The organism is Clostridioides sp. LIBA-6622, from assembly GCF_056716095.1.
This window is the reverse complement of record NZ_CP196998.1, coordinates 1,113,256-1,228,598: the sequence shown is the minus strand read 5'-3', so window position 1 is coordinate 1,228,598 and position 115,343 is coordinate 1,113,256. Positions and strand designations below refer to the sequence as shown.

At 28.8% G+C, this 115,343-nt stretch carries 114 protein-coding genes, 1 tRNA gene, 1 other RNA gene, 1 pseudogene and 1 riboswitch (1 of these 118 running past the window's edge); of the genes and pseudogenes, 12 read left to right on the top strand and 105 right to left on the bottom strand.

From position 1 onward, the window contains the following. The 28 genes from nusB to ACTG47_RS05785 form a co-directional block, all read right to left on the bottom strand. On the bottom strand, positions 1 to 164 hold the 5' end (the start) of the coding sequence (nusB, locus tag ACTG47_RS05920) for a transcription antitermination factor NusB (RefSeq protein ID WP_479926462.1). 343 nt of this gene lie to the left of the window's left edge; 164 of the gene's 507 nt are visible here — the first part of the coding sequence; it begins with the start codon at positions 162 to 164; the stop codon falls past the left edge of the window. An 85-nt stretch (positions 165 to 249) separates the two neighbouring features. Beyond that, positions 250 to 612: an Asp23/Gls24 family envelope stress response protein gene (locus ACTG47_RS05915; protein ID WP_021383951.1), complete on the bottom strand. Its 363-nt coding sequence runs from the start codon at positions 610 to 612 to the stop codon at positions 250 to 252. Positions 613 to 721: 109 nt separating this feature from the next. Further along, the gene (locus tag ACTG47_RS05910) at positions 722 to 1,408 is read right to left on the bottom strand and encodes a SpoIIIAH-like family protein (protein ID WP_479926461.1); all 687 of its coding nucleotides are present in this window, start codon (positions 1,406 to 1,408) and stop codon (positions 722 to 724) included. Positions 1,409 to 1,434: 26 nt separating this feature from the next. After that, on the bottom strand, positions 1,435 to 1,989 hold the full coding sequence (locus ACTG47_RS05905) for a stage III sporulation protein AG (RefSeq protein WP_169466170.1): 555 nt from the start codon (positions 1,987 to 1,989) through the stop codon (positions 1,435 to 1,437). 11 nt (positions 1,990 to 2,000) lie between these two features. Beyond that, positions 2,001 to 2,618: a stage III sporulation protein AF gene (locus ACTG47_RS05900; protein ID WP_479926460.1), complete on the bottom strand. Its 618-nt coding sequence runs from the start codon at positions 2,616 to 2,618 to the stop codon at positions 2,001 to 2,003. Positions 2,619 to 2,675: 57 nt separating this feature from the next. Then, on the bottom strand, positions 2,676 to 3,881 hold the full coding sequence (gene spoIIIAE, locus ACTG47_RS05895) for a stage III sporulation protein AE (protein ID WP_054269703.1): 1,206 nt from the start codon (positions 3,879 to 3,881) through the stop codon (positions 2,676 to 2,678). A gap of 82 nt (positions 3,882 to 3,963) precedes the next feature. Continuing rightward, positions 3,964 to 4,341: a stage III sporulation protein AD gene (spoIIIAD, locus tag ACTG47_RS05890; protein ID WP_003428424.1), complete on the bottom strand. Its 378-nt coding sequence runs from the start codon at positions 4,339 to 4,341 to the stop codon at positions 3,964 to 3,966. A gap of 24 nt (positions 4,342 to 4,365) precedes the next feature. Further along, on the bottom strand, positions 4,366 to 4,563 hold the full coding sequence (spoIIIAC, locus tag ACTG47_RS05885; protein ID WP_009888937.1) for a stage III sporulation protein AC: 198 nt from the start codon (positions 4,561 to 4,563) through the stop codon (positions 4,366 to 4,368). Positions 4,564 to 4,580: 17 nt separating this feature from the next. Next, positions 4,581 to 5,102 carry a stage III sporulation protein AB gene (locus ACTG47_RS05880; RefSeq protein WP_169466174.1) on the bottom strand — a complete coding sequence of 174 codons (522 nt, stop codon included), beginning with the start codon at positions 5,100 to 5,102 and terminating at the stop codon, positions 4,581 to 4,583. Then, complete coding sequence (gene spoIIIAA, locus ACTG47_RS05875; protein WP_479926459.1) at positions 5,092 to 6,060, bottom strand: stage III sporulation protein AA; 969 nt, start codon at positions 6,058 to 6,060, stop codon at positions 5,092 to 5,094. Before spoIIIAA ends, ACTG47_RS05880 begins: the two co-directional genes overlap by 11 nt. Before the next feature lie 221 nt (positions 6,061 to 6,281). Continuing rightward, positions 6,282 to 8,267: a fructose-bisphosphatase class III gene (locus tag ACTG47_RS05870; protein ID WP_479926458.1), complete on the bottom strand. Its 1,986-nt coding sequence runs from the start codon at positions 8,265 to 8,267 to the stop codon at positions 6,282 to 6,284. 88 nt (positions 8,268 to 8,355) lie between these two features. Continuing rightward, complete coding sequence (locus ACTG47_RS05865) at positions 8,356 to 8,895, bottom strand: GNAT family N-acetyltransferase (RefSeq protein ID WP_169466178.1); 540 nt, start codon at positions 8,893 to 8,895, stop codon at positions 8,356 to 8,358. Between the two features lie 205 nt (positions 8,896 to 9,100). Further along, entirely contained in the window at positions 9,101 to 10,414 is a 1,314-nt protein-coding gene (locus ACTG47_RS05860) for an APC family permease (protein ID WP_479926457.1), read from the bottom strand. A 21-nt stretch (positions 10,415 to 10,435) separates the two neighbouring features. Further along, positions 10,436 to 11,161 (bottom strand): gamma-glutamyl-gamma-aminobutyrate hydrolase family protein, encoded by a 726-nt coding sequence (locus tag ACTG47_RS05855; RefSeq protein WP_479926456.1) that lies wholly within the window; start codon positions 11,159 to 11,161, stop codon positions 10,436 to 10,438. A gap of 35 nt (positions 11,162 to 11,196) precedes the next feature. Next, positions 11,197 to 11,442, bottom strand: coding sequence for a TIGR03905 family TSCPD domain-containing protein (locus ACTG47_RS05850; protein ID WP_169466184.1), 246 nt, complete (start codon positions 11,440 to 11,442; stop codon positions 11,197 to 11,199). Positions 11,443 to 11,793: 351 nt separating this feature from the next. Next, on the bottom strand, positions 11,794 to 13,794 hold the full coding sequence (locus ACTG47_RS05845; protein WP_479926455.1) for a sigma-54 interaction domain-containing protein: 2,001 nt from the start codon (positions 13,792 to 13,794) through the stop codon (positions 11,794 to 11,796). A gap of 30 nt (positions 13,795 to 13,824) precedes the next feature. After that, complete coding sequence (locus tag ACTG47_RS05840; protein WP_479926454.1) at positions 13,825 to 15,543, bottom strand: tetratricopeptide repeat-containing diguanylate cyclase; 1,719 nt, start codon at positions 15,541 to 15,543, stop codon at positions 13,825 to 13,827. A gap of 194 nt (positions 15,544 to 15,737) precedes the next feature. Then, on the bottom strand, positions 15,738 to 16,976 hold the full coding sequence (gene fabF / locus ACTG47_RS05835; RefSeq protein ID WP_169466190.1) for a beta-ketoacyl-ACP synthase II: 1,239 nt from the start codon (positions 16,974 to 16,976) through the stop codon (positions 15,738 to 15,740). Between the two features lie 28 nt (positions 16,977 to 17,004). Next, positions 17,005 to 17,229: an acyl carrier protein gene (acpP, locus tag ACTG47_RS05830; RefSeq protein ID WP_169466192.1), complete on the bottom strand. Its 225-nt coding sequence runs from the start codon at positions 17,227 to 17,229 to the stop codon at positions 17,005 to 17,007. A gap of 64 nt (positions 17,230 to 17,293) precedes the next feature. Further along, positions 17,294 to 18,043, bottom strand: coding sequence for a 3-oxoacyl-[acyl-carrier-protein] reductase (gene fabG / locus ACTG47_RS05825; protein ID WP_479926453.1), 750 nt, complete (start codon positions 18,041 to 18,043; stop codon positions 17,294 to 17,296). Next, positions 18,043 to 18,993 carry an ACP S-malonyltransferase gene (gene fabD / locus ACTG47_RS05820; RefSeq protein WP_479926452.1) on the bottom strand — a complete coding sequence of 317 codons (951 nt, stop codon included), beginning with the start codon at positions 18,991 to 18,993 and terminating at the stop codon, positions 18,043 to 18,045. Before fabD ends, fabG begins: the two co-directional genes overlap by 1 nt. Positions 18,994 to 19,008: 15 nt before the next feature. Continuing rightward, complete coding sequence (gene fabK, locus ACTG47_RS05815) at positions 19,009 to 19,938, bottom strand: enoyl-[acyl-carrier-protein] reductase FabK (protein WP_479926451.1); 930 nt, start codon at positions 19,936 to 19,938, stop codon at positions 19,009 to 19,011. Positions 19,939 to 20,046: 108 nt separating this feature from the next. Then, a complete protein-coding gene (locus ACTG47_RS05810; protein WP_479926450.1) occupies positions 20,047 to 21,033 on the bottom strand; it encodes a beta-ketoacyl-ACP synthase III in 987 nt (328 codons plus the stop codon). Between the two features lie 25 nt (positions 21,034 to 21,058). Beyond that, the gene (plsX, locus tag ACTG47_RS05805) at positions 21,059 to 22,081 is read right to left on the bottom strand and encodes a phosphate acyltransferase PlsX (RefSeq protein ID WP_479926449.1); all 1,023 of its coding nucleotides are present in this window, start codon (positions 22,079 to 22,081) and stop codon (positions 21,059 to 21,061) included. 10 nt (positions 22,082 to 22,091) lie between these two features. Further along, positions 22,092 to 22,649, bottom strand: a complete 558-nt coding sequence (gene fapR / locus ACTG47_RS05800; protein WP_003419115.1) for a transcription factor FapR — start codon at positions 22,647 to 22,649, stop codon at positions 22,092 to 22,094. A gap of 203 nt (positions 22,650 to 22,852) precedes the next feature. Then, positions 22,853 to 23,029 (bottom strand): 50S ribosomal protein L32, encoded by a 177-nt coding sequence (gene rpmF, locus ACTG47_RS05795; protein ID WP_003419113.1) that lies wholly within the window; start codon positions 23,027 to 23,029, stop codon positions 22,853 to 22,855. A 24-nt stretch (positions 23,030 to 23,053) separates the two neighbouring features. Next, the gene (locus tag ACTG47_RS05790; protein ID WP_169466205.1) at positions 23,054 to 23,578 is read right to left on the bottom strand and encodes a DUF177 domain-containing protein; all 525 of its coding nucleotides are present in this window, start codon (positions 23,576 to 23,578) and stop codon (positions 23,054 to 23,056) included. 92 nt (positions 23,579 to 23,670) lie between these two features. After that, the gene (locus ACTG47_RS05785) at positions 23,671 to 24,867 is read right to left on the bottom strand and encodes an acetate/propionate family kinase (RefSeq protein ID WP_479926448.1); all 1,197 of its coding nucleotides are present in this window, start codon (positions 24,865 to 24,867) and stop codon (positions 23,671 to 23,673) included. A gap of 459 nt (positions 24,868 to 25,326) precedes the next feature. Between ACTG47_RS05785 and ACTG47_RS05780 the strand changes: the two genes are divergently transcribed. Further along, positions 25,327 to 26,607 (top strand): nucleotidyltransferase, encoded by a 1,281-nt coding sequence (locus tag ACTG47_RS05780; RefSeq protein WP_479926447.1) that lies wholly within the window; start codon positions 25,327 to 25,329, stop codon positions 26,605 to 26,607. Positions 26,608 to 26,867: 260 nt separating this feature from the next. Here the strand turns inward: ACTG47_RS05780 and ACTG47_RS05775 are convergent, their stop codons facing one another. The 5 genes from ACTG47_RS05775 to ACTG47_RS05755 all read right to left on the bottom strand — a co-directional run bounded on the left by ACTG47_RS05775 (position 26,868) and on the right by ACTG47_RS05755 (position 32,413). Continuing rightward, positions 26,868 to 28,259: an FAD-binding oxidoreductase gene (locus tag ACTG47_RS05775; protein ID WP_479926446.1), complete on the bottom strand. Its 1,392-nt coding sequence runs from the start codon at positions 28,257 to 28,259 to the stop codon at positions 26,868 to 26,870. A 10-nt stretch (positions 28,260 to 28,269) separates the two neighbouring features. Beyond that, on the bottom strand, positions 28,270 to 29,490 hold the full coding sequence (locus ACTG47_RS05770; RefSeq protein WP_479926445.1) for an electron transfer flavoprotein subunit alpha/FixB family protein: 1,221 nt from the start codon (positions 29,488 to 29,490) through the stop codon (positions 28,270 to 28,272). A 13-nt stretch (positions 29,491 to 29,503) separates the two neighbouring features. Further along, positions 29,504 to 30,292 carry an electron transfer flavoprotein subunit beta/FixA family protein gene (locus ACTG47_RS05765; RefSeq protein ID WP_479926444.1) on the bottom strand — a complete coding sequence of 263 codons (789 nt, stop codon included), beginning with the start codon at positions 30,290 to 30,292 and terminating at the stop codon, positions 29,504 to 29,506. Between the two features lie 16 nt (positions 30,293 to 30,308). After that, on the bottom strand, positions 30,309 to 31,583 hold the full coding sequence (gene larA, locus ACTG47_RS05760) for a nickel-dependent lactate racemase (RefSeq protein ID WP_479926443.1): 1,275 nt from the start codon (positions 31,581 to 31,583) through the stop codon (positions 30,309 to 30,311). 116 nt (positions 31,584 to 31,699) lie between these two features. Continuing rightward, positions 31,700 to 32,413, bottom strand: coding sequence for a FadR/GntR family transcriptional regulator (locus ACTG47_RS05755; RefSeq protein WP_479926442.1), 714 nt, complete (start codon positions 32,411 to 32,413; stop codon positions 31,700 to 31,702). A gap of 124 nt (positions 32,414 to 32,537) precedes the next feature. Between ACTG47_RS05755 and ACTG47_RS05750 the strand changes: the two genes are divergently transcribed. After that, entirely contained in the window at positions 32,538 to 33,797 is a 1,260-nt protein-coding gene (locus ACTG47_RS05750; RefSeq protein WP_479926441.1) for a nucleoside recognition domain-containing protein, read from the top strand. A 267-nt stretch (positions 33,798 to 34,064) separates the two neighbouring features. Further along, positions 34,065 to 34,631 (top strand): tyrosine-type recombinase/integrase, encoded by a 567-nt coding sequence (locus ACTG47_RS05745; protein WP_054269679.1) that lies wholly within the window; start codon positions 34,065 to 34,067, stop codon positions 34,629 to 34,631. 120 nt (positions 34,632 to 34,751) lie between these two features. Here the strand turns inward: ACTG47_RS05745 and ACTG47_RS05740 are convergent, their stop codons facing one another. The 9 genes from ACTG47_RS05740 to ACTG47_RS05700 all read right to left on the bottom strand — a co-directional run bounded on the left by ACTG47_RS05740 (position 34,752) and on the right by ACTG47_RS05700 (position 43,075). Continuing rightward, on the bottom strand, positions 34,752 to 35,954 hold the full coding sequence (locus tag ACTG47_RS05740; protein WP_479926440.1) for a homoserine dehydrogenase: 1,203 nt from the start codon (positions 35,952 to 35,954) through the stop codon (positions 34,752 to 34,754). Between the two features lie 102 nt (positions 35,955 to 36,056). Continuing rightward, a riboswitch (SAM riboswitch) is annotated at positions 36,057 to 36,163 on the bottom strand. A gap of 91 nt (positions 36,164 to 36,254) precedes the next feature. Then, entirely contained in the window at positions 36,255 to 36,623 is a 369-nt protein-coding gene (locus ACTG47_RS05735; RefSeq protein ID WP_054269677.1) for a YhbY family RNA-binding protein, read from the bottom strand. A 29-nt stretch (positions 36,624 to 36,652) separates the two neighbouring features. After that, a complete protein-coding gene (obgE, locus tag ACTG47_RS05730; protein WP_479927068.1) occupies positions 36,653 to 37,930 on the bottom strand; it encodes a GTPase ObgE in 1,278 nt (425 codons plus the stop codon). 110 nt (positions 37,931 to 38,040) lie between these two features. Continuing rightward, positions 38,041 to 38,331, bottom strand: coding sequence for a 50S ribosomal protein L27 (gene rpmA / locus ACTG47_RS05725; protein WP_003419086.1), 291 nt, complete (start codon positions 38,329 to 38,331; stop codon positions 38,041 to 38,043). A 13-nt stretch (positions 38,332 to 38,344) separates the two neighbouring features. Beyond that, positions 38,345 to 38,662, bottom strand: coding sequence for a ribosomal-processing cysteine protease Prp (locus ACTG47_RS05720; protein WP_479926439.1), 318 nt, complete (start codon positions 38,660 to 38,662; stop codon positions 38,345 to 38,347). 14 nt (positions 38,663 to 38,676) lie between these two features. Then, positions 38,677 to 38,988 carry a 50S ribosomal protein L21 gene (gene rplU, locus ACTG47_RS05715; protein WP_003419082.1) on the bottom strand — a complete coding sequence of 104 codons (312 nt, stop codon included), beginning with the start codon at positions 38,986 to 38,988 and terminating at the stop codon, positions 38,677 to 38,679. Between the two features lie 100 nt (positions 38,989 to 39,088). Next, the gene (locus ACTG47_RS05710) at positions 39,089 to 40,510 is read right to left on the bottom strand and encodes an Rne/Rng family ribonuclease (protein WP_479926438.1); all 1,422 of its coding nucleotides are present in this window, start codon (positions 40,508 to 40,510) and stop codon (positions 39,089 to 39,091) included. Positions 40,511 to 40,527: 17 nt separating this feature from the next. Then, positions 40,528 to 41,229 carry a TIGR03936 family radical SAM-associated protein gene (locus tag ACTG47_RS05705; RefSeq protein WP_479926437.1) on the bottom strand — a complete coding sequence of 234 codons (702 nt, stop codon included), beginning with the start codon at positions 41,227 to 41,229 and terminating at the stop codon, positions 40,528 to 40,530. 1 nt (position 41,230) lies between these two features. Continuing rightward, the gene (locus ACTG47_RS05700) at positions 41,231 to 43,075 is read right to left on the bottom strand and encodes a TIGR03960 family B12-binding radical SAM protein (RefSeq protein ID WP_479926436.1); all 1,845 of its coding nucleotides are present in this window, start codon (positions 43,073 to 43,075) and stop codon (positions 41,231 to 41,233) included. A 318-nt stretch (positions 43,076 to 43,393) separates the two neighbouring features. Between ACTG47_RS05700 and ACTG47_RS05695 the strand changes: the two genes are divergently transcribed. After that, positions 43,394 to 44,587 (top strand): FprA family A-type flavoprotein, encoded by a 1,194-nt coding sequence (locus ACTG47_RS05695; protein ID WP_479926435.1) that lies wholly within the window; start codon positions 43,394 to 43,396, stop codon positions 44,585 to 44,587. Positions 44,588 to 44,900: 313 nt separating this feature from the next. On the opposite strand, the pseudogene ACTG47_RS05690 reads toward ACTG47_RS05695, so the two are convergent. The 27 genes and pseudogenes from ACTG47_RS05690 to polA form a co-directional block, all read right to left on the bottom strand. Beyond that, positions 44,901 to 45,083, bottom strand: a pseudogene (locus ACTG47_RS05690) (transglutaminase-like domain-containing protein); the annotation flags it as partial. A gap of 298 nt (positions 45,084 to 45,381) precedes the next feature. Further along, positions 45,382 to 45,795, bottom strand: a complete 414-nt coding sequence (locus ACTG47_RS05685) for a methylglyoxal synthase (RefSeq protein WP_479926434.1) — start codon at positions 45,793 to 45,795, stop codon at positions 45,382 to 45,384. A gap of 39 nt (positions 45,796 to 45,834) precedes the next feature. Next, positions 45,835 to 46,965 (bottom strand): rod shape-determining protein RodA, encoded by a 1,131-nt coding sequence (gene rodA, locus ACTG47_RS05680; protein WP_479926433.1) that lies wholly within the window; start codon positions 46,963 to 46,965, stop codon positions 45,835 to 45,837. 84 nt (positions 46,966 to 47,049) lie between these two features. Then, the gene (minE, locus tag ACTG47_RS05675) at positions 47,050 to 47,334 is read right to left on the bottom strand and encodes a cell division topological specificity factor MinE (protein WP_021383822.1); all 285 of its coding nucleotides are present in this window, start codon (positions 47,332 to 47,334) and stop codon (positions 47,050 to 47,052) included. Positions 47,335 to 47,351: 17 nt separating this feature from the next. Then, positions 47,352 to 48,149 carry a septum site-determining protein MinD gene (gene minD / locus ACTG47_RS05670; RefSeq protein ID WP_021383865.1) on the bottom strand — a complete coding sequence of 266 codons (798 nt, stop codon included), beginning with the start codon at positions 48,147 to 48,149 and terminating at the stop codon, positions 47,352 to 47,354. Positions 48,150 to 48,172: 23 nt separating this feature from the next. Then, complete coding sequence (locus ACTG47_RS05665) at positions 48,173 to 48,856, bottom strand: septum site-determining protein MinC (RefSeq protein WP_479926432.1); 684 nt, start codon at positions 48,854 to 48,856, stop codon at positions 48,173 to 48,175. A gap of 97 nt (positions 48,857 to 48,953) precedes the next feature. Beyond that, positions 48,954 to 51,932, bottom strand: coding sequence for a penicillin-binding transpeptidase domain-containing protein (locus ACTG47_RS05660; RefSeq protein ID WP_479926431.1), 2,979 nt, complete (start codon positions 51,930 to 51,932; stop codon positions 48,954 to 48,956). Between the two features lie 11 nt (positions 51,933 to 51,943). Further along, on the bottom strand, positions 51,944 to 52,432 hold the full coding sequence (mreD, locus tag ACTG47_RS05655) for a rod shape-determining protein MreD (protein WP_479926430.1): 489 nt from the start codon (positions 52,430 to 52,432) through the stop codon (positions 51,944 to 51,946). A 14-nt stretch (positions 52,433 to 52,446) separates the two neighbouring features. Further along, positions 52,447 to 53,340, bottom strand: a complete 894-nt coding sequence (mreC, locus tag ACTG47_RS05650; protein ID WP_479926429.1) for a rod shape-determining protein MreC — start codon at positions 53,338 to 53,340, stop codon at positions 52,447 to 52,449. 9 nt (positions 53,341 to 53,349) lie between these two features. Then, entirely contained in the window at positions 53,350 to 54,411 is a 1,062-nt protein-coding gene (locus tag ACTG47_RS05645; protein WP_054273165.1) for a rod shape-determining protein, read from the bottom strand. A 69-nt stretch (positions 54,412 to 54,480) separates the two neighbouring features. Next, complete coding sequence (gene radC / locus ACTG47_RS05640) at positions 54,481 to 55,140, bottom strand: RadC family protein (RefSeq protein ID WP_479926428.1); 660 nt, start codon at positions 55,138 to 55,140, stop codon at positions 54,481 to 54,483. A 44-nt stretch (positions 55,141 to 55,184) separates the two neighbouring features. Then, positions 55,185 to 55,769, bottom strand: coding sequence for a Maf family protein (locus ACTG47_RS05635; protein ID WP_479926427.1), 585 nt, complete (start codon positions 55,767 to 55,769; stop codon positions 55,185 to 55,187). Positions 55,770 to 55,988: 219 nt separating this feature from the next. Then, positions 55,989 to 56,960: an RnfABCDGE type electron transport complex subunit B gene (locus ACTG47_RS05630; protein WP_479927067.1), complete on the bottom strand. Its 972-nt coding sequence runs from the start codon at positions 56,958 to 56,960 to the stop codon at positions 55,989 to 55,991. Between the two features lie 15 nt (positions 56,961 to 56,975). Beyond that, the gene (rsxA, locus tag ACTG47_RS05625; protein WP_479926426.1) at positions 56,976 to 57,551 is read right to left on the bottom strand and encodes an electron transport complex subunit RsxA; all 576 of its coding nucleotides are present in this window, start codon (positions 57,549 to 57,551) and stop codon (positions 56,976 to 56,978) included. Positions 57,552 to 57,565: 14 nt separating this feature from the next. Continuing rightward, complete coding sequence (gene rsxE, locus ACTG47_RS05620) at positions 57,566 to 58,159, bottom strand: electron transport complex subunit RsxE (protein WP_479926425.1); 594 nt, start codon at positions 58,157 to 58,159, stop codon at positions 57,566 to 57,568. 12 nt (positions 58,160 to 58,171) lie between these two features. Next, positions 58,172 to 58,741, bottom strand: coding sequence for an RnfABCDGE type electron transport complex subunit G (locus ACTG47_RS05615; protein WP_479926424.1), 570 nt, complete (start codon positions 58,739 to 58,741; stop codon positions 58,172 to 58,174). Beyond that, positions 58,741 to 59,718, bottom strand: coding sequence for an RnfABCDGE type electron transport complex subunit D (locus ACTG47_RS05610; protein WP_054269661.1), 978 nt, complete (start codon positions 59,716 to 59,718; stop codon positions 58,741 to 58,743). Before ACTG47_RS05610 ends, ACTG47_RS05615 begins: the two co-directional genes overlap by 1 nt. Before the next feature lie 22 nt (positions 59,719 to 59,740). Further along, complete coding sequence (gene rsxC, locus ACTG47_RS05605) at positions 59,741 to 61,078, bottom strand: electron transport complex subunit RsxC (RefSeq protein ID WP_479926423.1); 1,338 nt, start codon at positions 61,076 to 61,078, stop codon at positions 59,741 to 59,743. Between the two features lie 215 nt (positions 61,079 to 61,293). Continuing rightward, positions 61,294 to 62,238, bottom strand: coding sequence for a hypothetical protein (locus ACTG47_RS05600; RefSeq protein WP_479926422.1), 945 nt, complete (start codon positions 62,236 to 62,238; stop codon positions 61,294 to 61,296). 111 nt (positions 62,239 to 62,349) lie between these two features. Beyond that, entirely contained in the window at positions 62,350 to 63,645 is a 1,296-nt protein-coding gene (locus tag ACTG47_RS05595) for a Cwl0971 familypeptidoglycan hydrolase (RefSeq protein ID WP_479926421.1), read from the bottom strand. Positions 63,646 to 63,767: 122 nt separating this feature from the next. Further along, positions 63,768 to 64,139 carry a VOC family protein gene (locus ACTG47_RS05590; protein ID WP_169466252.1) on the bottom strand — a complete coding sequence of 124 codons (372 nt, stop codon included), beginning with the start codon at positions 64,137 to 64,139 and terminating at the stop codon, positions 63,768 to 63,770. A 278-nt stretch (positions 64,140 to 64,417) separates the two neighbouring features. Continuing rightward, complete coding sequence (locus ACTG47_RS05585) at positions 64,418 to 65,017, bottom strand: hypothetical protein (protein ID WP_054269656.1); 600 nt, start codon at positions 65,015 to 65,017, stop codon at positions 64,418 to 64,420. A 200-nt stretch (positions 65,018 to 65,217) separates the two neighbouring features. Further along, the gene (locus ACTG47_RS05580) at positions 65,218 to 65,430 is read right to left on the bottom strand and encodes a heavy-metal-associated domain-containing protein (protein ID WP_479926420.1); all 213 of its coding nucleotides are present in this window, start codon (positions 65,428 to 65,430) and stop codon (positions 65,218 to 65,220) included. A 77-nt stretch (positions 65,431 to 65,507) separates the two neighbouring features. Further along, complete coding sequence (locus tag ACTG47_RS05575; RefSeq protein WP_479926419.1) at positions 65,508 to 67,226, bottom strand: ABC transporter substrate-binding protein; 1,719 nt, start codon at positions 67,224 to 67,226, stop codon at positions 65,508 to 65,510. Further along, positions 67,226 to 67,780, bottom strand: a complete 555-nt coding sequence (locus ACTG47_RS05570) for a lytic transglycosylase domain-containing protein (protein ID WP_479926418.1) — start codon at positions 67,778 to 67,780, stop codon at positions 67,226 to 67,228. Before ACTG47_RS05570 ends, ACTG47_RS05575 begins: the two co-directional genes overlap by 1 nt. Then, positions 67,773 to 68,375: a dephospho-CoA kinase gene (gene coaE / locus ACTG47_RS05565; protein ID WP_479926417.1), complete on the bottom strand. Its 603-nt coding sequence runs from the start codon at positions 68,373 to 68,375 to the stop codon at positions 67,773 to 67,775. The genes ACTG47_RS05570 and coaE overlap by 8 nt, the downstream gene beginning before the upstream one ends. Before the next feature lie 8 nt (positions 68,376 to 68,383). Next, positions 68,384 to 71,032 carry a DNA polymerase I gene (gene polA, locus ACTG47_RS05560; RefSeq protein ID WP_169466262.1) on the bottom strand — a complete coding sequence of 883 codons (2,649 nt, stop codon included), beginning with the start codon at positions 71,030 to 71,032 and terminating at the stop codon, positions 68,384 to 68,386. Between the two features lie 338 nt (positions 71,033 to 71,370). Here polA and ACTG47_RS05555 point away from each other — a divergent pair. From ACTG47_RS05555 to ACTG47_RS05545, 3 genes are all read left to right on the top strand, one after another. Next, positions 71,371 to 71,453 (top strand) — tRNA-Leu (locus tag ACTG47_RS05555). Between the two features lie 892 nt (positions 71,454 to 72,345). Next, a complete protein-coding gene (locus tag ACTG47_RS05550) occupies positions 72,346 to 73,755 on the top strand; it encodes an MBOAT family O-acyltransferase (protein ID WP_479926416.1) in 1,410 nt (469 codons plus the stop codon). 16 nt (positions 73,756 to 73,771) lie between these two features. Beyond that, positions 73,772 to 74,965 (top strand): alginate O-acetyltransferase AlgX-related protein, encoded by a 1,194-nt coding sequence (locus tag ACTG47_RS05545; RefSeq protein WP_479926415.1) that lies wholly within the window; start codon positions 73,772 to 73,774, stop codon positions 74,963 to 74,965. Between the two features lie 223 nt (positions 74,966 to 75,188). On the opposite strand, the gene ACTG47_RS05540 is transcribed toward ACTG47_RS05545, so the two are convergent. Next, the gene (locus ACTG47_RS05540) at positions 75,189 to 76,061 is read right to left on the bottom strand and encodes a LysR substrate-binding domain-containing protein (RefSeq protein ID WP_479926414.1); all 873 of its coding nucleotides are present in this window, start codon (positions 76,059 to 76,061) and stop codon (positions 75,189 to 75,191) included. Between the two features lie 131 nt (positions 76,062 to 76,192). On the opposite strand from ACTG47_RS05540, the gene ACTG47_RS05535 reads away from it, so the two are divergent. Further along, positions 76,193 to 76,540 carry a cupin domain-containing protein gene (locus ACTG47_RS05535; protein ID WP_169466266.1) on the top strand — a complete coding sequence of 116 codons (348 nt, stop codon included), beginning with the start codon at positions 76,193 to 76,195 and terminating at the stop codon, positions 76,538 to 76,540. A gap of 196 nt (positions 76,541 to 76,736) precedes the next feature. On the opposite strand, the gene ACTG47_RS05530 is transcribed toward ACTG47_RS05535, so the two are convergent. From ACTG47_RS05530 to ACTG47_RS05425, 22 genes are all read right to left on the bottom strand, one after another. Beyond that, the gene (locus ACTG47_RS05530) at positions 76,737 to 77,180 is read right to left on the bottom strand and encodes a hypothetical protein (protein ID WP_479926413.1); all 444 of its coding nucleotides are present in this window, start codon (positions 77,178 to 77,180) and stop codon (positions 76,737 to 76,739) included. 2 nt (positions 77,181 to 77,182) lie between these two features. Then, the gene (locus ACTG47_RS05525) at positions 77,183 to 77,380 is read right to left on the bottom strand and encodes a helix-turn-helix transcriptional regulator (RefSeq protein ID WP_054269647.1); all 198 of its coding nucleotides are present in this window, start codon (positions 77,378 to 77,380) and stop codon (positions 77,183 to 77,185) included. A 153-nt stretch (positions 77,381 to 77,533) separates the two neighbouring features. Next, on the bottom strand, positions 77,534 to 78,400 hold the full coding sequence (locus ACTG47_RS05520; RefSeq protein ID WP_479926412.1) for an AraC family transcriptional regulator: 867 nt from the start codon (positions 78,398 to 78,400) through the stop codon (positions 77,534 to 77,536). A gap of 230 nt (positions 78,401 to 78,630) precedes the next feature. Continuing rightward, on the bottom strand, positions 78,631 to 79,500 hold the full coding sequence (locus tag ACTG47_RS05515; RefSeq protein ID WP_479926411.1) for a nitroreductase family protein: 870 nt from the start codon (positions 79,498 to 79,500) through the stop codon (positions 78,631 to 78,633). 503 nt (positions 79,501 to 80,003) lie between these two features. Next, positions 80,004 to 80,225 carry a hypothetical protein gene (locus ACTG47_RS05510; protein WP_054269644.1) on the bottom strand — a complete coding sequence of 74 codons (222 nt, stop codon included), beginning with the start codon at positions 80,223 to 80,225 and terminating at the stop codon, positions 80,004 to 80,006. A gap of 504 nt (positions 80,226 to 80,729) precedes the next feature. Further along, positions 80,730 to 81,710, bottom strand: a complete 981-nt coding sequence (locus ACTG47_RS05505) for an SPASM domain-containing protein (protein WP_479926410.1) — start codon at positions 81,708 to 81,710, stop codon at positions 80,730 to 80,732. A gap of 157 nt (positions 81,711 to 81,867) precedes the next feature. Further along, positions 81,868 to 82,743 carry a metallophosphoesterase gene (locus ACTG47_RS05500; protein ID WP_479926409.1) on the bottom strand — a complete coding sequence of 292 codons (876 nt, stop codon included), beginning with the start codon at positions 82,741 to 82,743 and terminating at the stop codon, positions 81,868 to 81,870. Positions 82,744 to 82,903: 160 nt separating this feature from the next. Continuing rightward, positions 82,904 to 83,455 carry a helix-turn-helix domain-containing protein gene (locus tag ACTG47_RS05495; RefSeq protein ID WP_054269641.1) on the bottom strand — a complete coding sequence of 184 codons (552 nt, stop codon included), beginning with the start codon at positions 83,453 to 83,455 and terminating at the stop codon, positions 82,904 to 82,906. A gap of 20 nt (positions 83,456 to 83,475) precedes the next feature. Beyond that, on the bottom strand, positions 83,476 to 84,378 hold the full coding sequence (locus tag ACTG47_RS05490) for a glycyl-radical enzyme activating protein (protein WP_479926408.1): 903 nt from the start codon (positions 84,376 to 84,378) through the stop codon (positions 83,476 to 83,478). Positions 84,379 to 84,392: 14 nt separating this feature from the next. Beyond that, complete coding sequence (locus tag ACTG47_RS05485; RefSeq protein WP_479926407.1) at positions 84,393 to 86,765, bottom strand: glycyl radical protein; 2,373 nt, start codon at positions 86,763 to 86,765, stop codon at positions 84,393 to 84,395. A 155-nt stretch (positions 86,766 to 86,920) separates the two neighbouring features. Beyond that, positions 86,921 to 87,604, bottom strand: coding sequence for a hypothetical protein (locus ACTG47_RS05480; protein ID WP_479926406.1), 684 nt, complete (start codon positions 87,602 to 87,604; stop codon positions 86,921 to 86,923). A 243-nt stretch (positions 87,605 to 87,847) separates the two neighbouring features. Beyond that, complete coding sequence (locus ACTG47_RS05475) at positions 87,848 to 89,167, bottom strand: GHKL domain-containing protein (RefSeq protein WP_479926405.1); 1,320 nt, start codon at positions 89,165 to 89,167, stop codon at positions 87,848 to 87,850. 53 nt (positions 89,168 to 89,220) lie between these two features. Beyond that, positions 89,221 to 89,934: a LytR/AlgR family response regulator transcription factor gene (locus ACTG47_RS05470; protein WP_479926404.1), complete on the bottom strand. Its 714-nt coding sequence runs from the start codon at positions 89,932 to 89,934 to the stop codon at positions 89,221 to 89,223. 253 nt (positions 89,935 to 90,187) lie between these two features. Continuing rightward, positions 90,188 to 90,739 (bottom strand): DUF2812 domain-containing protein, encoded by a 552-nt coding sequence (locus tag ACTG47_RS05465; protein WP_479926403.1) that lies wholly within the window; start codon positions 90,737 to 90,739, stop codon positions 90,188 to 90,190. Positions 90,740 to 90,843: 104 nt separating this feature from the next. Beyond that, positions 90,844 to 91,647 (bottom strand): zinc transporter ZupT, encoded by an 804-nt coding sequence (gene zupT, locus ACTG47_RS05460; RefSeq protein WP_169466291.1) that lies wholly within the window; start codon positions 91,645 to 91,647, stop codon positions 90,844 to 90,846. 151 nt (positions 91,648 to 91,798) lie between these two features. After that, positions 91,799 to 92,962: a M20 family metallopeptidase gene (locus ACTG47_RS05455; RefSeq protein WP_479926402.1), complete on the bottom strand. Its 1,164-nt coding sequence runs from the start codon at positions 92,960 to 92,962 to the stop codon at positions 91,799 to 91,801. Positions 92,963 to 93,023: 61 nt separating this feature from the next. Further along, a complete protein-coding gene (locus tag ACTG47_RS05450; RefSeq protein WP_169466295.1) occupies positions 93,024 to 94,211 on the bottom strand; it encodes a hypothetical protein in 1,188 nt (395 codons plus the stop codon). A 361-nt stretch (positions 94,212 to 94,572) separates the two neighbouring features. After that, on the bottom strand, positions 94,573 to 96,273 hold the full coding sequence (locus tag ACTG47_RS05445) for an ABC transporter ATP-binding protein (protein WP_169466297.1): 1,701 nt from the start codon (positions 96,271 to 96,273) through the stop codon (positions 94,573 to 94,575). A gap of 240 nt (positions 96,274 to 96,513) precedes the next feature. Next, a complete protein-coding gene (locus ACTG47_RS05440) occupies positions 96,514 to 96,789 on the bottom strand; it encodes a PTS sugar transporter subunit IIB (protein ID WP_169466299.1) in 276 nt (91 codons plus the stop codon). Positions 96,790 to 96,906: 117 nt separating this feature from the next. Next, positions 96,907 to 97,440 (bottom strand): molybdopterin-guanine dinucleotide biosynthesis protein B, encoded by a 534-nt coding sequence (gene mobB / locus ACTG47_RS05435; protein WP_479926401.1) that lies wholly within the window; start codon positions 97,438 to 97,440, stop codon positions 96,907 to 96,909. Between the two features lie 23 nt (positions 97,441 to 97,463). Continuing rightward, positions 97,464 to 98,645, bottom strand: coding sequence for a molybdopterin molybdotransferase MoeA (locus ACTG47_RS05430; RefSeq protein ID WP_479926400.1), 1,182 nt, complete (start codon positions 98,643 to 98,645; stop codon positions 97,464 to 97,466). 254 nt (positions 98,646 to 98,899) lie between these two features. Continuing rightward, positions 98,900 to 99,634 (bottom strand): hypothetical protein, encoded by a 735-nt coding sequence (locus tag ACTG47_RS05425; RefSeq protein ID WP_479926399.1) that lies wholly within the window; start codon positions 99,632 to 99,634, stop codon positions 98,900 to 98,902. 362 nt (positions 99,635 to 99,996) lie between these two features. Here ACTG47_RS05425 and ACTG47_RS05420 point away from each other — a divergent pair, with 362 nt between their 5' ends. Then, positions 99,997 to 100,902 (top strand): selenium metabolism-associated LysR family transcriptional regulator, encoded by a 906-nt coding sequence (locus tag ACTG47_RS05420; RefSeq protein WP_169466307.1) that lies wholly within the window; start codon positions 99,997 to 99,999, stop codon positions 100,900 to 100,902. A 188-nt stretch (positions 100,903 to 101,090) separates the two neighbouring features. On the opposite strand, the gene ACTG47_RS05415 is transcribed toward ACTG47_RS05420, so the two are convergent. From ACTG47_RS05415 to pdxR, 9 genes are all read right to left on the bottom strand, one after another. Then, positions 101,091 to 101,933 carry a PTS system mannose/fructose/sorbose family transporter subunit IID gene (locus tag ACTG47_RS05415; RefSeq protein WP_169466309.1) on the bottom strand — a complete coding sequence of 281 codons (843 nt, stop codon included), beginning with the start codon at positions 101,931 to 101,933 and terminating at the stop codon, positions 101,091 to 101,093. Beyond that, complete coding sequence (locus tag ACTG47_RS05410) at positions 101,917 to 102,675, bottom strand: PTS mannose/fructose/sorbose/N-acetylgalactosamine transporter subunit IIC (protein WP_479926398.1); 759 nt, start codon at positions 102,673 to 102,675, stop codon at positions 101,917 to 101,919. The genes ACTG47_RS05415 and ACTG47_RS05410 overlap by 17 nt, the downstream gene beginning before the upstream one ends. A 16-nt stretch (positions 102,676 to 102,691) precedes the next feature. Then, positions 102,692 to 103,162, bottom strand: coding sequence for a PTS sugar transporter subunit IIB (locus tag ACTG47_RS05405; RefSeq protein WP_479926397.1), 471 nt, complete (start codon positions 103,160 to 103,162; stop codon positions 102,692 to 102,694). Beyond that, positions 103,162 to 103,905 carry a BtpA/SgcQ family protein gene (locus ACTG47_RS05400; protein ID WP_479926396.1) on the bottom strand — a complete coding sequence of 248 codons (744 nt, stop codon included), beginning with the start codon at positions 103,903 to 103,905 and terminating at the stop codon, positions 103,162 to 103,164. The genes ACTG47_RS05405 and ACTG47_RS05400 overlap by 1 nt, the downstream gene beginning before the upstream one ends. Positions 103,906 to 103,908: 3 nt before the next feature. Beyond that, positions 103,909 to 104,319 carry a PTS sugar transporter subunit IIA domain-containing protein gene (locus ACTG47_RS05395; protein ID WP_169466316.1) on the bottom strand — a complete coding sequence of 137 codons (411 nt, stop codon included), beginning with the start codon at positions 104,317 to 104,319 and terminating at the stop codon, positions 103,909 to 103,911. 25 nt (positions 104,320 to 104,344) lie between these two features. After that, a complete protein-coding gene (locus ACTG47_RS05390; protein ID WP_479926395.1) occupies positions 104,345 to 105,097 on the bottom strand; it encodes a GntR family transcriptional regulator in 753 nt (250 codons plus the stop codon). Between the two features lie 182 nt (positions 105,098 to 105,279). Continuing rightward, a complete protein-coding gene (locus tag ACTG47_RS05385) occupies positions 105,280 to 106,674 on the bottom strand; it encodes an aminopeptidase (RefSeq protein WP_169466320.1) in 1,395 nt (464 codons plus the stop codon). A 19-nt stretch (positions 106,675 to 106,693) separates the two neighbouring features. Further along, on the bottom strand, positions 106,694 to 106,903 hold the full coding sequence (locus ACTG47_RS05380) for a DUF896 domain-containing protein (RefSeq protein ID WP_021383914.1): 210 nt from the start codon (positions 106,901 to 106,903) through the stop codon (positions 106,694 to 106,696). A gap of 27 nt (positions 106,904 to 106,930) precedes the next feature. Continuing rightward, positions 106,931 to 108,376, bottom strand: coding sequence for a MocR-like pyridoxine biosynthesis transcription factor PdxR (gene pdxR / locus ACTG47_RS05375; protein WP_479926394.1), 1,446 nt, complete (start codon positions 108,374 to 108,376; stop codon positions 106,931 to 106,933). A gap of 109 nt (positions 108,377 to 108,485) precedes the next feature. Here pdxR and ACTG47_RS05370 point away from each other — a divergent pair, with 109 nt between their 5' ends. Further along, a complete protein-coding gene (locus tag ACTG47_RS05370) occupies positions 108,486 to 109,280 on the top strand; it encodes a histidinol-phosphatase HisJ family protein (RefSeq protein ID WP_479926393.1) in 795 nt (264 codons plus the stop codon). 50 nt (positions 109,281 to 109,330) lie between these two features. Beyond that, on the top strand, positions 109,331 to 110,653 hold the full coding sequence (locus ACTG47_RS05365) for a polysaccharide biosynthesis protein (RefSeq protein WP_169466333.1): 1,323 nt from the start codon (positions 109,331 to 109,333) through the stop codon (positions 110,651 to 110,653). A gap of 100 nt (positions 110,654 to 110,753) precedes the next feature. On the opposite strand, the gene ACTG47_RS05360 is transcribed toward ACTG47_RS05365, so the two are convergent. From ACTG47_RS05360 to ACTG47_RS05350, 3 genes are all read right to left on the bottom strand, one after another. Continuing rightward, positions 110,754 to 111,971 (bottom strand): exosporium morphogenetic protein CdeC, encoded by a 1,218-nt coding sequence (locus ACTG47_RS05360; RefSeq protein WP_479926392.1) that lies wholly within the window; start codon positions 111,969 to 111,971, stop codon positions 110,754 to 110,756. A 183-nt stretch (positions 111,972 to 112,154) separates the two neighbouring features. Then, a non-coding RNA gene (gene ssrS / locus ACTG47_RS05355) (6S RNA) lies at positions 112,155 to 112,335 on the bottom strand. 115 nt (positions 112,336 to 112,450) lie between these two features. Beyond that, complete coding sequence (locus tag ACTG47_RS05350; RefSeq protein WP_479926391.1) at positions 112,451 to 113,353, bottom strand: hypothetical protein; 903 nt, start codon at positions 113,351 to 113,353, stop codon at positions 112,451 to 112,453. 211 nt (positions 113,354 to 113,564) lie between these two features. Here ACTG47_RS05350 and ACTG47_RS05345 point away from each other — a divergent pair, with 211 nt between their 5' ends. Continuing rightward, positions 113,565 to 113,963 carry a hypothetical protein gene (locus tag ACTG47_RS05345; RefSeq protein ID WP_479926390.1) on the top strand — a complete coding sequence of 133 codons (399 nt, stop codon included), beginning with the start codon at positions 113,565 to 113,567 and terminating at the stop codon, positions 113,961 to 113,963. Positions 113,964 to 114,082: 119 nt separating this feature from the next. Here the strand turns inward: ACTG47_RS05345 and ccpA are convergent, their stop codons facing one another. After that, positions 114,083 to 115,105, bottom strand: a complete 1,023-nt coding sequence (gene ccpA / locus ACTG47_RS05340) for a LacI family transcriptional regulator CcpA (RefSeq protein ID WP_479926389.1) — start codon at positions 115,103 to 115,105, stop codon at positions 114,083 to 114,085. Positions 115,106 to 115,343 lie beyond the last annotated feature (238 nt).

The window sequence follows — 115,343 nt, the reverse complement described above, 5'->3', positions numbered from 1 at the left end:
GCAAGCTCTTCATATCTATTTATAATATGTTCTGAATTATCATTTAAAAAAGTATCTACTTTACCACCTAAAGCTTCAAAATCTTCCTTATTAATATTTATTTGATATATAAGTTTCATTATATATTCTCTTGTTGTACTCTTTTGTGCCCTATCCTTTTTCATCAATCAAAATTCTCCTTTAAGTTTAATTATCTATATAAAAATCAAATGCCAACAAAAAACCCTCTGACTTTTCAGAGGGCTAATATTAATTTTTCTTAGTTGCTTTTGCTTCTTCTTTATCAACTTTATCTTTCTTAAAGCTGATTCCTTGAATGTGTATATTTACTTGAGAAACCTTCAGTCCTGTCATTGTCTCAACAGTATTTTTTACATTTTCTTGAACTTTAAAAGCTGTATCTGGTATTGACATCCCATATTTTATCATAACCATTACATCTAAATTAACATCCTCTTCTTCTATTTGTATTTTTACTCCATTATTTTTTAACAACTTATCTGTTAATGTTGCTGTAGTTTCTATGCCTTCAACTTCTAATGCTGCTAGACCAGCTATTGTAGCTATTACATCATTAGATATTTTTACTTGTCCAAACTTATTATCTTCCATATTAAAACTTACCTCCTGATTTTAAGGAACTATTTTTATAAGTATAATAATACCAAATACAAGTCTACTTTGCAAGAAAATAACCTCAGTTAATTCTGAGGTTTATTTTTTACTTTTTATTATTATTTGTAAGTTTAATATTTTCATACTTTACATTAGCTTGTTCTGCAACTAAGTCAAATATTTTTGCTGCATCTTTCTTATCTAATTTAGCTTCATTTACTACCACATTGACTTTGCTATCACTTATATAAACCAATGCTTCTTCATATCCTTTTGTACTCAAGAGATTTTCTATTTGAAGTTCTTTTTCTTGAATCTTAACTATATTTAATTTCATATTAGAAGCTTCTTTTCTAGATTCTTCTGTTGTAGATGGATTATTTATCATTTCATTTAAATCTTGAACTAATTCATTTCTTTGCTTTTCTCTATTCATTTTCATATCTAAAATATAAGATGCTTTTTTCATATTTTTCTCAGATGATAGTTGAGCTTTTATTTCTTTACTTGTTTCAGTTACCTTTTCTTTTACTTTACTAGCTTTACTGTCAACCATTTCAATATCAGCACTCTCTTTCCCATCTTGTTTATTCACATTACTAGAATCTTCTTTTTTACTACTATCACTATCGTCAGTATTTTTCTGTAATTGAGCTTCTTCGTATGCCTTAAACTCTTTTGATGTTTCTAATAAAGACTTCTTACTCAATTGATAATTCACTGTTCCTACTACAACTAACATTGCAGTTAAAGTTATTATTACAAATCCTCTTCCCTTATAATTAAACTTCATTCATTTATCCCCCCGGTTATATGTATTTATTTAGAATATATTTCTACTTGATGTCCAGCTACTTGTAATGATGTTTGTACTGCACTATAAAGTGTTTCTTTCACACTTGGGTCATTAGCTCCACTTGCTACTACTATCACTCCCTTTATCTTTGGCTCTGTAGTCTTTATAACTACAGGGTCACTTGAATTTGAAGTTATCATTGTTTTATTTTCACTAGAAGTCGTAACTGTTCTTTCTCCTCCTTGTGCATCTTTTTCCTCTGTTGTCTCTGTTGTCTGATTTGAATTAAAGGCAGGTTGTATTTCTTCACTTGATTCAAATGTAACCATTACATCAACATCCCCTGCACCATCAATTTTAGATAGTATTGCTGTTAACTTTGATTCTAAATCATCTTTTTCTTGTTCTTTAGTAACTTGTTTTTCAGTATTTTTGTTAGCATCTGTTTTTCCAACTTGTTTATCACTTTTGCTACTAGGAAAACAAGATAATAAGACTAATGACACCACACAAATTCCAGCTATAGTTATTAGTGAATATACCTTTCTCTTATCTTTGTCATTCAAGTTTTTCAACATTCTCCCAACTCCTATTTATCAATTTGTATATCTTCTATAGAAACATCAAGCACCTTTATTAAGTCATTTTTTAATTTTTTTTCGTTTAGATTCAGTCCATATTCTGTACCTTTTTTAAAAACTTGTTTAGAATTTTCTTTGTCATTAGAGTTTATGTTTTCTCCATCCTCTTTAGTACTATTATTTTTATTTTCTTCATCAATATTGCCATTACTTTTTGTACTATCATTTTTTTCTTTTATTTTTATATTATTTATATTTGCTCCGTTAAGCTCTATATCTTCTAAATCATAACCATATTCATCTAGTTTTAATTTAAGTACTTCTTTTAAACCGTCCTCATATCCCTTGGATAAATTGTTATTTCCAGTTTCTTTTGCTAAAGCATTTGTACTATCTACATATTGTTTGTTATAGTTGCCCATAGACTTCAAGATTCTATCTTCTAGGCTCATATCTTTTGAGAAAAATCCTACTACTGGAGTTATTACAATAAATACAAACATAAAGTTTAAAACTAAGTTGACATAAGGTTTTATCTTAGAACTTGGTAAAATCATATCTACTATATTTACTATAAATGCTCCTATTAAAACACTAACAATCCATGCCTTTATGCCCTCTAACATAGCTTCCCCCTCTCTACAAACTTTAATTTCAATGTAATCCTTTTATATTGATATATATTATCCTTGACTTACAACACTTATCGAGGTCAAGATAGCTACAGTCACAAAGAACATTATTGTTATAGCAATTACTGATGCTAGCATTATTATCATTAGATTTGCAACTTCATTTAAAAAATTAGATATTCCATCTTCTCCGACTGGCTCTACAATTATTGCAGCTAACTTGTATACTACTATAACTGATAAAATTTTTATAACTGGAAGTAAACAAATTCCAACAAGTAGGATAAGCCCTATTCCTCCAAATATGTTTTTTATAAGCTGAGATGAAGATAATAGAATATCTACAGAATCAGATACAAATCCACCTACAACAGGAATAAAATTGCCTATAGCAAATTTAGCAGTCTTGACACTGAATTTATCAAAACTAGTTACATACAATCCTTGTATAGATACAAGCCCTAAATAAACGGTAAACATCGCTCCAATAGAAACATAATTTATTTGTTTTACAAATGAGAAAAATCGCTTTAACCTTATATTTTTTGATAAATTGTTTATTATTAAAATCCCAAATGCAACAGTAATTGACACAAATAAAAAGTTTTTAAAAAATACGTTTATAAATGTTACTCCTCCTATAAAAATAGGATTCAAAGTAGTAGATGTTATTGGAAATCCAATTAAAAGTAAAAATGTTATCAATATTGGCATTATAACTTGCATAAGACCTACAGTATGGTCTATTGCATCATAGCAAATCTGTAATACATCTTTAAATCCAACAAGTGTGAGCGATACCATTGTGATAAATATTATATATGTTGCAATTTGACTTACTGCACCTGATGAAAAAGAGTTTTCTAAACTTTTTAAAATAGATGATAGTAAAGCCAGTACCAAAATCACTGCTACTACCTTTAAACTTGCTTTAAATTCATCAAACATCAATATCTTCAGTCCATCTTTATTGAATAAATCTAAAATATTTTTTTTGCCACTAATTAAATCTTTTACAAACGATTTTAAATTAACATCATTAATAACTATTTCCTTATTTATATAGTCTTGAATTTCATTTATATCTAGCTTGTCTAACTGACCATCTATATATTTATCTATGCTATTTTTTGTTTCACCATATTCCTTATCTTCACTACTTGGTACTTCATTAGCGAATATCATAATAGCAAAGATATTTATAAAAAAGAAAGTAAATACAAAACCTATAATCATTGGTAAAAATCTTTTCTTCATAAGCAACCATGCCTCTCTTCACTCTATAAACCTCAATACAACGAAATCTCTTTAATATACCTATAGTTCTTAAGATACACAACTATGGAATTATGTTCACTACCATTTCTACAATGGATAGAAGTATAGGGAAAGACATTGACATAACTATTATTTTTCCTCCAAATTCTAACTTTGAAGCAATATTTCCTTCCCCACAATCTTTGCAAAGTTGTATTGCAAATTCCATTAAATATGCTATCCCAATTAATTTTATGATTAAGGATATATACATAGTTGGGATATTAGCTTTATTAGCTAAATCTTGTATGCTATCTACTATAAAGTTCAGCTTAAACATAACTGATAATAGTATTATTACTCCAGTTATTATCGCTATGAAATTTGCTATTTCTGGTCTATCTTTTTTAATTACTAAACAGAGTGTAGTTGAAATGATTGCAATTCCTATTAATTGCATTATTTCCAAATTACTCCCTCCTCTTTAGTAAAGTTGAAACATTGTTCTTACAGTATTAAATAAATCACTTATTTCTGTTATTACCATCCCCAATACGATTATTACACCTGCCAATGTAGTAAGACCTGCCCAATCTTTTCTATCTGTTTTTTCCAATATCATATTCAATACTGATATTAGAATCCCAACACCTGCAACTTTTAATATCAATGATATCTCCATAATAAACCTCCCCATATTTAAATCAATATAATACATATACCTATGCCTATGAATGTGACTAATTTTTTATACAATACACCTTTTTTGTTTATGTCTTCTTTTGTCTCATAGGTCTGCTTTTTTAAATTTTCTATAGATAAATCTATCATTCTTTGTTGTGACTCTATGTCACTTTTACCTAGAGTAAGTATTAGATTTTTTAACTCCTCGATTTCTTTATTACCTAGATAAGTTTCTTTGTTTAAAATATCAAGATTTTCTGATATTATCATTTCTAAAGTTTTGCCTTGTTCGTTGTGAAGTTCCTCTGATATTTGAAGAAAAAACTTCCAAAAACAAAACTCTTTATTTCCACCTATCCTCTTAAAAATCTCCTCTAATGTATAAAGTCCAAAAGATAAATCCATCCTTAATATTTCTAAAACTCTTATTAAATCATTCAATTGTTTATGTCTACGAGTATAAGTCTTGTATATATGTTCACCTATCAAATAACTACTTCCTATTAAAAGAGCTACAATAATTATCTTAATTTGCAAAATACCATCTCTTTTCTTCTAAATCATAAATTTTTTCAATTGTTCCTGCACCTCTTTTGGCAGAAAGAATTATAACTTTTTTAAATAATTCTTTATCTAGAAGCCTATTTAATTCTTTTCTATTTTGTATATCATCTATTGAATCTCCATGTACAGTAGTTATTAGTCCTATTCCTCCATTTAGTGCTGTATATAATGCCTTTATCTCTTTTTCACTTCCAATCTCATCTGTCACAATAACATTTGGTGACATAGACCTTAAAAGCATCGTAATACCCAAGTCTTTTGGACAAGTTTCTATTATATCAGTCCTTATTCCAACATCCATTTGTGGGACGCCTAGATAAGCACCTGCTATCTCATTACGTTCATCCACTAGGGCTACTTTTAAGCCTTTAAAACCATAATCTTCATTACCATTACTTAAATTCCTCACTATGTCTCTTATTAACGTTGTTTTTCCACATTGAGGTGGTGATATTATCAAAGTATTATTAATCTGATTTTTTCCATTTATGATATGACTTAAAATCTTATTTGAGCATCCAATTATTTCTCTTGATACCCTTATATTTAAAGATGATATATGTTTTATATTTTTGACTTGTCCATCTTCTACTATTGCTTTCCCGACTAATCCTACCCTATGCCCTCCTCTCAAAGTTATAAATCCTTTTTTTATGTCATCCATAAATGAATGTATTGAGTATTTACATATTATTTGAAAAGTTTGCTCTACATCTTCTCTTGTCACCACATATGAGTCTTGTTGATTTAAATCAAGTGTCATAGTTTTTTGATTATAAAAATAATCCTTAGAGTTTGCATTTAGTATCAATGGTTTTTGTGAGCGTAACCTAATTTCTTCTATATTTAGATTATTGTTTGAGATTTTTTCTACCTTTTCTCTTATAGTTGTAGAAAGAGAGTTTATTATTTCATCAGAAAGTTTATTCATTTCTTGTCCTCCTCCTTTGTTTATATAATTCTATTTATAAAGGACAAGGAATATTACCAAAACATATATATTTTTTAAAATAACCTTTATCAATAAAAAAAGTGAAACCATTTATATAGGATTCACCTAGTAAGTAAGCTCTGTTAAATTACTATTATTAATCTTTATAATATATTACTCAATAAAAAAGACACTTCAACTATGAAGTGTCTTTATAATATCTACATTTCTTTTATTAGTCCTTTTTTATAAGCCATTAAAAGGAGTTTTAAATCTTCTATTTCTTCTTGTATTTTTACTCCTTCATCGGTATCTCTCACCATTTTTCTTTTTGCCTTATGCTCTACCACAACAGTTGTTGATAAAATATCGCTTTCATTTGCAATAGCTTCTTCAGCTGAATTAAATGGTTCATGTGATACTAATTGTAGAGTTCTAGAATTATATATCAAAGTGTATCCAGCTATACCAGTAGTTTTTTGATACGCTCTAGAAAAACCACCATCTATAACAAGAATTTTACCATTAGCTTTTATTGGGCTCTCTCCATTTTTACTTTCCACAGGAACATGACCATTTATTATATGTGATTCATCAAGTTCTAAATCAAACTCTTCAAATATTCTTTTACAAGCCATTTCATTTTCTCTAAGCTTAAAATACGGGTTCTTATTTTCTTTATGAGTCTCTTTTTCTGCTATAAAATATCTTTCAAATGTTGTCATATCATCTTTACCAAATAATGATGAACATTTTCCAGTCCACAAATACCACATAATATCCATACCATATAATTTTTCTTCTGCCTTATCTTTAAAGAAGAAGCCTTCTCTTGCTAAAGATTCCATTTTGTCCATAAGAGCCTTCCCTTTATACTCTTTTCCCATTATATTCATAGACATAAAACTTCCATCTTCATTTAATGGTACACATCCATGAATCAGTAAGTTTAAGTTTGCCTTTAAGTATATACTTCCTTTAGAAAATAAAAATGAAACATGCTTTTGTAGTTTTTCACTCCCTCTAAAGGAGGATACTAATTTATCAATAACATTTTTTTCTTCTATTGTTAATTTATATGGGTCTTTTTTGTCTATTGTAGGCAAATAAGTGTCTTTTAATTTATATGTTTTGCTATTTAAAGTAATTGTACCTTCATCATAATTTATCATATTAAGCAAAAGTCTATGTTCCATCTCAAACTCAGGTCTTCTTCTTATAACTTCACCCTCTAGTTTAAATTGGATTATACTTATTGCCTTGTGCATCTTCGCCATCAAAGACTTTTCTGTTATTGTTACACTTTGGTCATTAATCTTTGGAATAAATTCTTTACAAGGGTCATCCTTATACATCTCTATAGCAAAAGTGGCTAAAGGTAATAGATTTATCCCATATATGTCTTCTACAATGTCTAAATTAGCATATCTAGCTGATATTCTAAGAGCATTTGCTATACAAGTTTTTTCACCTGACGCTGCACCCATCCATAATATATCATGATTTCCCCATTGAATATCTACACAATGGTGTTCAATAAGTTTGTCAACAATTATATCTGGTCTTGGACCTCTATCGTAAATATCCCCTATTACATGCAATCTATCAACAACTAATTTTTGTATAACTGTAGAAATAGCAATTATAAATTCTTTTGCTATCCCTATGTTGACTATTGTTTCAACTATACTTTTATAGTACTCTTCTTTATGTTCACTCTTGACATGTTCATGTAAAACTTCTTCTATTATGTATTTAAAATTTTCTGGCAAAAGTTTTCTAACTTTGGACCTAGTATATTTGCTAGAAGCATACTTACAAAGTTCTATAAGTCTATAAATATTTATTCTATAAAAATCATCTATATTTTCCTCTTGCTTAATTATTAGGTCTAACTTTTGTTCAGGATAATATACAAGAGTTGCTAACATCTTTTTCTCACTATCTCTTATTGTGTTTGAAAACAATTCTTCTATTTTTCTCTTTATTACACCAGAACCATTTTTTAATACATGCACAAATGGCTCATATTCGCCATGTACATCTGTTATAAAATGTTCTGTTCCCTTTGGAAGATTTAATATAGCCTCTAAATTTATTATTTCTGTACTTGCTTTTGATATACTTGGATATTGTTTTGATAATAACTTTAAATACTTCAGTTTGCTGTTTAAATAATCATCTGATATTTTACACAGATTTTTCATAATTCGTCCTCCAAAATTATATTAAGTTATATTCTTTTTTAATTATACCATACTTAATATACTTTTTTCGAGATAAAATGTACACTAATTATATTCCTAATAAAAGTGACATTCCTACTAAATCTGTATAAACACCATTATAATAACATTCTTTCTTTAATATACTCTCTACTTCAAATCCAACCTTTTTGTATAATCCTATAGCATTATGATTTTCTTCATTAGTAACAAGAGTTATTTTCTTAGTTATTCCATTTGATTTACACCATTCTATAAGGTCTAGCATCAATCTTTTTCCTAATCCAATTCCCCAATATTTTTCTTTTACAACAATTCCTAATACTCCAACATGTTTTCCTTTTGCTTTTTGATTAGAATCAATTGTCGCAATACCAACTATCTCACTATCTATAAATGCAATCAGTTTTACTGAATTATCAGATGCCTTTGCTGCTTCTATAGCATTTTCTTGTTCCTCTAAAGATACTTTATATTCATCTTTTCCAAATGAAAGAAAATGAGTTTCTCCACCCACTTCATTATAAAAATCTATAATGTTTTGAGCATCTTCTTTTACTCCTTCTCTAATAAGTATGTCCACACCATTTTTTAAAGTTATTGTTGGCATAAATTTACCTCCTAACAAGTTTTTTATCTATAAACATAATACTATTGTTTTTAACCTATTACAATATTTTTCATGTATTAATAACAATATAAGGTTACACTAAAATAAAAAATCAATAATATTTTAATATAACCTTATATATATTTATCTATATTTAATTTTCTGCCAAGTTCTAGCTTTATTTCAACTATTATTTATAATTTAATTAAACTATTTTCTTTAATTCTTCCCCATAAATTTTTCTATTATAAGACTTCATTATAAAGTATAGTGGTACTCCAATTGCCAATGCTCCTAATCCCATAATTAGCTGATGCATAGATGCTTGGAATAATAACCAAGTCCCAACACATACTGCAATTAAAGGAATCACTGCTCCAAATGGAGTTTTAAAAGTCCCCACTAACTCTGGTCTTTTCCTTCTAAATACTAATACTGATAGAGATGTTGGTATATACTGTATAAATCTAGCAACTGCACTTATTGCTGCTAATTCAGCAAAGCTTCCAGATAAAGCTATTGGTATAGTAATTATCATAGTAGCTATTATTGCTACATATGGTGTACCTTTTTTATCTTTTCTTGCAAATATTCTAGGTAACATTTTATCATCAGCTAAAGCTACACAACTTCTTGGATTTACAAAAGCACCACACATACAAATTCCACCCACAGAAACTAATGTCCCAAAAGTAACTAATCCTGCACCCATATTTCCAAAACAAATTCTTGCAGCATCTGCAACTGGTGTAGATGTACTAGATAATGAATCTCCTAGTATACCAACACATACAACTTGATTTAATATGTATATTATTGATGCAATTACTATTACACTTATAATTGCTATTGGTATATTCTTTTTAGGATTCTCCATATCTTCTGCTGCAACTGCTATAGACTCAAATCCTGTAAATGAATAAAACATTAAAAGTGCTGCTGCTCCAAACTCTGTTACTCCAGCTCCTGTAGGTACCATTGTTGAAGTAGTAAAATTAACTCCTTTTATAAAAAATATACCTATTCCTATAAATAATATTAATGGAATTAGTTTACCTACAGTTATAACGTTTTGTACAATTTTTGATAAAGATACACCTAATAAGTTTATAATTGTAAGACCAACTATCATAGCTACAATTATAATTTTCTGTATATGAGGGTCACCTGCTGGAGCCCATACTGCTGACAATGATGTAGGAAAACCTACTATTAACGCTCCCCAAGAGATACATCCTATTACCCATTTCATAAGACCTACTTCAAAACCACAAAAATCTCCAAAAGCTTCTTTAGTATATACATATGCAGCACCATTTTTATTAAATTTCCCTGCTACCTCAGCAAAACAAAATGCCATAGATAAAACTAGCAACATATCAAACATATATACAAATATACTTGCTACACCAAATGATTTCATTGCATCTCCTGGTAATAGGAAAACTCCAGCTCCTACAACTGCATTAATACCTAAAAGTATAATACTTATTAATCCCATTTTATTCTTTTCGTTCATGTTCAATCCCCCCAAGGTATATTATAAATTTGAACAAATATTTATAAAATATTTAAACAGTTTTTCCATTTTATTACAGTGTTCTACCATCATTTCTGGATGCCACTGTACTCCTACTACAAATTTTTCATCCTCTTTCTGAATAGCTTCTATTATACCATCTCTTGAATATGCTATGGCTTTTAATCCTTTTCCAAGTTGATTAACACTTTGATGATGATAACTGTTTGTAAGTAATTGTTTTCCTAAGATTCCTTCTAAAATACTACCTTCTTTAACATCTACTTTGTGAGTAGCCACATATCTTTTTGCGGATTGTGTATGTTTTATATAACTTCCTTCTACAAGATTATTATCTTGGTGTAAAGTTCCTCCTAAACTTACATTTAAAATTTGTAATCCCCTACATATGCCTAATATAGGTTTTTTAAGTTCTAATGCTATACTTATAGCTATTAAATCAAACTCATCCACTTCTGGGTATATAAATGTAGTTTCTTCTCTTGTTTCTTCTCCATATAATTGAGGATTGACATCCCATCCTCCAGATATTAAAATTCCATCAACCATCTCAATCTGTTTTTTTATAACTTCTTTCTCTGTATTTACTGGAATTATAACTGGACTACCTCCACCTTTTAGTACTGCATTTATATAATCATTATTTACATATGACCTTTCAAGTCCTGGAAACATTCCATTCTCCATTATTATTAAATTTCCTAAAATCCCTATTATTGGTTTCATAATCAAGCTCCTAACTAATCGATTGTTTTATGTATTTATTTTATATTTATATAATTTTCCAATGCTAGAGAAAGTTGGTCTGGACAAGATGTTGGCTTTGTCTTACATTCAATTCCTTTTAATTTCTTAATTACATCTTCTATATTCATACCTTCAACTAATACTTTTAGTCCTTTTAAATTTCCATCACATCCACCAATGAAATTTACATTTTTAACTTTATTATCTTTTACCTCGAATTCAATTTCTGTAGCACAAGTCCCTGTTGTTTTGTATTTCATAATTAATCCTCCCAATTATTTTGTCGTCTTATCTCTATAATTAGCAATATGTATGCCAAAATTTATAATTATTTGTATTTATTTTTTATATAGCGTTTTCAATGCTTTTGTTAACTATATTTTTTAGTGTTTATTCTATATACAATCTTTTTAAAAATAAAAATAGGTAATAGGTTATTTTATAATAACCTATTACCTATCTATACCTATTTCTTAAACCTATTAGTATTTAATTTTAAAGATTTAAAACGTATAATATTATCTCTGCTATAGTTTAAATTTTGTAAATATAAAAACTTACACTTATTTAAATATTTATGTTCAAAATATCTTATTTTAATATCAGTACATTTAAGTCATTTTATTGTAAAGATTTATACCCTCTGAAGTTATTTGACTTCCACACCTACCTGATTTAGATGATATATATCCACACTCACTTAAATAAGACAACACCTTTCTAACTTTACTTTCAGAAATTTCAATTCCTTCCTCTGTAAGTTTTTCAATTATAAATCCCCTTCCAACTCCAGAAGCTGAATCTCTTCTTTCATATAAAACTCTCAATATATCTACAAATTCTTTTTTTGTATAACCAAATCCATCTTCATAATTAGCAACATGTTCTGTCTTTATATATGGTGGTAAGTCATCTTTAAAAACCATGTTATCACACATTAGACTTACATAAGAAGCAACGTTTTGTAACTCTCTTATATTTCCTGGCCAATTATACTTTTCTAAAATAGTTACAACTTCAGGTGAAAGCCTTATATTATGTTTTAAAAAGAAATTCATAAGCGCTATTATATCTTCTTTCCTATTTTTTAATGATGGTACATCTATTGGCAATACATTCAGCCTATAATATAAATCCTCTCTAAATTTTCCTTCTCTAATCATCTTTGGTAAATTCTTATTTGTTGCCGCTATGACTCTAACATCTATATTTATAACGTTATGAGAGCCTATAGGCATAACTTGCTTTTCTTGAAGTACTCTAAGTAATTTTGTTTGCAACAAAGGAGGCATATCTCCTATTTCATCTAGAAATATAGTTCCATTATTGGCAAGTTCAAACAATCCTTTTTTCCCTTCTCTTAAAGCTCCTGTAAAAGAACCTTTTTCATATCCAAATAACTGGCTTTCCAATAGACTATCTGGAACTGCTGCACAGTTAACTGCTATAAATGGTTGATTATTTCTATTAGAGCTATTATGGATTGATTGGGCTAACAATTCTTTACCAGTACCACTTTCCCCTATTATTAAAACAGAAAGGTCTGATTTAGATATTTTTTTAGCCAATTCTATACACTTTATCATATTTTTATTTTTAGTTTTTATGTCTTTAAATGTATACTTAGCTATTTGTCCTTGTTCTCTCAATTTATTAGTAAGATTTTGTTCTAATTTTTTTATATAGGTTATCTCTTGTAAATTGTAATATATACCAGCTTTATTCCCCATAGAAAATATATTTTTTTTATTTACATTTATATATTTTTTATTTGTAAACACAACTTCATCGACTATTTCTTTGTCTCCAAGTAGAATATTTAAATCTTTAGATATAACTTCTTCTATGTTTTTACCTTGTGGGTTTTCATTTATACCTAAAATTTTTAAAACTTCTTTATTAAATGTATTTATAACACCATTTGATGAAGTAAATATTATTCCATCTTTTGATAAGTTTAATATTACATCTTGTTCTTCCATTTTTAGAAACAATTGTCTATAATTATCTTTTACTCCATTATCTAGACTTATCAAACGTTCAGAATAGGCCATTAAGTTTTTACGTATTTCCTTAACATCAACTCTAAGTCCATTTATTATTTCTATAAAAGTAGATATATCAATATATCTATTCCCAAGGTCGATTACTTTATTTATATAGCTTGGCACTTTTTCTTTTACTCCAGGTGTTATAGCTATATCTATATTTTTATAAATTTTCCCTTCAATATATGGAGTAAACTTTAAATTCTTTACTCCTATCTTGTAAAACAAACTTATTGTTTCTAAGGTGGTTTCTTTTGTATCATTTACGACTAATACTTCGGTTCCATTTGGTATTGAAAATAATCCATAGATTTCATTTTCTTTAAGAGTTCTTCTCACCACTATAATCTTACTATCTTGTACCAGATGTTTTCTCATACTATTCAATCTATCATCAGTCATTACCAACACAAAGTCACCTTGTATTTTATCATCCTCTCTTAGATTTTCTAAATAATAATGGCTTATATCAATGTAATCACCTAAAACTAAACGTATATTTTCTTCTAAAAAAGGTGATAATTTAGTTATTTTATCAGTTACTATAGCTATCGATTGTTTCATGTTTATACCTCTTATTTATATAGCACATAATTACTTATACACTACTTTATTCCTACCAAGTTGTTTTGCTTTGTATAAATTTTTGTCAGCTTCTTCTAATACATTCTTACTATCAAAAATATGAGCTACACCTGCACTTATAGTCACAGTTACATCTTCACCCCATTTTTTATTTGCAATTGCAATTCTTATATTGTCAATTATATTTACTACCTCTTCACCAGATTTATTTCTTATTAGCACAGAAAACTCTTCGCCTCCATACCTAAATACTTTATCTTCTTGTTCCAACATAACAGAAATAGTATTTGTTATACCTTTTATAACAATATCACCAAATTTATGTCCATAATTATCGTTTATAAGTTTAAAGTTGTCAATATCTATCATTACAAGTGCAAAATTATCATCTTTCTCTATATATTTTTCATACATAATATCGAAACTTTTTCGATTGTAAACATTTGTAAGTCCATCATGTAAATTTTGTGCTTTAAAATACTTGAGTCTATTATATAAAAGAGTAGACCCAAATATAGCAATTATAATTACTGTAAATAATATTTTATAATATTTGATTTCTTTTTTAGTTTTCTCAAATAATGCACTTTCATTTGATACTTTATCAATTATATAGAAACTAATCTCTGAGTCTCTTATCTTTTTATTCTCTTTATATTCACTTATTAGTATCTTTTGATACTTATTTACAGCATTTACATTTTCTTGTTTTTCATATATATTTAGTATTTTATTTAAGATTTTTATTTTTTCCTGAATCAACTTTCTTTTATCAGATATCTCTAAACTATTTTTATAATTATCTATTGCAGAATTATAATTTTCATTTTTATACTCTAAATTTCCCATTGCCATATAATAGTACATATCTTTATCCAATATATGAACTGATTTGTCAGATTCTATAAGATAATTAGCTCTTTCTAAAAGAGTTCTTGCCTTTGGTATATCATTTTTTCCTACATATGCATTTGCTTGCATTATAGAAGCTATTATCTCAAAATCGTTATAATCATCTATCTTTACAAATTTTTTATAATCTTTTACTCTACTACTTGTTTTAATAGCTTTATCATATTCTCCTAATTCTACATATATTTCTGATAAATTTATAAGAGCATATAATCTAACCATTCCATTTTTTTCACCTTCATCAATATCTATATCAAAAGAATTTCTTATTAATTTCTCTCCTGTTTCATAGCCACCTACCTTTAAAAGTATGCTCGCCAAATCAACATCTAGTCTTGCTTTTTCATAATTATCCTCTAATTTTTCAGCCAGCTTTATAGACTTCACAGTTAAATCTACTGCTCTGGAATAATTATTATCCATTATGTACACTGATGCTAATCTTTTTTCTATATTAAATCTGCACTCATCAGATAACTTTTCATCTGACATTCTCATCTTTTCTAATGAATCAATGACTATCTTTGTTCCATCTGGAACAGATGAAATGGTCTTTAACATATCCCACACTTCATCATATACTTTATTATATTTTTTTTGTGGGATAGCTTCAAAAGAACTTTTAACCACTTTTTTTGCTTCATCGTACTTCTTATCTGACACAAGACTTTCAGACATGTATTTTCCCTTATTTATAATTTCTCTTTCTTTCAACCCACTTTGGTCGTATTTTATAAACAAAATAATACTAATAAGTATTGCACCTATAAAAATTATACTCTTTAGTAATCTTTTCTTTGGTAGTCTAAAATTCAAAATTTTAGTCCTCCTTCTGTATATTGTAGAATGGAAACTTACATATATATAAATAACCTCTTAATACTTTATAATACAATATATCAAAATGATTTACAACATATGCTAGAATTAAATCTTAATAAAAAAGTCTCCTAAAATATTTTAGGAGACTTTGAATTTAAAGCAATGTAAATTTAATACATGCGATTTATTTATACATATTTTTTTAGTATAATTGTAGCATTGTGCCCACCAAATCCTAAAGAATTTGATAGTGCATATCTAACATTTCTTTCTTTACCTTGATTTGGAACATAATCTAAATCCAAATCTTCTCCAACTTCTTGTAAGTTTATAGTTGGAGGTACAAAACTATCCTCTATACTCATAGCACAAACAACTGCTTCTATAGCTCCTGATGCACCTAATAAATGGCCAGTCATAGATTTTGTTGATGATACACACAAATCATATGCCTTTTCCCCAAATACAGTCTTTATAGCCATCGTTTCGTACAAATCATTATAGTAAGTTGAAGTTCCATGAGCGTTTATATAATCTACTTCTTCTAATGGAACATTTCCATCTTTCAAAGCCATATTCATAGACCTAGCTGCTCCTTCTCCATTTTCAGCTGGAGTTGTCATATGATATGCATCAGCAGTTAAACCATATCCAACTACTTCTGCATATATTTTAGCACCTCTTGCTAAAGCATGTTCTAAGTCTTCTAAGATAACGATACCTGCTCCTTCTCCCATTACAAATCCATCTCTGTCTTTATCAAACGGTCTTGATGCAGTTTTAGGGTCATCATTTCTAGTTGACATAGCTTTCATATTACAGAATCCAGCAAATGCAAGACCTGTTACAGCAGCTTCAGAACCTCCTGCTACCATAACATCTGCATCGCCTCTTTGTATAACCTTAAAAGCATCACCTATTGAATGAGTCCCTGATGCACAAGCTGTACATACATTAGTGTTAGGTCCTTTTGCTCCTAAAAATATTGAAACTTGACCAGCCGCCATATTTCCAATCATCATAGGTACAAAAAGTGAACTTACTCTTTTATTTCCTTTTTCTAAAAGAATTTTGTGTTGAGTTTCTATTGCTTCAACTCCACCTATTCCAGAACCTATTATAACACCAACACGCTCTCTATCAACTTTATCTAAATCAAGGTTTGCATCTTCAACTGCTAATTTTGCAGATACTATTGCAAATTGAGCAAACTTATCCAATCTCTTCAATTCTTTTTTGCTTATATATTCTTCTGGATGAAAATTCTTAACTTCTCCTGCTATCTGCGTTTGATATGTGCTAGCATCGAAATTAGTTATTTTATCTATACCAGATACTCCAGATTTTATATTGCTCCAGAACTCGTCTTTTCCCGTTCCCAACGGCGTAACACATCCAAGTCCTGTTATTACTACTCTTTTATTCATCGGATACCTCCACTTTTTTAAAGCTCGACTATTTATTAGCTTCTATATACTTAACTATATCTCCTATAGCTTTGAAATTTTCTGCTTCTGTATCTGGTATTTCTATACCAAATTCATCTTCAAGTGCCATTATTATTTCTACTGCATCTAATGAATCTGCTTCTAAATCCTTCATTAATGATGTTTCCATAGTTATTTCTTTATCTTCTACTCCTAATTGCTCTATTATTATTTCTACAACTTTATTAAACATTGTGTACCTCCTAAGATTTTTTATTTTAATAGATTTCTCTACTTTTTAAATTATTATTTTTTTATTATTGCATTACCATTCCACCATCTACATTTATTACTTGTCCTGTTATATAGCTTGACATGTCACTAACTAAAAATGCCACTGCATTTGCTACATCTTCTGGTTTACCATAAGATTTTTTTGGTATATTTGCTAGTGTCAATTCTTTTACATCATCACTTAGTACTTTAGTCATGTCTGTTTCTATAAATCCAGGTGCTACTGCATTTATATTTATATTTCTTGATGCAAATTCTCTTGCAGAAGCTTTTGTAAATCCAATTACACCAGCTTTTGATGCACAATAATTAGTTTGTCCTACATTACCCATAATTCCAACTACTGAAGTCATGTTAATTATTCTTCCATACTTCTTTTTCATCATAGGTTTAGTAACTGCTTTTGTACAATTAAAGACACCTTTTAAGTTTATATCTATGACTCTATCAAAATCTTCTTCTTTCATTCTCATAAGCAAAGCATCTTTAGTTATACCTGCATTATTAACCAATATATCAACTTTTCCAAATTCTTTTACAACAGAATCTATCATTTGATTTACTTCTTCAGATTTAGACACATCACATTTTATAGAAGTACACTTTACACCCATACCTTCTATTTCATTTTTAGTTTTTAGTGCTTCATCTTCTTTAGAAGTATAATTGATTACTACATCAGCCCCAAAAGATGCTAGTTTTTTTGCTATTTCTTTGCCTATACCTCTAGAGCCACCAGTAACAACTGCTACTTGTCCTGTAAGATTTATCATTATATCTCTCCATTTCTATAATTTTGTACAAATTCATTAAGAGAATCTATACCATCTATATTATAAATATTCACATTTGCTTTTTTGTTAGAAGCTATCTTCTTGATAAATGCTTTTAAAGTTTTCCCAGGTCCCATTTCTACAAAAGTATCATATCCATCGTTTAAAAGTCTTTCTATAGAATCTTCCCAAAGAACAGATGAGCTTACTTGTTTTATAAGCAGTTCTTTACCTTCATTTTTATAGTAATCTGCATTTACATTTGCTACTACATCGACTTTAGGTTTAGTTATGTTGACTTTTTCTAACTCACTGCCTAATTTTACTCCAGCTTCTTTTAGCATTGATGAGTGAAAAGGACCACTTACATTTAATTTAACAGCTCTTTTTGCTCCTGCTTCTTTGCATTTCACCATTGCTTCTTCTATCTTTTTATCTTCGCCAGATATAACTATTTGACCAGGAGAGTTGTAATTTGCTACTTCTACAATACCTCCTTGTATCTCTTTAACCACAGTTTCTAATATACTTCTATCTAGACCTAAAATTGCTGCCATAGCTCCAACACCAGTTGGAACTGTTTCCTGCATAAACTTACCTCTTTTTTTGACTAAGCACACAGCATCTTTAAAATCAATTGCATCTGCTGCAACCAATGCACTGTACTCTCCTAAAGATAATCCTAAACATGCACTATATTTTAAATCTACTTGAGCTTGTACTGCTTTTAATACCGCTACACTATGTGTAACCATAGCAGGTTGAGTATTTTCAGTTTTAGAAAGTTCTTCTTCATTGCCTTCAAACATAAGTTTTTTTAAGTCCATTTTTAAGGCTTCACAAGCTTCATCTATTACGTTTTTGGCAACATCATTATTTTCGTATAAATCCTTAGCCATACCTACATATTGAGCTCCTTGACCAGGAAATACTAGTGCAACTTTTCCCATCTTACTCCTCCTGATTTATAGTTCTATTGCTGGCATAATCTCTTTTGCTTGATTTACCATAGTTTCTATAATTTCTTTACAAGGTGTTATTTCTTTTACCATGGCAGCACTTTGACCTGCCATAAATGAACCTTTTTCTGTATCTCCATCTACTGTTGCAAATCTTAAAGCACCTGTTCCTTTTTTATCTAACTCTTCAGGAGTAGCTCCATTTTGCTCCATCTTTAAAAATTCTTTTGATAATTTATTCTTTAATGTTCTTACTGGATGACCTGTACTTCTTCCTGTAACAATCGCATCTCTATCTTTTGCTTTTATTACTAAATTTTTGTAGTTTGAATGTACAGAACACTCTTCACTACATATAAATCTAGTTCCTACTTGAACTGCACTAGCACCTAATGCAAAAGAAGCAGCAACACCTCTACCATCTACAATGCCTCCAGCAGCTATTACAGGTATGTTGACAACATCAGCGACTTGTGGAACTAAAACCATAGTAGTAAGCTCTCCTATGTGCCCTCCACCTTCTGTACCTTCAGCTATTACTGCTGTAGCCCCTAGCTTTTCCATTCTTTGAGCTAAAGCTATTGTTGGTACTACAGGAATAACTTTTGTTCCAGCTTCTTTTAATCTATCCATATATTTTGCAGGATTTCCTGCTCCAGTAGTAATAACTTGAACTTTTTCTTCTATAATTAAATCAATTATATCATCTACAAATGGTGACATAAGCATTACATTTACCCCAAAAGGCTTATCTGTTAATTTTTTACACTCAATAATTTCTTTTTTTATAGCTTCTTTGGGTGCATTTCCTGCTGCTATTATTCCAAGACCTCCTGCATTAGATACAGCACTTGCTAATGATGCAGTAGCTACCCATGCCATTCCCCCTTGTATAACTGGGTATTTTATATTTAATATTTTGCAAATTTTATTCATACAATTCTCCTTCACTTGAAATCATAAAAGTAAACTTTTTATTATTAATCAACCTTACTCTTAATATAAAGTTAATTTTGTCAATTAAAGCATTTTAGATAGTTTATATTATAAAGTCCACTTGACAACTGAAGCCCCCCAAGTTAGGCCTCCACCAAAGCCAACTAAAACTACATTATCACCTTTTTTAATTTTACCTTCTCTATAAGCTTCGTCTAAAGCTACTGGTATAGATGCAGCAGACATATTTCCATACTTGTTTATATTTACATAAACTTTTTTCATATCAAGTTCTAATCTCTTAGAAGAAGCTTGTATGATTCTTATATTAGCTTGATGTGGTATTAAATAGTCTATGTCAGTTGTATTTAAATTAGCTTTTTCAAGAGCTATTAAAGATGTTTCTGCCATCTTTCTAACTGCAAATTTAAATACATCACTACCTGCCATTTCTATTGTATGTAGATTAGCTTCTACAGTCTCTTTACTTGCTTTAAGTCTTGAGCCTCCAGCAGGTACCTTTAAACAATCTTTTCCTTTCCCATCAGAACCCATATGAGTAGATAGTATTCCACCTTCACTTACAGGTCCAATAACAGCTGCTCCAGCACCATCTCCAAATAATACTGCTGTTGCTCTATCATCGTAATTTAAAAACTTAGAACAAGTTTCTGCTCCTATTACAAGTACATTTTTATAACAACCAGTTTCTACAAATTGCTTTGCAATAGTTACTCCATATACAAATCCAGAACAAGCTGCTGATATATCAAATGCAGTAGCATTTACTGCTCCGATTGCATCTTGTACTATACATGCAGTTGAAGGCAAAGACATATCAGGAGTAATTGTTGCTAATATAATCAACTCTATATCCTCTACATTTAACTTCGCACGTTCTATTGCTTTTAGGGCAGCTTTAGATGCTAGGTCAGAAGTTGCTTCAGATTCTTCTGCAAATCTTCTTTCCTTAATACCAGTTCTAGTACTTATCCACTCATCTGATGTATCCATTATCTTTTCGAAGTGAAAATTATCATATGATTTCTCAGGTAGATAACTTCCTACTCCTAATATTCCAGCCTTTGTATTCATTATATATTAAACCTCCAAAACGAGTTTATTCATCTTCGTTATTTTTATTTTCTTCATTGTATTTGCTTATAAATTGACTGATATCTTCAACAACTTTTCCTTTTGCAAATTTTATTCCTTGATTTATAGCATTCTTTATAGCTTTGGCATCAGAGCTTCCATGAGCTTTTATAACGCCTCCATTTAGACCTAAAAGTGGAGCTCCACCATACTCAGAATAATCTATAAAACTCTTCAATTTTCTTAAATCATCCTTTATAAGTAATGCTCCTATTTTGCTTTTTGTACTTGCCATAAAAGTTTCCTTTATAAGGCTCATAACTGAAAGAGCTACACCTTCAGCAGACTTAAGTAATATATTACCTGTAAATCCATCACATACGATTATATCTGTGTATGCATTTATAACTTCTCTAGCTTCTACATTCCCTATAAAATTTAAATCTAATTTTTTAATTTCTTCATATGACCTTTTAACTAAATCATTGCCTTTGCCTTCTTCTAGTCCAACATTTGCTAATGCTACCTTAGGATTTTCAAGACCTAAAACTTTTCTTGCATAGATATTGCTCATAGCTGCAAATTCAACTAGATTTTTTGGTTTACAATCTGCATTTGCGCCACAGTCTGCTATAAGTGTCATTCCTCGCTTTACATTAGGTATTGCTGAGCATAAGCAAGGTCTATCGATTCCTTTTATTCTACCAACAACAAATAATCCACCAGCAAGTAAGGCTCCTGTATTTCCAGCTGATATTATAGCATCTGCCTTTCCTTCTTTTACAAGGTTTAATGCTACTACCATAGAAGAATCTTTTTTACTTCTTATAGCCTTTACTGGTTTATCTTCATTTTCTATAATCTCAGTAGTATGAACTATTTCTAGTTTATTTCTATCAAATTCATAATTTAAAAATTCCTTTTCTAATAAATCTTTATCTCCTGTGATTATTAAATCAACATTATATTCTTTTATAGCATTTACTGCGCCCTCTACATTAGATTTAGGTGAATTATCTCCACCCATTCCATCAATTACTATTTTCATAATTATCCTCCTAATCTAATTCTTCAAAGATAAACTTTCCTCTAAATATTTGCTCTTGAGCCTTATTATTGATAACAACTTTTACATAATGTTTCTTATCTATATTTCTATATACTTCTGCTTTTGCTATAAGTCTATCTTGTTGTTCTATCAATTTAAAACTTTTTACATTTGCAACTCTCATAATAACCTTAGGTGCATCTATTATAGCCATTGCCAATGAATCTGCTAGAGAAAATATATACGTATCTTTTAAAGTATTAGTTTTAGAGTAAATCATGTCTTGTGTAACTTCTAACATAGATATACCTAATCGCCCTACAGATAAATCAATGATTTCTCCTGTAATTTCCTTTACTCCTAAAGTCTTTACTTTTGAACTCTGAGTTTCTGCTATTGATTTGACTCTTTCTCTTAGCTCTGGTATGTTTAGACTCATTCTATCTAATCTTATAGTCTGTATACTTACATCAAACAGACTTGATAATTCTTCATCAGTATAAAAAGGATCCGTCTTTAGCATATCTATAAGCTCTTTTTGTCTTTGGGCTTTACTTTTCTTTTTCATGTTCCCTCCAAATTTTATAGCTGTAATTAGTACCAGCTACTAATAGTAGTATATAGTAACACACAAAAATTTTCAATACTTATATTATTATTTTTCTATTTTTTAATATGCATAAAATCCACTTATTTCTCTAGTAAATCATCTTATTTTTATATGTACAAAAAAAACATGTAGAGTATACTCTACATGTTTTTTAGAAGCTATTACTTAGACACGACTTCTTTACCTTTATAATATCCACAGTCTGGACACACTCTATGTGGTAATTTTGGCTCATGACATTGTGGGCAACTTACAAATCCTGTTGCTTCCATCTTTGAGTTAGCTGCTCTTCTCATTTTTGTGTTTGATTTAGACGTTTTACGCTTTGGTACTGCCATTTACGCCACCTCCTTAGTCAAAATTTAATTAAATAAATCTTTTAATTTAGCAAAACGAGGATCTATGTATTCCTCATCGTTTGTAATTTCACTGCAAGAACATTCTCCTTCATTTAAGTTTGCTCCGCATACTTGACAAAGACCTTTACAGTTTTCACTACAAAGAACCTTATGAGGTACATTAAAATCTAATGTCTGTTCTATTATATCAATAAGGTCGATTTCTTCGCCATCGAATATAAAAGGATCAAATTCCTCAAATTCATCTTCATCATAATCTTCTTCTTTTACTAAAAAACCTTGTATAGAATACTCTAGTGGTATTTCTATTGCTTTAAGACATCTTGAACAATTGTCAACAATTGTAAAATTGACATCTATATCTAGATATAAACCTTTATTAGTCTTTGACACTTTCCCTTTTAAATTTACAGGTGATACTAATTTGTAAATCTCATCACAATAACTAATAGTATCAATTTTTTCACAAAAATTCAAGTCTATTTTATCAGTTTCTTTTCTATTTATTTTTTCTATGCTAACTTTCATTAAGTTCACCTCAACATATCACCAAATTTATTATACAAATCTAGCATTTGTTTGTCAAGTATTTTTACTTGATAGGCATAAGTTTGCTTAAATTATTTTACTAATCTTAATGTATCTCTAGCTATCATTAATTCTTCGTTAGTTGGTATTAAAAGCATTTTTACTTTAGAATCAGAAGTAGATATTATTGTTTCTTTTCCTCTAACATCATTAGCTTCTTTATCTAACTTCATTCCTAAGAACTCCATATTAGAAGCTATATCTGCTCTTATAGCTTTTCCATTTTCGCCAACACCAGCAGTAAATACTACGACATCCAATCCATTCATCTCAGCAGCATAAGCACCTATATATTTTTGTACCTTTTTAACATAAGCTTCTAATGTTGCTTGAGCTCTTTCATCTCCATTTTTAGCTGCATCTTCTATATCTCTGAAGTCACTAGAAATTCCAGTCATTCCATATACTCCAGATTCTTTATTCATTAATTTATCTAATCCATCAGCATCTAAACCTTCTTTTCTCATCAAGAAAGGTAATATAGCTGGGTCTATATCTCCACATCTAGTTCCCATTATTAAACCTTCTAATGGAGTGAATCCCATAGATGTATCTACACATTTTCCACCATCAACAGCAGCTATAGAAGCTCCATTTCCTAAATGACAAGTTACTATTTTTAAATCTTTTATATCTTTTCCTAATATATCTGCTGCTTTTTGAGATACATAGTTGTGAGAAGTTCCGTGGAATCCATATCTTCTTACACCATACTTAGTATATAACTCATGAGGTAAGCCATATAAATATGAAGATTTAGGCATTGTTTGATGGAAAGCAGTATCAAATACTCCTACCATTGGTACGTCTGGAAGTATAGCTTTACAAGCATCTATTCCCATTATGTTTGCTGGATTATGAAGTGGTGCTAAATCTATACATTCTTTTAAAGCTTCTTCTACTTCTGGAGTTATTACTACTGAAGTAGCAAATTTTTCTCCAGCATGTACAACTCTATGTCCTACTGCATCTATTTCTTTCATTTCTTTAACTGCACCAAATTCTGGATGAGCAACAGCTTCTAAAACTAATGCTATTGCATCTTTGTGGTCCTTCATTGGTTGTTCAACAATGTATTTATCATCTCTACCTGCTTTTTCATGTTTTAGTATAGAACCTTCTATTCCTATTCTCTCAACTAGTCCTATACATAAAACTTCTTCATTACTCATATCTATTAATTGATATTTTAATGAAGAACTCCCACAGTTTAATACTAATATTTTCATTATTATTTCCTCCTTAGATTTTTATAAATAATATGTAATAAGTTTTGATTTGTAATAAGTGTCTAAATAAAACTCTATCTTTTATTATTTTGTCATAGATATATTATTGTATACATTAAACGATTTTCATAAATAATATATCACCTTTTAATATAAAAGTATATACTTTTTTTTTATATTATATCATATTTCTAGTATGGTAATTTGTGTATTTTCCTAATAATATATTAACAAATTAACTTAATGTAGATTATTCTTTCCCATTTGCTATAATAATATAATATAAAGCTCTAATAAAGTTATTTTAATAACATTTAAGTAGTTTTTTACTATGTAGTATTTCTACATTTTTATAACTTTTTTTACGTTTTTTAGTTTTATAATTAAAAATTCAAATTTTATATATATTTTAATAAATTACGATATATATAAAATAACTAAAGATAGAAGGAGTATTTTATGAATGTACTTGGATTAATAGTTGAATACAACCCATTTCATAATGGACATATATATCATTTGTCTAAATCTATAGAAAAAACAAATGCAACACATACTGTAGCAATAATGAGTGGAAATTTTCTACAAAGAGGCGAACCAGCTTTATTTGATAAATATACTAGAGCAAAGATTGCTGTCGAAAATGGTGTAGACTTAGTTATAGAATTACCAACTTTATTTGCTTGCCAAAGTGCTGAAATTTTTTCTCAGGGTGCTATAACAATTTTAAATTCTCTAAACTGTATAAATTCCATATGTTTTGGTAGTGAAGAAGGAAATACAGAAATTCTTTACAATATTGCAGAAATTTTAGCAAGTGAACCAAATGAATTCAAATTATTTTTAAAAAGATATTTAGATGATGGCATATTGTTTCCAACAGCTAGAGCTAATGCACTCTTTGATTATATACATCAATACAAAGAAAATGGCTTCATGCAGAATTATTCAAAGGAACAACTATCAAAAACACTAAATTCATCAAACAATATACTTGGAATAGAATATATAAAAAATCTTATCCATCTAAACAGTAATATAAAACCATTTACTATCCCTAGAGTTCAGTCAGAATACAATTCTGAAGAAATTAATAGTAATATTTGTTCTGCCACTGCTATAAGAACTTCACTTAAAGAAAATAATAGCCTTTTTTATTTAAAAGATGTTGTCCCAGAAAAAACTTATAATGTCTTAAAAGAAAAAATAGATAATGGTTTTTTACCTATGTTTGATGATTTTTTCTTTGATACTTTAGAGACAATTATACTTAGAGATGTAGACAGTTTAAAAGATTTCTTTGAAGTAAATGAAGGTATAGAAAATAAAATCTACAAAGATATTTTTACATCTAAATCTTTGTATGAACTACAACTATCAATTAAATCTAAGCGATATACTTTAACTAAAATCAAACGCACTTTAAATAATATATTGTTAGGTATTAAAAAAAGTGATGTGCAACTTGTAAAAAACATAGATGCCATTCCTTATGTAAGAATACTCGCTTTTAATGATAAAGGCAGAGAAATTTTAAAAGAAATAAAAAATAAGTCTGAAGTAGAAATAATAAATAAATTTTCAAATATATCATTTTCATTAGATGATGTGATTTTTAGAACGCTCATAAGTTATGATATAAAATCTACAAATATATACAACTCAGTGTATTATAAAAATAATAAAAGTTTAATAAAAGGTCCTATGGATTTTTATACTCATCCAATCTATGTAAAATAAATTTTTAAGATAAAAATATTTATAAAAGACTATTTTATTAATACTTTGTACAAAACATAATAATCTTACTTTAATATATATACACATGCTTTTAGGATGGCAACATCAACTTAAATATTATCTTACTTTCTAAATTTAAGTAAATATTGCCATCCTAAAACTTTTACAATTTAGCTTCTTATTTAAAAGTAACTTTTAAAATATTACATTTAAATTTCATTTTATATTTTCTCCTCACAAACATTGTTAAATTAATATTTCTAATATATTTTTCCTGGATTTAAAATATTTTTAGGGTCAAAAGCTAACTTTATATTTTTAATTAACATCATATAAGAATCTGAATTTGATTCATGTAAGTACTCTTTTTTAGCATATCCTATACCATGCTCCCCAGAAACTTGACCATTAAGTTCTCTGGACTTTCTGTACATACTGTCAAAAGCTTCTTTTAATTTTGTCTTCCATGTATTATCATCCATACCATCTTTTAAAATATATATGTGTAGATTTCCATCTCCTGCATGACCAAAACTTTTTATTCTTATTTTTAATTCATCTTGAAGCTCATGAGTATATCTTATAAACTCTGCTATCTTATCTCTTGGAACAACAACATCACATTCATCCATTTGTGTTGTGGATGCCTTTATAGCCTCTAAAAAGGCCCCTCTAGCTGACCATATAGAATCATTTCTTTCCTGTGTATCTGAGATAAACACATCTAATGCGCCATTTTCCAGACATAAATTAGCTACCTTTTCATATTCTTTTTCTATATCTTCAGTGCTATTTCCATCAAACGTAAGTAGGAGATAGGCATCTGATGTATTGTCTGGAAACTTCTTACCTAAAAATTCTTCTGCTGCTAGTATTACATCTCTTTCCATAAATTCTATTGCTGTTGGTATTGATTTTGATTTTATTATTTTAGGAACAGTTTCGATTGCCATTGACAGATTTGGAAATGGTATAAGTAAACTTATACTTTTCTTTGGCAGTGGAAGCAACTTTAATATAGCTTTAGTGACTATTCCTAAAGTTCCTTCTGAACCTACTAATAAGTCCTTTATACTATACCCAGAACTATTTTTAACCACTTTTCCACCTACATTTATAATATCTCCATTTGGCAATACAACTTCAAGACCTCTTACATAATCCCTTGTAACACCATATTTTACTGCTCTCATACCACCTGCATTAGTATTTATATTACCAGCAATTGTAGCACTTTTTTCACCTGGGTCAGGTGGATAAAATAAATCTCTTTCTTGAACATATTGACCTATTGTCATCAATAATACTCCTGGTTCCACTGTTAATGTTAAGTTTTCATAATCAACTTCAAGTATCTTATTCATTTTACACAGATTAATCATTATTCCACCATTTATGGCAACAGCAGCACCTACAAGACCAGTTCCTTGACCTCTTGGTGTAACTGGTATATTATTTTTATATGCGTATTTCATTATTTTAGATACTTGTTCAGTTTCAACTATATTTACTAAAACTTCAGGATATTTTTCAATTCCTCCAAGTTCATCATGTGAAAAATCTTCATTTATATCACTTCCAAATATTACGTTTTCTTCTCCACAAGTATCTATTAAAAAATCTATATCTTTTTTATCGATTAATTTGTACATTTCTATCCCCCTATTTGGCTGCTGATGCCATATATATTTGATTATCATCTTTTTTATCTTCTATCTTTTCAATCAATTTAGGAATAATATCATAAATATCACCTATTAAAGCTAGGTGAGCTACATCAAGTATAGGAGCCTTATCATCTTTATTTATAGCTACTATATAATCAGCACCTTGCATCCCTGCAACAAATTGAACAGCTCCAGATACACCACAAGTTATTATAAGTTTAGGTTTTACAGTTCTACCACTAAGACCTATTTGTTTTTTAGCATCTATCCATCCTGCTTCTATCACAGGTCTTGTTCCTGCTACTTGAGCATTTAATTTATTAGCTAACTTGTATATCATCTCCATATCCTCTTGCTTCTTTATTGCTCTACTTGCAACAACTATTACTTCAGCTTCTTCTAAACCAACTTCTTTATTTTTTTCTTTTACACTCAATACTTTAATTTTAGAAGTTAACTCTTTTTTTTCTATTTGACATAAAGTAATCTTTCCTGTAGCATTCTCTACTTTTTCTGGCACTGAAAATATTTTGTATCTTACTGTAGCAAATTGTGGTCTATTATTAGGTGTATTTATATGAGCCATTATATTTCCACCAAATGCTGGTCTTATTTGGTCTAAATCAGTATTTGATTGAATATCAAGTATTGTACAATCTGCTGTAAGACCAGTTCTAAATCTAGCAGCAAGTCTTGGAGCTAACGACCTACCTAGTGTAGTTCCACCTACTAGCATTATTGTTGGCTTTATATTATTGATAAAAGTTTCTATAGCTTTTGCATATGGTTCTATCCTAAACTCTTTAAATTCATCCTCATTATATACGAATACTTCGTCTACACCATAAGAAATCAAATTATTACACTTATCTTTTATATCTTTTCCTACAAACACACAATATACAGGTTGTTTTATTTTTGATGCCATCTCACGAGCTTTTCCTATAAGCTCATATGTCACAGGATGTATATTTCCATTGTGATGTTCCACATATACTGCAATCCCCCTCCATTCATCCTTATTTATTTGTACTTTAGCACTCTCTATAAATTCAAATGCACCTTTTGGCCCACTTTTGACACATAACTTACACATCTTACAGCCAGCACTTATTTCTACTAGACCTGATTTTTCTTCTATAGCCCCAAAAGGACATATTTCTAATACTCCTTTTAAATCAGTTATTTTATCTTGATTTACAATTATCTTTGACATTTATTAATCCTCCTTAAACTAATTTTAATTCCTCTAATTTATTTATAAGTGCAGAACTTAAATCATCTGCATTTCCTCTTACAATATTTTTATCTGTGTTTGGACTTGGAGGAAATATTTTTACAACTTGAGTAGGAGAACCATTAAGTCCATAGTTGTTTTCATCTTTGTCTTCAAAGTCATCTAAGTTATATATAGGTATTTTTCTTTCTTTAGTATCTAATTTTAATTTAAAGGAAGGTAATCTCGGTTGAAAAATATCTTTTTCTACAGTTATCAAACATGGATATTCGATTTCACACACTTGCAAATCATTTGGCATATCTATTTCAACAACTATACTTTTATCTTTAACATCAATTAATTTTGTGACATTAGTAACATGAGGTATATCTAAAAACTCAGCTATTTCAGGTCCAACCTGTGCTGTATCACCATCAGTGGTTTGTTTTCCACATATTATTAAGTCTACCTTTCCCATTTTCTTAATGCCTTGTGATATAGTATAAGACGTAGCCAATACATCAGCTCCTCCAAATCTTCTATCACTTATTAATGCTCCTTCATCAGCTCCCATCATAAAGCTCTCTTCTATTACTTTTTTTGCTTGAGGAGGGCCCATACTAAGTACTTTTAGATTAGCTCTTTTTTCTTTTTTTATTCTAAGTGCTGTTTCTAAAGCATATAGGTCATAAGGATTCATTTTTGAATCTACTCCATCTCTCTTTAGTACTCCTGTGGCTTCATCAACTTCTACTGAAGTTGTTCCAGGTACTTGTTTTATACATGTCAAAATTTCCATAAAGTACACCCCTTTTTTATTTAACTATAACTGACACTCCATCAGGTATAACTACTATCTTACTATCTCTACCAACTATACTAGTCGCCATATCTAAAGCTTCTTCAAATTTAAATGCATGCTTCATATGCATTTTTTTTATCATTTCAGGATTACATTTATCTGTTACCATTATCACAGTATATTTAGACAGTATCCTTGCTAATATTTGAAATTCCCATTGGTCTGGAATTGTATCGCATCTACCAACACTCCTGATTTTTTCTAGTAGTTGTTTTGGAGAATCTGCATTTGCTACATTCTCATAAAAAGATTGACCTCCATGACCATCATTACATGCTGCAATCATTATTATTACTCCACCGTCTCTACAAGTGGCCTCTGCTGCCGTCATCCCCTTAACTGCTTGATAAATATTTTGGTCTAACGGATATCCTCCATTTGTAGTTACAACAATATCAGATTTTATGGAATTTACTTTTGATAATTCTGTTACAAATTCACAACCTTTAGCATGTGCTTTTTCGACATCACCAGCAAAGGATGCAACTATCTTTTTATCTTTATCTATTACAACATTCAGTATGAATGCTAACTTCGCAACTTTAGCTGCATATACCATATCTTCATGAATAGGATTATGCTTTAATTTTCCAGTCCTTGAATTATCACTATCTATAAAGTCACTACAATGGTTGTACATTATAGTCTTTGCAGATGCTATTCCTGGAAGTACACTTTTTCTTCCACCTGAAAAACCTGCAAAAAAATGTGGTTCTATAAATCCTTCTGCTATTAAAAGTTCTGCCTCATATGCTAGTTTATTTATATATAAATCCCCACCTGAAGGTAATACTCCCACTTTACACATAGATTCGTCATCAGTAGATATATGCATAACTATATCCTCATTATCTACTATTTCTTCTCCCATTTTATAAACTAACTCTTCTCTTGTACTTGGCCTATGAAACCCAGTTGCCACTATAATTTTCACATCAATATCTGGATTGACCTTCCTAATTCGTCTTAATATAATTGGCATAGTTATTTTACTTGGTACAGGTCTTGTATGGTCACTTGTAATTATGACCACATTCTTTTTCCCCTTAACTAGTTCTTCCAGTGGATAAGAACCTATTGGATTATTCATAGATTCTTCAACAATTTCTTCTTGAGTTTTGTGTTCTATACAATTATCCGATTTTGCTTCCAAAACACCAGTAAAACGTTTCTCAGGTATTTGTAAAATCATTCCTTGCTTTGAATACGGTACTTTTAACTTTACCATTTTTAATCTCCCATTATATAAACTATAAAATTGGTATGTGGTCATACCAGTTTCACACTTATATGATAATACCATTATATACCATTTGCAAGAATAATTTATTTTATAACAAACTTTTAATTTTCATTTTTTCTATAATTTTCACTTATAAACTTCATATGTTCTTTTGCTTTTTCACATGCAAGTTCTAAATTATTTTCTACAACTGCATTATATATGGCCTCATGTTGTTCAAGTAATATATGTTCATTTAAAGGTTCTGCTATTATTTTTTCCCTTGCATCTTCTATAAATCCATCAAATAATTTTGAGGCTGTCATAAAAAGACTTTGAATTAAATAATTTTTACTTATTGTAGCTAATTTACTGTGAAATTTTTGGTCTAACAAAACTAACGCTTGATTATTGTCTTTTCTCTTAGTTTCTATTCTCATTTCATCTATTATATTTTTAAGTTCTATAGATTCATGAGAAGTTATTCTCTTTGAAGCGAGTTTTGCAATTTCAATCTCTAAAATTATTCTAAGCTCTAATATGTCTTCAAGTGTTCCATTATTAAGTTTAAAAATCATAGATAATGGTTCTATCAAAGTTTTTTCTATATTTGTACATATAAAGTTTCCTTCACCTTGTCTACTCTCTATTACTCCCATTGTTTCTAATACTCTGATAGCTTCTCTAATAGATGTTCTACTTACATTCATTTGCTCAGACAATTCTCTTTCTGACAGTAATTTATCTCCTTTTTTTAATTCTCCATTTAGTATTTTATATTGTATTTGTTCAATTACTTGTTCATAAACTTTCTTACTAGCTATACTATTAAACATTTTTTCCTCCAATATGATAGTCGTTCTTGTAATATATATCTATTATATATCTTAAGCCATTACATTCATATATTTTTATTACTTTTAATATAATATCTTATAACTCAAATTTATAGGTGATATTATGAAAAAAAATAAAATTATTGCTTTTTTTGCTCCAGCTATTATAGTTGGAGTTCTAGTTTTTGGTATTATCCTATACCCAAATGAAGCTATAAAATCTGCAAGAGAAGGTTTCTCTATATGGTCTAACGTTCTAGTTCCATCACTACTGCCATTCATAATTGGTGCAAACCTGATTGTCGATTTAAAAATAGTGGATATTATAGGATTTATTATTAATCCCATAACTAGACTCGTGTTTAATGTCTCAGGTAAAAGCGCTTTAGCTTTTGCAATATCAGCAGTATCTGGTTATCCAGTAGGGGTAAGTTTGGCTTCTGAATTTAGAAATAATAGACAAATTTCTAAACATGAGGCACAAAGACTTGTTTCTTTTTGTTCTACATCAGGACCTTTATTTATAATAGGCTCTGTTGGTACTGGTATGTTTCAAAATTCAAATTTAGGTTATTTAATGATTCTATGCCATTATCTAGGAACTATATTGGTAGGTCTCTTTTTTAGAAATTATGGTAATGAAAGTCTTCCAAAGACAAAACTAGATTTAAAAACAAACATAAAAAATATAATAAATCTTCGAAATTCAAGTGGAAATGGCTTTTTCGTTTTATTTGGAAATGCTGTATTTAATGGAGTAAACACTTTACTCACAGTTGGTGGATTTGTAATTGTTTTTTCAGTAGTATTTAAAATACTATCACTTTTCAATGTAATATCATTAATAGCATCAGTTTTATATTTACCACTTTCATTTTTAGGTGTAAACAAAGAACTCTGTCAAGCATTTGTAAGTGGTCTATTTGAAATTACTATAGGTTGTAATAAGGTGTCCAGTATAACAAGTGCTCCAGAAATATTAAGAGCATCTTTGGCTAGTTTTTTAATAGGATTTAGTGGATTATCCATACTAGCTCAATGTTGTACATTTTTATCAAAAACGGACATAGATTTAAAATTATACATATTAAGTAAGTTTGCCCATGGAATCTTAGCTGCTCTCTTTATATTTATACTTTATCCTATTGCAAACTCTACTGTATTGGTTTCTAGTTTTGCTGATACATATAATGTTATATATAATAACTTAATCTGGTTTTATTATCTTAGCTATTATGACACAATTCTTCAAATTGTAGTAATAATTTACCTAATTTCAGCTTTATTTATTGCTAAAAAACATATGAAAAGTTTATCTACAAATGGAAAACTAATCAGATATAAAAACACTTTCTCCATTAAGAAATTTATACGAAAAAAATAAAAATCACAAAAATTGACTAAATACTTCCATTTTTTTATTATATTTGTCATAATTTTAATAACCTTTTTAATTAGTTTAACAACACAGTTATTTCATCACAATTTTATAATTTTATTAGTAAATATTTTTCAAAAAATTCTCCTTAATCACATATATCACGCTTGCATAAGTTAATTGGTATATTTTTCCATTATATAATATTTCATTTATATTATATAATAAATACCGACCTAAACTTACCAAATCAAATAAGAGGAGTGGTTGAAAATGGCAACAAGACCTATAGAGATAGACGAATATAAAAAGATAATGGAACTATTACATACTGGCTTTATTTATAGTGAAAATGGCGTTGAAAAAAGATTTAGAAAAAATCCTAAAGTTGCATTGGCACTAATGTTAGAAGCTAATTTAGGTCTAAGAATATCAGATATTTTAAGATTAAAAATAGGAAATTTTAAAGGTAACATGTTAGAAATAAATGAAAAAAAGACAGGTAAATTACAGTATAGACCGGTTAATAAAAATATAATTGAATCTATAAATGAACATGCAAGAAAGTATAATCTTAAATCAAACGACTACTTAGTAAATATAAAAACAAAAGCTATTCAAAAACAGTTGAGGATAATTTGTAGATACTTAAATTTGTATAATATAAGCACACATAGCTTTAGAAAGCTCTATGCTACTACTCAGTTTGAAAAGAGTAATAATAACTTAGAGTTAGTTAAGGAACTCTTAAATCACAGCTCTGTGGCCACTACACAGAGATATATAAGGGTAACTCAACAAGCTATTAATGAAGCTAGTGAAAATTTCTTTATTGGTTAATTATAACGTATTTATTTTTCTATTATCTTATTAATTCACCAGATATTAAAAAGGTGAAGTAAAACAAAATAAATATTTTGTTTTACTTCACCTTAAATTTTATAATTATATATAAACATATTAATCTATCTTTAATAATTTTTTTACCGATTTACTATAATTATTTCTTTTTACATCTTCCAAAAGTCTATCGATTTCATGTTCTGACTTTGCATTTACAAAAATTGCTAATTCTTCATCATCTATAATGTCATAGCTATCTACATATTTATCTAGACATTTTAAAATTCCATCTTTATTATACCCATCAAATCTAACTACAGCACTACATTCATCTTCTATAAGTCCACTTAAATCCAATCTACCTTTTGAGAAAGATTTTATATTTGCATTTCTTTTATCTATTACATCTATAATGTCAGCATAAACAGCACTACCTGTTGCACCTCTTCCAGCTCCCTTACCTACAAAAGAAAGCTCACCTACTGAATCACCTACTAAAATTACTACATTAAACTCATTATCTATCTTTGAAAGCATATTATCATTATCAACTAATGCTGGCCTAACAAATCCACTTACTTCTCCTGATTCATACTTACTTCTAGCAACTAACTTTATCTTACAATTTAATTTTTTTGCATATTCTATGTCTTTTTCATCTATTGAAGTTATTCCTTCTAATAATAAATCTTTCCAATATACTATTTTTCCATAAGATAAAGTAGATAATATAGATAATTTTCTAGCACTATCATATCCTAAAACATCTGCATCTGGGTTAACTTCTGCAAATCCCAATTCTTGTGCTTGTTTTAAAGCTACATCATATGGTAAATTTTCATCATACATCTTCGATAATATAAAATTACAAGTTCCATTCAAGATAGCATTTATACTCTTTATATTGTTACCTTCTAAAGATTCTATCAATGGCTTTAGAACTGGAATACCACCTGCCACAGATGCCTCAAATTTTATACTAACATCATTTAAGTTAGCTAATTCTATAAGGTCACTACCTCTCTCTGCAAGTAAGTCTTTATTGGCTGTTACTACATGTATCTTTTTATTTAACGCTCTTGTTACATAATCAAAAGCTGGATTCAATCCTCCAATTAATTCAACCAGTGTATCAATATCCTTATCAAATATATCTTCTATATTTGTTGTTATCTTGTCAAAATACTTCTTAGACTTATGTTTCTCTTTATTTTTAACTAAAATTCCAACTATTTCTATGTCTCTTTTTGAATTATTATTTTCTATTAAATCAATTAATCCGCTTCCTACTGTTCCATATCCTAATATTGCTATCTTCACTGTTACATACCCCCATCATTTTGATTATATTAAATTATTTATATGTATAAATATCCTAATTAAAAAAGCTTGAGTATAAACTCAAGCCATATGACGGGTTTATACTCATCTTTCAGCATAACTGCTGCAGGATTTAGCACCAATGTATAATAAAATATACTGGTTGCCGGGCTTCATAGGGCCAGTCCCTCTGCCTCTCTTGATAAGATTGCTAATTTAAATTTATGTTTAATAGTATAATACAACTTCTATCAATTGTCACTATTTTTTTTACTTATTTTACTAAAAGTATATAGGCTATTATCTAACCGCTCTTTTAGTTGGTTTCCCTTTTTTTGTAACATTATTATTTTTAATCTTTGCTTTTGCCTGTTCATGTCCTGGGAATAGTATCTTAGGTTCCTCAACATTTCTTTTATAAATAGTAAATTTAAAACCAATAGCTTGCACAAATTCAGCTCTTAGAGCTTCACATACTGCATTAGCAGTTTCTTTAGCATCAAGCCCTGCATTTTCCAGTATAGTAACCTTTACTAATTCTCTAACTCTTAACATATCATCTAATTGCTCTAAGAAACTTTCTGTGACACCTTCTTTACCAATTTGTGTAGTAGGTTTTAAAGTATTTGCCAAAGATCTTAAATACGCTCTTTGTTTTCCTTTTAACATATTTTCACCTCTATAATTCTATACTAAAATTAATTGTAAAATTCAAATTCCAATTCGTAAATTCTAACTATATCTCCATCCTCTATTCCCATCTCTCTAAGTCTGTCAAACACGCCTTGACCTTCCATAGCTTTTTGGAAATATTGAAGAGATTCCATATCATCAAAATTTACAGAATACATTATTCTTCTAAGTGCTTTACCTGTAACTACATACACTCCATCTTCAATATCTATACTCAATTCTTCTTCAGTACCAATATCAAGCTCTGGTCTGTACATTTCTTCTTCTGAAACTAATTCTATATCTTCTACTTCTTTTAGAAGTTTAGATACATAAGTTATTACATCATCTATTCCTTCACGAGTTGCAGCAGACATTTTAAAAACTGTATATCCTCTGCCCTCTAATTCATTCTTAAATGTCTCAAACTTGCTTTCATCTTCTAATATATCAAATTTATTTGCAACTACAATTTGTGGTCTCTTTGAAAGCTTTTCATTGTACAATCTAAGTTCATCATTTATCTTATCAAAATCTTCAATAGGGTCTCTGCCCTCTAATCCAGATATATCTACAATATGTATCAATACCTTAGTTCTCTCTACATGTCTTAAAAACTCATGGCCTAATCCTATCCCTTCAGAAGCACCTTCTATAATTCCAGGTATGTCTGCAAGTACAAAACTATCTCCAAACTTAGTTTGAACAACACCTAAATTTGGTGTCAATGTTGTAAAGTGATAGTTTGCAATTTTTGGTTTTGCCTTAGTTACTACTGATAGAAATGTTGATTTACCTACATTAGGAAATCCTAAAAGCCCTACATCTGCTATCATTTTAAGTTCAAGAGTTACCCATCTTTCTTCTCCATCTGTACCAGACTTTGCAAAAGCTGGAGCTTGTCTTACTGCATTGGCAAAGTGTTGATTTCCTTTACCACCTATACCACCTTTTGCAACTACAGCTATATCTCCTTCTTTCTTTAAATCTGCTAATACAAGACCTGTAGCCTCATCTCTTATTACTGTGCCTGCTGGTACTTTTAATACTAAATTTTCTCCATTTTTACCAGCTCTTTTACCTTTGCTTCCGTCGCCACCATTTTGAGCTTGATATTTTTTTTGGTACTTAAAGTCCATTAGAGTTCTAAGACCTAAATCAACTTCAAATATGATGCTTGCTCCACGACCACCATCTCCGCCATCTGGTCCACCAGCTGGAACGTATTTTTCTCTTCTAAATGCTACCGAACCATTTCCACCATTTCCAGCCCTAACAAATATTCTTGCCTTATCTATAAACAAATTCTTCACCTACTTAATTAAAAACTTTTAATTAGCATTACCAAAAACACTATTATAAATTCATCAGTACTATAAGAAAAAGGAGTGCCTCAACACTCCTTTTATGTATATTACTCAGCTATTGCTACTGGATATATACTAACTTTTTTTCTCTTCTTGTCTTTTCTTTCGAATTTAACAGTACCATCAACTAATGCAAATAAAGTATCATCGCTACCTTTTCCAACATTAGTTCCTGGATGTATTTTAGTTCCTCTTTGTCTAACTATTATACTTCCAGCAGTTACTAATTGACCATCAAATCTTTTAACACCTAATCTTTTAGATATAGAATCTCTCCCATTTTTAGAAGAACCTACCCCTTTTTTAGATGCTAATAATTGTAAATTCATGTTTAACATATGGAGTCACCCCCTACTTTTTTAAAATTTTTATATTTTTTGGGTATTCCCGTTTAATTTCTTCAACCGCTAATTGAAAGTGATTTAGTAATAATTGTGCATCTTTTATATGTATATCTTTAACTATACATTCTATATGACCTTCTTCTCCTATTACTTTTTCAAATTCAATCTTTTGTAATTTGTCTAAAGAATTTATAACTGCAATAGCATTAGATGTAACTGCAGCACACACTATATCATAGCCTATTTCAGCAAAATCAGCATGTCCCTTTAAACAAAAACCTTGTATCAAGAAATCATCATTATAATAATACTTTACTTTTATCATAACTTGACCAACAACTAAGCGTTTATTTTTTCTACAACTATCTTAGTATATGATTGACGATGTCCTTGTTTTCTTCTGTAATCTTTTTTTGCTTTATACTTGAAAACAATAACTTTCTTAGCTTTACCTTGTTCAACAACTTTAGCTTGAACAGATGCTCCTTCTACTACTGGAGAACCTAATTTTAATTCTCCATCTTTAGAGCAAGCTAATACTTCGTTTAAAGTAACAACATCACCTGCGTTAGCTTCTAATTTTTCAACGAATAATACATCACCTTCAGAAACTTTATATTGCTTCCCACCAGTCTTTACTATAGCGTACATTAAATACACCTCCTCGGCCTCAAACTCGCCAGTACAAGGTACTTCATTGGAAGATTTAAACCTTTACTGTGCGGCATTACAATTATTAATTATAAAATATTTACATTTTATTGTCAACTATTTTATCGAAAATAACATTGGTTTTATTGTGTTTTAATGTACAATTTGCAGTTAAAGAAATCTTTATATTATATTTTTCACCAATTTTATCAATTATATCCATATAATATTCTTTTATTTGTTCAAAAATTAAATCATTAAACTCTATTATTATGTTTTTGTAGACTGTATGCTCACTTATTCTCATAATTTCTTTTTCAATGCCATCTACCATATGATGTATAGATTTTATCATTTGTGCACCATCACAACATGGACAAGACATTAAATAATATTTATCAATAGACTCTTTTTCCCTACGCCTTGCAACTTCTACTAAACCAAGCTTCGTCATACCTAACACTTCCGCTTTTCTTTTATCTTTATTAAATTCTTCCTCTAATATGTGTAAAACTTCATTTTGATGCTTCTTTTTATGCATATCAATAAAATCAATTATTATTATTCCAGCTATATCTCTAATTCTAAGCTGTCTTACAATTTCTTTTGCAGCTTCAATATTAGTTTTGTAAACAGTCTCATCAAGTTTGCCAGTTCCAACAAACTTACCTGTATTTACATCTATAACTGTAAGAGCTTCTGTCTTTTCTATTACTAGATAACCTCCACTCTTTAACCATACCTTTTTATTTAATAACTTTTCTATTTGGGATTCTATTCTGTATAAATCAAATACATCCCTATTTTCTTCAAGACATAGTTTATCAACATACGTATTGTCTATTCCTTTTAAAATAGACTTGAGTTCACAATATCTATCATAACTATTAATAATTATAGATTCAATATCATCATTTACATTATCTTTTACATATTTGGTTGCAAAGTCTAAAGATTTATATAATAATTTTGGTCCTATACCAAGTTTATATTCTTTTAAAATATTTTCATATTGTAATTTTAACTCTTCTATATCTTTTTTTATTTCATCATGAGTACAACCTTGAGCTTCAGTTCTTATTATGAGTCCTAAATTTTCTTTATTCACTGCTTTAGTAATTTTTTTTAGTCTAAATCTTTCTTTTTCATCAATAATTTTATTTGATATTGTAGTTCTATCATTAGAAGGTATATAGACAATATACCTTCCCGAAATACTAATTTCAGTGTTTAATTTTGCACCTTTAGTTCCTATCTCTTCTTTATTTACTTGAACTAAAATATCTTGACCAGATTTTATAGTACTTCCTTTTTTCAATTGTAAATAAGCAAGTTTTTTAAAGCCAATATCTACAAAACAAGCTTCTATCCCTGGTATAACTTTTTTTACAATTCCACGATATATATTTGATACAGTCTTTTTATTTAAATTATCTTCAACAAAAAGCTCTGTTAATCTTTCATCTTCAAGTATTGCTGTTTTCTGAGACCCTACTAAGGACTCAATAACTATCTTCTTCACAACTTCACCTCTCGAGCCTACATAGGAGTCACTAATTCCCCATCTTCTAATACATATAAATCTCTTCTCAATATATCAACATCTAATGGGTCAATATTCAATTCAAACATTTCTAATATTTTTGGAATAAGTATATTAGTATTTAAATTAGTCTTTGAACCTGTAGCTATAGTAGCAGTAAGAGTAATATGTTCATCTTCTAAATTTAAAACATCAAAAGTTCTTATCATAGGTCTTATGTCAACTTCAACCATCTTACCTTTTTTATTCTTCTTTGTTATAATTATCTCTTTATTATTCATAAAATCAATTACTTTTCTTTTTACAAACTCTTTAGTTAGAGGTCTCTTCAATTCTATATTAAACAGATATTCTCCATAATCTATGACAGAAGATAAAGAAGGTGTTTGTCTATCAATTTCTTTTACTTTTATAAATTCTATCCCATCTGGAAGTTGAACTGATACTTTACTTAAAAACTCCTCTACTGATAGGTCCTCTTCTTCTATCTCAATATCTACATACTCTCCTTGACTTTCTGTTCCTAAAGCCAAAGCATTTCCATAACTCATCTTAGGATGAGGATTAAATCCTTGAGAATGTGATAAGTTTATTTCAGCTCTTCTAAATGCTCTTTGCAATAATCTCTGAAGGTCAAGATGTGATATATATATCATATCGCCTTCCTTTTTAAATTTTACTCTTATTATTTTACTCATATTAGCAAAGCCCCCTTCCTATATCATGTATATTTATTCCACAGCCATTACAATTATGTCTACAATCAGAAGTGATTTTTTCTTTTTTAGCATTCTCATCTTCTCTAATTAAGAATTTTTTATTGACACCTACATCTATATGGTCCCAAGGAAATACCTCTTCATAATCTCTATTTCTGTGTGCATAAAAATCTATAGAAAGATTATTCTTTTCCATAGCTTCCTTCCATATATCTAAATTAAAGTGTTCTGCCCATCCATCAAACTTCGCACCTAGTTTAAATGCATCATATATAACTTTTCCTATCCTTCTGTCCCCTCTAGCTACTACAGCTTCCATCAAGCTAGTTTTTGAATCATGGTAACTGTATTTTATATTGTTGTTTCTTAATTTATTTACTAAATGTCTTTGCTTTTCAACTACTGCTTCTGTAGTATCTTGTCCATGCCATTGGAATGGTGTAAATGGCTTTGGTACAAACGTAGAAGTACTTACTGTAACACTAAAGCTTCTCTTTAATTTGCCTCCATTTACTTTTCTATAAATATCAATAACCTTATATGCTAATTTGGCTATTCCATCTAAGTCATCATAAGTCTCAGTTGGTAAACCAATCATGAAATATAGTTTGACACTATTCCATCCCATTTCAAAAGCTCTTTCCGTTGCATTTTCTAAATCTTCTTCTGTTACACCTTTATTTATAACATCTCTAAGTCTTTGAGTACCTGCCTCTGGAGCAAAAGTAAGTCCAGACTTTCTTACTTGTTGTATTTTATCAGCAATTTCCATTGAGAAGTTATCTAGTCTAAGAGATGGAAGTGAAATCCCTATATTATTAGAAGCATACTCGTCAACTAAATAATCAGTAAGTTCAGATAGCTTACTATAATCACTTGTACTAAGTGATGATAATGATATTTCATCATATCCAGTATTTTTAACTAATTTATCTAATATTTCTTTAAGTCTTTCAACACTTTTTTCTCTTATTGGTCTATATATCATACCTGCTTGACAGAATCTACACCCTCTTGTACATCCTCTAAATAGTTCTAGCACTATTCTGTCATGAACAGTATCTATATAAGGTACTATTAGTTTTTCTGGATAGTCTACAGTTTCAACATCTTTTATTATTCTCTTAGTAGGATTCTTTGGAATACCATCTCTATTAGGAGTTACACTTTGGACTGTACCATCTTCATTGTATTTAACATCATAAAAACTTGGTATGTATACTCCTTCTATACTTGATATTTTATATAAAAAATCTTCTCTAGTTGTTTTATTTTTCTTCCATTCTTTATACTCACTTACTACTTCTAAATTGACCTCTTCACCTTCACCTAATATTACTACATCTACAAAATCTGCTAAAGGTTCAGAGTTATAAGCACATGGACCACCAACCATTACAAATGGGTCTTCCAGCTTTCTTTCCTTTTTTAACATTGGTATATTGGCTAAATCTAATATATTTAAGATATTAGTATATGAAAGTTCATATTGAAGTGTAAAAGTAACAAAATCAAAGTTCGTTATAGGCTCTCTTGACTCTAATGCAAATAATGGTATGTTTTTTTCTCTCATTATATTTTCCATGTCAACAGCAGGAGAATATACTCTCTCACAAAACACATTCTCATCTTTATTTATTACATCGTATAATATATGACTTCCTAAATGACTCATACCAACTTCATATAAATCCGGAAAGCAGTGTGCATATCTTATCAATTCACTATTACTAGTATCTTTATGAATTGAATTTATTTCATTTCCAAGATATCTAGCAGGCTTTTCTACTTTTTTTAAGATTTTTTTTAAGTCTACTTTATTCATTTATTCAAATTCCTCCAAACAAGCTCTTTATTTTTATTCTTATTTATAAGTAATATTATACACGATAAAATATTTTCTATCAAAAATATAACTAAAATATTGAATTTAAAAGCTATATTATTCACAAAATAGAATAACTAAAAATATTTGGATGTATTTTATATTAAATTTTTATTGAATTACAATTTTTTTACAAAATATGATATATTATAAACATAGAACTATTGTTTTAGATAACTTATAATGACATCTTTTGTTTCATTGACCCCAAAATGGGGTATGTTACTTGTATAATGATAAATTTTAGGAGGGTTAAAAATGAGTAAAGTTTTTGAAGTAAAAAAAGATATCTACTTTACTGGCGTAGTAGATGAAGGTTTAAAAGTATTCGACATAATAATGGAAACTGAGTTTGGGACAACTTACAATTCTTATTTAATCAATGATGAAAAAACGGTTTTATTTGACACAGTAAAGGCAAATTTTAAAGATGAATTCTTAAGCAATCTATCAGAAGTTACTGATATAGCTAAAATTGACTATGTTGTAATTCATCATACAGAACCAGACCATGCAGGTAGTTTAAAGTACTTATTAGATTTGAATCCTAATATAGAAGTTTATTGTACTAAAGCTGCTAAACTATACTTAGATGGTCAAATAAATAGACCTTTTAATTGTCATGTAATAAAAGATGGTGAAGTTTTAAATATTGGTAAAAGAAATCTTAAATTTATAACTGCTCCATTCTTACATTGGGTTGATACAATGTTTACTTACATTGAAGAGGACAAGACTCTTTTAACTTGTGATGCGTTTGGTTGTCACTTTGCAAGTGTTGATGCAGATGTAGTAAATAGTGAGGATTACCTAAAATCAGCTAAACACTATTATGACTGTATAGTTAAGCCATTTGCTAAGCATGTTTTAAGTGCTGTAGATAAGGTTGTAGGAATGAACATAGAATTTGATACTATATTAACTTCTCATGGTCCAATGCTTACTAAAGACCCAATGGCTGCTGTTAAAAGATATGTTGAATGGTCTACAGAAGCTATTAATACAACAAATCAAAATCAAGTTTCTATATTCTACTTATCAGCTTACAGCAATACTTTAGAAATGGCTAAGAAAATAAAAGAAGGTCTTGATGCAGAAGGTGCAAAAGCTGAGTTATATGACTTAGAAGATATGACATTAACAGAAATGCATGATACATTAGTAGTATCAAAAGTAATACTATTAGGTTCTCCAACTATAAACAAAACTATGGTTAAACCTATGTGGGACTTATTCTCTGTTATAGACCCAATGGCTAACCAAGGTAAGATAGCAGGAGTATTTGGTTCATTCGGTTGGAGTGGTGAAGGTATAACTATGGCTGAGACTTTACTTAAAGCTATGTCATTTAAAATGCCTGTAGAATCTCTTAAGAAAAAATTCTTCCCTAGTGAAGAAACATTAAAAGACTGTATGGCATTTGGTGCAGAATTTGCAAAATTAGTTAAATAGTCATTAATAACAAATAAAATTATTTAATTTAAATAATTCTATATTTAAAAATAAATTAAAGAGGAGTTATCTCAAAATTGATTTTTTCTAATCTAATTTTAAGTCCAACTCCTTTTTTATTTTCCAAAATAACTGATATAATGCTAAATACACCCCCACAAAGAGGGTGCATTGCTTATAATCTGTTATATTTATTTACTAGTATTAACGCACGTATCTAGCGTATGTTACTAGCCCTCTTCCAGAATTAGATTTTATTTCGCCAATTTCTACTTTAATAATTATATTATTTTTTTTACAGTATTTTGAAAATATTGGCTCCCTCTGCTGTGTTCCAGTCAACATATGTTGTGTTATTTTTAATGTAATTGTAGGCAACCATAATCTTAGCATCTACAGTCATGTTCTTTGTAATTTTCTTGTTCATAAAATCTGCAGTTGCCTGTGCTACTGAATTCAGTTGGGCTTGTGACAACTTTGGACCATATATACTGTTAAGATATTTTTACTTCCAATTCCCTACCATTAATTAAGTTATTTTAAATTTAAAATAATAGATTACCAACACATTTGTTCATCAATTTATGTGGTGATAGAATATTTAGATTTCATGAAAAATCTAGCTGATATTTTCTATATAATCTGTATACAATGATATATATTACTTTTTTTCTAAAGAATTATCAAATAGATTATTAATTTATAGAAATTAATAATTTATTTTTATATAAAAAAGGAGATGATTCAAATTTTTATTTTGATACATCTCCTAATCTTTGCATACTATTTATTTTTTAAACACGCTGACTTTTATTTTTTCTAACTTCTCTCCATGATAGTTCTCCTCTATCAAGAGCTTTTATAAATATTTCTGCAGAAGCTAGATTTGTAGCTATTGGAACATGATAAACATCACAAAGTCTTATCAATGCTTGTATATCTGTTTCATGAGCCTGAGATGTCAATGGGTCTCTTAAAAAAATAACTAAATCTATATCTTGTGTTACTATTAAAGAACCTATTTGTTGGTCTCCACCTAAAGGACCAGACGCTAACCTGTTTATATTTAAGTTAGTTTCATCCATTATTCTTTTTCCTGTAGTTCCAGTTGCATACAATCCATACTTTTTTAAAATTGATTCATAACCTATACAGAATCCGACCATAGTATTTTTCATTTGGTCATGCGCTACTAATGCTATATTCATATACTCAATCTCCTCAATTTATGTTTACAAGTATTAAATCTAGAAATTTATTTTCTTTCTTCTCATACACACATTTAGTACTAATCCTAAATTTGCTAAAGATGTTAATAAGGAACTACCTCCATAACTTACAAAAGGCAATGTTACTCCTGTTACTGGTATTAATGCAACAGTCATACCTATATTTTGGATTATCTGATAACCAAACATCCCCATAACACCAACCACGATGAGGGTCCCATAAAAATCCTTGGCATCTCTTGCAATTACTAAAAGCCTTAATAAGAATATTGCAAATAAGATTATCAGCACTGACATTCCTATTACACCAAGCTCTTCACCTACAACAGCAAATATAAAATCACTATCTTGCACAGGTAAAAAGTCTTCTTGGTTTTGACTTCCATTGTATAGCCCCTTACCAGTTACACCACCAGAGCCTATCGCAATCAAAGATTGCATAACCTGATAGTTTCCTTTCAGTGTTACATCTTCTGGATTTAAGAAGGCTTCTATTCTTATCTTCTGATGGTCTGCCATCATTAAATACATCAGTGGCATCGATACCAACAGTATGATTATTCCTCTTTTTATCAATTTTGAACTAAGACCTGCTGTAAACATCATTGCAAATATCATACAACAAAAGACAATTCCTGTTCCCAAATCTGGTTGTGCAAGTAATAATCCAATAAATGGAATAGCATAAACCACAACAGGTATAACTTCCTTTAATGTATTTAATTTGTCTTTCTTAGTTTCAAGTATCTTTGCATAACTAAGTACAAATGTTAATTTGACTATCTCAGATGTTTGCAAATCAAGTGGACCTAAGTTAATCCACGACCTAGCGCCACCTTTTTCTGTACCAATTCCAGGTAATAAAACGATGGCTAACAAAACAAGACTTATTATATAAAGCGCTTTGTAATACCTACCTAAAAGATTATAATCAAAAAATAATATGACTATAATCATTCCTATGCCAAGTACAAAAGCTAGTCCTTGCTTAATTAATTGATTATATGAACCAGTCGAATTAGCATGCGTTGCACTACTAAGTATAACAAGTCCAAAAATAAAGATAGCTAATACTGTAACTATAAGTTTCCAGTCTAACTGTTTTATCAACTTAATTGTCGACTTATAATTAATATTGATTTTTTTCAAAGAATCACCGTCTTTCTATCTTTAAACACATAATTAAATAAAAGGGGCATATACCAATAAGGATATCCCCCTTTTAAGCACTAATTACATACATCTATCTTTTATATTCTTTAATGGTATATTAGCAACTAATGCAGATACAGGTTTGTCATCATGCTCACCTCTGCATTTAGACATTTTTATTTCAAGGCCATCATCTTCTATCTCTGCATAATTGGCTATTACTTTTAAAATGTCTGTTTTTATCATCTCTAAAAGTTGTGGTGAACAATCTACTCTATCATGAACTAAAACTAATTTTAACCTCTCTTTAGCAACAGATTTACTAGTTTTAGCATCGTTAGAAAAAACTCTAAATAAATCTAACACAGATGTATCCTCCTTTGCTACTTAGCCATGCTAAACATTTTTTTAAGTCTACCAAAGAATCCATCTTCAACTTCAAGTTCAAGTAGAGGAACTTCTTCATTTAGTATCCTTTTTGCGATATTCTTGTATGCTTGACCAGCAAGTGACTTCGAATCAAGTATAGCTGGCTCACCTTTATTTGTTGATATAATTATACTTTCATCATCAGGGACAAGACCTAATAAATCAATTGCTAATATTTCTATTATATCTTGTTTGTCCATCATGTCTCCACGTTTAACCATATCATTTCTAATTCTATTTATAACTAATCTTATCTCTTTTATTTCATTGGCTTCTAATAGACCTATTATTCTATCAGCATCTCTTACTGCTGATATTTCTGGATTTGTAACCACAATAGCTCTATCTGCTCCAGCTATTGCATTTTTAAATCCTTGCTCAATACCTGCTGGGCAGTCTATTATTATATACTCGAAAGATTCTTTCAGTTTTTCACATAGGTCAACCATTTGTTCAACTGAGACAGCATTTTTATCTCTAGTTTGTGCTGCTGGTAATAAATATAGATTATCAAATCTTTTGTCTTTTATTAGAGCTTGCTTAAGCCTACAAGTACCTTCAACTACATCTACTATATCATAAACTATTCGATTTTCAAGACCCATTACCACATCTAGGTTTCTAAGTCCAATATCTGCATCTACAACTACTGTTTTTTTATTTTCTAGGCTTAGCGCAGTTCCTAAGTTTGCTGCAGTAGTAGTTTTTCCAACTCCACCTTTACCAGATGTTATAACTATAACTTCGCTCATAATACTACCCCCTATTTTTCTTTCTATTTGTCTAATTTTGACAAATAGCTTTCGATTACAATTCTTCCATTACTCACAAAGGCTATTTCTGGGCTAATTTCTGATTCAATTTCATAATTTTCTTCATCATCTGGAGCTTCTGCAATATTCTCTGCTATTTGTAATATTTTAGGATTAAGATTTCCAGCAACAACATATGCAAATTCATTACCTTCTGCACCTGCATGTACAAAACCTTCTATTTTACCCATTACAAAAACATTACCACCTGCTACAACTTTAGCACCAGCATTTATATCTCCCATAACAACTGTATTTGACTTTGAAAGTACCTTTGAACCATGTTTCATATCATTTAATATTACTACATCACCTTCAAATTCAATATTTTCTCCAGATCTTAGGGTATTGACATATTTTGTTGGAAAATTACTATTCTCTTCAATTTTTTGATCTTCAACAAATTCCACATCAAATCTAGAAGTAATTCCTTCTTTTAATTCTAAAATCTCCATGTCAGTTAAATAATCACTATTAATTTTACTAATTTTAGCACCATTAAAAAAGCCAACATATGCTTCCAATTTGTTTATTATTTTTTCTTGTATTTCCTCAAATGGAGCTTCTTTTTTTATATTTACTATTATCCCTCTTTTATTACCCTTGAACTCTACTAGTTCTTGACTACAAATTTCTCTTAAAGACATAACAACCTCCAGAGTGATATATCATTTATATTCTTCAAATATACTTTAAATCCTTTTATTTTTTCTATATAAAGCTAAAGTTTATATATGGATTAAGCTACCTATTAATTTGTGACTCGAAATTTATATTTTCGTCAGAAGAATTGTTAACATCATTCGTATTGTTGTCTTTTTTACTATTAGTTGGCTCTAATCCCATATACGTTCCAATAACTTCTCTAGTTGGTAAAAGTGAGAATACACTTGAATCCCCTTGAGGAATTACACATACAACAGCTATTTCTGGGTCATCTGCTGGAGCAAAAGCAACAGTCCATGTAAAAGAACCATAATCTTGTTTAAATTTATCTATTTCGTCATCTGTTATTTTTGGATTTAATTCTTTTATAGCTTTTCTTAAATATGAAGAATTTACTTTATCAGTATCTTCTAATCTAACTTTTATTCCATCCTCTAATTCTTCTTCTAATTTCTTTCTTTCTTCGTCTTTTAAATCTTTATTTTCTAATTTCTTTTTTATTTCCTTTTCTTTAGCTAATGAAAGCTCTTTTTCTTTTTCTGCTTTCATTTTATCAGCTAATTTAACTGCATCATTTAGATTAACATTATAAGATGATATATGACTTTTTAAATATTCATATTCATTATCTGTAGGTATTTTCCCACTTTTCTCAGCCGTACCAGTCTTTGCTGCTACATCTATTGGGAAATCAGCAAAAGCACTCTTTGCTGTACCTTGTTTTGCAACCAATTTCATCCCTTTTATTAATTCTTTTAAGTTATCAGGGTCTTTAAAAGGTATTTTTTCTACTTTCTTCTGGTCATTGATTTTCACTGATGAATAATCACTTGAAACAGCTCTATCAACTACAGATAGTTCTACTAAATTACCTCCATTTGCTATGGCAGCCACATATCTTGATATCTGAGCTGGTGTATAGGCATTCTCACCTTGACCTATAGCTAAGTTGAATGTATCTGCAGTACTCCATTTTGCAAAGTTGAAATAACTAAATACTGCTAAATCTGCTACTTCTTCAATTCTATTTTCTTTAACATCCAATTTTTTTAATCTGTTCATTGTTTCTACTCTACCAGGAGTTTTCTTTTCTGCTGCCCAGCTTACAATTTCATTTATTCTTTTTTCATATTCTTTAGGATTTTTATCTCTAGTTATATCAACAAAGTCATTTGCCATTTCTCTTTCTAAATTTGACTTTAACAGAGCTTGTGTTGATTTCAACTTATCTTCTGTGCTAGGAACTTTACCTGCTCTTTCTTCTACTTCATCTTGAAGTCCAGTATTTTGGTCAAGTCCAAATAATTTTGCATACTCAAGAATTTTATTGGCATTCATATCTATACCAATGCTTTTTCCATCTGGCCATGTTTTACCTGTACCAATAGTTGCCATATATATATTACAAGACTCTTGTATTGCTTTATATAAGTTTGTCATACCATGGTTACCTCTACCGTGGTTCCATACATAGTCCCCAAAAGATTTTTTACCTAACATGATAACCCCAGGGTCATTTATTGTAAAGTTTGGATTTAAACCATTTTCTAAAGCTGCCATTGAAGTTACCATCTTAAATGAAGAACCTGGCTGGAATTCCCCTTGTGTAACCAAGTTTAAAAGTGGACTTCCTGCTAGCAAGTCATTAGGATTCTTTGGCTGAAGTGCCTTATAATCTTCTGTAGAAATACCTTTTGCAAATTTATTTGGGTCATAATTAGGATAGCTTGAAGAAGCTAATACTTCTCCATTTTTTACATCAATAGCTATAAGGGCTGCTGATTGTGCTTTTCCTGCATATGCACTGATTGGTTTATCACCAAATTTACTTTTAAAAGTACCACCTTTAGAAGCAACTTCTATTATCTGTTTTAATGCATTATCTGAAACTTCCTGCAAATCTTTATCTAATGTAAGATATACAGTATCTCCTGATTTAGGCTTTTTAGATTCAATTTCTTTACTAATTCTGCCTAATGCATCAACCTTAACCATTTTATAACCGTCAGTTCCTCTTAATCTACTTTCATTACTTTTTTCTACTCCTGCAAGACCTACCATATCTCCAGTCTCATAACCTTTTTGAAGATATGATTCTATTTGAGTTGATGGCATTTTTCCTACATATCCTAACATATGTGAACCTAAAGTCCCATTAGGATAATATCTTACTGGTTCAACTGCTATTGAAACACCAACAAGGTCCATAGCACGCTCTTCAATTTGTGCAATTGTAGTTTCTCCTACATCTTTTGCAATAGTTACTGGATTGTATTGAGAATATCCTTTTGATTTTATCAAATCTCTTACAACCATTATTTTTCTCGCATCTTCATCACTTAAACTTTTATCAATGTTTAATGCATCGCTATTTCTTACTTTTTCAAACGCTTCTTTAGCATTTAGCTTAGTCTCTTTTATCTTATAACTAGCCAACCAATCTCTCTTATCTCTTTCTGCTGTAAACATCCATTTACTAACTAAAATAGGTGGATAATATCCATTTTCATTTAGTTTTGCCTGCAACTTTGTTGCATCCAATCTTTTATCTTCTTGAGACAATATTCCAGCTGATATAAGTTTATCTACTAAGTAATAAAAACTTTCTTTAGCATTATAATCATTTGGAATACCATTTTCTGATTTATACTCTCTAATATCTCTGTCATATGTATAATAGTATTTTCCATTTTCTACATATATAGGAAACTCATCTACATATTCTTCACCATTTTTTTCAAGCAAATTTATAAGCTTTAATGATATTTCATTTGCTCTTGAACGCTTCTTTGCGTCTTTTTTATTAATATCGTTACCTGAAACCTGAACAGTAAATAAGTTTTTATTTCCTGCTAACAATCTTCCATATCTATCTTTTATTTCTCCTCTTGGAGCTTCTATTGCCAACTTCTTATATGTTTTATTTTCAGCTAACTCATTGTAAAATTCATATTTAAATGTAGTCATGTAGATTATTTTTACTAAAATAGCTAAAAATACCACACTTATGACTATTTTAATTATTTTTAGTCTATCAACCTGTTTATTTTCTTCCATGAACTCACCAACTAATCTTCTTTAAGTTTTAAAACTGCTCTTTTAGATAAGCGATATATTACTAAACCAATTAAACTATTCACTATTGGTGCTACTAGTAGACCTTTTACAAAAAGTGTTGATATGCTATAGCTTTGATAGATTATACTAGATGTACCTATATTGACAATTGAATCAATTAAACTTCCTATAAAAATCAAAACGAAAGTAATAATATAGCTACCTTTATATAGCTGGTCTCTCATGTGTCCGATTGCATATGCAATAACAAACAAAACTAGAGCATTTACACCAAAAATTCCACCAACGGTTATGTCTTTAATAAGCCCTATTATAGCTGCTATAATTCCACCCTCTAGTTCGTCCAAATAAAGAGAAATTATAGTCACATATATAAGAACTAGATTAAAACTTATGCCAAAAACATCTATATAATTTGTTATACTATTTTCTATAGTCATAAGCACAATCCCCAACAGACAAAGTAAAACTTTTTTCATTGTTTTTATCCCCTTTATCCTATATTTCTTGGTTCTATGACTACAACGTCATCTATATTCTTAAAATCAACATAAGGTTTTACAACTACATATTTTAGTGACTTGTCTTTATCATCAACTACTTTTTCAACCTCACCGATTGGTATCCCCTCTGGGAAGAATCCAAGACCTGATGTTGTTATTATATCTCCTTGAATTACATTATATGATGAGTCAAACATATAACCTTGTAAATATCCTTTACTATTATAACTATCTTTATTATCCAAAGTAGTATTTTGAGTAATTGTTCCTTTAGCCTTAGCATCCTTTGCTAGTTTAAAACTTACAGATGCCTTAGAATCCAATAGTGAAATTGCCTTGCTATAATTGTTTGAAACCTCATAAACTACACCAACTAATCCACTACCATTCATAACTATACTTTCTTTTTTTACACCTGAATTTTTTCCTGCACCTATGACAAAACTCTCATACCAGTTTCCATCATTTTTACTGACAACACTTGTTGAAATACTTGTTGCTTTATATTTTTCTTCTACAAAGTTAAGTGTCTTTTTTAATTCTTCTAACGATTCTGTTTTATCTAATTTAGTATTCAAAACTATCATATTCTTTTTAAGTTTCTCATTTTCTGCTTCTAAATTTTTTACCTTTTTAGAATTCTCTTTAAAGTTAGATATATCTTTAAATCCATTTTTGATAAAAGAAAATCCATCATTTATTCCTTTTCCTACACTTGTAATAGCATCCGAAGCTACTCCTAAATTTACTGGACTCCCACTAGAAAACTTACCAATTGATATACCCACAATTCCAATTAAAGTGATAGCAACTACGCCCGTTGCTATCACTTTAACATTAATCCTTTTTTTATCATTTTTATTCTTGTCAAATCTCAAGGCCATCACCAACTTCTAATTTTTAGCATTCATCATTAATACTTTTTCAAAGATTTCTTGGTCTTCAACAGATTTTCCTGTTCCAAGTGCAACACAATCAAGAGGTGTTTCTGCTATTTGCACAGACATTCCAGTTTCTTGTGTAATAAGTTTATCAAGACCTCTAAGCAAAGCTCCTCCTCCTGTTAGCATTATTCCGTTTTCCATTATATCTGATGCTAATTCTGGTGGAGTTTTTTCTAGTGTAGATTTTATTGCGTCTACTATTGAACTTACAGGTTCTTTTAAAGCTTCTCTAACTTCTGTAGAACATATTTCTATTGTCTTAGGTAACCCTGAAATTAAATCTCTACCTCTTATTTGCATGTTTATTTCTTCATCATCTTTAAATGTAGAACCTATGCTAATCTTAACATTTTCAGCAGTTCTCTCACCTATCATAAGATTGTATTCTTTTTTTACATAGGCAACTATAGACTCATCAAACTCGTCTCCACCAATTCTTATAGATTTAGCAGTAACGATTCCTCCTAAAGATATTACAGCTATTTCTGAAGTACCTCCACCAATATCAACTACCATATTACCTTCTGGTTCCTCAACTTTTAATCCTGCTCCTATAGCTGCTGCCATTGGCTCTTCTATAAGGAATGCATCTTTAGCTCCAGCTTGTCTTGCAGCTTCTTCTATAGCTCTCTTTTCTACTTCTGTAACTCCAAAAGGAACACATATAGCTATTCTTGGACTTACAACACCTTTTTTATCAGCTGCTTTTTGTATGAAATAACTAATCATTGATTGAGTTATATCAAAATCAGCTATTACACCATCTTTCATTGGTCTTATAGCTACTATATTTCCTGGTGTTCTACCTATCATTTTTTTAGCTTCTTCACCTACTGCTAAAACTTCTTTACTGTCATCTCTTATTGCGACAACTGATGGTTCTCTAACAACAATACCTTGTCCTTTTATGTAAACTAATGTATTTGCAGTCCCTAAATCTATTCCCATATCCTTTGTCATCTTATTAAAACTAAAAAAACCTTTTTTCTCTTTCTTTTTTTCCTTAGCCATGATTTTACTCCTTCCTACTATTAAGAATCATGTTAAAAACACTCTCCTACTATTTTATCACATATAAAGTCAAATTATCATATTTTCTTTAAAGCTAAAGTATAATCCATCTCCAATAATTATATGGTCAATTATTTCTATTCCAATTATTTCTCCACATTTAACAAGTCTTGATGTGATATTCTTATCTTCACTTGATGGTTCCACACTTCCTGAAGGGTGATTATGCATTACTATTATTTTGCTTGCACTTCTCCTTATAGCTTCTTTAAAAACCTCTCTAGGATGGACTAATGACGAACTTAAAGTCCCTACGGATATATCTACATCAGATATTATCTCATTTTTTGTGTTTAAAAGAACTGCTTTAAAAACCTCTTTTTTTAAATACCTCAGACTGTCCATATAATATTTATGTATATCCCAAGGATTTTTTATTTTATACTTCATAGGTTTAAAACTGGCTATTCTAGAGCCTAGTTCTAAAGCTGCTTTAATTTGGGTTGATTTTGATAACCCAATTCCATCTATATTACACAGCTCCTCTATTGTCATATCTTCTAAATGTCGAATACCCTGAATATCTCTATTTATTATATAGTTGGCTAACTCAATAGCATTCTTGCTTTTATTACCAGTTCTTAAAAGTATAGCCAACAATTCAGTATTTGATAAGCTCTTTACTCCTTCAGCAAGCATCTTTTCTCTGGGTCTTTCCTCTGGTGCCATTTCTTTTACCTTAATGGTTGAATTAAATGACCTTTTCAGATAAATCACACTCCGTAAAAAAGATTTATATTAAAATGTTTTTTTAATAAGTCACCTAACTTTGAAATCGGAAGACCAACTATATTAAAATAGTCTCCTTTAATTTCTTCAACTAGTAAAGCTCCATAGCCTTGTATGCCATAAGCTCCTGCTTTGTCAAATGACTCTTTAGTTCTCAGATAATCCTCAATATCCTGCTCTGATAACGTTTTAAATTTTACATTGCTGATTACATAGTCAATTATTTTCTTATCTTCGCACAAGTTTATTAAGCTAATACCTGTTATGACTTGATGCTCTCTTCCAGATAGTCTTTTTAGCATATTTCTTGCACAAGACTCATCTTTAGGTTTTCCTAAAATAGCATTGTCTAAAACAACAACTGTATCAGCTCCAATAACAACATCTTCATTATGTTCAGATGCTACAGACATGCTTTTTTCAAAAGCCAATCTCATAACTAAATGTTTTGGTGCTTCACCTTCCAATATAATCTCATCAATTTCACTTTTAATTATATCAAATATTACATTTGTATTCTCTAGAATTTCTTTCCTTCTTGGAGAGGCTGATGCCAAGATTATATTCATTTATTCACCTCGTTTGTACGTAATTTGTACCTATTTAGTCTATCACTATATTGTAAAAAATTCAACAGAAATGTCGAACCTTTTTTGTTACACTATTGTTATATTTATTACCAATAGAATAAATATACATAAAATAGAGGTATGGAAATTATTCCATACCTCTGTTTTATGTACTCATTAGAGATATGGAAATTATTCCATATCTTTATTTTGTCCATATTACAAAATTTTAATAGCTTTCTTTGGACATTTTTCCATACATAAATGGCATCCTACACATTTATCAGCATCTACCTTATGTTTTTCTTTTAATTCTCCTTCTATTGCATCAAATTTGCATTGTTTTTTGCATACTGTACATCCAACGCAAAGTTCTTGGTCAATAGTAACTTTCTTTTTCTTAGTTATATCACCTGATATTACTTTTGTAGGGCATTTTGCTACACATTCCATACAGCCTACACACTTGCTAGGGTCTATCTTAGCTATTTTATTTTCAAATACTATAGCATCAAATTTACAAGCTTTTACGCACATTCCACAGCCAATACATCCAGCAGTGCATTTTTCCTTAACAGCTTTACCAAATTCCTTACTGTTACACTCTACAACTATTTCTTGACTTTCTGGTTTTGTGATTATTATACCCTTAGGGCAAACTTCTTTACATTTTCCACAATTGACACATTTTTCTTCATCTATTACTGCTACTCCATCAACTATAGAGATAGCATCAAATTTACAAGCAGCCTTACAAGTTCCAAGACCTAAACATCCAAATTTACACATTTTAGCTCCTGAATTTAACACATTTGCTGCTCTACAATCTGATATTCCTTCATACTCATATTTATCCTTTGCACTTGAGCAAGTTCCTTTACAAATAACTTTTGCTACTTGTTTTTCACCTGCTTCAGCACTTATTCCCATTATTTCTCCAACTTTTGAACCAACTTCTGCTCCACCTACAGGGCAACCATTAACTGGTGCTTTTCCTTCAACTATTGCACTTGCAAGACCTCCACAACCTGGGAATCCACAACCACCACAGTTAGCTCCTGGAAGTACTCCTAGTATAGCTTCTACTCTCTCGTCTACTTCTACAGCAAACTTTTTAGATGCGAAGTCTAGCACTAGCCCGAAGATTAAACCCATAATTCCTAAAACTAATACAGCCGTAAGTATCACTATTTTCACCCCTCTTTTTTATAGCTTTATAAGTCCTGTAAATCCTAAGAAAGCTATTGACATTAAACTTGCTGATATAAGTGTTATAGGGAAACCTTTAAACGCTTCTGGTATATCAGCTAATTCTAGTCTTTCTCTTATACCGGCGAATATTACTATTGCTAAAGTAAATCCAGCTCCGGCTCCAAATCCGTTTATTATTGTTTCTACTAAATTATAATTTTTTTGAACATTAACTAGAGCTATACCAAGAACTGCACAGTTTGTAGTTATAAGAGGTAAATAAACTCCTAATGCTTGATATAAAGATGGACTCATCTTTTGAATTACCATTTCAACGAACTGAACTATAGAAGCAATAACTAATATAAATGCTATTGTTTGTAAGAACTCAGTTCCAGTTTTTACTAATAAAACTTGTATAAAATAAGTTATAATTGAGGCTAGAGTTAAAACGAATGTAACCGCAACTCCCATACCTACTGCTGTCTCAACCTTTTTAGAAACACCTAAGAAAGGACATATACCTAAGAACTGAGATGTTATAACGTTATTAACAAGAACGATACTTAAAAATAAAAGTATTAAATTCATTTATTACACCTCCACTATGCTTTTTTACTTCTTAATTTATTAAATCCTGCAAATAAGAATCCTAATGTTAAGAATGCACCTGGTGGTAATATAAATATTAATACTGGTTGGAAAGATGCTCCAAATAATGTCATTCCAAATAGACTACCATTTCCAAGTAATTCTCTAACTGCACCTATTATTGTAAGAGCGATAGTAAATCCAAGACCTTGACCTATACCATCAACTGCTGAAGGTAATGGGCCAGATTTAAATGCAAAACTTTCTGCACGAGCTAATATTATACAGTTAACAACTATTAATGGTATATATAAACCAAGTGCTGTATCAAGAGCAGGAACATATGCTTTTAAAAGCATACCTACTATTGTAACAAATGTAGCTATAACTACTATAAATATAGGTATTCTTATCTTATCTGGTGTGATTTTTCTTATTAAAGATATAACTATATTTGCACATATTAAAACTGCTGCTGTTGAAAGTCCCATACCGATTCCATTTATTGCTGAAGTTGTAACGGCTAGTGTTGGACACATACCTATAACTTGCACAAATGTTGGGTTCTCATCTATTAGCCCGTTTTTAAATATTTTAGCTAAACTCATAATTAACCCTCCTTATTTATTAAGAGCACTATTGAAAACATCTATAGCTGCATTTACTCCTGTAGTAACTGCTGTAGACGTAATAGTCGCACCTGATATTGCTAATATTTGATTATCTGCTGTTGTACTTCCTTTTGCTACTTCAAGAGGTTCAGCAGTTTTTCCTTTATATTGACCTTTAAACGCATCATCTTTAGCTTTTGCTCCAAGTCCTGCTGTCTCTGTCATATTACCAATATCAACACCTGTAACTTGACCTTCAGATGATATACCTACCATAACTTCAATTTCTCCACCATAACCACTTGGTTTAGCTTTTAAAGTATATCCAACTACTTCAGAACCATCAAGACCTTCATATACCTCAGCTATAAGTCCATCTCCAAGGTTTTTATAAGTACTTTCTTTCATTTCTTTGAACTCTTTTGCTTCTGGAAGTACTGCTTTTCTAAGTTCATTATTTGCTTGTATATTTCTTTGTTCTATTACTGGAGCTGTAACTTTGTTTGTAGCTCCAAGTGCTAATGCGGCTATAGCACTTATAGCAAGTAAAGTCCCACCTAGTCTTACCATACTATTCATTATTTAGCCACCTCCCCAAACACTCTATTTCTAACAAACTTATCTATAAGTGGAGCAAGACAGTTTACTAGTAGTATTGAGTAAGATACACCTTCTGGATATCCACCATACATTCTTATAACAGTTGTTATAAGACCAGCTAATACAGCGTATATTATTTGACCTTTCTTAGTCATAGGCGAAGTTGTATAATCCGTAAGCATGAAGAATCCACCTAACATAAGACCTCCAGCAAACAGTTGATATATTGCGAAATTTATATTAAATCCACCTAAAAGGAATGTTAATATAAACACAGTTGCTATGTAAAATACTGGGATAACATAATTTATTATGCCTTTATACATTAGGTATACTCCACCTAATAATAATAATATTGCTGATGTTTCACCTATACATCCACCAATATTACCAATCATCATATCAGCGAGACTAATTCCATTACTAGAAAGGTCTGCTAATCCTGCTGCTCCATTTTTCAAAAAACTCAATGGAGTTGCTGTACTAACTGCATCTAAGTTTTTACCTATCCAGTTAACACCTGGTTGAGTCCAAGCAGTCATTGCAACTGGGAATGATGCCAATAAAAATGCTCTTGCAGCAAGTGCTGGATTGACAAAGTTACATCCTATTCCACCAAATACCATTTTAACTACTAATATTGCAAATATTCCTCCTACTAGACACATCCACCAAGGAAGTGATGCAGGTACGTTAAATGCTAATAATAATCCTGTTACAACAGCTGAAAAATCTCCTATAGTACTTTTTTGCTTCATAAATTTTTGATATAAAAATTCAGTACCTACTGTACCAAGTATACAAAAAAACATAGCACTCAAAGCATTAAGTCTAAAGAAGTATACTCCTGCTACTGCTGCTGGAAGGAGTGCTATAATAACTTGTTTCATTATATATGAAGTATCTTCATTACTTCTCACATGAGGAGAAGATGATACTATCAACTTATTTTCCATCGTTTTTCCCCCTTAACTTTCTTTATTTCTGAGCAGCTTGCTTTCTTCTCTTTGCTCCTATTTCTCTCTTTGCTGATCTTATAGATTGAAGTAATGGTCTTCTTGCTGGACAAATAAATGAACAAGACCCACATTCTATACAATCCATTGCTCTATGATATTCAGCTGTGTCATAATCATCTTTTAAAGAATATGCACTTATATAAAGTGGTTGTAAAAATGATGGACATACATCTGTACATCTTCCACATCTTAAACAGTTTTGAATATCTGGAGTACGTGATTCTTCTTCATCCAAACATAAAATTCCTGAAGAACCTTTATTAGTTGCTATTTCAGTAGTATATTGAGTCATCCCCATCATAGGTCCACCCATTATAAGTTTACCAACTTTCTTATCTTCCTTAAATCCACCACATTGTTCTATTATTTCTGAAACCAATGTCCCAACTTTTGTTATTAAGTTTTTAGGTTCTTTGATACAGCTACCTGTTATTGTAGTAATTCTTTCTACCAAAGGCATACCTGTTTTAATAGATTTAGCTATTTGAGCTGCTGTGGCAACGTTGTCAACAACTGCCCCTGCTGCTATTGGTAATCCACCAGATGGAACTTCTTTGCCTGTACACGCATAAATAAGTTGTTTTTCTGCTCCTTGTGGATATTTCACTTGAAGACCAACAACTTCGATTTCACTATAATCTTTAGCTACATTTTGAATTGCTTCTATAGCATCTGGTTTATTTGTTTCAATTCCTATAAATCCTTTTTTAACATCTAATACCTTCATTAATGCTCTTAAACCAAACACAACATCTTCTGGATTTTCAAGCATTAATCTGTGGTCTGCAGTTAAATATGGCTCACACTCTGCTCCATTTAGTATAACTACTTCTGCTTTACTATCTGGTGGAGGAGATACTTTTACATGGTTTGGGAATGTAGCTCCACCCATACCTACTATTCCTGCCTCTTTTATAATACTTACTATGTCTTCTTTGCTCAAATCCTCTAACTGACCTTTTGGTTGAACACTTTCATGTAATTCTTCCTTAAAGTCGTTTTCGATAACTACACATTGAGCTGAACCGCCAGGTACTTCATGTTGTTCAATAGCAATAACTTTTCCTGATACTGAAGAATGAACGTTACATGAAACGAAACCTTGTTGTTCACCTATTTTTTGCCCAAACTTTACTTCATCACCAACTTCAACAATAGGTTTAGCTGGTGCCCCTATATGTTGTTGAAGAGGAATGTAAACTATCTTTGGAGCTTGAGCTTTTTCAAGTGCCTTTGTGTTAGAGTACTCTTTTCTATATGGAGGATGTATCCCTCCCTTAAAAGTTAAGAGTTTCATTGTTTTACCCCCTTATCTATAAAAAAACATTTTTTCTGCCTTCTATAAGTATACTATATATATTAAAAAATCTTAACAATTGTTAAAAAAATATCCCTATTTTTATAATTTATTTTATAAATCAATATCTTTATATTAAGTCAAAACGAGGAAAAGGATTGCTTAATTAAACAATCCTTTTCATATAGCTTTCTAAAGTCTAAATTTTCTGTATTTTATTTTATAGAATTTATAAACAGAGAGTACTCTTGCATAGATGATAAAAGTAGACTTTTACTCACGCTATATTTTTCTTCATTTGCAGCTTTTGAAGCTGTATCAATTTTTTCATTTACATTCTTTACATAATCAATTAAGTTATCTTTAAATAAACGCATTTCAGAATAATCAATCTTTTCAGCTTCTTTTGATATATTTTGTGATATTGCCTTTCTATTTGTCAAAATAGTATTATATTTTTTCATATCAACATTATTTTCATCATTTGACCAAAAACTTGATTCTTCTTTAAAGTTTGTTATTAATTTATTTAATTCATTAGATATACTCTCTATATAAGCGTAATTACTTGTGTATTCTAGAGACAACATTGGGGCATCTAAATGTGACAAAAATGCATCTGGAAATACCTTTCTTACATTGTTTATATGCTTTCTAACCTCATTCTCATCAAATGAAGAGTATGTCTGTATTTTTTTCACACCATCCTTCTCCATAACTGAAAAAGGTATATCACTACTAACTAATGATGTTTGTATTTTTTTCAAGTCATCATTATTATCTATTGCTGCAACTTGAATAGTATACATATCCCATCCCTCTATAGTAGCTAATTTTACTTCTTCTGCTTCTTTAGTATTATTTACTGTTTTTTCTGGATTAGTTTCTTCTTTATCTTCTGAAGTGGTTTGTGATTTAGATTTCTTTCCATTTTTTATTGAATTTAATTCATCAGATATATCTTTATAAGTTATATCTGATGAATGATTTAGAAATGGTATTTTAGCTGATACATATTCAAGTACCTTGCTATCTTTTATTTTTGTATAAGAATAATAGCCAATCAGACACAGGCAAGCAATAGTTATAACATACTTACGTAAATCAATTTTATGTCTATTATTATTAAATCCTCTGTATATCGTTTTTCTTCTATTCATTAGTTTGTCCCTCCCAAAAATTATATTATTAATAAAGTATATTTTTAAGAGTCACAATTTATGAATAGAAATAATTATTTATTCTAATTTTTTAATAAGAAATTATATTTGTTAAGCGAGTCTTCTTGCTCCAAGTAATGCTTTAGACCAATATGAACTAGTTAAATTATCCACCTTAACCTTATTAGGATTGGTCTGAGTACCACTACAATGGATAAACTTACTATTACCTACATATATACCTACATGATTAGTCGCTCCATCTCCATCAGTATCAAAGTAAACTAAATCTCCTGGTGCATAATTTCCCATAGAAACTGAGCTTCCAGACTTAGCTTGTTCTCTAGAAACTCTCGGAATAGAAACACCTACAGAGTTTTTGAAAACATACTGTGTAAATCCAGAGCAGTCAAATTTATCAGGGCCTGATGCACCCCACTGATATGGAATTCCAATAAGAGTATATGCAAAATCTACTATTGTTGAACCCTTTGCTGTAGATTTATCTGAATTTCCATTAAATGATGAATTAGAATTACTATTAGATTGAGAATTCTGATTAGATGATGAACTAGAATTTTCTTTTGTACCTTCATTAGTCTCAGAAATATAACTAGCACTTACCCATCCAGTTGTCCCATTTGATAATTTTACTTTATACCAACCACTACTCTTAGCTTTTAATTCAACAATATCTCCACCATTTAATTTTCCTATTATAGAATAGCTTGTCCCAGGTCCACTTCTTACATTTAAGCTTACAGTAGATGTTACCTTACCATTTTTTCCATCAATTGACTCTTCACTAGATGGTTTTTTATCAGAATTATTAGTACTATTTGAATTAGAACTGTTTGAATTAGAATTATTTGTCCCAACATCTTCTGATGTTTTTGATATATATTGGCTACTAGCCCATCCAGTAACGCCATTTGATAATTTTATTTTATACCATCCATTACTTTGTTCTAATAGCTTTACTACATCTCCATTATTTGCTTTACCAACTAATGAATAGTTAGTACCCGCGCCACTTCTTATATTCAATCTCGAACTCACATTAACCTTACCATTACCACTTATAGCTGTCCCACTTGAAGTTGAGTTACTTTGATTTGATGTACTTTCAGATGAACCACTAGTTGATATGTATTTTGCACTTCCCCATCCAACAACAGAGTTTGATACCCTTACTTTATACCATCCATTAGATTTTTCTAAAATCTCTACAGCTTTTCCTTTGTATAATTTTGCTACTTTATCACAATCAGCGCTTGGCCCACTTCTTATATTCAAAGCACTTGCCGTTACTACTCCTTTTTCAAGAGCACTTGCATTTATGGAACTAACTGATACTGCCACTGCTCCAATTCCTAAAGCTGCTATAGCTTTCTTCACTACTATCACTCCCCCCAACAAATTTTTATAAACATAAAGTCATAACATTATTATCCATTTTTAGTACCTATAATTTAATGATAACTTATAATATTATTAATTGTAAAGAAATTATAAATATTTCCTTAAAATTAATAATTTTTAGGAAGTATTTCAATCCAATAATTATCTGGGTCTGCTATAAAATAAATTCCCATATTTTCATTTTCGAAACATATACAGTCCAAATCTTTATGAAGTTTTTTTGCCTTATCAAACTCATCAACTTCTAAAGCTAAATGGAATTCATTATCTCCTAAATTATATGCTCCATCCCAATCTCTAAGCCAAGTTAATTCTAATGTATGACTAGTAATGCCATCCCCTAAATAAACTAATATAAAACTACCATCTTCTGCTTCTTTACGCTTTACTTCTTTCAGTCCTAAAGCTTTATTATAAAAATTCAAACTTTTTTCTAAGTCAGTAACATTGAAATTGTTATGGCAAAAATTAAACTTCATTTTTAAATCACCCTCCGATTTTTATTTTTTTTATATTATATCATTATTATAAATTTATTTAAATCACATTAAGTTAAAAATTTGAATAATGCTGTGTAATTCCTAAATAGTAGTAAATTATTTAAGATAATGTGTCAAAAAAAGAATAAGTTCTATCAAATCCACAGAAGAATTATAATCAAGTTATACTTAATCATGTAAATTGATAGAACTTATTATTTAAAATTTTTATAATAATTACTTTGCTCCATTTAATTATAGCTAAACAAATTAAAACTTTAATTCTTAATCTTTTCTTTGATAATATAGTTTATTACTTTCTTTCTAATGTCTTCAGCATTATAATCATCTTCTACTTGTATATCCAAAAGTTTTGCTATAGATTTCATATCTTCCCTAGTTTTTGACCTATAACTTGCTATTAATTCATCTTTTATCTTTTCAGGTTCTAAAAGATATTCTTCATCTCCTCTTTTAAAAGCAACATACTTTTGAGCATATGAACTTCTATTATAGTATATATATCTTGATATTTTTCTTAAAATCTGATTATATGAAAGTCTCTTGTTAATATCAAGCTTTAAGTACTCTGAAAAAGCAAATAGTTCTTTTTTTGATTTAAATAAAGTTTCCTTCTTTATGGTTCTTGATATCGAATTTACACTTTCTTGATATGCACACTTTTTCAACATTTTTAAATATACTCTGTTAAGACCAATACTTTGATTAAATTTTTTTATGTTATTATTGATAATCTTATCTAAATTGCCCTCAAAGTATTTTTTTGCTCCTTTTTGTGATACATAACTTTCAAGTTCTTTGTGGGCCATATCAAGTATCATTTTTTTTAAATCCTCTTTATATCCCCTAGATTCCATGATACTCCCTCCCTTAACTATTTATAGTATATTCAAAATAATTAAGAAATGTGAGTAATTACAAAATTTTTTTACTTTTTATGTATATATTAATTTAAAGGGGGAGATAATAGTAATGTAAAATCAAACATACTCAATCTCCCCCATTTTTAGACCTCTATTACTCCCCCAATAGAGGTCTTTTTTTAGTTTATTATTTTCTATTCAATTCCTTTTAGTTCAAACCCTAATTCTGCTATTACTTCTTTTAATTTTTCAGTTGATACATCTTCTTTCATATCTACAAATGCACATTTGTTTTCTAAATCTACATCTAAAACTTCAACTCCATCTATATCTTCTGTTAATGCAGTTTTAAGATGATTTACACAATGACCACAACTCATACCTTCTACTAATAGTTTCTTTTTCATTTAATTACCTCCTTATACCCTATAAGGGTATTTTATCATATAGCTTTGACTTTTTAAATACCAATTAATCATTTAATTTAATTTGATTCACTAGACTTTATATCTAGATTAGATATTCCCTCATATACATCAAAATCATTTGGAGTAATTTTACCTTTTAATCTACTATTACTTACAATATAGTTATTTCTAATAGCTAAACTTATGAATGTTGCGTTATCTGTTACATATGTCTGTACATCTTTGTATGCTTTCTTTGTTTCAATTTCAGATGTAGAACTTGTAAGTGCAGACATATATCCATTTAGCTTATCATCAGTATATCCACTACTTGCTATAATGCTACTTGCATCTGGTATACTTGATAGTTTCCATCCAACCAATGCTAAATCGTAGTTTTTAGAATTAAGAGCATTTTCCATGTCTTTATCTGATAACTGGTTTATTGTATTGTTTATTCCTATAGCCTTTAAGTTTTCACTTATTATATTTGCAGTTTTTAATCTTTCACTATTATCTCTATTTACTATAATTTTTAAATTCATTTCAGATAGCTTTTTCTTTACTTCTTCTTTTTCTCTATTTTTTTTATCTTCAGCTTCTTTTTTAACTCTTTCCTCTTCCTCTTTTTTAGCCTTTGCTTCTTCTTCAGGAGTAAGTTTCTTCGTATTCTTTTTAGTTGATTTTTTTTGTTTTTTATCTACTTTATTATCATTTGAATTTACTGAATTTATATTTGCATATTCTACTTTATTAAGATACTCTATTGCTTTATCTTTATTGAATTCTAAAGCTTTCATTTCACTATTATAGTATTTTGATTTTGAATTAAGTGGAAAATTCACTGAAGTAGCATCATCCATATATCCCTCGCTAATAATTTTATCTTTATTTATAGAATGTGCAATTGCTTTTCTGAAATTGACATCTTTGAAAAAAGAATTATTATAATTAAATAATATACATTCATAATCTCTACCTTGATATTTTGTTATATTAAACTCTTTCTCTTGAAACTTACTCAAATCATTCAATGTGACATTAGTTATATCACTATCAAGAGCCATAACCATAGATGTTCTTGCATCTTCATTAGGAACCATACCCACTTTTATATTCTTCATGGTCTTTGGAACTTCTTCATAGTAATCTTTATTTACAGATAAAACCATTCCTTCTCTTTCTGTATATGATTCTATTTTATATTTCCCATTTCCTATCATATTATTATTTTTATCATTTGCATCTTTTGAATCTAAATGATTTTGAGATACTATTGGAAAAGTTAAGCTATCAATAGAGAAAGCATATCTAGCTTTAAATTTTATTGTAAAATCTTTGTCTGACTTAATATTCACTGAAGCTATGTTTTTAGTAAATTCATTGTATGGACTATCTGCGCTTTTTTGAATTAAACCAATAGTATAATTTACATCATTTGAAGTAACAACTTTTCCGTCATGCCACTTTGCATCTTTTAACTTTATATCTATACTCATTCCATCTTGAGCTATATTGTATTCTTTAACTAGTTGAGGAGTTACATTATAGTTCTCATCTATAGTAAATAAACCATCATAAACTAAATTCATTATATAACCAACAGACTTATCAGCATTAGTTATAGGATTTATAGTTTTTGGAGTTACCATTGTTAAGTTTATATACTTAGCATCTATAGAACTTTGACTTTTCAAACTTGAATCGCTACTACTTTGTTTTGTTTTAGTATTACTACAACCAACTACCATAAGAGTTATAGCTAAAACAACTGTTAAGACTTTTATTCTCTTCATTAGTTTTTTCCTTTCTTGCCATATATCTTATTATAATGTTTATAATTATTTTTAACTTTTTCTACATACTTTGAAGTTTGCTCAAAAGGTATATCATGTAGATTTTCTCCGTCTTTACTATATTCATTATTTTCTAACCACTTTTTCACATTACCAGAACCACCATTATATGCAGCTATTACTAAGTCCAATTTACCAAATTCTTTATATAATTTATTTAAGTACCAACAACCAAGCTTTATATTAGTCTCTGGGTCAAAAATATCAACATTATCTAACTTTAGTTCATCTGCTCCCCAATCCCTAGTTATGTCTAACAGTTGCATTAAACCCTTTGCTTCTTTTTTTGAAACAGCAGAACTATTAAACTTACTTTCAGCTTTTATAACACTGTAAACTATATTTTCATCTAAATTAAATTCCTTAGAATATTTTTCTACATATTCTGAATATTTTTTTGGATATAAAAATTTATGTATTACTTTACTTTCCATTAATAGTGCTCCAAATAAGATTATAAAAATAGATAGAACCAATACTTTCTTACTATTCACGCCAATTCTCCTTCATGTACTCAATAAATTTGTGTGCTTTACTTTCTAATTCAGTTATTGTTCCCGAATTATCTATTATATAATCACCATATTTGGATTTTTCTTCCTGACTCATTTGTGAATTTATCCTACTAATTGCTTCTTGCTCACTACAATTATCTCTGTTCTTTATTCTGTTAATTTGCACGTCTTGTTTACAAGTAACTACTAATAGCTTGTCAATCATCTCTAAAAAGCCACTTTCTACCAATATAGCTGCATCTAAAATTACTATACTTTCGCCTCTTTTTCTTACTTCATCTATTTCACTCATTATTTTTTCTCTTATTCGTGGATGAGTTAAATTGTTTAGTTCTCTAAGCTTTTCTTCATCATTAAAAACTATTCTTCCAAGAGCTTTTCTATTTAATGTTCCATCATCATTTTTTATATTTTGTCCAAAACAATCAAACACTTTTTTTAATAATATCTTATCTTCAAATATTTTTCTGGATATAATATCTGCATCCACTATAGAAATATTAAGATTTCTGAATATATTTGATAGGCTGCTTTTTCCACAGCCTATTCCTCCTGTAAGTCCTAATATCAACATAAAATCACCTACTTTGTCTCATACCAAGAACTACCAACATTTAAATCTACATCTAAGTGAACATCCATACTTACAGCATTTTCCATTTCTTCTTTTACTATCTTTTTAACTATCTCTATTTCATCATCAATTGCTTCAACTATCAATTCATCGTGAACTTGTAGTATAAGTTTTGACTTCAAATTGTTATCTTCCAACTTTTTATGAACATTTATCATTGCAATTTTTATTATATCTGCTGCACTTCCCTGTATTGGTGCATTCATCGCAAATCTCTTTCCTCTATTTCTCTCCATAAAATTACTTGATTTTATTTCTGGTATATATCTTCTTCTGTTTAAAATTGTTACAGCATATCCATCTTCACTAGCTTTTTCTATTGTCATATCCATAAACTCTTTTATTTTATGGTATTTAGCAAAATAACTTTCGATGTACTCTTTTGCTTTTGGAACAGGTATATTTAAATCATCAGCTAATCCAAAATCGCTTTTACCATATATAATACCAAAGTTTACAGCCTTAGCTGCACCTCTCAATTCACTAGTGACATCCTCCATAGGAACATTGAAAACTTGTGAAGCCGTTTTAGTATGAATATCTTCATTGTGTTTAAATGCTTCTATCATATTTTCATCTTGACTCATATGTGCAAGAACCCTAAGTTCTACCTGTGAGTAATCGGCATCAACCAACTTACAATTATCATCTGCAATGAACACTTTTCTTATTTTTCTACCCATTTCCATTTTTATAGGTATATTTTGAAGATTTGGTTCTGTAGATGAAATTCTTCCTGTAGTTGTTATTGTTTGATTAAATGATGAATGAATTCTATTACTTTCTGGATTTATTATATTTAAAAGCCCTTCAACATAAGTAGAGTTCAGCTTTACTATTTGTCTATACTCTGTTATCTTATCTATTATTGGATGTTTATCTCTTAATTTTTCTAGAACATCCGCATTAGTAGAGTATCCAGTCTTAGTTTTTTTGATTATTGGAAGCTCTAATTTTTCAAATAATATAACACCTAGTTGCTTTGGCGAATTTATATTAAATGGCTCTCCAGATAATTCATAAATTTCCTTTTCTAAAGTAGCTATTATTTCTTTAAACTCAATACTTAATTCATCCAAGATACTTTTATCTACTTTTATGCCTTCATATTCCATATGTCCTAAAACCTCTACTAAAGGCATCTCTACATGATAAAAAAGACCATCCATACTCATATCTATTAGACTTCTTTCCATCATAGGAACTGTTTCTTTTACTGTACATATTATTTGACCCATGTACTCAGCTAAATCCTCAAATTCCAAATCCTCATAGTTTTTAGATTTAACGCCTTTTCCTAACAACTCTTCTTTTGATTTAACCTTCTTTGATAAGTACTTCATGGCTATTGCACTACAATCATATGAAGTAGATGAAGTTGAATCTATTAAATACTCAGCTATTGTTATATCAAAATACATATTTTCCAAGTTTATATTATATGGTTTTAGAGATATATAATCATCTTTTAGATTATATCCATATTTCTTAATTTCACTATTTGAAAGTATCCTATCTAATTTTGTTACTTCATCTGAATCTATATAATATATTTTTTCTCCATCTACACTTATAAAAATATATATTATATTTTTTTCAAGTATATTACCTTGTCCTCTAACAGTTTTTAAAATAACTTGTCCTTTTTCATTCACTTCATCTATAAATTTATCCATGTCTTTTAATTTTAATATTTCTATTTTTTCTTCTACTTGCTCAGTATCATTTGAATCAACTAAATCAACTAATCTTGATAATAGACTTGTAAATCCAAAATATCTAAATTTATCTAAAAGCTCATCTTTATCATAATCACCAAAAATCATACTGTCTAAATTTACTTCTATTGGTACATCTCTTATAATAGTTGCTAGTCTTTTACTTTGAATAGCAAGTTCTTTATTCTCTTCTATTTTCTTTTTTACACTACCTTTAAGTTTATCTGTATTCTCTATTAAGTTCTCTACACTAGAGAACTCTTTTATAAGCTTTATACCTGTTTTTTCACCTATTCCAGGTACTCCAGGTATATTATCTGACTTATCTCCCATAAGACCTTTTAAATCGATAAACTGTGTTGGAGTCATCTCGTACTTTTCAATAACAGAATTAAAGTTGTATTCTTCTACTTCCCCAACTCCTTTTTTTGTTATAAGGGTAGTTGTATTATCAGAAGCAAGTTGAATAGCATCTTTATCTCCAGTTACTATATATACCTTATATCCATTCTCTTCTGCTTTTTTAGAAACAGTACCTATAATATCATCTGCTTCATAACCATCTATTTCTAATCTATTTATTTTAAATTTATCTAAAAGGTCTTTTAATGGCTGTAATTGCTCTGCCAATTCATCTGGCATTCCCTTTCTTCCAGCCTTATATTCTTTATATTCTAAATGTCTAAATGTAGGTGCTTTCCTGTCAAAAGCTACACTTATATGTGTTGGTTCATATATATCAATCATTTTAAACAACATTGTCGTAAATCCATATATGGCATTGGTCTTTAAACCTTCTTTATTATTCATTTCTGGAAGAGCATAGAAAGCTCTATTTATTATTGAATTTCCATCTATTATAATTAATTTTTTTTCCAAATTATATCACTCCTAAAAATTATCTATTTTTCTAACATATATATTATATACCAATATACTGTTATTTAATATTCCCATAATAATAATAGTATATTAAAATTAAATATGTTGCAAACAATATATTTTTTTGCTATAATAATATACATGATATGCCCGAGTGGTTGAATTGGTAAATACAATGGGTTCAAAATCAACTGTGTTGATTCATAAGTTTTTGTAATAAAAGTCTAGTATTTATGATATTTTACAGTTTGATGAGTATTTTGTATTCAATATTCCTCTTGCATATTCTTGGAAAATCTGGTAGGATATACAAGTAGCTTGGATTTAAAATATAAGCCGCTGTGGCGGAACTGGCATACGCATACGACTCAAAATCGTACGGGAAACCATATGGGTTCGAGTCCCATCAGCGGCACCAATAAAAAAAAACTCTTTAGTATATACTAAAGAGTTTTTTTTATTGTAATATTTTTTCATCTTGAACTCCTAAAACATATCTAAACAAAGCAGGATTTTTTATGTATTTACTTAATAAATCCATACTTCTTATCATATTAATTTTTCCCCAATCTCTAAAACTTTTCCCTCTCTAAAAATATTTATAATCAATCATCATTATTCAGTATAACGATTCGATATTATTTTAAAGTATTTGTCATTTAAAACAAACTTGTAATAAAAGCATATCTGAAAGTATTCTGACTCCAATACTTAATAAAGAGTTCTTTTTATAATTATATATAAACAACATCTATCTTAATGGACTGTATAGAGCTACAACCACAGGCAAACACATATAGTTAAGCAATGTGTCCGTGATTTTTCTTTATTATTTTATTGTAATAGCTTTATTAATCCATTATAACATTATATCATTTAAAAAAATTATGTAAAAAGTCAAAATTTACATATATATTAATTAAACTTGTAAAAACATAGTTAAATTTGTACAATTAAGTACTTAAAACTTGAAAATACTTACTTTGCTATATATTTTAGATAAAGATATAATTTATTTAGTTAAGAAAAGAAGTGGTAAATATAAAATATAATTTAAAAATAACACTAAAATACATAAAAAGTTATAAAGCTAAATCTTTAGCAATTGCTCTGAGCATAATTCTTGCTACATCAACTTATTGTTGGTATTGCTACTCTCTCAATAAGTGCTCAGCAAGCAGCAGTAGTTAAATAGTATGGGTCTAAAATCAGAAATAAATCAAAACCTTACTCTTAATATATATATTATTAATTTTAGTTGTTTTATTTATTATTCATTTATTAAATAATAAAAAGATAAGGAGTCTAATATGATATTCAGTAGTTTAATATTTTTATTTTTATTCTTTCCAGTCACACTCATTTTCTATTACTTGGCAAATTCTAAGTATAAAAATGTCGTATTACTTCTAGCAAGTATTGCCTTCTATGCATGGGTAGAACCAAAATATATTTTTTTGATGATGCTATCAATAATAGTAAACTATATATTTGGTATTAAAGTTTCTGACAGTAAAAATAAGAAAATATGGGTTGTGCTTTCTGTGATTTACAATATATCCATTCTTGGTATATTCAAGTATAGCAATTTCTTTGTAGATAATATTAATTTTTTATTAAATACAAATATAACTATACCTGAAATTAAATTACCTTTAGGTATCTCATTTTTCACATTCCAGATAATGAGCTATGTAATAGATGTATATAGAAATGATGCTAAAGTTCAAAGAAAATTAACTAACCTAGCATTATACATAAGTTTATTCCCTCAGCTTGTAGCAGGTCCTATTGTTAGATATCAGACTGTGGCAGGTGACATTGAACATAGAGAACATAATTGGTATAAATTTACTCAAGGCGTAAACAGGTTCGTTATTGGTCTTGGAAAAAAGGTAATTTTAGCAAATCAATTAGGTATAATCGCAGATGATGTATTTAATAAGTCATCAGGAGATTTATCAAGACTTGATGTGTGGCTAGGTGTAGTTTGCTATACACTTCAAATATTCTATGACTTTAGTGGTTATAGTGATATGGCTATTGGTTTAGGTAGGATATTCGGATTTGATTTTTTAGAAAATTTCAACTATCCATATATCTCTCAAACAGTATCTGAGTTTTGGAGAAGGTGGCATATATCTTTAAGTACTTGGTTTAAAGACTATGTATACTTCCCATTAGGTGGAAATAGAGTCTCTAGATTAAAACTATATAGAAATCTATTTATAGTATGGTTTTTAACTGGCATGTGGCATGGAGCTAATTGGACTTTTATTATATGGGGTCTATATTTTGGAATATTAATATCAATAGAAAAAGCATTTTTAGAAAAGTTATTATATAAAATGCCAAGAATCATAAGACACATGTATTTACTTTTTATAGTCATGATTGGATGGGTATTCTTTAGATCAGAAGATTTACCAAAAGCTATTAATTTTATAGGTATTATGTTTGGTTCTGGAAATTATTCACTTGCCAGTAATGGATTCAATGTATTTATAATTGAATATTGGTATGTAATTGTTGGAGCAATCATTCTATCAACTCCTATTGTAAAAGTTGTAAAGTCATTAATAGTTAAGAAGAATAAAAATACACTAAATAGCACAGTGTGTCAAGTTACTAATGCAGCTTTCATAGCTGCTTGCATGTTTATTGTAATGGTAATGTTAAGTAGCTCAACTTATAATCCATTTTTATACTTTAGATTCTAATTTTGGAGGTACAAACATGAATAAAAATAAACCAAGGATTGTTGCTATTTCATTTTTAATTATAGTATTTGGATTTTTTATACTAAACTTCGCACTTCCAAAGAAAAAATTAAGTATAACTGAAAATAGAAATCTTGCAAAATTCCCAACTATAGAAAATTTTAAAAAAGGTAACTACATAGATAAATTTGAAGAGTACTTTAATGACCATTTTGCATTTAGAGATGAAATGATATCAATAAATACAAAATCTCAAGCTAGTTTAAATAAAACTAAAGTAGGTAACTATTACTTAGGAAAAGATAACTGGATATTAGGTATGTTTCCAAAAGTTTTAAACCAAAACCAATTAAATAGATACGAAAAGTCTATTAATTACTTATCTAATCTAAGTAAAGATATGGGAAAAGATGTGTATTTTACAATGATGCCACATAAATCTAATATGTTAAAACATTTATATCCTAAGTATGTTGATAATATAAGTAATATAGATATAAATTTAAAGAATTTTAAAAGTAGATTAAATCAAGATTCAATTAAATACATAGATATGGATGAGTATTTTTTAAGCAACTATTCAAATAAAGAAAGAGAAAATTTATATTTTAAAACTGACCATCACTGGACTGGATATGGAGCATTTGAAGGCTTTAAAATGATGGCATCAAATATGGACTTGGGTCTTTCTAAGCACGATTTAAGAAATCATTTTAATAGCTACAAAAAGTCTATAGTTACTGATAAAAAGTTTGTAGGAAGTTATAATCAAAATATAGATATGCTAATTAAAGAAAATGAATATGTAGTTTATATAACAAAAGATAACCAAGATTATAGCTTTGATATAAATGGAAAAGAAAAAGAAGAAAGGGAGGTTTATGCAACTAAAAGAAGTGATAAGAAGTGGGATTATGGTGGGGCATACATTAGAGGAGCTCAAACTAATATATTAACTGTAAAAAATCCTAAAGCATTATTAGATAAAAAAATACTAATATTTAGAGATTCATACCAGGCTCCTACAACACTTTTATTTGCTGATATGTTTAATGAAGTAGAGATAGTAGACCCTAGAAATATAAACTCAATAGATAAAACATACAAAGATATGATTGAGGAAAGTAATGCTGATGTTGTAATGTTTATGTATAATAGCTCTGGGTTTGATTCAATGATAGATGCGATGATAGATAAAGGAATAGTATAATAATATAAAAATAGTAACTAAAATTAATTTTAAGGGATTATTTCAAAATAAAAATTTGAATCATCCCTTTTTTGTACCAAAACCGGAAAAGAGACTGTTCATCTAACAATGCATATACCTACTATATAAACTTATAAACAAGCGCTCTACACTATGTTATCTTTCTAAAAATATCAATATATATCTTATATTAGCATCGCACAAACAATAAAAAAATAATCCCTTACATCTTTTTTACAATAGAGATAAAATCGCAAATATTCTTAGACAGCCATTTATCTTTATGGTAGATTAATTGTGAAAAAATATTATAGTCTGTAGTAAATGGGACCTTAACCAATTCATATTTTTCTAATTCCTTCTCCACTGCAAGCTCTGGAAGAAGACACAGTCCAAGCCCACTAAGTACTGTTTGTTTAATTACCTGAATACTTCCAGTTTCAAGAACTATTTTTGGTACTATAGATAATTCAGACAGCTCTTTCTCAAACAGACTTCTATAACAACAACTCTTTCCTGTCAAAATAAATGGAACATTTTGAAAGTCCTGAACATACACCTTTTCTCTTAAGGCTAAATCACCTTCTGGGACTGATAAGACACAGATAGATTCCTTATTTCTTAATGCAGAAATAGTAGATTTATCATTTACAGGTAAATCAAGTATAAATGCTATGTCAATAGTATTATCAGCAAGTAAAGGGAGAAAATCAGAAGAATCTAGAGTTTTTATAAAAAGGTCAACATCTGGATATTTCTCTTTATATATTTTGATAATCTCAGGTAACTTAAAAATACAAATAGACTCTGATGCTCCAATAACAATACGACCATAATTATCTTTCTCTTTATACATTTTTTCTATATCTGATGATAATAAAAGCATCTTTTCAGCATATGGAAGTAACTTTTCACCTTCTCTAGTCAATGCTACACCTTTTCCAATACGTTCAAAGAGGCGTACATCCAATTCTCTTTCTAATTGTTGTATATGAGCTGTAATATTTGATTGTGCATAGTTTAAATATTCAGCAGTCTTAGTAAAATTTTTAATTTTACTAAGTATTAAAAATGTGTTCAAATGTTTTAATTCCATATCTATTTCTCCCATTCTATCTAAATATCAGATTAATATAATCAAATCAATCTATTTCACAAATAATAAGATTGATGTTAACATACAGGTATAGTAAAGTCAAACAAAAATAAAACCTAAAGGAGATTTTAATGTTATCAAAAACTAACATAATTGAAGAAGTAAATAATATTGGACAACTGTATGTATACAAAAAATTAGGAAAGATAAACAATAATGTATTAAGTGTTGTACAAGTAGAAAACAGAAGCTTAGATTTTCATGTTCATGAAAAATCAGATGAATTGTTTTATGTAATAGAAGGAGAATTTAATTTGGAAACACCAGAGGTATCAACAGAAGTCAAAGAAGGAGAATTTATCATTGTACCTAAAAATACAATACATAGACCTGTAGTTAAAAAACTTACAAAATTTCTAATGATTGAATTAGAAGGAACTCTTAATAAAGAAAATAGTGGTGATTTATATGAAGACTAATCTATTTTAGAATCTCTAAAAATCACTCATAAGTAAGAATACTGTAATACTTCTCTTTAAAAATATATAGAGTTCCATATAAAAAAGCCACAATATGTAATACTTGTGGCTTTTAAGAAGTTATACAATTTCATAAATTAATCTACTAATATAAAGTTTAAAACTAATTTACTTTTATCCAATTTCATATTTAGTGTTACAACCTTTTATCTAACTTATTATATACAACGACTCCACAAATAAATTGAAATAAAATAAGCAATCCAAGAACAATTAAAACCCACTTACTTATTACCATTACAGAGAATACACTCAATATAGAAACAATAAATATAAGAATTACGAAAACATAAGACATGATTTGGTTAGTAATACGTCCAGATTTATCACGTAACATAATTCTTCTTTCATCATGCATCTCTATTCTTTGATTCTCTACCTTTTCTTCATATTCTACAGCTCTTTCTGGCTTACTCCAATATATATATTGAAAAATCATACATACCCCAGGTCCTAAAGCAGCTCCAGATAATCCCCAAATAAAAGCTTCAAATGAAAACTCTGTAAACATAGCCAATAAAACAAGTAAAATTCCAAAAATAAAATATCCAATTCCAACATATAATCTATTCTTTTTCATTTTCACTCCTCCTCATAAATAAATATTTCTTCAATATTCATATCAAAATATCTTGCTATCTTAAAAGCTAGTATGATAGAAGGATTATATCTACCATTTTCTAATGAACCTATAGTTTGTCTTGATACTTGCAATGCAGATGCAAGTTCTTCTTGTCTTATACCTCTCTTTTTTCTTATTTCTTCTAATCTATTTTTCACATTTTTCTCCTTTAATATCTCATTAATGTAAAGTTTACTTTCCATAATTATACAACTATTTCCCTCTTATGTAAAGCCTACTTTCCATTTATTCAAAAAAATAACAGACCTTTTTCAGTCTGTAATTTTAAAATCTTATATTATTCGTTAACTTTAATGTTGTTTCCTAATTGGAATCCAAACTTCTGTAGTATAATTAGGAGTATTGATATTACCATTAGGATAAAGTTCAATATCTGGCAAATTAGCATATACATATCCAGAGCTTGGTAACCACTCAGTAATAATTCTTTTTTGTAATTCTTGTATTGCCAAAGCATTTGGCATTGAAGATACACATTCAAATACTGCCCATGTACCTGATGGTATAGAGTATTCGTAAGTGTTTTCTAATACAGGCTCATCTGTTGAAGTAGCAATATAGTAATCTAAATCTTTGCCATTAGTACATACACTAACTCCTAGCAATCCTTGAGGTTCGTTATTTATCAATTCTGAAAGCTTATCAATGGTTCCATCTTTTATGGATTTAGCCCACAACTTAGGAATTCTATCAAAACATTCTTCTACAACCATATTCATACTTTCTTTTATGCCAACAATACGAAATCCTTTCTTTTCTACAATACGATATTGCATTTCTACATTCCCTTTTACATAAATAGTTAATGTCATCTTAGGGTACGCTTTTAAAACAACACCCTTTGTTCTAGCTGCTGATGGGGAAATACTATGTATATTTTGAAAAGCTCTATTAAAAGATGTTGGTGAATCATAACCATATTTCTCTGATAGTTCTAAAATTTTAATGTTACTATTCTGTAGTTCAAAGGCAGCTTTAGTCATACGTCTTCGTCTAATATATTCAGATAGTGGTACATCTGCGATATATGAAAACATTCTTTGAAAATGAAAGGTTGAACAACATGCGATTTTTGCTGCTTCTGCATAATCTACTTCACTTTCAAGATTATCTTCAATATAAGTAATAGCTTGATTTAATTTATTTATCCATTCCATTTGATATTACCTCCAAGCAAATTATACAATCTAATAAAATAATATACCTCTCTATTCATGCACAAAATTGTAAGAATTTAAATTCATAAGTATTTTTTTAATTTATAGCTATAATAAATATGAAAGTTATATTATACAATAAAAAAGTTCAATAACATTTTACAATATAATGTTATTGAACTTTTTATAAAAATTAATTTAAGTGTAGTTAAATTAAGTATTAAATTATCTTATATATTACAATATCCAACTATCTTATAATCTTCTGGTACTTTGTAATCTTTATCTGGAGTACCTAAATTCCATTTCAGTTCAAACATAGTCGCACTTATTATTGTTGCAAAGTAAAGCATAACAATACCTATATCAATTTTTTCTTCATATAAACTAGTATGCCCATCTTTTCTAACAGCTAAAACTACAACTCCTCCATCAACTATAAATCTCCATGGCTGTCTATTTAATGTAGATGGCGCTAATCTTGCATAGTGGAATGCCTCAAGAAGAGCTCTCTCTTCTAATACTTCTATACTTGCATCATTTCCCCATTCATCCATGTAAACTACATCTTCTACACCAAGTCTAGAAGAACCATTGTCTAATACAACTTGCATATCAGATTTTGAATAATTTTCTCCAGTTTTTGTAGCATTTAATACTTTAGTATTACTTGCATTTTCGCCATATCCAATTGCTATAATTCCTGTTACTTCTTTATCTGAATCAATTCCAAGTTTCTCTCTTACTTTTTTGCCATCTTCAAAAGTAACCCAACAAGAACCTATTCCAAGCTCTGTCACTTTAAAGATTATACTTTCACCTATGTATCCTGAATTTTCAATATAATTATCTTTTACATCAGATAATATGATAATATAACTTGGAGCATCTATCATATTTCCTTTGTATCCTGCCACTTTATCTAAATTGTCGAAAACTTCATTTCTATTCATAATTCTTATGTCAACATCTATTTCTGGAACTAGTTTCTTGCAAGATTCTGAGTATTTCTTAATGTCACTAAGATATTCCTCTTTAATATCTGTGTTCTTGTATTCTCTAACAGACTTTCTATTTAATATGATTGTTTTATAATTCATAATTTTATCCTCCCCAAACTAGTATATTATTAATTATATACCCATTAATACGATATTTTACTCATTTACTTAACAAATAATAATTACAATTTTGTAATCATTATTTGTTAATAATATTCCACTTTTACATTAATAATGACCAGTTGTGCAAAATCCATTGCCAACCTTCAAATAAACACATATTATAAAGGTAATATAAAATAAACAAACAAATCTTAACAAAAAATTAAACTTTTTTTACACGAAAGAAGGCTTCCCGTTGCCTTCTTTATTTTTTCAAAAAAATAAGCTGTTCCTAAAATGATTTCACATTTTGAAACAGCCAAATTGTTTTATAATGACAACTATAATTTGAGGATGTGAGGGAGAGTTGTCATTATAATTTTAGGGTAATTATATTATGTTTTAAGCTAGTTCTTTCTATATTTATATAATACATTTTATATATGAATTTTATATGAGATTGGTATAAATGGTATATGAAATTACGTATATTTATTATATTAAATCTTATTATTACATTTTCCACAGCAATACTCATATGTCTCCACATTATTTGGAATATTTACAAATACAAATTCTTTACAGTTCTCACAATACTTCAATATAGATATAGTTCCACAAGTATAACATTCAAATGTCACACAATCCTCATTTTCCTCTACTATCTCAAATTTTTTACTGTGTTCACCACACTCTGGACACTTGTGATTATTTACATTCATAAATACTCCTCCTTATTAATATAGTTAAAAACATGTCAAAAATTTAATTACTGCATTCTATATTACTTAGTATATATTCTATAATAAATCATATTCTAATATAATAAAACAAATTAAATAAAAAAAAACCATAAATTTTAAATTTATGGATTAATTCTTGTAATGATAACTCTATTTGAGGATGTGAGGGAGGGTTATCATTACAATAGGGTATTATATTATGGTTTTTAAGCTAGTCTTTCTATACTCTATATAATACATATGCTATATGAATTTTATATGATTTTTACATAAATATTTTATGAAATTTAAATTTTTTAGTCATTTTAAAATTTGTAAAAAGTTCTCTAAAAATCCATAACATCATAAACATCCAGCATTTAAGTAAAAAATCATAAAAAAATTTGTCCAATAATTTTAACAAGTTAAATCACCTCATTATAATTATTGACACAAAATTAAATAAACAGTCTATAAAGCTCTTATAAAATATAATTTTTATACTTATTGATACACAATCTCTAATTTATCAATCTTATCTTGCATCTCTAAGAAAATCTCTTCAACAGAATTGTTAAATATATTGCCTAAATAGATTCTTTTATCTTTTTGAAGTGAATAAGATTTTACACTACCATCAGAAGAAATGTACAAATGACTCCATTCTGCACCATATTTTGAAAATCTTTCTTTTGTATCTTTAAATCTCATATCTTCTATTTTTATTGCTTTTTCCCTATCCTCTCTTACTACTGTATGCCCTCTTTTTATCAAACTAGTTATTTTTATATCTTCTTTTAATTTAACATGTGCATTATCATTTTTTGAATATACTTTCCATATTACTTTATGACGATAATTATCTAATTCTTTTATCAAGCTTCTATCAATAGTAAAACTCTCCTTAGTTACCACTATCAAATCAAAATGGACTAGCATATATTGAAATATTTCTCTCATATTTTTATTTTTTAAAATATCTTCGCCAATAACTTCTATGAATCTACAACCCTTTTCATACATACACTTTAACAAACTTATGATTTCAGAAAGATATTTACTTGTACTATTGTCACCATCTATCTCTATCGTAAAATATAGAGGAGTAAGATATACTTTATTTCCTGTTATCTCAAAAACACTTGATAGTGGTTGTACTTCATCTTCAAAAGTTAAATATACATTCTCATAAAACCTAAAAAATTCTACAATATTTTCTTTCATATTAAGTATATTCCTATATCTGTTGGATAATATATTTATTACATCTTCAGTAGTGTTTTTCCCATCACACTCTGCCAATACAACAATTTGATTCCAAGTTAAACTATCCACATTTCCTATACTTTTTTCATATCCATTTGCTTCATCATAAATTGGACCAATTATAAGATTCTCTTTTGGCCACATATGAACCCTAGTTCCATCTTTTAGTTTTGGATATTTATTTCTTACAGATTCATAAAATCTACTTATATCACCCATGATTCTTCTAATCCCCCCCATATTTTAAATATTCTATGCTAAAAATAGCACTTTATTTTTATTAATTCAACACTTATTCAAAATTGGTCATCATACATGTTTAACTGGATTTAACATCAACTTTATTTATATGTTATTGATGCCTATATACAAATTCTTATTCATTAGACTTCAATGTAATTTTGACTATTTCTGGTTTACAATTAAGTCTAATTAGAACTTTTGAACCTCCCAAGCCTTTATTTAAAATCATAGTACTATTATCTTTTTCATATTTACCCCAGTCATACTTAGGAAAAAATTCTCTATTTGGAGATAATACACCTCCAATAAAAGGTATCCTTATTATTCCACCATGAACATGTCCAGCTAAAATTAAATCTGCTCCCCATTTTGCATATTTTTCAAAGAAAAATGGTGTATGAGCTAAAAGTATATTATACTCATTTTCATTTATCTTACCTAAATTATCCTCTATAAAATTGTCACTTAATTCTAACTTTTTATTATTGCCAAAAAAATATGGATAGCACTCTAATGGTATAATTAAACCATATAAATTAAGATGACTATCTCCTCTATCGATTCTTACAGACTCATTTTCCATGTTTATTATTTTTTTTGAATATAACTTTTTAAAATAGTCTTTATATAAATGCTTGTACTTTTTTATCAAAGATTTTTGTTCATGATTTCCAATTATATGATATACTTCATATTTTTCTACTAGATTGTCTATTAAATCTAGTGCAACTTGAAAATTTTTATTTTCTCCATCAACTAAATCTCCTGTTATAAATACAGCATCTGGATTTAAGGAATCAATTTTATCTATCAATACCTTATTATTTTTTTTATCAAACACCTTATTATGTAAATCACTTACTTGAACTATTTTAAAATCATCAAACTCTTTTGGAATTTTTTCATTAAAAATAGTATATTCTGTCGTTTCTATATGCTGAGTTTCATATTTATACAGAATATACAATACCACTAATACTAATACTGTCAATAAAACCTTTATAATCATATTATCTTCCTCTTTATTCTATTTTGTTAATATTATTATAATGCTTTTATGTTTTTTTTTAAACAGTAACATTAATACATATATATTTTTTCCAATATTATAAAAACAAGTCATCCTTTTCTAAAATTATAATTTATTTTAGAAAAGGATAACTATAAAATTATCGATAAACTTCTATATTATGAAATATAGTTTTTCCTTTATTTAAATTTTTATATATATGTTCTAATGTTCCATCAAATCTAATAGAATGTCCAGACTCCAAAATATAAGTTTTTCCATCAACATTAAGGTCAAGCTTACCTTCTATTACAAGTACATACTCTTCTAAAACATGACTGTGTGTAGATGAAACATGAGTACAATTCTCTTCAAGTTCAATTATGAAAAGTTCAAACCTCCTTTGAGGACTGAAAGGATATATTGGATATAATTTCATATTTCCTTTCTGTTCAATAATAGGTTCCACCTCTTCTTTTTTTATAACTTCATAAGTATTTGTGTTTTCACTTAATAGTGTTGTAAAATTTATTTTAAATCCAGATGAAATTTTCCATAAGGTAGATACTGTTGGACTAGACTCGCCTCTCTCAATCTGACCAAGCATTGCTTTACTAACTCCTGTCATCTTTGAAGCTTTATCCAAACTTATGCCCATTTCTTGTCTTAATAACCTTAAATTTTCTCCCACATTAGGAAATTTATTATCCATGTTAAAATCCTCCTGATAGTCTATTTATATTCTATGATTTTTACTCCTGTAAGTTCTACTATCTCTTTTAATTTTAACATATGATTATTACAAATTTCATCAAATTCATATATATAATCCTCAAGCCCTAATGCCTTATATTTATCAATTCCAAATTTATGATATGGAAGTAACTCCATCTTTCCACCTGGAACATTTTGTTTTACAAATAAGGCAGTATTTCTTATATTTTCTTCACTATCATTAACTCCATAAATAATTGGTACTCTTATGACCATAGATTTATTCAACTTTGAAAGCTTACATATATTCTCTAATATAATTTTATTACTTACTCCTGTATACTCCTTGTGAACATTATCATCCATTGATTTTATATCTACAAAAATATGGTCTATTTTCTCAAATACATCATTCACTTTATTCCAATCAAAGTATCCACAAGTTTCAATTGCTATATTTATACCTTTATTATAAAATACATTCACTAATTCTCTTAAAAAATCAATTTGAAGTGTTGGCTCCCCTCCAGAAAAAGTAACCCCTCCGTTAGACTCAAAGAAAAATATAAAATCTTTTTCAACTTCCTTTATAATTTCTTCAACTGTCATTTCTTCAGTCATTATACAGATGGCATCTTTAAGGCATACCTTGATACATTCTCCACATAAATCACACTTATTATTTATTTGTGCTCTATCAAATAGCGAACTTATATTTTGAGGACAAACATCTATACACCTATTACAAGATAAACATTTATCTTTCATAACACCTAACTTGACTATATTACTCCAAGAGTCTGGATTAGAACACCACTTACATTTTAATTTGCATCCTTCTAAAAATATAGTAGTTCTTATTCCATCCCCATCATTTACTGAAAAATGTTGCACTTTTACAACTCTGCCTTTTTTACTCATAATCTACCTCATAATTAAAAGTTACTATGTGAATTTCTAGCTATTATCGCATCTTGCATTTCTCTTGATAAATTAACAAATTGAGTACTATATCCAGCAACTCTCACTAGTAAATCTTTATATTCCTCTGGATTTTCTTGAGCCTTTAATAAAATATCATTTGATATTGTATTAAATTGTACATGGAATCCTCCTAGAGCAAAATATGATTTGACCATAGATGATAAATTTCTAAGTCCTCTTTCTGTTTCCACCAAATCTTGATTTAGTCTTAGGTTTAATAGTGTTCCACCTGTATGAACATCATGATTTATTTTTGATGCAGATTTCATAGCTGCTAGTGGGCTTGTTGTGTCAGTTCCAACAAATGGAGAAACACCTTCTGTCAAAGGTTTTGTTGCTTTTCTTCCACATGGAGTTGCACCTACAATTTTTCCAGTTGGCACATAATTTGATATTCCCATAAATGCACTATTAAATTTTGAACCAAATATATCTTTATATTTTCTAGTCTCAGTATAATAAAAATCAGACACTTCAATTGCTAATGAATCTACATAATCATTATCATTTCCATACTTAGGAACATCAAGTGCAAGTTTTCTTAAATCTTCATAGCCTTCCCAATCATTGTTTAGTGCTTTTGTTAACTCTTCTAGTGTAGTAACTTTATCTTCAAATACTAATTTTTTTATAGCTGCTAGTGAGTTTGAAACTACTCCTAGCCCTATACCAGTTAATACAGGTCCTATATTATATTTTGCTCCACCCTTACTTAAATCAATACCTTTATCTAAACAGCCATCCACACAAGTAGATAAAAATGGTCTTGGTACCATTTCTTTATGAATTTGTTGGGCAACAGTAGTTCCTATAACAGAATTTTTAATAAGGTATGCTAATTGCTTTAAAAACTCATCTTTAACTTCTTCAAAAGAAGCAAATTCTGTAATATTCTTCACACCTAACCCCATTGTTTCTCCAGTTAATCTGCTTTTCCCCTCATTCATGGCATATTCTAAAGCTGCTGCAAAATTTATATTTACTGCTGAAGTCCATTGCCCTGTTTTTCTGAAATGAGGAACTACACAACCACAATTACTCCAGTCTCTTGCATCTTCTGCATCATATCCATCTTGTAATAACATTTGTGCTCCTGCGCTATCACTGTGTATAGCAGGGAAACCAGTACCTTGTTTTACTAGTTTTGCAACTGCCATAACAAAATCATCTGGTGCTCCTTGGCTTACTCTGACACTCAAACCTGGCTGATGAGTTTTTACACTTTCTGTAGCCTTTAAACACATATATGAAATATCATTTGTTCCATCAGTACCATTTCTCTTTTTACCACCAACAGTAAGATTTTGGAATTGATTGTATCCTGCAAAGTAATTTGCTGTATTTGCTGATATAGTCCATACCCATTCTGACAACTTAATCCAAAGAGCTTCTATCAATTCTTGAGCTTCTGATTCAGTTATCTTACCTTCTTTAACATCATTTTCATAATATGGGTACATATATTGGTCAAATCTACCTAAATTTAATGCTAGAGGATTTTCTGATAAAACACCACCTAGTTGTACAAACCATACAAATTGAATTGCTTCATAAAAACTAGTTGGAGGATTTGCTGGTACATTCATACATATTTCTGCTATTTTTAGAAGCTCTGCTTTTCTTTTTTCATCTGTTTCAGACTCACTCATTTCTTTTGCGAGCTTTGAATATCTGTTTGCCAATGACATGATAGCTTCTGCCACTATGGAAACAGATTTGTAGAAATCTATTTTTTCAATATTTTCTGAAATTGATATATCTAATTCTGCTATTTTTTTGTCTGCATCTTCTTTAATTCCTTTGTATCCTTTTACAAATAGTATATCTTGATAATCTGGAGTTACTTCACCAACTGCTTGTCTCCACTTAGAATCATTGTCTATTATTCCTGTATCTACCAATATCTTAGCTGTATCTTCTGGAATTCTTGCTAAAAAAACTTCTTCCAAAGATTTGCCCTTCCAATATGGAAATATCTCTTTTCTTATAAATTCTATTTGCTCTTTTGATATTACATATGGGTCTTGAGTTCTTTCATCAAAAGTATCCATCTCTTTATCTACCCATTGCCAAGAAAATTCTGGTGTCAATATACCTGTTCTTCTAAACTTACCTGCTGTCCCTACAATTAATTCATTTTCAAATATTTTTATAGGAAGTCCTTTACATGTCTCTAAAAAAGCTTTAGCTCTTCTTATACATATAGCTTCTCCCTCAGTTTTTTTATGTGATTCTGTAAAAATTCTAGCTCTTTCACAACATATCATAGGCTTAGAATTAATATATTCTTGTCTAAATGCTTCTATTCTATTAGTTTGACTCATTTAAAATCCCCCTTAGATAAATATCTATTAGCTTTTTGTATGTTATAACATACTTTAATTATATTATACTGTCCTTTTACATAAAATGGAAGCATAAATAATTTATATATAATCTATTTCTATTTTGTTATAAGCTTTTATATTACACTAACATGCTAATGATTTGAAATATCAAATTTGTATAATAGGCTAAGTTTTAAGACTTTAGTAGACTTTTTAACTTTGTTAACTTCAATATGTATATCATTCATATAAGGAAGCTCTATAGTACCTACTCCCTCATTAAAATTTTTTTCTACAATAGAAAAAAATTCGTTCTCTGTTAATTCTGTATTAGTCAATGACTTAAATAGATTGTATATGAATTTAATATATTTATCACTTTTAGACAACTTATCTTCTTCTGGATATTCTTTAGCACAGAGAATATCAATTATTACCTTTCCTTCTTTGTCGTCTTCAGACATAGAATAGAATAAACTTCGAATATTTTTTTCAGGTACTTTCTCAGCTCCATTTATAGATACCACAAAACTACCATCTGTTTTTGAATCAGTAACACTATAGCCACTATCTGTTATAGTTTTAGAAAACCTTTGAGATAAATCTTTTTTTACTTCTTCTCTTCCATTTATATCATTTATCTTTTTTGAGTAATCATTAAACAATTCAATCGATTCTTCTTTTTTATCTTCAACTTGTTTTTTTAATGAATCCTCACTGATTTGCTTTGAACTATTTAAATTATTATCAAATTTAGGAGACATACATCCTACCATCAATCCCAAACTGACATTTAAAGCTACTACTACAGTCACTCTATATATTTTTATATTCATATATACTTCCCTCCATTGTATTTACATCTCTAAGGCATTACCTATTACACTGCAATAATTTTTTATATTATCTTCACTTTCAAGGTTCATTGTTCAGTACATACCACCTTTCTATACGGTACTTATAGCTTATACTAGTAAAACTATAAGTACCTTAATACACAAATAAGGATGTTATCTTTTATTATTAAAAAGATAACATCCTTATTTTTTTGTATCAATATAGATGCTCTAACTAGTAACTTAATCAACCCAACTGTCAGTATCTTGATTTAGTGGTATGTATATATTTAACATAAATTTATCCTTATTATTTTCAAATAATAGTTCTCCATCATAGTTTTGCAAAGAGGATTTAATACTCTGCATTCCTATTCCATGCACAAATTTATCCATTTTGTCTGTCAATAATATACTTTTATTGGAAGTAATAGAATTTACCTTACTGTTTTCACATTTAAGTACAAAAAATGACTTCGTTATAGTTCCTTTAATTCTAATATATTTATTACTCTTTTCATCTAATATTTTATCACATGCTTCTATAGCATTATCTAAAATATTAGAAAAAATGCTCGAGACATCTATAGGCTTCATAAAATTTATTTTTGAAAAATTTATGCAACAGTTAAATTTAATTCCCTTTTTTGCACATATTTCACTCTTTTCATTGATTATAATATCCAATATCATATTTCCTGTATTATAAATATCTTTAAATGATTTAATCTCATCTTTTAAATTCCTCACATATTCATCTATTTCTTTACTATTATTTTTGAGATTATCTATACAATAAATATGATTATTTATATCATGGTAAAGCTTCTTAACTTTCATATGAGATTCTTGAATGGCTAAATAATGTGCATATTGCATCTCTAACTTATTTTTTATTAATTCATTTTGGGATTTTAATTTATTTTCTTTTATTATTTCTTTAAATACTAATATAAGAAGTATGCTACTAGCTCCTACTAACTTCGGATTCACAAAATTGTCAAAATAGTATCCTTCTGAATGTAATGACCCAAAACGTTCTAATTTCTTCAATATATAATTTGTGAATACATTAGTTGTATTAACTAATAAAGCAAATAATAAATATACATAATTTCTCTTATCCTGACTAATTGATTTTATATACTTCCTAAAAAAATAAAATATCATGTATATGAGAATAAGTATTAAATTACTATATATATGAATTTTTATATAATCTAGATGAGATAGCAATAAGTATTCTTTAGATGATATAACATTACCTGTAATCACAAAAAATAGTATCCTATCTACAACATCGTTTAAACATTCATAATATACTCTAAATAAATAAAAGAAAACAGCATACTTAATATAACTTATATTATAAAAATAATTATAATATCCTCCCCAAACAATAAATGTAACAATAGGAAATAGATAACTTATATTATTGTAATACTTTCCTTCATTTAATAATCTAGTTAATTCAACCATAAAATAAATCAAAAACAACAAAATATAAAATATGATTTTTTCATTTTTTTTATTATCGTCTTTGTAAGTTAATACATCTTTCATTATAATAAATCTTGTAAATATAGATAAAATTAATAATAGCTCAATCATAAAATTTAGCATATTGTATCACCAAGAAATTTCAAGAACTTCTCTTTGACCTCTTTATACCTGTATCTGCTAATTGGTACTTCTTCCCCACTTTCCAGTATTGCAATATTATATTTTATATTTTCAACATAATTTAAATTGACTATAAAACTTTTATGACATCTTACAAACCTAGACAGATTTAGTTCTTTTTCTATTTTACTTAGACTGTACTTTATATCAAAGTTTTTATTTATAGTGTGTATTATCATATCTTTTTTTTGAACTTCTATATATTTAATTTGATTTAAATAAATCTTGTATGTGTTGGACTTATTTTTTATTGCGATATAACTATCCCTGTTTATTTCTATATCCTTGATACAAGTCAGAACATGTTTTTTTAATTCTTCAAATTCTATTGGCTTTAATAAATATCTATAAGCTCTCACCTCATATCCCTCTTGTATATAGTCTATCAAAGAGGTTATAAATATTATTTCCATTTCATTACCTACTTCTCTAATCTTTCTTGCAGTATCCATTCCATTTAGTTTTTCCATCTTTATATCAAGAAATAATATATCTATGTCTTTTAAGTTGCTTTCAAGTAACTCTTCTCCAGATAAATATTTTTGTATTTCATATTCTATACTTATATTTTTTAATATATTCGCAAGATAATCTACTATTAAAAGTTGTGTTTCTTTTTCATCTTCACAAACTGCTATATTAATCATAAAGTTCCTCCTTACACCATTTTTAATTAATACGGTTAAAATATTTGAATTAATTTATTCAAACTCAATTTTATACATCTGATACTTTAGAATAACATTTTTAAATTATTTCTATCAATATTCAATTTTATATAGCTGTTGTTTTGATATATCAATTTAACAATAAAAATTAAAAGTATTAAAAACAATATTTACGAATAGAAAATAGTACCCTAAAATATTTTAAAAGTCATTTCAAGATACTCTATTATATTTATTTAAATTTTTTAAGTCTTAAATAATACATTAGTCTCTTATATAACTGTACTGTATATAAAACTAATAACATAATCTGTAGTACAATAGCAGTTATAGATACTCCATAACCACTAGATAGATTACTTATTTCAACACATAATAAATATATAAATATTATTACTAATAAAAAGAATATAAATATGTTCATAAACAAAATTGATTTTACTTTATTTTGTTTATCAGAATCACTATATAATTTAGGAGGTACATCTTCATACTCTTTAGACCATACATACCATGAAGATGTCCCCATAAAGCTACCAATACTCCTAAACACAAGATTCCAATCTTTTGATTTATGTTCATTGAAATAATTATTTCCTGCATCATAGTAGTAATCAACAGCGTATTTTATTTTTCTTGGATTTCCTTTATGAAAATAAAATATTCCACCAAGTTTATTTATCTTATATAAATTATATCCCTTCAGTTCCATTTCTTCTAGCCATTTTTCTATCTTATCAGGTGAGCTATACCAGTCAAATTTGAACCTTATTTTCTTTTTCATAATACTCACTCTCCAAAATGATATTTTCAAATATCTAAAAAATCTATTTAAATAATTATATCATTTTGATATTAATTTTAGGTTACAATCAGATATCTAAAAGCTTATTTAAATAACAGTAAGCTAATAGCCATAACACCCATTCCTGCAATCAAACCATAAATAGATAAATGATGCTCACCATACTCTCTAGCTGATGGCAACAGTTCATCAAGTGATATAAACACCATGATTCCTCCTACAATTGCAAATACAATTCCAAGAGTTATATCATTTAAGAAATTTCTAAGAAGCGCATACCCAATAATTGCTCCTAATGGCTCAGACATACCAGATAAAAAAGAATAATAAAAAGCTTTCTTCTTATCTCCTGTAGCATAATACACTGGTACAGATACAGATATACCTTCTGGTATATTGTGTATAGCTATTGCAATAGCTATTGGTATAGCTATCGTAACATCGTCAAGAGCTGATATAAATGTAGCTAAACCTTCTGGAAAATTATGAATTGCTATAGCCATTGCTGTAAATATGCCTGTTCTCAAAAGAGATTTATTTCTTTTGATATTTTGTTCTTCTATATTTTCCATTTTCTTTATCTCATGTGGATTTTCTTCTTGAGGGATTAACTTGTCAATAATTGCAATGATAGCCATCCCTGCAAAAAAAGCTATTACAGTTGCCCAACTTCCCATTTTCTCTCCCATAGACTTTGTTAAAGCGTCTTGTGCTTTAGGAAAAATTTCTATCATAGACACATAAATCATAACACCAGCAGAAAATCCTAAGCTTATAGAAAGAAACTTCGTATTAGTTTTTTTAGCAAAAAATGCTATACAACTTCCTATACCTGTAGACAACCCTGCCAATAGTGTTATCAAAAATGCAAACACTACATTATTCAAATAAATCACCTTCTTTTTAATTGATATTGATTATCATTTTCTTTTATCCTATCATATATATTTTATATAGTCAATCCTTATAAAAATTATAGACAATAAAAAAGCAGAGATATAAACTTAGTCTCTACTTTTTCATTATAGTATATTAAACTTATTTATTTAAGAAATCCACTGCATATTGAACATATAAAGCAGTTCCAATTTCTAATGCATCCTCATCTATATTAAAACATCCATGATGATGAGGGTAACAAGCTCCTTTTGACTCATTTCTAGCTCCGACAAATGCTAGTGCACCAGGTGCAATATTCATAAATTCAGCCAAATCTTCTGCTCCAGTTACTTTTTCAAACATTGTTATACATTCTTCTCCAAATAGCTTAATTGCTGCATCTGTTGCTATCTTTGAGCATTCTTTGTTATTTATAACTGCTGGTGTTAGATATCCATATTCTAATTCAGCATCTGCCCTATATGCTCCTGCTGTAGATTTTGCTATACGCTCTAGAATTGAAGGAATTTGTTTTCTAAGTTCTGGATTAAATAGTCTTATTGTACCTTCTAAGGTAGCTTCACTTGCTATTACATTAAATCTAGTTCCAGAATTTAAAATTCCAACACTTACAACTAATGGCTCTAAAGGACTTACTTCTCTACTAACCATAGATTGTAAATTCATAACTATAGCTGAACTTGCAAGTACTGCATCTACCCCTTGATGAGGAAGAGAACCATGACCGCCCTTACCTTTTACAGTGATTTTAAAGAAATCTGCAGAAGCCATTCTCGGTCCTTCTTCTACTGATATAGTTCCAGATTCCACATCAGTCCAAAGATGTATTCCAAATACACTATCTACACCTTCCATGGCGCCATCTTTAATCATAGCTCTTGCACCTTTACCAACTTCTTCTCCTGGTTGAAAAAATAATTTTACAGTTCCATTAATACTATCTTTAATATCATTTAGTACTTTTGCTGCTCCTAAAAGCATTGATGTATGACCATCATGACCACAAGCATGCATAAGTCCTTCATTTTTTGATTTATATTCTACATCAGTGCATTCAACAACTTGTAGTGCATCCATGTCGCCTCTAAGTGCTACAGTTTTTCCTGAGTTAGCTCCTTTTATAGTTGCGATTACACCTGTACCTCCAGCTGATACATATGGTACTCCAATTTTATCAAGTTCTTCTTTGACTCTCTTTGATGTTCTAATTTCTTCCATACTCTTCTCAGGATTTTCATGAAATTCCCTTCTAAGTCTAATTACATAGTCTTTATAACTTTTTGTTATTTCTTTAATATCCATTCCAGACCTCCAAGTAGTACATATTCTTATTATTTAAAATATTTCTTATAATTATTAAATGCTATATTAGATTTACAAATATACCTGCTATTACTACAGAAGCTATTGTAACTGTAGTGAACCCTCCAACAAGCATCTTTGGAAGCATCTTATCCATTAAGAATTCTTTTTCTTCTGGTGTTTCAGCTAGAGCCTTTACTGCTTCTTCGGTTAATATATAGTTTGGTGGGAAACCGTAAAGTGCTGTAAGAGAAACTGAAAAAGCCATTTCCTTACTTTCACCTAAAAGTTTACCTACTATAATAGAGAATATCCCCATTCCTATTACACCAAATATTATGATTCCTACAAGAGGAACTGCCATTTCAGCAAGCATTGCTGGTGTAGCTTTTGCTAAACCTGCAAATATAAAAGCCATTAATGATGTCATTAACCATCCAAATGAACCAGATTTGTTAAGAGGTTTTCTATCAACTATTCCAAGTTCTGACGCTATTACACCAAATATTAAACATATAACATATCTAGATACAACTTCATGTGTAAGATTTGTAAATTGTACTGCTAACCATGCTACCAATCCTAATCTAAGTATTATCATATATGTTGTATCATACTTTTCAGGTAAATCTGGAATTATCTTAAATCTACTTTTTTGTTCAGGTACATTCTCAGTTTTTTCTTCAACTTTACTTGTTGTTACTTTTCCACTTCTAAAATCTGATAAAAGTCTTTTTCCTTCTTTTTTAAGCATTAGTGCTGTAATAGGATAGCCTGCAAATCCTTGTGCAACATACATTAAAATTGCAAGTACTGCCAAACTTGCAAGACCTTTTGCTGTAGCAGCATCTGCCATCATTATAGATGCAACTAGTCCTCCAGTAAGAGGAGGTGTAGCTATTACCGCTGTATCCCATCCAAATACTACTGTACCTAATGCTAAAGCCCCTACACATATTCCTACTATTCCTGCTAAAGCTATTACGATTGTTTTCCATTGACCTGCTAATTCCTTAATACTCATCATAGTTCCCATATGTGTTATTAATAAAAGCATTCCCAATTGGGCTAATGGTGTTCCTAAAGCAGCTAAGTCTACTATATTTTCTGGGAAAAAAGTCCAAAATCCTACTATAAATATAATTGCTGATACAAAAACTGATGGAACAAAAGCTTTAGTTTTTGCTGAAACTACATCTCCTATCGTCAATGATACTAAAACCAGACAAAAAGCTGTTATTGCCTCCATACAAAATCCCCCCTCATAATAAATATATTTGTATACAATGTATGTATAGTTATCCATTATTTTACTACTTTTGAAAAACATTTCAAGTCAAAATGCGATTTTTTTCATAAAATTCTATAAATTCTATAAATTAAAGTTAGCTTTCTAAATTATTCTTTTCAGAAAAACGTTATCCTAATTATTGGCTATTTATCACTATTCTTATAAATCGAATTAATTGTAATTTGCAAAAAATAAAACATAGAATACATTTTTTCATAAAACCGCTCATTAATATAAAATGAATTTGATTTATGAATCTTAATATATTCTATGTTTATAAATTTGGTGTATATGTTAGTTATTGTATAAAATTTATACACTAGTTATTGTGTAATCTACTATATACTCCATTTTTATTTACTAACTCCTCATGAGTACCTCTTTCTTCAATTCCTTTATCTGTCAATACTATGATTTCATCAGCATTTTTTATAGTAGTTAATCTATGTGCAACAACTAAATTTGTTCTATCTTTGCTTAATTCTTCTAAAGACTCTTGAATTTCTCTTTCTGTTACATTGTCTAAAGCAGATGTGGCCTCATCCAATATTATTATTGGAGGATTCTTTAAAAAGATTCTTGAGATTGATATTCTTTGTTTTTGTCCACCTGATAATTTTACTCCTCTTTCACCTATATAAGTATCATATCCATCTGGTAGAGTCTTCACAAAATCATGTATTCTCGCCTTTTTAGCTGCTTCTATCATCTCTTCATCTGTAGCATTAGGGTTTCCACAAAGAATATTATCTCTTATAGTTCCTGTAAATAAAAATACATCTTGTTGAACTATTCCTATATTTTTTCTCAATGATTTTAAACTTACATCTTTTATACTCTTTCCATCAATTTTTATATCACCCTCATCAAATTCATAAAATCTTGGTAATAGATTACATAATGTAGTCTTTCCTCCTCCAGAAGGTCCAACCAATGCTATCGTCTTACCAGCTTTTATGGATAAACTCAAATTATTTAACACTTGAGTCTTATCTTCATAAGTAAAAGATATGTTTTCTATCTCAATATTACCTTTTACATTTTCAAGCTCAACAGGATTTTTAACTTCCTTTTGATGGTCTTGCTCCATTATTTCTATAAATCTTTTAAACCCTGTCATACCATTTTGATATTGCTCTGTAAAGTTTATCAATTTTTTCATAGGTTGTATAAACATTTTTACATATAATATATATGCAGCAAAATCACCCAGCGTAATTTTTCCAAGATAAGTAAAGTAACCTCCAGCGATGACAACTACCCACTCTAAAATATCCATGTATAAGTTCATACCAGAGTAGTATTCTGCCATTACTTTATAAGAATCTTGTCTTGCTCTTCTAAATAACTTATTACTTCTTACAAACTTATTTAATTCTTCTTTTTCAGTACAAAAAGACTTAGTTACTTTCATACCTGCTATACTGTTTTCTAAGGTAGCGTTCACATCACCTATAGTGACCCTACTCTTCATAAAAGCAACATTCATTTTATCTTTTTTAGTTATTGCAAACCAAATTATAAATGGTAATATAGCAAATATTATGAGAGTAAGAGGAATATTTATATCTATAAGTATAAAGAATGAACCCACTAACATTACTATAGAAATGAATAAATCCTCGGGTCCATGATGTGCAAGTTCTGTTATATCCATTAGGTCATTTACTATTCTAGACATAGTTACCCCAGATTTGTTATTATCAAAATACGTATTTGGAAGCCTCTGTAAATGTGTAAATACTTCATTTCTCATATCAGCTTGCATATCTACACCTATAACATGCCCCCAATACTGCATAAAATAGTTAAGTCCTGCTTTTGCTATGAATATAAGTATAAGTGCTACTGCAAAAACTACTAACATTCTTAAATTTTTATTTGGAACAATATCATCCATTATATTTCTAGTTATCATAGGATAAACTAAATCACATAAGGAAAATAAAAAAGCTGCTATAAGGTCTAGTGTAAAAATTTTCTTATACGGCTTATAATATTTTATAAATTGTTTTATCATAAGTATTAAATCCCTCCTTCATTGATACTTCTAAAAAATACCCATAAAATAGTATAACATAACAACAATTTTAAATCTTTTATAAACTTACAACATAAATCAATATTTTTCATAAAATTGAATATTTATGTTATTAACTATTCCTTTAAAACAATATAAAAGAGCTATATCTCTATAAATAAATTCTTACAAAGATACAACTCTATATTTAATACTAAATATTTTTTTACAAATACAAAACTATTTCAGTTCGTCTAATATTTTCTTATCTAAAGCAGCTGTATTTATACCTGTTATGTATGCTGTTGCTTTTATAGCAGGTATATTGTAAGTTGTTGGTAATATAGTAGTAGATACTATTAAATCAGCACCCTCTTGTTTTGTTGCACATTCAGCAATTTTACATTGTATAACTTCTGCTTGTATGTTATTTTCTTTAATTAATCTTTCTACTCTATCACAAACTACTGTTGATGTTGCAATTCCTGCCCCACATGCTACTAATATTTTTTTCATATTTTTCCTCCTACAATTTCTTTGATATTTTATAATTCAAAATACGATTGATAAATTTCTCATATCTTTATTTATATAAATAATTATACCATTTTATATCAAAAGAGTATCTTAAAATTATTCTTTTAATATGTTTTTTATTTCAATATCATTTATACTTAAAATATCATTTTTTATACAATACTCTATATAATTTGATATATTTTTATAGTCAATTAAATTAAATTGTTTAATATTTAAATCATATTCTATATCACTAACAATTCCTATCAAATCAGACTTATTTGATAAAACATCCTCATATTTATTCTTTCTAGTTATCTCCAATCTTTTAAACCTATAATTTTTATATCCTTCTATAATAATTAAATCCACATCTCTATACAACTGAATCATTTCGTATAATGGATTCTTATCTTTTAGTTCTTCAATATATGCAACTCGTTTATCTGATATTATACATACCTTTTTCGCACCAGATTTTCTATGTTTGTAAGTATCTTTACCTTCTTCATCCATATCAAAGTCATGACATGTATGCTTAATTACTCCAACATTATATCCTTTTTTATTTAATTCTTTTATTATACCTTTAATTAATGTAGTTTTTCCTACCCCAGAATAGGATACAACTGACAATATATTATACATAAAATTTACTTCCTCTCATAAAACTATCTAATAACAACATCTACTAACTGATTTTCTTTTATTGTTTCGTCCTTTTTTATTTTTATCATACAATTACTTCTCAATGTCGCTGACAGTCTAGCTTTAGCCTCTTTCTTATCATTTAATTTTACATATAATTTACCTTCACTTGTATATAATTTTCCACTTACAAATCTATCCTTATTTGAAAGTTTATTAAATTCGCCCTTAAATATAGCTTTTATATAATGTTCTCTTTTCTTATATGTCAAATACTCAATCACAGGAACCACCACATTATCAAATACCACAATTGCTGCATGCGGATTTCCAGAAAGCCCAAATAGCAGTTTTTCTCCTAATGTAGCTACATAACAAGCTCCTCCAGGTTTAATGTTTATTTTCCAAAATAACTCTTTTGCACCTATTTTTTTAAATACATCTGGAATTAAATCCTTATCTCCAACAGACACACCACCTGTTGTAATTAAAAAATCTACCCTTTCCAACATGTTCTTTACTATTTTTTCTAACTCTAACATATCATCAGAACAATTACATATTGTATCTGCCTCTATGCCAAGTTTTAGAAGTTTTGAATACAATGTATATCTATTACTATCGTATATCTTACCATCTTCTAAACTCTCATTTATATCTTGTAATTCTGTTCCTGTATTCAAAATTCCAACTTTTAAATCATCGTACACATCTACTGTAGATATTCCAAGACTTGCTAGTACTCCTAATCCATCATACCCTATATCCTGATTTTTATTAATAATCAATTGCCCCTTTTTTATATCCTCACCCTTAAATATATAATTATCATATTCCTTCAACTTCACATTTAAAGTTATCACATCATCTACAACAGTTACATCTTCTTTTTTTACTACACAGTTTGCGCCCCTTGGTATTTTACCACCAGTCATTATCTTCACTGCTTCATTTTTATTTAATACACTGTCAAATATTTCTCCCGCATATAAAGTCCCTATAACCTTTAAGTTTCTATTTTCAGAATTTGCATTATATGCATAACCATCGTATGGCGACCTATCAAATGGAGGACTATCAATTTTTGAATATATATCTTCTGCAACTATTTTATTTACTGCATTCATAAGATTTACTCTCTTCACCCTACTTATTGGTACAACATTCTCTTCAATAATTTTTATGGCATCTGCTAATTCTATCATTTTAAATACTCCCCAATATATTTTTTATTTAAAACATTTCAATGTAGTATGTTATAGATTGAAAAATTTAGAAATAACTTTATCTTATATTTAATTATAACTAATTGTTATCTATAAGTGCAGTTCAAATTTAATAAAGTTTATAAAATTATTTATAACTAATATGTACTAAATTTTATAAATCTTATAAAAAAACTGTTTCCAGCTAGAAATTTACTTCTATCTTGAAACAGTCTTGTATGCCTTAAAATCCATTATTCTACTAAAGCTCCTTTTATTATTTTTACAATTTTATCACTTTCAATAGTTTTTATAGATTTTATTTTATTATCTGCGATACTTATTGTAAGCTCTTCTTTTTTTAATAACTTATTATCTTCTTTTAATCTATAACTTTTAACTACTTTGCTACCTTCATGATTATATGCTGTTAATTCATAATTTGCATCTCCAACAATTTCATTTATCCTAGACTCATCAGCTCCAATATACTCTCCTAAGTCAATCTTTCTAAAATTTTCTAGTGATACAGCCGATTTTTCATGGTCGCTTTTTTCAATCATAATACTAGCATTAGCATCAATATCTATAGTGCTTTGTGATGAAAATGAGTTTGTTTCAACATTAACAACTTTATTTTTATTAATATCAATGTATAAAGCACTTCCATCTAGTTCATTATTTCCAGTATACTTGGGATAAACTAATGTCATATAACTTGATGTATTTATATCTTGCATTGTATTTGATTCCTTTAAATCTTTAGGTTTTATATAGTAAATTGTGTTATAAGGTATTCCCATGTTTCTTATAACAAACTTATAATCTTTACTCATGATTTCATTAACATCATTTTGAACTTTTGTCATCGTTTTTTGTTGTGTTGCTTTATTTGCTACTTGATTTTTCTCTTTAGTGGTTTCTTTATGACATCCAACAAGTACAATACCTAAAATAGTTACACAAACTAATGACTTTTTTAACTTCATAAATCAATCCTCCTTTCTCAAATTATATAATATTTATCTATATCTCAATGTACGATTATCTCTTTTCTCAATAATTATATTTATTATATTATAAAATAATTATATAATATTTATTTGAATTTAATAAGATTAAGAAGCTATTTGTAATTTTTCTGTAATAAAATATATTTTAAAGTTGAATTTTGAAAATTCAATTTACGATATGTTTAAGGTAAACATCCTTATAACATTATACCAAATTATTCCTAAACAATCAAAAACTCCATGAATATTTTAAGGTTTTCTATTTTAAAAATCACCTTTGACTATTAATTTATCAAATATGTTATAATAGTTTTAGATAATTTAAGGAGGATTAAATAATGGATTTTAAACAACTTGAAGTATTTGTTGCTGTTGCAAAACATCAAAGTTTTTCAAAAGCTGCAAGAGAACTTTTTTTAACTCAACCTACTGTAAGTGCACATATACAAAATTTAGAGAGAGAGTTAGAAACTGTACTTATAAATAGAAGTAACAAAGTGATTACACTCACAAAATCTGGTGAAATTCTTTATGAACATGCTATATATATATTAAACAACTGCAAACGTGCAATTTATGATATAAAAGAATATTCAGGAAAAATAGAAGGTATTATAGACATTGCATGTAGTTCTATACCTGAAACTTATATTTTACCTGATTTTATGAAGAGTTTTTCCATGAGTTACCCAGACGTAAAATTTTCCATAAGCCATTATGATTCTCAATATGCTATATCAGAAATTTTAAATGAACGAATAAGCTTTGGATTGGTTGGTTCTAAAGTTAACAATCCTCAAATAGAATACCTAGACTTATTAGATGATGAGCTTGTTCTTATCACTCCTTCAGATTTTAAAATTGATAATAAAGATAATAAAATTGATATAGAAGAATTGGCTTACTTAAATTTTATTATGAGAAAAGAAGGCTCTGGTACTAGAAATTTAATACTAAACACACTTAGCAAAAATAACTTTCCTGTAAATAAATTAAATATAATAGCCCATGTGGAGTCAAATGAGGCTATTAAAGAAATGGTTAGACTTGGTCTTGGTGTGTCTTTTATATCTTATATCTCAGCTATTGATTATCTAAATGCAGGCAAGATTAAATGTTATAAAATAAAAAACATTGATTTTACTAGAAAATTTTTCTTTATTTATTCAAAAAAGAAAACATTTTCTCCTTTAGAAGATAAATTCCTAAACAGATTATGTGAGTACTTTGAAATCATAATATAATAATTATAATATAAGATACTTAATTCTATACTATATGACTAATGAATAAACTAACTGTAGTTATCACATAAATAGTCATAAATTACTATGTAACAAGTTTCTTGTTTAGTTAATTTAGTAAAAAAAAGCCCTCGTTCAAATGAACTTGGGATTTTTTTAATACTTATAAATTATATTCTTAATTTTGCTTATACTATTCCAATAGCTGCTAATACTATACAAATAATTATAACAGAAATTAATATTGTAGTTGTCTTTACCTTTTTTCCTAATAACCAATACATAATACCAAATATCATAGCTGGAAGCATACATGGCATTATTTGATCCAAGTAAGTTTGAATAGGCTCTGCCCACTCTCCACTACCTACATTAACACTAAGCTTTAACATTACATTAGAGGCAGTCATCCCTCCGATTACCATAAGCCCTAACATCGAAGCTGCTTCCATAACCTTTGAAACTATATTTGAACCACTTACATCTTTAAAAAATTGAGTTCCATACTTAAATCCTTTATCTAGACATATATAACGAATAATGAAATGAGGAATATTTATTATTAAAAGAAATAGAATTGGCCCCATTATATTTCCTTGAGAAGCTAAAGCTATACCAACTCCAGCTGCTATAAGCTTTAATGTACCCCAGAAAAACGAATCTCCTATTCCAGAAATTGGACCCATTAGACTTGACTTAACAGCATTTATACTATTTGCATCAAACTCTTCATTCTTTGCATTTTCTTCTTCCATAGCTCCAGATATACCTACCAAAAGAGTACTTATATGAGGAGTAACTGACATGAATTCAAGATGTCTTTTTAAAGCCTTCGATTTTTTTTCTTTATCATCTTTATATAATCTACGAATTATTGGTGCCATCATATATGCATATCCTATATTTTGCATACGTTCATAGTTCCAAGATGAATCTAATGTTAAAGACCTTCTAAAACATTTCCAAAAGTCTTTCCTCGTTATTTTGCTATCTGGTGAAATTGTCTCCAATTTCTTAGAATTCGTTGTCATCTACTACTACCTCCTTATCTCCTACAAAGTTAACATATATTAAAGCTATTGCTAATCCAAATAATGCAACTCCTGTTACTGTTATATTTAGATAAGCAACCAATATAAATCCTAATAATAAAAATGCTACTGTTTTCTTATTAAGCATCATTCTAGCTAACATAGCAAAACCTATTGCTGGTATAACACCTGCTGCAACATCCATTCCATGAGTTACATATGATGGTATAAATGAAAGTATCTTTTCTATTACTGGAACACCTAATGAGAAACCTATACCTACTATTATTGCTAATATTAATTTATTTCCTATAGCAAATAATAATTGGACACACTCTACTCCTTCAATATTCCCTTCTTCTGCATAACGGTCAGCAATATGAGCTCCCCATGTAAGTACTACTGTCATTAAGAAATTATCTATAAGCAATACTAAAGTTGCTATAGGAACTGCAAGCACAACCGCTGCTGATACATCTTGACCAGTTAATATTACAAATGCTGTGGCAATAATAGAACCAGATACAAAATCAGGAGGGTTACTTGCTCCAACTGGAAAAGCTCCCATAAATACTAGCTCTAATGTTGAGCCTATTATTATACCTGTTTGTAGATTACCTAGTGCTAAACCAACAAGTGGTGCAACAACTATAGGTCTATTATGCATTGTAGAACCTACAAAACAATGCATATATGCAAAGAATGCAATTAGAGTTATCAGAATAATTTGTGTAAATTCCATTTTCATCCCCCTAAAACTATATTAATTTCATTACATTTGTAGCATCATCATCAGGAACCAATTGTACAAATACATTCACGCCTTCTGAATCTAATTCTTTAATCATATTTATATCTTCTTTTGATACATGCACTGCCTTAGATATATTTTTACGATTATCTTCTGATTTTGTTCCACCAAGGTTTATAGATTTAATAGCTTTTACCTCTTTAGCTAGTTTATAAACATCTTCTACAGATTCACAAAGTATCAATAAGTTATATTTATCAGTAACTCCTGAATTAAGTGCTTTTATGGAATCTTCTATATTTTTCATTACAAGTTTAACATTAGATGGTTTAGCCATTCTAAGTCCTGCCATTCTTAATTCGTCCTTTAATAATTCATCACTTGCTATCAATATGCAATCCGTACTTAAAAACTTTGTCCATGTAAATGCTACTTGCCCATGTATAAGTCTATGGTCTACTCTTACTAATTTAATCATTATAATTCCTCCCTAATTTTTTTTATTTCATCCATGAATGTTTTCACGTGTTCTACACTAACATCCCCAAAATCCTTATAATTATCTTTAAAGTAACTTCCTATTATAGCCATATCTCCTAATTTAAGTTGTTTTTTTGCATTTTCTAAAGTTACTCCAGCAGCTATAACTAATGGGAAATCTCCTAAATTTTTACGGAATAACTCTATCTTTTCTATTGATGTTTCTTGCCCTGTAGCATCCTCTGTAACTGCTATAGCATCGCATCTTGTCATACCTATTTTTAAATCTTCTTCGACAGTGTTTTCTGATAGTACTGGTTGATATTTAAATCGCACTCCTCCAATTAAATAAGCTGGGCATTTTGAACGGTGTAATTTAAAAAATTCTTCTAATGTTGCCTCATCTCTAGGTTTAACATGCCCCACCACAGAATCTACTTGTATATAACTTGCCTTATATTTTGTTGCCAGTTCAAATCCCATAGTATCAACATTTAAGCAGTTTACTCCATATGGTATTGACAAATTAGCATTTGATACATATTCAAGTATTCTTTCTAAATCATAGTAATTGCCATAGTAGTTTTCTAGCATTATTCCATCTACACCATTTTCCTCTAAAATTGTAATCTCTTTTTTAGCTCTTTCAAAGACATCTTCTGGAGTATCTCCTTTTAAGTGTATCATTGCTATAATTGGCTTCTTATTTTTAAATACTGATAATATTCCCTTTTTTTCCATAAACTAAAATACCTCTTCTTCTTTAATTTGTAATGTCACACTTTGTATTCCCATTCTGGATTCTTTCACTAATTCTTCTACATCTTCAGCCGTCAATTTATCAGAAAATCTTGTAAGAAGTTCTAATACCATATTCAAGTTCATTCCAGAGAATAATTTAACATTATGTAAGTTAGTTAATCTCAACATTGCAGTGCATACACTTGCACCATATAAATCAGATAAAATTATGTATTCACATTCTTTATCTTCTAATATCATTTTTTCTAATTCTAAAGCAAAATCTGAAGCACTTTGTCCAGGACACAAACTATAAGAACTAACACAGTTTGCTAAATCTCCTACTATCATTTTTACTGAATCTAAAAGCCCCTTTGAAAATTCTCCATGAGATGCCAATATTATTTTTCTCATATCTGTCCTCCTACTAAAATATAGACTATATTTCTGCTGATACTGCATATTTATATTTGTCACTTCTTATAAATTGTTCATTGTAATATAAAACATCATTATTTTCTGTATACACTGATTGTCTGACTTTCAATAATGGCATATTACTTGCACACTTAAGATGTTCAGAGTATTCTTTATTTGAATGTTTTACCTCAAATATATTTTCTACACGCTTAGGCAATGTACTTATATTATTAGATATAACTTCCATTAAAGACTTATCTTCTAATTCTTCTTTTAATAAAAACATATAATCTATTCTAAAATAGTCAACCTCAAATATAACAGGTACTTCATCTATTAATCTAAGTCTTTTAATACATATTACCTTTTCCTCTAGCTCAATACTTAAAGCCTCAGCCACTTGCTTATCAGCTTTTTTTATTAAAACAGAGATTATTTGTGTACTTGGTTTTGCATTAATACGATGACAAGAATTAGTAAAACTATTTCCTGCACATGTAGCTTCTATTCTCTCTGGTATTGTTACATAAGTTCCTTTACCACGTTTTTTACACAATATATCTTCTTTCACAAGTTCATTAAGTGCATTTCTCACAGTTATACGACTTATATTAAATTCTTTACACAAGTCTACTTCAGATGGAAGTTTATCTCCTGGCTTATATATACCAGATGCTATTTGTTTTTTTATGTTGTCATATAGCTGTTGATATAAAGGAACAAATGAATTTACTTCTAAATTCATTTCTTTTTTTTGTTTTTTTTCATCCATTTTGTTCACCTCCCTATGTAACATTTTTATAACATTATATAACAAGTTCTTTATTACATATTATAACAAGATGAAATCGTTGTCAATTTATTTTATTATTTTACAAAAAAATAAGACCATTGTATAACAATTTAAAATCGTTTATACAATGGTCTTTATTCACTTATTATTCTTATATTTATTTATAAGTTGATATTAAAAAATGCCTTATATCCCTTGTACATCTCATATATATCTACCTTAGAGACAATCTCATGTGGTGCATGCATATTTAAAACTCCAACGCCACAGTCTATAACCTCTGCACCTTGATTTGCTAATATATAAGCTATAGTTCCGCCACCTCCTTGGTCAACTTTTCCAAGTTCAGCAGTTTGCCATACTACATTTCCTTCATTAAAAATTCTTTTTACTTCTGACATAAATTCTGCATTTGCATCATTACATCCACCCTTACCTCTTGAGCCAGTATACTTATTTAAAACTATTCCATTTCCCATATATGCAGAATTTCTCTTTTCATACGCTTCTCTAAAATTTGGGTCATATCCAGCGGCAACATCAGCTGATAAAACCTTACTGTTTGCTAGAGCTCTTCTTACCTTAATATCACAATAATCGCCTTCTAAAGCAATTAGCTCAGCCACAGTATTTTCAAAAAACTTCGAGTGCATACCTGTATTACCTTGAGAACCAACTTCTTCCTTATCCACACATAATGTAACTGAAGTAAATTCTGGTTGCTCAGTTTCTAATATAGCTTTCACAGCAGCATATGAACATACTCTATCATCATGACCATATCCTAATACCATTGATCTATCAAAACCTAAATCTCTAGCTTTACCAGCTGGAACTACTTCAATTTCAGCACTTAATAAATCTTCTTCAACTATGCTATACTTCTCATTTAAAATCTTTAATATATTTGCTGTTATAGGCTCTTTTTCTTCATCATTTAAAGGCATGTTACCAATTAATATATTTAAAGCTTCTCCACTAATTCCTTCAGATAGTTTCTTTTGCATTTGGTCTCCAGCTAAATGAATTAATAAATCAGTCACACAAAATACTGGGTCACTTTCTTCTTCTCCAATAGATATGTCAACTTTCGTTCCATCATTTAATATAACTATACCATGTAAAGCAAGAGGAATAGCTGTCCACTGATATTTTTTTATTCCTCCATAATAATGAGTTTTAAAGAAACCTAGATTTCCTTCTTGGTATAGCGGATTTGGCTTTAAATCCAATCTTGGTGCGTCTATATGACTACCTATAATTTTCATACCTTTTTCTATATAATTTTTACCTATTACAAAAAGTGCTACCGCCTTTTCTTTATTTATAACATAAATTTTGTCACCACTACTTATACTTCCTTTTTCCATAGCTTCATCTATTGAAATATAATTATTTTCTTTAGCTAATTTTATAATTTCTTTTACTGAAATTCTTTCAGTTTTTGATTTACTTAAAAAATCTATATAATTGCGAGAATATTGCATAACTTGTTCAATAGCATTTTCTTTTCTTTCAACATCCCATGCATTCTTAAATTCATGCTTTAAGTTCATGTTTTCCTCCTATTAAGTTTTAATTTTTATTATTTTTCATATACTGTTCATATTCCTCTGGTGAAACTACCTTAACACTATCAAGTCTTGATTTAAAGTGTGCCCTAAAATTTTCTAAGTATTCTTTCCTTAAAATTTCTCTTTCTTTGATTTCATCATCAGAAAGAACTCCCTCTTTATTTTTCTTTGCCAATTCATTAATCCTATCTAATTTCTTTTTGTCAAACATGTTTTCCTCCTAAAGACCTCTATTTATTTAATAAAATAATTTATTGCTTTTTATCTCTAACTTGTTTTTATATTCACAAAAAAACTCATCTATATTATCACTTATTATAGCTATCCCTTTTTCTAACTCTTCCATACTTGGACGAGCTATATTTATTCTAAAAAATCTATCATCTACTAAATTGTCAAAAAAATAAGTCCCTGGAAGCATAGACACCCCTTTATTTAACATAAAACTTGTAAATGCTTGGGATGTATATCCTCTTGGTAATTCTAAAAAAAAGTTTATTCCTCCACAAGATTTTCTAACTTTTAATTTACCACTCAATTTATTATTAATCAAGCTTTTTGCCAATTTGTATTTATCAGTATATATCTTCTCTATATGGCTCAAATAATTTTTCCAATCAAAATTCTCCATATAGTAATACATTGATTTTTGAATAAGACCTGGGGTTGATATATCTGAAGAATATTTAGCCCATAAAACCTTCTTTAACAACTCATTTGGCATTTCTACAATTCCTATTCTAAGACCTGGCATAAGTATTTTTGAAAAACTCTTTATATACACCACTCTATTTTTATCATCATAACTTCTAACCGTTCTATTATCTTTTGATTCAAATATAAAGTCACTTATAAAATCATCTTCAATTATATAAAAATCATGTTCTTCTGCCAATTCTATCAACTTCTTTTTTTTGTATGTTGAATAAGATATTCCTGTTGGATTTTGAAAATTAGGCATAATATATATAAGTCTTGGTTTTATTTTTTCCAATTTTAATTTTAAAATACCTATATCAATTCCGTCATCTAACATGGGTATAGATATTATTTTTGCACCTCTACTTTTAAATACTTCAATCGCTCCATTATAAGAAGGTTCTTCCATAAAGACAACATCTGAATAGCTTATAAGTCCTTTACAAACTATATCTATACCTTGTTGAGCCCCCGATATTATTTGAATATTTTCTTTGGTAGTTTTTATACTACCTCCACTTAGATATTCCACCATCTTTTCTCTTAATTCTTCGGAACCAAGACCTTCATCATAATCAAATATCGAACTCCCATCTTTAGATAATGCCATATTTACAGCATTTTTAAATGAATTAATAGGAAACATATCATTAGATGGATTTCCATTATCAAAATGTATTAAATCTTTTCTTTGCACAATATTTTTATTTTTTCTATTGTCTACACTATTTTTATAAGAATTAGAACTTGACACAAAGGTTCCACTACCTACAATTTTATATACATACCCTTCATTCTCTAAAAGCTCATACACTTTAACTATTGTAGTATTATTTACTTGTAGAAATTCTGATAGTTTTCTTATTGGAGGAAGTTTTTCATGTTCAACTAGCTCCTTATCTGTTATCAATTCTTTTATATGATTAAATATCTGTATATATTTAGTTAACTTCTTTTCACTTAAATCTATTCTGTATTTTTCCACATTTATCACCGCTCATTGTATTTATATTTTATTGATGCTTTCACATATATTTGATATTATTTAGTATGTATATATAATACCAAAATTTTAATAAAAAGGGGAAATATTTATGTTTTACGATTATCACATGCACTCAAGTTTCTCTACTGACGGAAAATCTACAATGGAAGAAATGGTAAGAAAATCTATTGAACTTGGTTTAAATGAAATCTGTTTCACAGACCATGTTGATTATGATGTTTATGCTGATGATTCTTTTTCAATTGTCTATGAAGATTATTTTAAAAATCTAAAAATGCTTCAAAATAAATATAAAGATAAAATATCAATAAAAAAAGGAATTGAGTTTGGGGTTCAAACTCAATTAATGGATACCTATAGAAAAGAAGCTAATCAATATCCACTAGACTTTATAATATGTTCTATTCATGCTATAGATACAATGGACTTATATCTTGGTAGTTATTTTAAAGATAAAACTCAGCATGAAGTTTATGAAAATTACTACCTTTACTTATATAATATTGTTAAGAATTATAAGGATTACTCTATTTTAGGTCACTTAGATTTAATTAAAAGATATGCACCTTATGATACTATTTTAGAGGATAGATTGTTTTCTGATATAATTGAGGAAACGCTTAAACAAGCTATTTATGATGGTAAAGGTATTGAGATAAATACTTCTTGCTACAGATATAACCTTCCAGACTTAACTCCATCTAGATATATACTTCAGATGTATAAAGACTTGGGAGGAGAAATCATAACTACAGGTTCAGATTCACATCATGTAAGTCAGATTGCCTGTGAATTCGATTACATATATTCATTACTAAAAAGCATGGGCTTTAAATATGTATCTAAATTTAATAAATTGAAACCAGAATTTATAAAATTATAAATTTTTACACCTCCTTGTGAATATATTTAAAAGATAAGGAGGTGATTTTTTTGAAAGTACCTTATTTAGTACTATCAACAGTTATTCTATTTATATCTAATTTTATTGTAAGGATATTTGGTTTTTTATATAAAATATTCTTATCAAGGGCTTTGGGCGAAACAGGTCTAGGTATTTACCATATGATTTTCAACTTTTTAATGATTTGCTTAGCTGTTACAACGACAGGTATACCTACTGCACTTAGTTGTTTAGTCGCAAAGAGAAAAGCTTTAAACGATAGACACAATACCAATGCTTTATTTATATCAACTTTATATATATCATTTTTCGTAGCACTAGCTATATCTATAGTTGCATCCTTTAATAGCTCTTTTTTATCACTTAAGTTTTTAAAAGATGCTAAATTAAACCTATTTATACTAGCAGTTTGTCCTGCTATAGTTATAATAACTCTTTCAAACGTACTAAGAGGATATTATTATGGTATAAAGAATGTAAAAATCCCTGCTATTGGACAAATTATTGAACAAATTGGTAAGATTTTATTTGTTTTTTTACTTGTTATGTACATAAATAATAAATCTATGAATTGTTATATTGCCCTATTAGGTATATCTATTGGTGAATTGAGTAATATTATATTCATGCTTATTTGCTTATGGAGAGATTCATCATTTGACAATAGGTATATTATAAGTATTAAAGATTTTTATAGTTCTTCAATGGAAACATTGAAAATGTCCATTCCTATAACTTGTAATAGAATGTCAAACATACTTTTACAGTCTATTAGCTCTATGATGATACCATCAAGATTAGCATTATCAGGAATGACTTATCAGCAATCACTAAGCATGTATGGTGTCGTCAGTGGAATGGTAATGCCTTTTATATTTTTACCTTTTACTGTTGGTTCAGCACTTATTGTAAACTTGATACCTACTATATCACAAGAAATGGCACTAAGAAAGCGTAAGAGTGTATTAAAAAAAATCAAATATTCCGTGCTTCTAACTTTATTTGTAGGTATACTATCATCAATATTTTTTTATTTCTTTGGTAAAGATTTATGTGTACTAGTATTTAAGAATAAACTTGCTGGAGAATATTTAAAAGCTATGTTTTTAGTTCCATTATTTATGTCATTAAATCAAACTCTATCTGGCATTTTACATTCAATAAGAAAAGAGTTAGCTTCAAGTATAAATACTATTATTGGTATGTTAATTCAACTTGTAGCTCTATATGTATTTCTTCCTATACCAGGGCTTAATATTTACGCATACATATATACAATGACAATAGTATCAATATTTACTTGTCTATTACATACTATAGTACTTTTTAAATCACTAAAATCTATACGCTAGTTATAAAAAACGTGAAGGCTACCAAAGTAAATAATTTACATTGGTAGCCTTCCTTAGATGATTTTTATTTATAATTTAAACTGTCTATATATCTACCTATCTATCTGTGGCAACTAGGCTTTCCACTTCCATGATTAGGTCCACATTGCGAAAAATCACATACTTTAGAGAAAGTATCAACAAGTCTTGGTTCGATTGGATTTGGTGATGCTAAAACTACTATTTGTTCACTTATTAATGTGCTAACTGTTTCTTGTAAGCAAAGTACTAAATCTATATCATTTGGTATTATTAATTCATAGAAAGGTTCACAACATTCGTTACATTCTAATTTTAATATAGATTTTCCTATACAATCTACAGTTAAGTTAGTTTGATATTCTTGTCTTAGAGTAACAGCTCTTCCGTCAGCTGGTAAGCATATTGGTGCTGAAAGTGTGTTAAAAGTAAATTCTACATAATCAACTCTTCTCTTACATCCACCTCCTGCTCTGACTGCTGGGAAAGCTAATGCAACGAATTCTGTACATCCACATCTACCTCTTAGCTCTAGTACTAAATTACGAACTGCTACAGTTAATCCTCTTTGTTTATAAGCTACTGATTTTCCTTTTCCTTGTCTACAACATTCAGCGTTTCTTTCGCCACATACTGCAAATTCAAAAGTTGTTTCACAATTTCTTCCTACTATATCTCCTAATGGGTCTAAATCGAAATCTTCTAAAGTTGTCATTCCAGTGTCTATAACTATTCCATCATTACTTAAGCATATTTTTTCTATAGTTACACTTGCTTGACCTGCACTTGGAACTGAACCAAATACTTCTACTACTTCTGTTTCAAAAGTTAATGGTTCTCCATTTGGTCCAGTTGCATCTGTAAATGTTTGGAATTGCATAGTATCAAATATTCTATTAGCCTCTATTGCAAATGGCACTGCATTTGATACTGAGAAGTTTCTTGGTGATATAGCATTGCAGCAATTTGGTCCACATTTGTTTTCAAAACATTCATCTGAATCCATTTGACATGGTTCACAATCACATTTACAATTGTCATGGCATCCACAATTGTCATCACATGGATTAGGTTTGCATGGATTGCATGGGTTAGGTTTGCATGGATTGCATGGATTAGGTTTGCAATCATCATGACATTCACACTTATTATCATTATTACATCCATTATTATGATGATGTGATTTTTTAAATCCTCTCATATCTTCTGAATTCATTTCCTCTGTATACACTTCTTCCTCACTAATTGTAGGCATTGGCTGATTTATCATTCTTCTTTTATTTTTTTTATAATCTTGCATTTTTCATTGCCCTCCCTGTAAGCTATTCTAATTAAGTCTTCGGCTTTTTGAAGCCTAATTAATACTATGCTCTTATAAACTTAATTGTTACTTGGCTTTTTAAATTTATCAATAATTAGATATATTTAGTAGAAAAATGCACTTTAATAAAAAAAGTACTACTATTTGAAATAGTAGCACTTTTTTTGTCCCGAAACACCGGTGGCTAAGTAAATTCACACCCTAGGCACTCCCAGGTGGGTGACTTGCCAGTAACTTTTAACGTCCAAACTAAACAGGCATGTTATAATTTACTAGACACGGTCTCCCGTATTTCATTTGTAGGTTGAATTTAAAAAAGCCTTATCGTATGTTTCAGGATTTCATATTATTATTATATAATAAATTTCGAATTTTTTAAAGTGGTTTTATATAGTAATTAAGATAAACTTATTCTAGTATTACTTTTTCTTCCTTTTCTCTTTATGTAGTTAATTAAATTATCTCTTTCTCTTAGTTCTATTTTTAGTATTTTTTTCATTATAATTACGCTCAGATTTTTGCTCATTTACATTGTATAGTTCTTCATCATACACTAAATCTTCATCATTTTCGACATCATCGTATATTTCTTCTTCTTCAATTAATTCTTCTTCTTCATATGTCTCACTTTCGTCTATTAGCTCTTCATCAGAGTTTGATTCTTCGTCCTCATAATCCAAGTCTTCTTCATCATAATCTAATTCTTCACTATTATCTTCTTCCTCATCATTACTATCATCACCTCTTAAAAGACTTCCTAGCAATTTAAGGTTATTCATACTACCTAGATTATTTATATTTGCTAAAGAACTTAGACTAAATCCACCTTCCCCAAAGTCATCTGGCAAAAATAATTCTGCAAATAAATCTATTTTCTTTTTCATTCCTATAGCTTTTTCAACTGAATTTTTTCTCTTTTCAGGGAATACATCTATAATTTCTTTTATCATCATATTCTTTTTATCATCACTATCCATTTTTCTGAAAAAATCTGTCTCATCTTCTGTATCTACTAAATCTATATTATTTAATTTTTTTATGCCTCTAACTAAGTCTAAAACACTTTCTATTTTTATTAGTATTTTTCTTTCGTCTCTTGACATATATTTTTTAGTTCTTGTTATTATTTCCATTCCCATTTCTAAATCTTCTTCACTTAAATCCATAAGCCTCAAACCTCTTTTTATATCATTTGCATCAAACCTTAAATTTCCATGTGTAGACTGTGATGGTTTCTCATTTGCATTTTTTTTGTTTTTTCTAACTCTATTATTTCCTTTTGATTTATTTTTATCATCAAATATAGAGATATTACCATTACTCAATGCAATCACTCCAATCAAAAATAGTAAATTATTCAAGACAATTCCCCCTTATATTATATAATTGCCCTATATTAAAGTATGTTTTTCATATTTTAATGTTCCATTTTTAAAGCTCAGTGCATATATATTATCTATAAGAATTTTTATTTATATTATATATCACTCACAATTCACCACTTCAATATTATTTCTATATATAAATAGTATGAATATAATTCAATATATATTTATAGAAAGGGGTTTTTTTATGAAAAAATTAGATACAGAGTCATTGGAAAAAATGGCTAAACAAAAAAATATTGATAAGGATAAAATAGAAAAGATTGCTGATAATTACAAAGGAAAATCAGAGAGTGAACTTATGGAGGAACTTATAAAAATAGGTAAAAACTTAGATGGAAGAGATGAAGTAGTATCAAAATTCAAAGCATTTTTAGATGAGAATCAACGCAAAAAATTAGATAATATAATGGAAAAAATTTCAGATGCAGAGACTCAAAGAGATACTAAGTCAATTAAAACTAAGAAAACTAAACCTACTAAAGGTAAACCAAGTTCACCTGCACCAAAAAATACTCCAAATGGTCAACAAAAAAAATCTAAAGGTTTATTTAAGAAAACTAAGAAATCCAATCCTCATGAATAAAAAATAAACCAATTAGATAACCAAAAAAATTATTTTTTACTAAATATTTATTAAACTTAATATTATTGGCATAAAAATCAGGTAGTGCTTTAAGCACTACCTGATTTATTTTAATGGTTTTATTTTTTTCTTTCTATAGCACTTTCTCTATCAACAATTCTATAAGGTAATTCTATTTTCTTATTTTCAATTATTTCTTTGTTAATTAACTTTATAACCATTCTTATTGCTACTGCTCCCATATCATATAAAGGTTGATATACTGTAGTAAGTTTAGGTCTATACATTTTAGCTATCTTAACATCATTAAATCCTGCAACTGATATATCTTCTGGAACCTTATATCCAGCATCACAGATAGCATTTATAGCACCTATAGCAGCCTCATCACCTGTTACAAAAGCTGCGTGAGGTATTATTCCATCTTCTAACAATTCTTTCATGCTATTGTATCCACTTTCATAATCAGTTCCACCATATTTAATTAAACTCTTGTCCAATTTTATGTTGTTATTTGAAAGTGCTTTCTCATAACCTGAAAGTCTCTCCATCTCTAAAACAGTATCATCTTTACTTGTCATTATAAAAGCTATCTTTTCATGACCTTTCTTTATAAGATGTTCTGTCATGTCAAAAGTAGCCTCTTTATTACTAGTACTCACTGTATATATATCATAATCTCTAGCAGTTTTACTTATATATGTTGCTGGTATACCACAATTTTGTATATAGTTGATGTGCTCTTGTTCAACTACCCATGAAATCATAACTATACCTTCCACTTGTTTTGCTCTCAATAGATTTATACTCTTAAGTTCTTGTTCTTTATCAGAGTATGTATTAGCTAAAAGAATATCATAATCATACATTTTAGCAACTTCCTCTATCCCATTTAATACCTCATTAACAAAAGAATCTGAAACTTCTGGAACTATTACCCCTATTAATTGACTCTTCTTAGTTACTAAGCTTCTCGCAAGTGGATTTGGTATATATCCAGTTTCTTTTATAACTTCCAAAACTTTTTGTTTGACTTCGTCAGTCACAGGTTTTGAATCATTTATAACTCTAGATACTGTAGATATTGACACACCTGCTTGTTTAGCAACATCTTTTATCGTTATATTACCTTTCATCTTCATCCTCCTTATTTTACTAAATTTATCTAAAACTGAACCAAATTTGTGAAGGTTCCTATTTTAACTATATTTATATAAGTTTTTATTTTACCATAAAAGCAAGTACATTTAAATACATTATATTTTATATTATACCCTATATTCAACAAATTTAATAATATTCATTATTAATTTAAATCATATTAAAAAATAAAATAAAAAAATGCTGGTATAAAATACCAGCATTTTTCCACTTTAATGA

Excerpts from the sequence above, each read along its gene's own strand:
- ACTG47_RS05415 (WP_169466309.1), bottom strand. The coding sequence starts at position 101,933 with ATGACAACGAATTCTAAGAAATTGGAGACAATTTCACCAGATAGCAAA.
- minD (WP_021383865.1), bottom strand. The coding sequence starts at position 48,149 with ATGAGCGAAGTTATAGTTATAACATCTGGTAAAGGTGGAGTTGGAAAA.
- ACTG47_RS05390 (WP_479926395.1), bottom strand. The coding sequence starts at position 105,097 with ATGGATGAAAAAAAACAAAAAAAAGAAATGAATTTAGAAGTAAATTCA.
- ACTG47_RS05900 (WP_479926460.1), bottom strand. The coding sequence starts at position 2,618 with ATGTTAGAGGGCATAAAGGCATGGATTGTTAGTGTTTTAATAGGAGCA.
- ACTG47_RS05600 (WP_479926422.1), bottom strand. The coding sequence starts at position 62,238 with ATGAATAGAAGAAAAACGATATACAGAGGATTTAATAATAATAGACAT.
- ACTG47_RS05400 (WP_479926396.1), bottom strand. The coding sequence starts at position 103,905 with ATGGAAAAAAAGGGAATATTATCAGTATTTAAAAATAAGAAGCCAATT.
- ACTG47_RS05405 (WP_479926397.1), bottom strand. The coding sequence starts at position 103,162 with ATGATTAAATTAGTAAGAGTAGACCATAGACTTATACATGGGCAAGTA.
- ACTG47_RS05495 (WP_054269641.1), bottom strand. The coding sequence starts at position 83,455 with ATGGATAATAAATTTCCTAATGTGGGAGAAAATTTAAGGTTATTAAGA.
- ACTG47_RS05610 (WP_054269661.1), bottom strand. The coding sequence starts at position 59,718 with ATGGAAAATAAGTTGATAGTATCATCTTCTCCTCATGTGAGAAGTAAT.
- ACTG47_RS05855 (WP_479926456.1), bottom strand. The coding sequence starts at position 11,161 with ATGAAACCAATAATAGGGATTTTAGGAAATTTAATAATAATGGAGAAT.
- ACTG47_RS05765 (WP_479926444.1), bottom strand. The coding sequence starts at position 30,292 with ATGGAAATTTTGACATGTATAAAACAAGTACCTGGAACAACTTCAGTA.
- ACTG47_RS05345 (WP_479926390.1), top strand. The coding sequence starts at position 113,565 with ATGAAAAAATTAGATACAGAGTCATTGGAAAAAATGGCTAAACAAAAA.
- ACTG47_RS05860 (WP_479926457.1), bottom strand. The coding sequence starts at position 10,414 with ATGAACGAAAAGAATAAAATGGGATTAATAAGTATTATACTTTTAGGT.
- ACTG47_RS05420 (WP_169466307.1), top strand. The coding sequence starts at position 99,997 with ATGGATTTTAAACAACTTGAAGTATTTGTTGCTGTTGCAAAACATCAA.
- ACTG47_RS05735 (WP_054269677.1), bottom strand. The coding sequence starts at position 36,623 with ATGTTAAAAGGAAAACAAAGAGCGTATTTAAGATCTTTGGCAAATACT.
- ACTG47_RS05905 (WP_169466170.1), bottom strand. The coding sequence starts at position 1,989 with ATGTTGAAAAACTTGAATGACAAAGATAAGAGAAAGGTATATTCACTA.
- ACTG47_RS05485 (WP_479926407.1), bottom strand. The coding sequence starts at position 86,765 with ATGAGTCAAACTAATAGAATAGAAGCATTTAGACAAGAATATATTAAT.
- ACTG47_RS05750 (WP_479926441.1), top strand. The coding sequence starts at position 32,538 with ATGAAAAAAAATAAAATTATTGCTTTTTTTGCTCCAGCTATTATAGTT.
- ACTG47_RS05770 (WP_479926445.1), bottom strand. The coding sequence starts at position 29,490 with ATGTCAAAGATAATTGTAAATCAAGATAAAATAACTGATTTAAAAGGA.
- ACTG47_RS05745 (WP_054269679.1), top strand. The coding sequence starts at position 34,065 with ATGGCAACAAGACCTATAGAGATAGACGAATATAAAAAGATAATGGAA.
- ACTG47_RS05510 (WP_054269644.1), bottom strand. The coding sequence starts at position 80,225 with ATGAATGTAAATAATCACAAGTGTCCAGAGTGTGGTGAACACAGTAAA.
- ACTG47_RS05645 (WP_054273165.1), bottom strand. The coding sequence starts at position 54,411 with ATGGCTAAGGAAAAAAAGAAAGAGAAAAAAGGTTTTTTTAGTTTTAAT.
- ACTG47_RS05580 (WP_479926420.1), bottom strand. The coding sequence starts at position 65,430 with ATGAAAAAGAAACTATTAGTAGAAGGTATGAGTTGTGGTCATTGTGTA.
- ACTG47_RS05705 (WP_479926437.1), bottom strand. The coding sequence starts at position 41,229 with ATGAGTAAAATAATAAGAGTAAAATTTAAAAAGGAAGGCGATATGATA.
- ACTG47_RS05430 (WP_479926400.1), bottom strand. The coding sequence starts at position 98,645 with ATGATAGAATTAGCAGATGCCATAAAAATTATTGAAGAGAATGTTGTA.
- ACTG47_RS05530 (WP_479926413.1), bottom strand. The coding sequence starts at position 77,180 with ATGAAAAAGAATAGATTATATGTTGGAATTGGATATTTTATTTTTGGA.
- rplU (WP_003419082.1), bottom strand. The coding sequence starts at position 38,988 with ATGTACGCTATAGTAAAGACTGGTGGGAAGCAATATAAAGTTTCTGAA.
- ACTG47_RS05445 (WP_169466297.1), bottom strand. The coding sequence starts at position 96,273 with ATGATAAAACAATTTATAAAATATTATAAGCCGTATAAGAAAATTTTT.
- ACTG47_RS05475 (WP_479926405.1), bottom strand. The coding sequence starts at position 89,167 with ATGAAAGATGTATTAACTTACAAAGACGATAATAAAAAAAATGAAAAA.
- ACTG47_RS05865 (WP_169466178.1), bottom strand. The coding sequence starts at position 8,895 with ATGCCAACAATAACTTTAAAAAATGGTGTGGACATACTTATTAGAGAA.
- ACTG47_RS05520 (WP_479926412.1), bottom strand. The coding sequence starts at position 78,400 with ATGGAATGGATAAATAAATTAAATCAAGCTATTACTTATATTGAAGAT.
- ACTG47_RS05720 (WP_479926439.1), bottom strand. The coding sequence starts at position 38,662 with ATGATAAAAGTAAAGTATTATTATAATGATGATTTCTTGATACAAGGT.
- ACTG47_RS05425 (WP_479926399.1), bottom strand. The coding sequence starts at position 99,634 with ATGAAGTTAAAAAAGTCATTAGTTTGTGTAACTATTTTAGGTATTGTA.
- ACTG47_RS05535 (WP_169466266.1), top strand. The coding sequence starts at position 76,193 with ATGTTATCAAAAACTAACATAATTGAAGAAGTAAATAATATTGGACAA.
- ACTG47_RS05465 (WP_479926403.1), bottom strand. The coding sequence starts at position 90,739 with ATGAAAAAGAAAATAAGGTTCAAATTTGACTGGTATAGCTCACCTGAT.
- fabF (WP_169466190.1), bottom strand. The coding sequence starts at position 16,976 with ATGAATAAAAGAGTAGTAATAACAGGACTTGGATGTGTTACGCCGTTG.
- ACTG47_RS05695 (WP_479926435.1), top strand. The coding sequence starts at position 43,394 with ATGAGTAAAGTTTTTGAAGTAAAAAAAGATATCTACTTTACTGGCGTA.
- ACTG47_RS05490 (WP_479926408.1), bottom strand. The coding sequence starts at position 84,378 with ATGAGTAAAAAAGGCAGAGTTGTAAAAGTGCAACATTTTTCAGTAAAT.
- ACTG47_RS05500 (WP_479926409.1), bottom strand. The coding sequence starts at position 82,743 with ATGATTATAAAGGTTTTATTGACAGTATTAGTATTAGTGGTATTGTAT.
- ACTG47_RS05775 (WP_479926446.1), bottom strand. The coding sequence starts at position 28,259 with ATGTACAAATTAATCGATAAAAAAGATATAGATTTTTTAATAGATACT.
- ACTG47_RS05915 (WP_021383951.1), bottom strand. The coding sequence starts at position 612 with ATGGAAGATAATAAGTTTGGACAAGTAAAAATATCTAATGATGTAATA.
- ACTG47_RS05590 (WP_169466252.1), bottom strand. The coding sequence starts at position 64,139 with ATGAAGTTTAATTTTTGCCATAACAATTTCAATGTTACTGACTTAGAA.
- ACTG47_RS05685 (WP_479926434.1), bottom strand. The coding sequence starts at position 45,795 with ATGAATATAGCATTAGTAGCGCATGACCAAATGAAAAATACTATGGTC.
- ACTG47_RS05660 (WP_479926431.1), bottom strand. The coding sequence starts at position 51,932 with ATGGAAGAAAATAAACAGGTTGATAGACTAAAAATAATTAAAATAGTC.
- spoIIIAD (WP_003428424.1), bottom strand. The coding sequence starts at position 4,341 with ATGCAATTAATAGGAATTGCAATCATTTCAACTACACTCTGTTTAGTA.
- fabG (WP_479926453.1), bottom strand. The coding sequence starts at position 18,043 with ATGATAAATCTTACAGGACAAGTAGCAGTTGTTACTGGTGGCTCTAGA.
- radC (WP_479926428.1), bottom strand. The coding sequence starts at position 55,140 with ATGGCACCAGAGGAAAGACCCAGAGAAAAGATGCTTGCTGAAGGAGTA.
- ACTG47_RS05505 (WP_479926410.1), bottom strand. The coding sequence starts at position 81,710 with ATGGGTGATATAAGTAGATTTTATGAATCTGTAAGAAATAAATATCCA.
- ACTG47_RS05515 (WP_479926411.1), bottom strand. The coding sequence starts at position 79,500 with ATGAATTATAAAACAATCATATTAAATAGAAAGTCTGTTAGAGAATAC.
- fapR (WP_003419115.1), bottom strand. The coding sequence starts at position 22,649 with ATGAAAAAGAAAAGTAAAGCCCAAAGACAAAAAGAGCTTATAGATATG.
- spoIIIAC (WP_009888937.1), bottom strand. The coding sequence starts at position 4,563 with ATGGAGATATCATTGATATTAAAAGTTGCAGGTGTTGGGATTCTAATA.
- ACTG47_RS05665 (WP_479926432.1), bottom strand. The coding sequence starts at position 48,856 with ATGTCTTTAAGAGAAATTTGTAGTCAAGAACTAGTAGAGTTCAAGGGT.
- ACTG47_RS05480 (WP_479926406.1), bottom strand. The coding sequence starts at position 87,604 with ATGAATATAAAAATATATAGAGTGACTGTAGTAGTAGCTTTAAATGTC.
- ACTG47_RS05780 (WP_479926447.1), top strand. The coding sequence starts at position 25,327 with ATGAATGTACTTGGATTAATAGTTGAATACAACCCATTTCATAATGGA.
- rpmF (WP_003419113.1), bottom strand. The coding sequence starts at position 23,029 with ATGGCAGTACCAAAGCGTAAAACGTCTAAATCAAACACAAAAATGAGA.
- plsX (WP_479926449.1), bottom strand. The coding sequence starts at position 22,081 with ATGAAAATAGTAATTGATGGAATGGGTGGAGATAATTCACCTAAATCT.
- ACTG47_RS05845 (WP_479926455.1), bottom strand. The coding sequence starts at position 13,794 with ATGAAACAATCGATAGCTATAGTAACTGATAAAATAACTAAATTATCA.
- ACTG47_RS05785 (WP_479926448.1), bottom strand. The coding sequence starts at position 24,867 with ATGAAAATATTAGTATTAAACTGTGGGAGTTCTTCATTAAAATATCAA.
- ACTG47_RS05910 (WP_479926461.1), bottom strand. The coding sequence starts at position 1,408 with ATGAAGTTTAATTATAAGGGAAGAGGATTTGTAATAATAACTTTAACT.
- spoIIIAA (WP_479926459.1), bottom strand. The coding sequence starts at position 6,060 with ATGAATAAACTTTCTGATGAAATAATAAACTCTCTTTCTACAACTATA.
- ACTG47_RS05545 (WP_479926415.1), top strand. The coding sequence starts at position 73,772 with ATGAATAAAAATAAACCAAGGATTGTTGCTATTTCATTTTTAATTATA.
- ACTG47_RS05395 (WP_169466316.1), bottom strand. The coding sequence starts at position 104,319 with ATGAGAAAAATAATATTGGCATCTCATGGAGAATTTTCAAAGGGGCTT.
- ACTG47_RS05810 (WP_479926450.1), bottom strand. The coding sequence starts at position 21,033 with ATGAATACAAAGGCTGGAATATTAGGAGTAGGAAGTTATCTACCTGAG.
- ACTG47_RS05410 (WP_479926398.1), bottom strand. The coding sequence starts at position 102,675 with ATGGAATTTACACAAATTATTCTGATAACTCTAATTGCATTCTTTGCA.
- ACTG47_RS05370 (WP_479926393.1), top strand. The coding sequence starts at position 108,486 with ATGTTTTACGATTATCACATGCACTCAAGTTTCTCTACTGACGGAAAA.
- ACTG47_RS05755 (WP_479926442.1), bottom strand. The coding sequence starts at position 32,413 with ATGTTTAATAGTATAGCTAGTAAGAAAGTTTATGAACAAGTAATTGAA.
- ACTG47_RS05455 (WP_479926402.1), bottom strand. The coding sequence starts at position 92,962 with ATGGATATTAAAGAAATAACAAAAAGTTATAAAGACTATGTAATTAGA.
- mreD (WP_479926430.1), bottom strand. The coding sequence starts at position 52,432 with ATGAAAAAAGTTTTACTTTGTCTGTTGGGGATTGTGCTTATGACTATA.
- ACTG47_RS05870 (WP_479926458.1), bottom strand. The coding sequence starts at position 8,267 with ATGAAAAATCTGTGTAAAATATCAGATGATTATTTAAACAGCAAACTG.
- ACTG47_RS05380 (WP_021383914.1), bottom strand. The coding sequence starts at position 106,903 with ATGTTTGACAAAAAGAAATTAGATAGGATTAATGAATTGGCAAAGAAA.
- ACTG47_RS05585 (WP_054269656.1), bottom strand. The coding sequence starts at position 65,017 with ATGGAATCTAGGGGATATAAAGAGGATTTAAAAAAAATGATACTTGAT.
- ACTG47_RS05540 (WP_479926414.1), bottom strand. The coding sequence starts at position 76,061 with ATGGAATTAAAACATTTGAACACATTTTTAATACTTAGTAAAATTAAA.
- ACTG47_RS05440 (WP_169466299.1), bottom strand. The coding sequence starts at position 96,789 with ATGAAAAAAATATTAGTAGCATGTGGGGCAGGAATTGCAACATCAACA.
- ACTG47_RS05385 (WP_169466320.1), bottom strand. The coding sequence starts at position 106,674 with ATGAACTTAAAGCATGAATTTAAGAATGCATGGGATGTTGAAAGAAAA.
- ACTG47_RS05635 (WP_479926427.1), bottom strand. The coding sequence starts at position 55,769 with ATGAATATAATCTTGGCATCAGCCTCTCCAAGAAGGAAAGAAATTCTA.
- ACTG47_RS05790 (WP_169466205.1), bottom strand. The coding sequence starts at position 23,578 with ATGAAAGTTAGCATAGAAAAAATAAATAGAAAAGAAACTGATAAAATA.
- mreC (WP_479926429.1), bottom strand. The coding sequence starts at position 53,340 with ATGGCCTTGAGATTTGACAAGAATAAAAATGATAAAAAAAGGATTAAT.
- coaE (WP_479926417.1), bottom strand. The coding sequence starts at position 68,375 with ATGTTGATATTAGGACTTACAGGAGGAATAGGCTGTGGAAAAAGCAGC.
- ACTG47_RS05360 (WP_479926392.1), bottom strand. The coding sequence starts at position 111,971 with ATGCAAGATTATAAAAAAAATAAAAGAAGAATGATAAATCAGCCAATG.
- ACTG47_RS05550 (WP_479926416.1), top strand. The coding sequence starts at position 72,346 with ATGATATTCAGTAGTTTAATATTTTTATTTTTATTCTTTCCAGTCACA.
- rsxA (WP_479926426.1), bottom strand. The coding sequence starts at position 57,551 with ATGAATTTAATACTTTTATTTTTAAGTATCGTTCTTGTTAATAACGTT.
- mobB (WP_479926401.1), bottom strand. The coding sequence starts at position 97,440 with ATGTATAATATATTGTCAGTTGTATCCTATTCTGGGGTAGGAAAAACT.
- rsxE (WP_479926425.1), bottom strand. The coding sequence starts at position 58,159 with ATGAGTTTAGCTAAAATATTTAAAAACGGGCTAATAGATGAGAACCCA.
- rsxC (WP_479926423.1), bottom strand. The coding sequence starts at position 61,078 with ATGAAACTCTTAACTTTTAAGGGAGGGATACATCCTCCATATAGAAAA.
- acpP (WP_169466192.1), bottom strand. The coding sequence starts at position 17,229 with ATGTTTAATAAAGTTGTAGAAATAATAATAGAGCAATTAGGAGTAGAA.
- rpmA (WP_003419086.1), bottom strand. The coding sequence starts at position 38,331 with ATGTTAAACATGAATTTACAATTATTAGCATCTAAAAAAGGGGTAGGT.
- ACTG47_RS05575 (WP_479926419.1), bottom strand. The coding sequence starts at position 67,226 with ATGAAGAGAATAAAAGTCTTAACAGTTGTTTTAGCTATAACTCTTATG.
- fabK (WP_479926451.1), bottom strand. The coding sequence starts at position 19,938 with ATGAATAAAATTTGCAAAATATTAAATATAAAATACCCAGTTATACAA.
- ACTG47_RS05615 (WP_479926424.1), bottom strand. The coding sequence starts at position 58,741 with ATGAATAGTATGGTAAGACTAGGTGGGACTTTACTTGCTATAAGTGCT.
- ACTG47_RS05700 (WP_479926436.1), bottom strand. The coding sequence starts at position 43,075 with ATGAATAAAGTAGACTTAAAAAAAATCTTAAAAAAAGTAGAAAAGCCT.
- ccpA (WP_479926389.1), bottom strand. The coding sequence starts at position 115,105 with ATGAAGATGAAAGGTAATATAACGATAAAAGATGTTGCTAAACAAGCA.
- ACTG47_RS05450 (WP_169466295.1), bottom strand. The coding sequence starts at position 94,211 with ATGGAGGCAATAACAGCTTTTTGTCTGGTTTTAGTATCATTGACGATA.
- ACTG47_RS05850 (WP_169466184.1), bottom strand. The coding sequence starts at position 11,442 with ATGAAATACAAAACAACAGGGACTTGTGCTACAGAAATTGAATTCGAG.
- larA (WP_479926443.1), bottom strand. The coding sequence starts at position 31,583 with ATGGTAAAGTTAAAAGTACCGTATTCAAAGCAAGGAATGATTTTACAA.
- spoIIIAE (WP_054269703.1), bottom strand. The coding sequence starts at position 3,881 with ATGAAGAAAAGATTTTTACCAATGATTATAGGTTTTGTATTTACTTTC.
- ACTG47_RS05470 (WP_479926404.1), bottom strand. The coding sequence starts at position 89,934 with ATGATTAATATAGCAGTTTGTGAAGATGAAAAAGAAACACAACTTTTA.
- fabD (WP_479926452.1), bottom strand. The coding sequence starts at position 18,993 with ATGGGAAAAGTTGCACTAGTATTTCCTGGTCAAGGAGCTCAATATGTA.